Consider the following 113,838-nt stretch of genomic DNA (forward strand, 5'->3'; position numbering starts at 1 on the left):
GAAGTGACAAAGCCGTGGCAAAGATATGGGGCAACAAGTAAACCCTACCATCTACCAGTGCACCCTTGAGCGCTCCGGAAACAGCCGATCTCTATTGTATTCTAGGTAAAAGGCAAAGGGTCTCAACCCGAATCAGGAAGTAACCGTGATTAACATCAACCCGAGAAAACTACTCCATAGTAAATGGACAGCGGTCAACCCCTCCAATAAAGAGAAGCACTTCCTCGTTACGGAGGTGGAATTCAGCGAAGAAGGTGAGGTCATTCATTGTTTGCTTGAAGCCGTTTTAACAAACCGGTCAGAGCCAATAGACTGGACGGAACTGAAGGATGAAAACAACTGGCGCCAGGGTTGGGCATAAAACGCTGAAATTCACTACCGGTGCAAACGCCCGTTCTCTTAATTCTGCATGGGAATGTCATCTTCCCATCGAAAGCCAACGCCACCGCTTTTCCAGACGCCCTCCCCAAAGGGGCTGGGGCCATCAATGTTCAGAAATTGAGGCAGCTCAGCAGTCGGTGCCAGGTTGTGTACGCCTTTAACGGTACTGCGATGCATGATTCGCAACCCTTGCTGTTCGGGCGGCAAATGGGCTTCCGGCGAAGCGCGGTGAGCGACGGCCAGGTTATCGATGAACACACAGTCATTTTCCCGATAGTCATAGACAGCCGCATAACCGTTCTCGAGCCCGGCATTCAGGATATCGTTGTATTCATGACACAGTCTGGTCAGTTCATCTGCGTTCAACAGGCGAAAGCCATCGCCATCGGTTCGTTTTTCAATCACCGCGCCGGTCATGCCCAGGTGCAACCAGATGCACAGGCGACCGGAGATCGGATGCTTGTGAACGACCGGATGCACCACCCCCGATGCGGAATTCACGGACGAGAGCCGACGCCAATACGCTTGGCGATTCTGAGGCAGCGCGTCATAAGCGGCCCCCTGATGCGCAAAATAGGTACCGCCTCCTTTTTCGGCCGGCCTTATGATGTGGTAACCCGAATGCGAAAAGGTGGCGGCGATAAAACTGCCATCGTTGTGCCATTGCGGGCCCACGCCGGGAATCCCGGCGCGGCGATCGTTCGACAAGCGGAAGATGTGCGGGTTATTCCCGGGCGTCGCCGGATGGATGCCGTGTGTGCTATGAAGCGCTCTGCCACCCCACAAGCAACTTGCCCGTAGAAAGTCATCGACACTCAGCGGCTGGTCGTTTTTAAAAACGATGAAGCCCCGGTTTGCCATTTCGAGCTCAAGCGCACGCACAACCTCGGGGTCCGGTAACGTCTCTGATGTAAGATCTATGCCTCGAACCTCAGCACCCAGAGGCCCTAGCGGCGTGATCGTACCACCGCAGCTCTCCACCCGTGCAACACGGGCAGGATCGAGCGGCGCGATGGTCAGTTCATCGGTTTTCATGGTCTGTCTCCTGTTGCCGATATCTATGCATGACCTGTTGGCCATTGCGGCGGATGGCCCACACCTCTATGGCAAAACCCGGGGGGTCTAAGACCTGTGCCTACCATTGACCGGTCACTTCAGTGTCTACATGACGGCAGGCATCGCGGGAATAAACCATTTCTCCGGCCATTCCGTGTTACCGGTGGCCAGCAGTTGTTAACTTTCGTAAAGACGTAGGGCAGCAAAAGAGGGGGTTAGCGGGGGTACGTTGTGTTGGGGTGCCATTGCTCACTGGCGGGTCCGGGATTGAACGCCCAGACGATGCAGCGTGTGGATCAGGTCTGCTTCACTGATCTGCACATACTCCAGAACACGGCCATACAGCATGGCGGTGGGGACATTGCGGTTCCGGCATTCTTTCTGGGTCTGTTCGAGCACAGCCAAAACGATACGATCGGTGCGGGTGAGACCATCCCGGACGTCGGGCAACTCGTCCTGCAAGGCCAGTTGGCCCTCAGAGCTCACAGACACGCCTGCACGAGACTTCCGAGTGCGAGTTCACCGCCTTGTACGACTCGGGTGGTGATGCCTCCGTGTCCGCGCATTGCATTGTAGGCACCGGGACCGAGGGCTTTCTCCATTTTACTGCACGGGTGACACAAGCCGGTGTATTCCAACACAACGTCACCGATTCGAAAGGTTTTATCTTTCAGGGCCAACAAGTTCAGGCCAGACACCACCAGGTTGCGGCGGAATACCTCGGGGCCAATAGACTCCCGATGCAAGCAAGAGGCAATCACACTCAGATGTTCGTGTTGGATCAACGTCACTTGCCGTTTGCTGGTTTCACGGCCACTGAATCGATCACCTGCCAGGCCTTTGCCCGGGCTGACCATGACACGATCGAGTATCAACATGGCCTGATCACGGGCGGGGCGGACACCGATCCACTCCACCCGGCCAGTTTGCGGCAGGGTATTTAGCAACCTTTGCATCGGCGTTGGTTCTGGCATTGGGGCTCTCTGTTACGCAGATCAGGCAGCCAGTTTGCCACGGAAAACCTGAGCAGGACAGCCTACGGGTACACCCTCAACACCAGTGCCTAACCTGCGTTGGCTTTCAGCATTTGATACAACTGATCCTTCAAGTGCAGCCGTTGCTTCTTGCGCTCTTCAAGATACTCATCGTTAACAAACTCGCTACCGCTTTCAATGCCGTGGACCTCATGTTCCACGTCAGTATATTCTTCAAACAACTTGGCAAAGTGTCGATCATTCATTTTCAAATCATGAATCTGATCACGGTATTCCGGAAACTCATGCAATAAATCGTGTTTTTCAACCATGCATTGCTCCTTTTGATGTGGGAAGTGATTTCGATGGGGCCATGAACGATCCACGCCCGATCGAAAAAAGAACGTTTCATAGCCAGTCGAAGAACGGTGATAGAACAGCGTTAACCAACGCATGACCGATCGATAGGTAGTCTGCAACACTGGCTACTGAATGGTCACGAGTGTAGAAGCCTTGAGCTTCATGTCAAAAGGTTGAGGTGTAAGTTAGGTGTATGGCTGCCACTGAACGGAGCCACCCTCGGGCATGCCGGATAGGGGTATGTAAACTCCCCTGACAATTACACAATGTAACGATGGGTGTCTCCATTGGTTACTCCCAACGTATAGACCAGCCCTATTTTCTACTTCGAATCGAACCATGACTACGACCCCATTGACTCACAGCCGCCTAAAGTGGGTGTCTCCGCATTGTTGATAGTCGCTTAGTTTGAATGTCCAATTTACTCAGATGCCTAACTCACCACAATCCAACACGAATGAATCCGATTTTTTTTAAGAATCGCCTTAAAACAAACCACAGTGGAAACCCGACAATTACAGAGAAAAACATTCGCTCACCAAGGTTATAGCGCGCCACTCCAGCTTCTAAAGGAAGGTACGCGATGCCATTAACCCGAAGCGAAAGAATGGTTAACCTAACAACCCTAATTTCAAGTTCGACATTATTTTCAGGAATCGCTTTACATGCGACAGGAAATTTGTATCCATAGTAAGGTGTGCTTCCGCTGTCTTGGGGTATAGTGATTCGAATCCTGTTTTGCGATCTCCTTTTTCGGTCACTACACAAAATCTTTTCAAAGCTACCTTGAATAACTTTTGTTCCAGCTAAAGTACTAGGGTTAACTGTATGAAAACTAGCCCAAAACAGTCCAAACGATAGCGCCAAGATGATTGTCATCAATATGAATATAGATTCTCTAAGGTAATTAAACCTATACCTGTTTGAATTCATACTTTCAGCCTGATAGGGACGTCTGATATATGAGCAACAGTATCACTTACTGCAGAAATTTCACAGCTAGCTGGGACACCCATCACAATTACACACTGCAGCGATGGGTGCCTACTCAGTTGCTCAGTTGGGAGTCTTATAATTTCCCTGTTGACCCTATAATTATAACCAAGGCAGTTAAGAGCAAAAAAAAGATTGTAGTAAAGAAGTTCAATAACACTAGTTTCCTATATTTTTTCCCGACTTCGGTCAACCTCTTGTCCGGAATTAATTCATACTTTCTTTTAAACAGGAAAATCAGGAAAATCAGCTGATCATTATTACTTGCTAGTATAAATCTTGGACGGCAACTCTCTATTAAACTACCATACGACTCCTTTATTGCCACATAGTACAACCCTAACTTAGGCTGTAATATAAAGAACCATCCAATCAAAAAAATAAAAAGCAAGACCCACATGTACAGTATAAAATCAATCAAAGTTTAATAGCCTTCTCTCATTAAAGTGCAAACTTTTCCGTTAGGTTATAGATAGACGCTAAATCGCTATTTATCGAATATGTTTCCGGGAAAAATCTCAAGAGCAAATAGGCAATGGCAACAATTATTCCAAAACCGACTAACATACTGTATAACCACATACCTAGATTTTTACTCTTATAGAAATGAAAATGCTGACGAAAGTTAAAGCCATATTTAATATAGCCCTCAACAAAAAGCAAACCAACCCTTACAACACACGCAAACGTTCCTAAAAGGATTGCGAAAAGGAAAAGAGTAATTAGTATTTTCACTTTTATTTTTCCTCAAAGTGAGCATAAGGTGCGCTAGTGTCGAGGTAAAACACAAAGCCACCTTCTGTGGTGTTTGCCCCCAGCTAACTGGACACTCATCACAATTACTAAGGCTAGGAATGGGTTCCATCAATAGCCCGTCCTGGACTAGACACCCGTTTTGGAGTTGTAATCTTTCAGAAATTGATCAACCATGGCCTGACTTGTCCTCCCGAGCGCCTGGTTTATGACTTGCAACAAAGCTTGCCTTTCAGGTGTTTCAATATCTCCAAGGAATTCTTCTATTCTCGTTCTGGATAGGTCAGAAATATTTGACTCGATTGCCACTAGCTGGGCTATGTATTGCCAATCATCAAGCGTCAAATCCACGACATCCAGTTGCTGCCGTAGATGCTGGTCAAAGGTATCAAGCTGAAAGTAGTCGTCGACTCTCTGCTCAAATACCTGACGCTCGATGACACCATATTGAGGTCCGAGCTGCTGTTTTACCTGCGCTTTAATGGCTTCCACATGGGCAAAGTTGTTATATGCATAGATCAGCAATCCTTTTTGATGATCAACGGTTTCAGTATCAATTTTTTCCAGACCGAGCTGACCGCGAGAGACATTGATTCGCCTGACAAGCTCCGGCTCATAAGGCCGCATGGTACGGGCTGTCTCGTATGCATCCAGTCCACTTTGGAAATCGCCGGTATAAAGGGTTCTTAAAATACCCAATTCAAGCCAGCCCTCATATGCAACTGGAAAACGATCCACATATCGCTCTGTGGTTCTGATTGCAGTTTCAGAATCCATATTGTTACACAAACACATGAACCCGCTTAAAGAGGATTCGCTATACGGATCTTTCTCTAGTGCATGCTGCATGAGCTCTTTCGCTTGGTCACCCCGATCAGTTGCCGCGTACACACCTGCGAGATTCCTTAACACATGACTCCTGTCATAGTCGGAAATTCTTACAATATTTAAAGCTGCATCGGCGAGAACATAGTCCTGTTCTACTTCGTAACCGTCTTTCCAATCGCTGGCTTTTATCGCTAGAATTTGTGCTTCCAAAACACTCAGGTCTTTTCCTTCAGGTCGTGGGTAGTATGCCTCGTATTCACTGGCTATCGCTTCCATGGCGTCGTAAGAACCTCCCCATCGCGGTTGGCTGCGTGATATTCGAGTTGTAGCGACCATATAACTCCAGGGAACCTCTACCAGAGAGCGTTGAACTACCTCATCTCTGTTCTGTACGAACGCACGGCCCATAGAACCGTATGCATCAATGGCGGCTTCGTATCCAAATGGAATACCCGGGTTGAGCTCAATGGCTCTCGAGGCATGCTCGGCCGCTTGACGTAACTTTTCCTGATATTGGCCCATGTGCCTGGGATGCACCCTATTTGAAGTGCCATGACCACGAATGACCCAACCCTCAGTGTTCAGTCTATAGCTTTCAAAAAGATTGGCGTGAACATTATTGGGTTCTGTCTTTACCCATGCCTTGAGGCTTTCTGAGAAAGCCTCATCCAGTACTATGACTTGGCTGTAATAATTCGAACACCTTCGTTCAAAGTCGATGTTAGGGCCTTCAATATTCAGGCAGGGAGCCATGAAATTCGATACGAGATCCACGTTGTTACTTCGGATAGCGTCAGTTAACTGAGGGACAAGTAATCTCCAATCGCGCTCAATAAAAGCATTCGGACTAGCGTCCGCTTCAAACGAGGTTAGGACATTTTCCGCGCTTGATGTCGTGGCACAGCTGGCTAAATGGAGACTAGCGACCATCATGGCTGCTCTTGATAGGTATATTTTTGAGAAGGCTTTCACTCGTATTCCTCTTAACTTTCCAAGAACCCCAATCAGAAATAATATCAAACCCAAATGCTACACATCGCATTCGAGCCTGATATACAGCCAATCAGATAGGCACTAGGGAGCAGGGTCCACCGCTAGACGAAGCCCATGCTCACCTACTGATAAGTAGTAGATATACTCATTGTCCAGCTCTACTTCGGTAGGCTCTCCATATACTGTCCATTCTTTTACGAAGGACAGTGGGTTAAGTGAGACTTCTTTCACTCTACCGTTAGACTGTACAACAATGACCCGGTTGCTGGAGGCATCCATACCTACGGCGTCTACCGTGACACCGGTTGGCGTAATTCCCTGAACAAACGTCATTTCAGGGGCATTGAAAAGGTCACCACCACGAGTCATTAAATAGGTGTCATTTGGTGTGATCCAGACGTCACCATTCATCCGATGATCGCCATGATAGGGGGAGTCGCCCAACAATGTTATCTCGTCACCGGCTATATCAAATGCTTCTATGTCACTTGGACTAGTTTTAGTGTCTGCTGCATATATCGTTAGTTGATCTGAGGATATTTGGAGATTTGTTTGATAATAGATAGACGCCGAATCCATGAGTATATTTGTTACTGAGTCATATCTTTGTATCTGAGTATGTTGATCTGACCCGGAAGAAACGAAAACATCACCCTCATTGTTTGCAACCACATCGTAAGGATCTATCGATACAGGCAAAGTAGTCTCCACAGTCAAATTAGAGAGGTTGATGATGGCAATTGCTCCCGACTCCTCCCCATCACCCACAAAGTAACTGAACTCTCTATCCATTAACGTTATGTATAATTTTTTGTTGTCTTCAGAGAGAAATAGTTTATTTGGCATACGAGAGAAGTTGAATTCTTCCTCGAGTGTCATATTGCTAATGTTGACTACTGAAACTGATTTATTCTCTTTATGAGTAGCAAAGAAAAGACCTAATTCAGGTGAGACAATAGCATCAGTAACTACAGGCATCGATGGAAATTCACGGAGTTCTGACAACCAGTCATCTTCTGTGTTCAAAACACCATCATTATCTACGTCAGGATCAGAATTATCACCTATGCCATCACCGTCATAGTCTTCCGACTCAGTTGAATCCCAGGCGAAAGCATCGTCAACATCAAGCACACCGTCATTGTCATCGTCTTCGTCAATCAGATTTGAGTTTCCATCACCGTCAGTATCAATAATGTCTGAATTCGATAGTGTATTCGAAAAATGCTGAAGCGCTGCTTCCTGTGAGACCAGTTCAGATATACCTGACAGGTTAAAGAGCATGTCTGAAATGGAGGCAACAGAATCAAATCCTGATCTATCTGTGGACAAATCTTCCAGGGTTACATCCTGAGCTGTTAGTACTGAAATATGATCGTTGGGAATGGTTATGAGTGAATCATAGATCCCATCATCATCCAGCGTCTGAACCAGCCTCGCCAGATTAGTTACTTCGGTTGTATGAATATTGTTGGTTTCAAAAATATCCAATAATGTAATGACAGGTTTCGCCTGTATTTCGGGCAATACTAACGACCCTAGAGAAAAGGTAATGTAGTCACCGTCGTTATAGCTAAACTCGCCCTGCTCATTGGTAACGCCAGCAACATTAGAGGTCGTTGAAAATGAGATTCCCTCTATCAGGCTATCCATTATTACGCCTGTATTGTCGCCTTCAGTGCTGGACAACGGTTCATTTCTGAAATTTGCTCCGGTAACTGTATAAAGCTGAGATGAGCTGCCAAGCCAGCTCCAATTTTTCATAGGGCTTTCATCTGTCCTTCCCGGATCAAAGGTCGATGCACCAACAAAGCTGATGTCTGCTAGGTCATAGCCTTCTTCAAATTCGATAAGGCTCGCAGGTACGGAATATTGTTGACGACCGGGAATTGTCATCAACGTTGTATCTAGTTCCAGCCTGGAAGCGAACCAATTCTCGTCCTGATCGAGGAAATCAAATTGTATCTCGCCAGCACGACTATCCGTTATTTCAGCATCAATCAAAACCCCGTCATTGTATATCGTGACCGCATGTACCACGGGTAAGGTGAAAGCCGGTATTGCTTTTTGAAGACTCTCATCGTAGCTATCAGGATGTACGATACGGTTACCGGTTGAAACAGTAGCACCACCTTCTCGGGTTACTGAGAATATCCTGGAAGTAGATGCTTCCGCCTTGTCGACTAGCTCAACTTTATAACCGTGCATTGCAAAAGAATTCTCACCTGCAGCACCTGTTGAAGGCATGTAGAAGTAACCACGAATGTAATACCCCCCGTTACGTTCATACAGGTCGTCATAGGCTCGCAGCATGTAGTAGGAGCCGTCTGGAAAAGTCACGCGGGCATGGTCGATGTCGTCAATACCGTTCTCGTCTTCCACATGGATGTAAGCCATCATGGTCAGATTACTGTCTGATTCATGATCGTAGTGCGCATGCACGTAGGTTTGAACATCGAGGATTTTGGGAGCTTCATTCGAACCGCCACCACCACTTGGGCCACAACCTTGCAGGATTATCAGCGTCACCAGGATGAGGCCCTGAGCGATCCATTTATTGTTATTCATCAACCGGAACTCCTTACGGTTTATTGACATACGTCAGGTCAGGGTATGTAAATTTTCCCGACAGGGCAAACGCAGCGTTCCAATTTCACAGGGGTATTAATTCTGTTGTCACATTTAGAGACGTTATTTTGGCGGAGTGAGACTTGAAGAAAGATCGATGTTCTAAGCTTCTAGCGCATTATAGGACTATTTTTTGCTATTTTAGACTCAACCTGGGCCGATCACTCATAATCCAGTGCGTCTGACGCTTTCCAGCAATTAAGCATTATTTTTTTTGTAATCAGTGATTATGCCATTTATTTGACTATGCCACGCTCTAAGCATAGTTAATTCCTCAGCAACATCTTCGCGCCTTCTAGCGAGCACCAGCTTGCGGGCTGCAGCGTCACTAGCGGTCAAAAGAAGACATAGGCTCGGCATTAAGGGCTACCGGGCTTGGTAAGGTTTTGCCACCTAATCCGACTATTCCTTCAAACACCCAACCCAGAGAGCCGACCATGACCGTTAAAGCCTTAAGCAGTCTGCTTGTCTTATTGCTGCTTCTCATCCTGGTGCCAGCCCGGGCTGAAACCATGAATGGATTTGATGTCTCCGAAGCGTCGATTCCTGTCGGAAAAATTCGTCAGGGTGGTCCGCCACGCGACGGTATACCAGCGATCGATAACCCCAGGTTCGACGAAGCCGAAGCAGCCACCTGGCTGGAACCCACTAGCCGGGTACTGGGGTTAAGCATTAATGGCGAAGCGCGGGCTTACCCGGTGGCTATTTTAAACTGGCACGAGATCGTCAACGATGTGGTGGCCGGGCAGCCGGTGGCGGTGACGTTTTGCCCGCTGTGCAATACCGGCATGGTGTTCGATGCCGAGGTAGATGGCCAGGCGCGCTCCTTCGGTGTTTCCGGCTTGCTGTATGAGAGTGATGTTCTGTTGTACGACCGCGAAACCGAAAGCCTCTGGTCGCAAATACTGTCGACGGCTGTGTCCGGGCAAGCGTTGGGGCAACAACTGACGGCATTGCCGGTGAAACACACCACCTGGCAAGCCTGGCGGGAAGAACACCCCGGCACTCTAGTACTTAGCCGCGATACCGGCTTTCGCCGGGACTACCTGCGTGACCCCTATGCCGGGTATGAGCAATCGCCCACAACGCTGTTCCCGGTCTCCAACCAGGCGCCCGGGCCCTGGCATGCAAAGGAATGGGTGATGGGCGTCAGTTTTAATGGCGAGCACAAGGCTTACCCTTACGAGGAGTTATCAAAAGCCGGGAAGACTCGCTTTGACGATGAAGTAGGGGGCCAGCCCTTTACCGTCATCTGGGACGAAGCGCACCGCAGCGCCAGTATTGAGTGGGAAGGCGAACCCTTACCCAGCCTGGTGGCATTCTGGTTTGCCTGGTATACCTTTCACCCCGGTACGGTAGTATTTACCGCGCCCTGATCTTGCCGGGTTCTCGAGCCTGTTTGATGCCGCGACTCATCTTAAACGCCCGGCTAACCGTACCTCTGACATCACTTTTAAGGGAGTCCGTTATGTCGTTGCCACTTTGGTGCCTGTTCATTGCAGCCTTGCTGGTCATTCTGTCAAAAGCACCGGCCATGCGGGCGATGGCCCGAATGCAGGGCGGTTACGACAACCAGCACCCGCGAGCCCAACAGGCGTCTCTTACCGGTGTTGGGGCCCGGGGTCTGGCGGCGCATCAGAACACCATTGAGGCGTTTCCGATGTTTGCGGCCGGGGTGATTGTGGCAGAGGTGTTTGCTGCCGGATCGACGGTTGCCGGAGTGCTTGCGGGGCTGTTTATTGTTTCGCGCATTGCCTACATCGGCCTCTATGTAGCCAATATTGCCACCTTACGCAGCCTGGTGTGGGCGGCCGGTTATCTGGCAAGCCTGGGCTTGATGCTGGCACCGCTCTACGGCGGGTAACTCAATCTTCCCGGGTGATCAATACCGCTGCATTGAATCCAATAGTTCTGGAATTGCTCTCCAATGCGCTAAACTGCGGCCTCATTTTTTCGGGCCTCTACGTCGATGTCGATCTTACCTCAATTGGAAACTCGCAGTGGCGGGCAGTGCGAACTGTGTAAAGCCAGCGATTCGCTCTCTGTTTATACCGTACCACCCAACACCCTGGAAAACCTGGATACCACCCTGTTGGTATGCGCCACCTGCCAGAACCAGATCGAGCACCCGGACCAGATGGATGCCAACCACTGGCGCTGCCTGAACGACAGCATGTGGAGCCAGGAGCCTCCGGTGCAGGTAATGGCGTGGCGACTGCTGCACCGGCTGATCGCCGAGGGCTGGCCAAAAGATTTACTCGATATGCTGTATCTGGACGATGAGACTCTGGCCTGGGCGCAAGCCACCGGAGACCACCTCAGTGATGACGACAAAATCATTCACCGCGACAGCAATGGCGTGGTGCTGAGTGCGGGTGATACCGTCACCCTAATCAAAGACTTAACCGTAAAAGGCGCAAACTTCACCGCCAAGCGCGGCACGGCCGTTCGAGGTATCTCACTGGTGGCCGATAACGCCGAGCACATCGAAGGCCGGGTCAACGGCCAGCAAATCGTCATTCTGACGCAGTTTGTTAAGAAGTCCTGAACTTAAGGTCATACTGTGCCCGGTGATCATTACGGCCACCGGACACTCGTAGCTCGTAGCTCGTAGCTCGTAGCTCGTAGCTCGCAGCTCGCAGCTAATTCCCTATTCCGTCAACGACTGCTGCAACAACAATCCAAACCCCAACTTACTCAAATACTGAGCTTCCTGCTCAAGGTCCGCCTGGGTAAGACCGTGGTTGTCCCACCAGTCGCTGCGCGCGGATAGCAGAATCTGTTCACCGTCGATGCGCAGCGCTACCCCCTCGGAAGTACTGCCGGTTCGAGCGCGATGCAGTACGGTTGCCAGCCGGAATATCACCAGCAACATGGGTATCAGTGTCTGGTCCTCTTCACCCAGTTCGGTGAGTTTGTTGAGGTCGGGTTTTTTCCGGTGGTGACGCACCAGAAAGGTGAGTCGTTGTTGCTCCTCGTGGCTGAACCCGGCCAAATCGCAGTTGGCGACGATGTAACCACTGTGCTTGTGAAACTGGTTGTGCGAGATGTCGAGCCCGACTTCCGCAACCTGTGCCGCCCAGCGCAAGTAATTCGACCAGGGCTCGGCCTGGGTTAGCCCCAGAGCCGCCAGGTTGTCATTGAAAAAGCGCAGCGCCGTGTCAGCTACCCGCTTGGCTTGCTGGTCATCGGTGTGAAACCGTTGTGCCAGGTGTTGCACGCCCCGGCTGCGCACATCTTCATGGTCATAGCGGCCAATCAGGTCATAAAGCAGGCCTTCGCGTAACGCCCAGGGCGAGGCTTCCATTGTTTCCAGCCCCAGCCCTTCGAACACGGCGCGTAACACAATCAACCCGCCCAGAAACACCGGTTTGCGATCGGACGTGAGACCATTGGGGTTAAAGTCGTCAACGTTTTTGCTCTGGCCAGCCTGATCACACAGGTCGTTCAAGAGCGATCGGGTAATGACTGGGTTTCCGGTCATGGCTTCGGCCACTTTAGAGATCGACTTGATACTGCCCGAACAGCCAATGGCCCGTTGCCAGCCGATGCGTTCAAAACCATCGTGTACCGGTTCAATTTTCTGCAAACAGAAGGTGATCGCCTTTTTAACCGACTTCTTGCTGAGTTGCCCGTCGTCAAAAAAGTCCCGCATGATGGCCACGCAACCCATGCCCAGGCTGTCCAGAAGCAGCGGTTGAAACTGCTCGCCAACAATCACTTCAGTACTGCCACCGCCAATGTCGACCACTAAACGACGGTCCAGCTCATCGTCGAGCCCCTGGGCGACGCCCTGGTAAATCAAACGGGCTTCTTCCGCCCCGGACACTACATCAATAGAGTGCCCGAGCGCGGTTTCGGCCCTGGCCAGAAAGGGCCCGGCGTTGGCCGCTTTTCGCAGCGTTCGAGTGCCTACTGCGCGAACGGCATGAGGGGGCAGGTGACTGATGCGCTGACCAAAACGGGCCAGGCATTCCAGCGCGCGGCGTTGCGACAGGTCATCCAGTTTGCCGTCGGCACTCAAGCCAAAGCCCAGCCGCACCGGTTCCTTGATGCGATCGAGTACCTTCAGTTCTCCCTTTTCAAGGCGCGCAACAATCATGTGGAAGGAATTGGAGCCCAAATCGATGGCCGCCATTTCTTCCACCCGGTTCCGCCAGAAATCTGAGAGCTTGAGCATATCGATGCAACCTGAGTGAATTCTTGCCACAATGCTGACCAAAGAAACCCTCGGGAGCAAGCATTATGGCCATTCACAGTTTTCGCGGGCACACCCCGCACTTTGGACAACGCGTGTTTATCGACGTTCGGGCCATGGTTCTGGGTGATGTTGAACTCGGCGATGATGTCTCGGTCTGGCCCGGCGCCGTGGTGCGCGGCGACATGCATCGAATCCGTATTGGTGCGCGCACCTCGGTTCAGGATGGTGCGGTACTGCACATTACCCACGCCAGCGATTTCAACCCGGATGGCTGGCCACTGACCATCGGCAACGATGTCACCATTGGCCACCAAGCGTGCTTGCATGGCTGCACCATCGGCAATGAGGTATTAATCGGCATCGGCGCAACGGTACTGGATGGTGCCGTGGTTGAAGACCAGGTGGTGATCGGTGCCGGTACGCTGGTACCGCCCGGCAAAACGCTGGCCTCGGGCTATGTGTATATGGGATCACCGGCACGCCAGGTACGGCCATTAACCGACAAAGAGCAACGCTTCTTTAAATACAGCGCGGCCAATTACACCAAACTGAAAGACGACTACCTGGCTGATGGTCTGGGTGACGACAGCGCCTGATTGCCGGACGTTAAGTCATAAGACTTATGAATTCTTTAGACCTTGAAAGTTTAGGGTTGAGCGAAGGTCACCGTTCGAGTAATCTTGCACCTAATGAAACGCAACGTTTCATTAGCAAACCCTTAATTCGAATCTGCCCACGCGGCAACAACCTACGGAGGCACGCCATGAAGACCATTCTAACTATGCGCCAACTGTGCACCTCCCGTACTGTGACCCCTGCGGTCACCGGTAATGTGCTGTTGCACCCGCGATTCGACTAAGGACACAAGCCTTGCGAGCCGTGGATGAAACCTGCGGCTCGTTGTATAACAAGGATTGTGTTTTTACTAACCCCTCCTAACACCAACACCCCGCACTTTCTGCCACAGCTCCCAGTGCTTGCATCTCAACCATGCGATCAAGAAAAACTGGAGAGTGACCATGATCACCAAACTGATGAACCGTATTAACCAGCGCCGTGAACTGAACCGCTGGTTGCAGGAAAAACGCGCCGAGCGCTATATTGCCGAACACCTGAACAGCCACTTGCAGAAAGACATCGGGCTGGGCCAGCAGTCGTCCGAAGCACCGCTGACCTGGAGGGAACCCAAGCAGGCTATCCGTCAGGAAAAGCAACAGCAGAAGCCGGAGCAACAGGCGCGAAGTCCAGGGGGGCAGAAAGCCGGGCCTCCTAGCGCCTAAGGTGGGGAGCGCTGATCAAGTCAGGCAGGCGGCCTGACACAGCGCTCTCCGGCAGTATCCCGGCTGCCATTGCGGCTGCCGGGTTTTGCATCCCTGGGATGCACCACTTTGTTCACCAACGCCGCTGCAGTACACTCCCACGCCTCACCCAATACGAGCACCACCACCATGGCACTCAAAGCCACCGTGCTGAAAGCGCGGCTGAATATTTCCGATATGGACCGGGGCTATTACCAGGAACATGCCTTCAGCCTGGCGCAACACCCGTCTGAAACCCCGAACCGCATTATGGTGCGGCTGCTGGCGTTCATGCTCAACGCCTCCGAGACCCTGACGTTCTCCAAAGGCCTGAGCGACGAAGGCGAACCGGAACTGGCGGAGCGCGATTTAACCGGCGACATCACCCTCTGGGTGGCTTTTGGTCAGCCGGATGAGAAGTGGCTGCGCAAAGCCAGCGCCCAGGCCAAAGCCGTGAGGCTCTACACCTACGGCGGCCGCACCGTACCTCTCTGGCTCGCCCAGAACAAAGCGGCCCTGGCGCGCTTGCCCGAACTCGAAATCTGGGAATTCTCAGAAGAAGACCTGGATGCCCTGACCGGCTGGTTCGAGCGCTCGATGACGTTCCAGTGCAGCATCACCGAGGGCGTGCTCTACCTGAACAATGACGATGAGTCCCTGACGATTACACCGATTCGAATAAAAGATCGAAGCTAAACCTTTCAGGTCTAGCGATCTTACGATCGCTGGACCTTCTGTGGCTGGGTTTGCCCTGTGGCAAGAGTTCGTGCCGGCCACCGGGTATGCCTCTCGGGTGGTGCGACACTCGATCGGCGTGAACCCATCCATGGGGCCTAGACTGCAGCATCCATGCTGCAGACTACCCCGGACAGGCATACCCGGTACCCGACACTGATTCCGCAACTCATTAACCTAATAACCTTTCCAATAACTCTTGGGGTCGCTGATCACAAAGCGTACAATGCGCGCCCATTTGCCCCAGGCTACCCGAGGTAGCCGACCAAGAGACCCGATTGTGAGCCAAACTGACTTTTCGTCCCTGCCGTTAAACCCCGATCTGCTGAGCACTCTGGCATCGCTCGAATACCATCAGATGACGCCGATCCAAGCCAGCAGCCTGCCCGACATTCTGGCCGGGAAGGATGTGATCGGGCAGGGGAAAACCGGCTCTGGCAAGACGGCCGCTTTTGGCTTGGGCGTGTTGAACAAGCTCGATGTTAAACGTTTTCGCATTCAGACTCTGGTGTTGTGCCCGACCCGGGAACTGGCCGATCAGGTGGCGAAGGAATTGCGCACCCTGGCGCGCGGTATCCATAACATCAAGATACTCACGCTCTGCGGCGGCATGCCCTTTGGCCCGCAAATCGGGTCGCTTGAACACGGGGCTCACATCGTTGTGGGAACACCCGGCCGCATTGAAGAGCATGTCCGCAAGGGAACGCTGGTGCTTGAAAACGTGAATACCCTGGTGCTCGACGAAGCCGATCGGATGCTCGATATGGGGTTTCAGCCCGTACTGGAATCGATTCTGGAGTCGGTTCCGACACAGCGGCAAACCCTGTTGTTCAGCGCGACCTTTCCGGATCAGATCAAGCAGCTGGCTGATCACATTATGGTCGAGCCGGTCATGGTGAAAGTCGAGGCCCGGCACGACAGCACCAGCATTACCCAGAGCCTGTTCCGGGTCGGCAATGATGACGACCGGCTCGACGCTCTGCTGCGTCTGCTGGCGCATCACCAGCCGACCAGTGCGGTGGTGTTCTGTAATACCCGGGCCGAAACCCTGGACGTTGCCGATGCCCTAAGTGCCGCTGGCCACAGCGCCATCGCCCTGAATGGGGATTTGGATCAGCGCCAGCGCGATGAATCACTGGTAACGTTCGCCAACAAGAGTGTCTCGGTATTGGTAGCGACCGATGTGGCCGCGCGCGGGCTCGATATCGATGCGCTCGATGCGGTGATCAATTTTCGCATGGCGCTGGACCCGGAGGTGCACGTGCACCGGATTGGCCGTACCGGTCGTGCGGGCAGCCAGGGCATTGCCTGCACCCTGTTCAGCGACCGGGAAGGCCATCGGCTGGCTGCACTCGAAGGGTACCTGAATACCACGCTCGAACCGGAAGCACTGCCGCCTGCCGTGCACGCGCATTTTCGGCCACAGCCGGCACCGATGATTACGCTGCAGATCGACGGCGGCAAAAAGCAGAAGGTCCGCCCCGGTGACGTACTGGGTGCGCTGACCGGCGAGCAGGGAATTGATGGCACCGAGGTTGGGAAGATTTCCGTTTACGACCAAAGCACCTACGTCGCCGTGGCGCGGGGCGCCAAAAAACGCGCGCTGGACAAGCTGGGCCGGGGGCGAATCAAAGGCCGGTCGTTTCGGGTACGGGTAATTAAAGCGGGTTAACCTTCACCTCTAACCCGGCTATAATATTAGATATATCTAATTTAAAGGTGGCAGGCCATGTTCTCAAAACGTTATCAGCCCATCATGCAGGCCTTTTTAATGTCGGTGCTTATGGTCACCATTATGACGGCGGTGATTACGGCATTGAACACCGGCGTCGGCAATGGCTTTCTGGGCCGCTGGGCAGAGGCTTATGTGGTCGCCTGGCCCATCGCCTTTTGCATTATTCTGATTGCCGGAAAGCGCGTTATGCGGTTGTCAGTCGCGCTGTGTCAGCGCGACTGAGTCTGAGCGGCTTACCGCGGAAAACCCGTCAGGGGTTGACTACCCGAACCCGGCGAATAGCGTCCCGCGCTACTGGCATCACCATGGTGCCGCCAAAGACAGATTGCTTGAACTGCAGTTCGTCGTTGTTCAGGCTTTCGATTTCACCGCGAAACTCCCGCCCATCGGCCAGGTTTATGATCATATCGGAGTTCAACCAGTCGGCGAGGTCGGAGACCGGCACTTCAATGACCCGCGGAGCCTGCTCGGTTTGTGCTGGTTCGGGGGCGGGCCGTTCCGGTTCAGCCTGAGGCGCCTCCGGTTGTGATTGGGCAGTGTCTGGCTCGGGCACGCGTTGCGGCAACGCCAACGTTAACTGCAGCGGGCTGGGTTGACCGTCGTTGACGACAATTTGCGGTGCAATCAGGTCCAGAATCGCCTGCGGGTCGGAGACCATCATCATTTGCATGGCGTTCAGCCGGGCAAAACTTTCTACTCGCAGGCTCTCGGGTTGCTCTATGTAGGCCGCGTACGCCTCAACCACGTTATCAGCCAATACCACACCCTGTTCCTGCCACAACTGTTCCCAGGCATTCACGTGCCGGGTCTTGTAGGTGTCAACGTCAAGGCCCGTCTCACGAGCACAAAACGACATGACTTCGGGCACGTAGCCCAAATCGTCTACCCGTATTTGCACCTGGTTCAGGGTCGCCCCCATCAGCGCGGCGGGCCCCTGAGCGTCAGCCAGCGCGACCTCGAGACGGGTGCTCATCCGGTACATGGATTCTGTGGTGAATTCGCCTTCGACCTGCAGGTTATCGCGTTCGGGAGTGAGCCGGTATTCCAGAGTCATGTCGGAGCGGGTCTGGCGATAGCCCATGGTGTCGAGGTCGGTGAAATTGAAATAGGTGCGTTCATCGCCGCAGCCGGCGGCCAGCATATGTTGCTGGGCATTGTTATCGACCAGCGGCCGCATTGAATCCAGATCCAGTTCAATGCCGCTGAGTCTGAGCGCCAACCGTTGCGGTATTTCGTCGTTGCTCAGCGTCTGGCCCAGTTGCACCAGTTCGAGCAAATTCGCCGTTTCCAGTGAGGCGCGTTCGATGCGAACATCGCCGCCCTGGCCGTGTGCCGAAAACGCCAGATTGTGAACCCGAATTTCACCCGTCGGTATCACCCAGATCTGGCCATAGGTAAGGCGGCCAACACCCTCGGCCATTAAAGCCGCCTCATCAAGCTGGCTTTGAACCGTGCGGGTAACGTGCCAGTGCGCAGCGCCATAGCCGCCAACCACGATGATCAACAGCAGAAGTAGAATCCTTTTCATGAAATTCCTTATTGGGTTGAAAGATCAATGTCCTTTTACGGGTTCTTGCGCCGAATAGTCCAGGCACAAGCTCGCCCTGCTACTGGCAGCATAAAGCGCTCGCGCTCACTATTCAAAGGGTAGATTCGTGGCTAGAGATACGGATCGATACGACCGGCATAGAGGGTATAACCGGAACTGCCCAGCTCTGACTGCTGGGCTTCGATCATCAGAGTACCGCTGACGTAGACCGGTTCATCCATAGGCCCCATCTCGTAACCGCCCTGGGTTTGCACGAAGACGATCTGGTTGGAAGGCGGCGGCGGGGTATGGATACAGGCGCCGTAATAAGGCACCAGCAAAAAACTGTAGACGGAGTCACCGTCCATTTCCAGCGGTACCACAAACCCGGCGAGCTTGATGTGGGCACCACCCAGCGCGTCGACCACCGGTGCGTTCGCCAGCACCTGGGTCATATCGGAATAGAGCCGCTGCGCCTCGGGGTCATCATCGCTGAGACTGCTCAGGTCGTATTGGCTGAAATCGATCTGCTCGCGCAGGATTTTGTAGCTGAAATTAGCGGGCATCAGGTCGTCCCACTGGATTTCAGTGGCCTCACGCGCCTGAACCGTCACCGCAACACTGGCCAGCAGCAGCGAGCTGACAGCCAGCCAAAGCGTGTTTTTCCATACCGTTCTGGTCATCGTTACATCCGAAACGCGTGAGTTAGGTGGTGGCGGTCAGACCATCCGACAGCGATTGCCGGTAGGCCTTCCAGCCCGGCAACAGACCGACCAGGAACGCCAGACCCACAAAGCCTGCCAATACCAGCAACAAGGTGGGCGAGGGCAGTGCCAAGGTTAATTGTATGCCGTAGGTGCCCTGAACCCAAATACTGGCGAGTGCTATCACGCCCCAGTGCAGCAACAGGCCGGCCATCAACCCGGCAACACCATAGAGGCCGGATTCGAGCATCAGCAGGCCCAGTATATGGCCGGGCCGGGCGCCCAGTGCACGCAATATGGCCATTTCCCGGCGGCGCTCGTTCAGCCCGGCCAGAATCACCGTCACCATACCCAGCAAGCCGGTCACTACCACCATGAACGACACCGCAATCAGTGCGTTCTCGGCAATGCCGATCAGCTGCCACAGCTCCTGCAAGGTCGCGCCGGGAATGATCGCCGACAGCGGCTCTGCGCGGTACTGGTTGATCAGCCGTTGAAAGGAGAATGTCTGCACCCGCGATTTCATGCCCACCAGCACAGCGGTGACGCTTTCGGGAGTCAGATCCATCTCACGGGCTTCGTCGGCTGAAATCTCAAAGCCCGGCAATTTAATACCTTGTTGCCAGTCGACGTGCATGGCGGTTATGCCTTCCAGCGGCACATGCACACTGCGATCTACCGGTGTGCCCGTCGCGTTCAGGATGCCGACGACGGTGAAGGGTTTGTCGTCGTGGTTTTCGAAACTGGTGGTGCCCAGGCCATGCGCGACCACCAGTTCGTCACCGAGCTGGTACTCCAGAACCTCGGCCACTTCGGCGCCTAGCACAACGTCATAAACATCGTTGAATGGCTGGCCACTTTGAAAGCTCAGCGCCTGGTTACGGCCATACTGATAGTGTTCGAAATAGTCGGTGGTGGTGCCGATAACGCGATAACCCCGATGCGAGTCACCCAGCGACAGCGGCACTGTCCAGTCAACGGCCGAATTACGGCGCAGATCAGAGTAGCTCTCCCAGCTGATGTTGTTGGTGGCGTTACCGATGCGGAACACCGAATAGAGCAGCAGGTTCAGTGACCCGGTACGACCGCCGACAATTAGGTCGGTTCCCGACAGGGTGTTGGAGAAGCTGGCGCGGGTGTCTTCACGCACCCGGTCGACAGTCAGCAGCAAAGACAGGCTGAGCGCCACCATGCCCAGCGTCAGCAGGGCGGTGGTACGACGGTTCCACAAGCTGGCCAGGGCCAGACGCATCCAGTTCATGTCGTCGCCTCGCTCTGAGCATGAGCTTCCGGTGCCAGCTCCAACTCCTGATCGAACCAACGTGCCAGGTGGCGGTCGTGGCTGACAAACACCAGAGCACTGCCGAGCGCCTGGCACTGGCCGGTCAGTACGTCCATAAAGTTATCCACATTGTCCTGATCGAGCGCTGAGGTCGGTTCATCGGCAATGACCAGTTCGGGCAGGCCCATTAGCGCCCGGGCCGCCGCGACACGCTGCTGCTGGCCGACACTGAGCGCCGAGACGCGCTGGTGCCAGAGAGCCTCTGGAATGTTCAACCGGGTCAGGCGATCGGCCGCGGCATCGGTCAGACTGCTCGCTTCCGACAACGCCTTGTCGCGCCGACGGCGCGACAGTCGGCAGGGCAGCATGACATTGTCGATCACCGACAGATAGGGCAATAAATTAAACTGCTGGAAAATGTAACCAATGTGGTCTGCCCGGAAGCGGTCACGCGCTTTGCCGGCCTGTTGCGACAACGGTTGGTCCAGCACCTGGATCAGCCCTTGCGTTGGTACCAGTACGCCGGCCAGCAGATTCAGCAGCGTGCTTTTGCCGCTGCCGCTCGGGCCCCGCACGAACAGACTCGACCCGGCGGGCAACTGCAGCCGGTCGATACTCAGGGTGTCGTATTGCTGGCCAGGCCAGCGAAAAGCCAGGGACTCAATGCTCAGAGCGTCCGCCATGGGGGCCTCTATCAGTTGAACGGAGAGCGGATTGCCGGGGCGCCCGCGGGCGCCCCGGGATCACACCACGCAGATCAGTTCAGGGTAAGACGGGGGCTGGCCGGGGTCAGTTGAGTGCCACCTTGCCAGTCGTCGCCGATGTACTGTACCTGCAAGTCGGTCAGATTGGGAAAATGCTCGAATGCCGATACGGTGACCGAGCTTAATGCACCGAGATTTTCGCAGCGATAGGTCCACTCGACAAGCACGTCGGAGTGAGCGCTATCCTCGTGGTCATGGTCATCATGATGGTCGTCTTCATGGGCATGGTCATCATGATGCACTTCTTCATGCTCGTGTTCATGCTCATCGTGATGTTCGTCTTCATGCTCGTGATCATCATGATGCTCGTCGGCATGCTCATCATGATGGTCATCATGAGCCTCGATAGCTGACCAGGCGTCGGCATCTACAGCCTGTTCGGTCAGAGTACACTCAGCCGCTGTGGGCAAATCGAGCACGGCATCGGCCCGCGCCAAAACCGCCAGCGCTGAGGCAACCTGGTCACGCTGGGCGTCAGTTGCAGGGGCCTGCTCAAAACCAACCAGGTTATATGCAGGCGTATCGAGACTGACGGCCAGGGTCTGATTCTCAGCTGCCAACGTTAACTGTGCTGCCCCATGCGCGTGGGCACCGAGCTGGCGTTCGGTTTCGGCCTGGGCACTGGTGGCCAGTGCGACCAGGCTCAGAGCAAAAAAGGCAGGTGTCGATTTAAAGCTCATGTTGTGTTCTTCCTTAACAGGGTTCGGGTTCGCAGGAATCAGCGCTGATTTAGAGATGTTACAACGTATCAATTGAAAATGCCAAGCTCGAATCTTTTCGAACCGGCATCGCGCCCGATATACTAGCGGCCCAGACTGACCCGGTGTGCCCTTGCTACTCGCTTACGTAAACGCCCTGATTCCCGTGTTGTTCTGTGCTGCCCTGGGCTACGGACTGGCGCGCAAAACCAGCCTGCTCAACTCGCCATCGCTGGCCACCCTGGTCACTCACATCGGTCTGCCAACGCTGATCCTTAGCGCCCTGCTGAGCATGGACGCCGAATTGCTGAGCCTCTCTGGCACGCTTTGGGCCATTATTGGCGTTCTGATGATCAGTGCGCTGCTGGGTGCCGCTCTATTGCACTTCAGTGGCCTGGCAATACGCGGCTATTTGCCCATGCTGGTCAACCCCAACACCGGAAACCTCGGTATACCGCTGGTGTTTGCCCTGCTGGGCCCGGATGCCCTGATTCATGCCGTTGTCATTTCGACGGTGGTGCAGATCAGCCATTTCACACTGGGCGTGGGGCTGCTATCGGGCAGCTTCAGTCTGAAGTCGATACTGCGCAACGGCTCGATTCTGGCACTGATCGTAGGGGTGAGCTGGCGCCTGACCGACGCACCCCGGCCCGAGGCCGTGCTGTCGACCTTGTCGTTACTGTCTGGAATGACGCTGCCGATCATGCTGCTGCTTCTGGGCAAATCACTGGCGGGCATCGATGTGCGCCAACTCGACCGATTAGGCCGTATCATCGGACTGTCGTTCGCCCGGGTCGCCATTGGCCTAACCGCCGCCCTGCTGGTCTGTGTTGCCCTGCCGTTATCACCACTGGTTCAACAAACCCTGCTACTGCAGGCCAGCATGCCGGTGGCGGTGATCAGCTACCTGCTCGCCAGCCACTATAACGGCCCGAAAGACGATATTGCCGCGGTGATTCTGGTGAGTTTGCCGATATCGCTGCTGGCCGTGCTAGGCATACAGCGGCTGTCCTGAGTTGGACAGTCAGGACCCGCCTCACTCAAACGGATAGCGCAGGCCCCACTGCTCCCGCATGCGGTCCATTAAGGCCATGATCGCTACGGTCTCCTGCAGGGGAATCACCGGGCTTTCCAGCTCGCCGGCGCGTAGACAGCGCACCACTTCCGCTACCTGGTAAACGAAGCCATTTTCAAACTGATCGAGCTGCACCGCGGCAATGTCGTCGACTTCGTTGGTGCCGCCGTGGTGGTGAATGGCAAAAGCACTGCCAGCCTGAAAATCCGGGTATTCGATATAACCGGTGCTGCCGTAGAGCATGGCTTCCTGCTTCATTTTCAGATTGAAGCTGGTGGCGATGGAGGCAGTCATGCCGCTGGCGAAGCGGAACTGATAGGTAGCGCGTTCGTCGACGCCGGTGTCGCTGAACTGGCACAGTGACTGAACCTCAATGGGCAAGTCGCCGGCCAGATAACAGACAAAGCTTATCGGGTAGATACCCATATCGAGCGTTACGCCGCCGGCCAGCGCCGGGTCGATCAGTCGCGGGCGGTATTTATCAGGGGCAAAGCCGCCGAAGGTGAGGTTCATGTGCCGGACTTCGCCAATCGCCTTGCTCTGCAACCGCTGCTTGAGTTCAATCATGGTGGGCAAAAACCGTGTCCAGATGGCTTCCATCAGGAACAACCCTTTCTCATCCGCCAGCTCGGCCAGTTTTCGGGCCTGGTCGGCATTAACGGTAAAGGGCTTTTCGATCAGTACCGACTTGCCTTGGTTTAACGCCAGCACAGCGTTGTTGTAATGAAAGTTATGGGTGGTGGCGATGTAGACCACATCGATGTCTGGTCGTTCGACCAGGCTCTGGTAGCTGTCGTCGGCCATGATGCCAACCGCGCTGGCGAAGGTCTCGGCCTTGCCTGGGGTGTTGGAGGCCACCGAGACCAGCTCGCTGTCCGGGTCCTGCGCGACCGCATCGGCGAGTTTGTAGGCGATGTTGCCGGCGCCAAGGATGCCCCAGCGAATACGTGAAGGTGCCATCTGTTTTCTCCCTGTTGCTCTCGCAATTGTGTCCGTTTGGGCGTGAATTCAGTGTCTTCAGGGCGTAAACTGCGGGCAAATTATGACCTTTGGCCCTGAAACCGGCGTTGTTTTGTGAAAGGCTAACCGCATTTACAAGACAGTACAGCTTGAGGCCACACGGAGGTCCGTCATGGCTCGATCAATACATACATCATTCAGGATAGATTCTATGTCACCGTTTGTGCGCATTCTCGCCGCCATCATTGGGCTCGCCCTGCTGGTGTTCTTTTTCTGGATCGGGCTCTTTCTGGTGCTGGCGCTGGCAGCCGTGGGCATTGGCCTTGCGATCATCAACGCCGTTAAGATGAAGATAACCGGCCGGCCCCTGTTCGCATCACGTTTTAAGAAGGCCTATGAAGAAGCCCAGCGCCGCCAGGAGCAGGCCACCGGGCGCCGCCCGGGTAACAAGGGGCACCGGGTTATCGAGGGTGAAGTCGTCGATGAAGACGACCCCAACAAATCTGACCGGCCGAACTGATCAGTCAAGCTCGGCCGCTTCTTCGATTTTGGCCTTCGGAATCAGCCGGGCGAACGCCAGCCCCAGCTCAAACAAGAGCCACATCGGCACCGCCAGGATCGTCTGTGAAATGACATCCGGCGGTGTGAGCAGCATGCCAATCACAAAACAGCCCGCGAAGATGTAGGGGCGCTTGGACGACAACGAATCAACCGAGACGATGCCCGCCCGCACCAACAAAAAGGTGGCGATCGGTATTTCAAAAGCGATGCCAAACGCGAAGAACAACTTCAGGCAGAAGTCGAGTACGTTGCCAATATCCGGCATCAGGTTGATGTTTTCCGGCCCAACCGAGGTGAAAAACCCAAACACCAGCGGCAGTACCACGAAATACACAAAGCTGACCCCGGCATAAAACAGCAGCACACTGGAGATAAACAGCGGAATCGCCACCCGGCGTTCATGCTTGTACAGAGCGGGCGCTATGAAGCCCCAAATCTGGTGCAGCAAATAGGGGACCGAGATAAACACGGCCAGCACGATGGTCAGTTTCAGTGGCACGAAAAACGGCGAGGTCACACCGGTGGCGATCAGCTGACCACCTACGGGCAACAACACTTCCAGCGGTTTGACCAGAATCATGTAGAGGTCGCCAGCCAGGAAATACAGACCAATAAAGACGACAAACACAACAGCGATGGAGCGCATCATGCGGTCGCGCAGTTCTTTCAGGTGCGCGACCAGCGGCATGGTGGAATCTTCAGGGTTTTCGGACTTCATCGTCGGGCCTGGTGTCTGAGTGGTTGGGGGCGTCTGAGGTGCTGGAGGCTTCCGGGGTCCCGGCATCCTGGACACGAGCTCTGGCGGCTGCGTCGTTGCTCACCTTGCGTCTCAGTGCCGCTTCGGCCTGAATATCACCTTCCAGTTCAGCCTGGGCGGTTTCATCGAGTGCAGACTTGGGGGCAATGGACGGCACTTCGGCATCTTCACTTTCATGCCGCGCTTCGGTGGACCCGGTTTCATCGTTATTCTTGAACGTCTGGCCCTTGGTTTCGGCCATGATTTTCTTGTTCAGTTCATCCAGCCGCACTTCCTGTTCAAGCTGGTTCTGCAGCCCGGTCATAAAGCGCCGCGCCTTGCCGACGGTCCGGCCCAGGGTGCGGGCCACGCCCGGCAAGCGCTCGGGCCCGATGACCACCATGCCAATGACGGCCAGCAGCATCAATTCGGTAAAACCGATGTCGAACATAATGAGCTCTCAACAGATCAGTGGCGGCCGCCCAGCCGGCAGCCTGGCCATAAACAGATGTGCGACCCGGTTCAGTGGGCGCTGGTATCGGTTTTCTTGGTGGTTTCCTGCTCGGTTTCAGCAAACTGGGCGTCTTTCTTTTCCAGTGCTGCCTTTTTCTCTTCCTCAGATTTCTTTTCGGAGGCAGCGGTTTCCTCGTCGTTTTCGTTCACCGCTTTCTTGAAGCTCTTGATGGCACTGCCCATGTCGCCACCCAGGCCCTTGAGCCGTTTGGTACCGAAAATCAGCAGTACAATGGCCAGAACAATCAACAGTTGCCAGATAGAAATGCCGCCAAAACCCATGTTGCTACCCTCTTAGGATGGTGTTGTCAGTCTTCGCCTGTCGAAAACCAACCGGTGTTTGTACAGATGCATCTCGGACCTTCAAGCCTGCAATACATCTAAAAGATACTCTATTTGCGCTCAGATCAGGGGGTCAGGTCAAGTGCTCAATCGGTTGAGCGCGATGCCTTTTCCTCCAGACCCGACAAACCAAAGCGACGCGCCAGCTCGTCGGTGACCTGCTGAGGCGACAAATCCAGCGCCGCCAGCATCACCAGAGTATGAAACCAGAGATCCGCCGTCTCAGAGATGACTTTGTCGGTCTGGGAGGGATCGGCCGCTGCGTTTTTCGCCGCCAGTATGGTCTCGACCGATTCTTCCCCGACCTTTTCCAGTATCTTGTCGAGCCCCTTGGCATACAGGGAGGCAACATAGGAATCATCGGCACTGGCACCCTTGCGGGCCTCCAGAGTGTCGGCCAATTGCTGTAGAACGTCCATCATATGACACAACCTTTAACGTTTTGTTGCAGCGATTATTTAATCAGTGGCTATTGTCCGCGGCGGCTACCGGTGGTGCCTCTGAGGGGTCGGCGTGAACCCGTCCATGGGGCCTAGACCGCAACATCCATGTTGCGGACTCCCCCTCAGAGGCACCACCGGCACCCGCCGCTCGCAATGTGCAAATTCCGAACCTGAAAATTAACTACGGCCACAGTAATAAAACAGCCCCAACCGCCAACCCAACCCACTGGCCGGTCGACAGGCTCTGCAGCCAAAGCGCAGGCTGGGGAATCAGGATAACTCCGGCCAATAATAAAGCAGCGCCCAGGCGCCTCACAAAACGGCGCTGACCCTGTTTGCGCTCTTTGCGCCCGGCTTCCAACTGAGCATTGATGCGTTGCTCCACACCCCCTATCTTGCGCAGATTCATCAGGGTGTCATGCACCAGGTCCGGCATTTGCGGCGCTTTTGCCAGCCAGCTCGGGCCGTGCTGCTGCAGTGTTTTAATAAAGCGTTTGGGACCGACCTGTTCACGCACCCAATTTTCCAGGAACGGCTTGGCGGTGGCCCAAAGGTCCAGCTGGGGATAAAGCTGCCGGCCCAGGCCTTCGATGTTCAGCAGGGTTTTTTGCAGCAGCACCAGTTGCGGCTGCACGGTCATGTCGAAGCGCTGGGCCGTCTGGAACAAGCGCACCAGCAGCAGTCCGAAGGAGATCTCGGCCAGCGGCTTTTCGAAGATGGGCTCGCAGACGCTTCGAATCGCCGATTCGAACTCGTTGACCCGGGTATGGGCCGGTACCCAGCCGGATTCGACGTGCAATTCGGCCACGCGGTAATAATCGCGGTTGAAAAAGGCCAGCAGGTTCTGGGCGAGGTAACTTTGATCTTCCCGTGACAGCGAGCCGACGATGCCGCAGTCGATGCCGATGTATTGCGGTGATTCCGGGTGCTCGCGGCTGACAAAGATGTTTCCGGGGTGCATGTCGGCGTGGAAGAACGAATCCCGGAACACCTGGGTGAAGAAGATTTCGACGCCGCGCTCGGCCAGCACCTTCATGTTGATGCCAGCGGCGTTGAGCGTCTCGGTATCCGAGACCGGAATCCCGCTGATCCGCTCCATGACCAGCACGTTCTTCCGGGTGTAATCCCAATGCACCCAGGGAATGTACAATGAGTCCGAGCCTTCAAAATTGCGGCGCAGGGCGGCCATGTTAGCGGCTTCGCGCAGCAGATCCAGCTCATCTAGGATGGTGCGGCGGAAGTCTTCAACCACTTCCACCGGGCGCAGGCGGCGGCCATCGGGAATGGTCATCACCAGACGGGCCATAAGGTCCAGCAGGCGCAAGTCCTTGCTGATGACGTTGCGGATACCGGGACGAATCACCTTGATCACGACCGATTTGCCATTCGGCAGTGTGGCCGCGTGCACCTGAGCGATGGAGGCGGAGGCCATCGGAGCTTCCGAGAACTCCGCGAATAGGGTGTCTACGTTCTCGCCCAGGGCGTCTTCGATCAGGCGCTTGGCGTGGCTGCCGGGAAAAGAGGGCACTCTGTCTTGCAAATAGGCAAGTTCGGTGGCCATGTCGGCGGGCAGCAGATCGCGTCGGGTTGAGAGTATCTGCCCGAATTTCACAAACACCGGCCCCAGGTTTTCCAGCGCCAGACGCAACCGACGGCCTTCACTGCCTTTGGCGGGAATGATCCAGCGGGGCGGGAAGAAATACTGGCCAAAGCGCAGCAGCCAGGGCACTTGCTGATGCTGAAGCAGGGTATCGAGGCGGTAGCGGCTGAGTATCCAGGCGATGCGTATCAGTCGAATCAGCGTCACGATGTGCCCCGGTTGTTGTCCTGAGCATCCGTTTGCTGGCGCAGACGAGCAATACGAGCCCCCAGGCGGTCAGTGCCCAGCCGGGTCTGGTGCACGGCCTGGGCATGCTCGCGCCATAAGGACGATGGCACTAGCCACTGACTTTCCTCGCGCAAGAAGTTTCGAACCGTACGATCAAATGACTGACTCTGGGCTTTGGCCATGCCGCCAATAAATCGCAAGCCATCGGCCAGTGCGTGGGCCGGCAAATCGCCAAGCCGGTCACCCAGAGCCATTTCCCAGTCGATATCGAGCGTTGACATCACTTCCTGCAGGGTAAAGAAGGTCCGGGTGTCACCCTGAATGTCGATCTGGTGCACCATCATCGCCTGCGCCCGGTCTTCGGCGCGTAACACGCTGAACAGGTCGCGGGCTTTGCCACTGACGCGGGCGTCGGCGTTAGCGGGCGCATCCTTTGCCAGCGTGATCTGTGCCGTCTCCGGTTCGCTGCCAGCATCAATGTACAACACCAGCGTAATATCCGGTTCGCGCATGGCCAGCACTATACTGTGCCCGGCCAACCGTGCCAGCTTGCGCTGGGCCTGGGCATCGTAATACAGGGCATCGTTAATCAGCCGCTGCAGCGGCCAGAGCCACAAGCTCATGCCTTAACACCCCGGTGCAACGCGACAATACCGCCGGTCAGATTGTGGTAGCGCACCTGCACCAGGCCGGCGTCTTCCATCATCGATTTCAGCGTATCCTGATCCGGGTGCATGCGAATCGACTCAGCGAGGTACTGATAACTGTCCGGATCGCCCGTCACGGCACGGCCAATCAGTGGCAGCGCTTTGAATGAGTAGACGTCGTAGGCCTTGCTGAGCAAGTCATTGCGGGGCTTGGAAAACTCCAGCACCAGCAAGCGGCCGCCCGGCTTCAGCACCCGGTTGAACTCGGCCAGCGCCTTCTCTTTATGAGTCACATTGCGCAAACCGAATGCCATGGTAATGACGTCAAAATGGTTGTCCGGAAAAGGCAGATACTCGGCATTGGCCTGCACCGTCTCCAGATTCCCGGCAATGCCCCGGTCCGCCAGGCGGTCACGACCCACTTTCAGCATGGAGTCGTTGATATCCGCCAGCACCACCAGACCATCCGGACCCACTTTGCGGGCAAAATCGTAACTCAGGTCCCCGGTTCCACCGGCAATATCCAGCACCCGGTTCCCCCGGCGCACCCCGGAAAGCTCGATGGTGTATTTCTTCCACAAGCGGTGCACACCAAACGACATCAGATCGTTCATCAGATCGTATTTGGCCGCAACGGAATGAAACACGTCGGCGACGCGCTTTTGCTTTTCGCCGGTGGCGACCGTCTGATAACCAAAATGCGTGGTTTCTTCGGGCGTGCCGTTGCCGGGTGAGGCTGTGTCTTTCTCTGACATGAAATCTCCGCGGGCCGGTCTGACAATTAAATGTCGGCCAGACCACCGTAAAATGGGTCGTCCCTGAAAACTCAAGTCTCAGAGTGTTGTCTTTGGTCCGTGTCAGCCACCCGGTATGCCTATCCGGGGTCGGCGTGAACCCATCCATGGGGCCTAGGCCGCAACATCCCTGTTGCGGACTACCCCGGATAGGCACACCGGGCAGCTAACACTCGGTTGGGTGCAAACTCCGAAAAATTATCAAGGCCGTGGTAATAAGACAGTGCCGCTATTGTAGCGAGTTAGACCGGCCGGGGCGACAGGTGGTGTTGCTGTGGTTCCTGTTAGCGGGCGACCTTTGCTAGACTCGGCCTCCCTTATCGATGTTCCCGGAGCCCAACTGTGCGTCAATTCCCCCAGACCCGCCTGCGCCGCCTGCGTGCGCACGACTTCTCGCGCCGCCTGGTGCGTGAACACCGCCTCAGTGTCGACGACCTGATCTATCCGGTGTTTGTGCTTGAAGGTGAGCAGCAGCGCGAGGCCGTGCCTTCGATGCCCGGTGTTGAGCGGTTGTCGGTCGATCTGCTGGTGGAAGCAGCGGCGGACTGGGAGGCGCTGGGAATTCCGATGCTGGCGCTGTTTCCGGTTGTGCCGGCCGACAAGAAATCGTTGCTGGCGGAAGATGCGTTCAATGCCGACGGCCTGGCGCAACGGGCTACCCGGGCGCTGAAAGTGGCCTATCCGGAACTCGGCATCATGTGCGATGTGGCGCTGGATCCGTTCACCACTCACGGCCAGGACGGCATCATTGATGACAGCGGTTATGTATTGAATGATGTCACGGTGGAAACCTTGGTAAAGCAGGCGGTATCACAGGCGGCAGCCGGGGCCGATGTCGTAGCCCCCAGCGATATGATGGACGGGCGCATCGGTGCCATTCGTCAGGCGTTGGAAGCGGCCGGGCGGGTTAATACCCAGATCATGGCCTATTCCGCCAAGTACGCTTCCAGCTATTACGGCCCTTTCCGCGATGCGGTCGGCTCGGCGGGCAATCTGGGCAAGAGCAACAAAGCCAGTTACCAGATGGACCCGGGCAACAGCGATGAAGCTTTACACGAAGTTGCGCTGGATCTGCAGGAGGGGGCTGATATGGTGATGGTCAAACCCGGCATGCCCTACCTCGACATCGTGCATCGGGTGAAAACCGAGCTGCAGGTGCCAACCTTTGCCTATCAGGTCAGTGGTGAGTACGCCATGCATCATGCCGCTGCACAAAATGGCTGGCTGGACCTGGATGCGGTGATGATGGAAAGCCTCATGGCCTTTAAACGGGCCGGAGCTGATGGCATTTTGACCTACTTTGCCGTTGCTGCGGCCCTAAAACTGGCCAAAAACGGCGGATAACGTCGATTAGGCCTTAAAATCAGTGATTGGGCCTTGAAATGTGAGCAGGCCGCAGTCATTTTGTGGGAAACGGACTGTACCGGGCACCTTTGGCTACAGTCCAATAGACAGCAGCCGGATTCCTGAGTTAGGCTGCCTGTCGATTTGCGATTTCGCATATACCCAATTCCTAATCAGCCAAGAGAACGGTACAGAACCTAATGAGCGAACACATTAAAAACGTCTCTGATGACAGCTTCGAAACCGACGTACTGGGCAACGACAAGCCCGTACTGGTCGACTACTGGGCCGAATGGTGTGGCCCCTGCAAGATGATCGCTCCGGTTCTGGAAGAAGTGGCCACCGAGTACGCCGATAACATGGTCGTGGCCAAGCTGAACATTGATGAGAACCCGAATACGCCACCCAAGTACGGCATTCGTGGCATCCCGACGCTGATGATGTTTCGCGGCGGTGAAGTGGTGGCGACCAAGGTCGGCGCCCTGTCCAAGACCCAATTGATCGAGTTTATCCAGGGCAACCTGTGATAGAGTGTTCGGGCCGGTTACCCCGGCCCTGAATACCACCGGGGTGTGCTGAAACTTTTCTGGACACCCCTGCCGACTCGGCCTATAGTGCCTTAAACCTGTTTATCTACGCTTCCAACCACGTCTCCGGGCGGCCTGCCCGATCATCTTCCCAAGACTAATAAAACCGCAAACCCTATGAACCTGAGTGACTTAAAAACCAAACCAGTGCCCGAGCTCTTGGAAATTGCCAAGGGAATGGGACTCGATAACCTGAACCGGTCTCGTAAACAAGATCTGATTTTCACCGTTCTCAAACGTCACGCTAAAAGCGGCGAAGACATCTGGGGCGATGGTGTGTTGGAGATATTACAGGACGGATTCGGCTTCCTGCGTTCGGCCACGGCATCTTACCTGGCCGGCCCTGATGACATTTATGTCTCCCCCAGCCAGATTCGACGTTTCAATCTGCGCACCGGCGACACCGTCTCGGGCAAAATCCGGCCACCAAAAGAGGGCGAACGTTATTTTGCCCTGCTCAAAGTCGACAAGATCAACTATGAGCCGCTGGAAAGCACCCGAAACAAGATTCTGTTCGAGAACCTGACTCCGCTGTTCCCGGAAGAGCGCCTGATTCTCGAATCCGGCAATGGCTCGACCGAAGATCTGGCGAACCGCATTCTCGATCTGGTGTCGCCCATCGGGAAAGGTCAGCGTGGCCTGATTGTATCGCCACCGAAGGCCGGTAAAACCCTTATGCTGCAGCACGTGGCCCAGGCGATTACCCGCAACAATCCGGAAACGCACCTGATCGTTCTGCTGATTGATGAACGCCCGGAAGAAGTGACCGACATGCAGCGCTCGGTACGTGGCGAAGTCATCGCGTCGACCTTCGACGAGCCACCGGCCCGTCACGTTCAGGTCGCGGAAATGGTGATCGAGAAGGCCAAGCGCCTGGTCGAGCACAAGCAGGATGTTGTCATCCTGCTCGACTCCATTACCCGGCTGGCCCGCGCCTACAACACCATCGTACCAAGCTCCGGCAAGGTACTGACCGGTGGTGTCGACGCTCACGCCCTGGAACGCCCGAAGCGTTTCTTCGGTGCCGCGCGTAACGTCGAGGAAGGCGGTTCACTGACCATCATGGCCACGGCCCTGGTCGATACCGGATCGAAGATGGACGAAGTGATCTACGAAGAGTTCAAGGGCACCGGCAACATGGAAGTGCACCTGGACCGCAAGATCGCTGAAAAACGCATCTTCCCGGCAATCAACGTGCGCCGTTCCGGTACCCGTCGCGAAGAGCTGCTGACTAGCCCGGAAGAACTGCAACGCATGTGGATTCTGCGCAAGCTGCTAGCCGAGATGGAAGACGTCGCCGCGATCGACTTCCTGACCAGCAAACTGAAGCAGACCAAGACCAACGACGAGTTCTTCAAATCCATGAAGGGCTAATCGTCTGGACCAAAAAAGCCGGAGCCGAATATCGTCTCCGGCTTTTTTGTGTCTGCGGATTATTGAACTGAACATTAGTGGACTCAAGATTTGGAGCTCAATTTAGACGTATAGCCATATTCCCGTGTCAGCCACCGGGTCTGCCTATCCGGGGTCGGCGTAGATCCATCCATGGAGCCTAGGCCGCAACATCCATGTTGCGGACTTCCCCGGATAGGCAGACCCGGTAGCCAACACTCTGTTCGCAGCGAGCTCCAAACCTTGAGTGTATAATCCTTTCTCCATTATTTGATAAGTAGAACATGCCTGAACTACCCGAAGTTGAAACCACCCGGCGCGGCATCGAACCGCACATTCTGAACCGCCGCATCAGTCGGGTTACGGTGCGCGACGCCCGGCTGCGCTGGCCAGTGCCCCCGGAACTGCCGCTGCAGGTTCAGGACCAGCGTATTCTGGCGACGCATCGCCGCTCCAAATACCTGCTGATCGAGCTGGAGCGGGGCATGTTGATTGTGCATCTGGGCATGTCAGGCAGTGTTCGGGTGTTGCTTGATGACCCGACGCCGGGCAAGCACGATCACATTGACGTTGAGCTCGATAATGGCGTGCGCCTGCGTTACAACGACCCGCGTCGCTTTGGTGCCTGGCTTTATACCGAGGCGCCGATCGACGAGCATGAGCTGATTGCACACCTTGGCCCCGAGCCACTGACCGATACCTTCACGGCCGACTATCTGTTCAAAAAAAGTCGCAAACGCACGACACGGATCAAAACCTTTATTATGGATGCGCGTATTGTGGTGGGCGTGGGGAACATTTATGCCAATGAGGCGCTGTTTCTAAGCGGCATTTACCCGCACAAACCAACTGGGCGTATCACCCGTAAAGAGTGCGAGCAGTTGGTCAGTAACATCAAACAGGTGCTGGCGCTGGCAATCAGCCAGGGCGGTACTACGCTGCGCGACTTTGTGGGTGGCGATGGCAAACCGGGTTATTTCGCCCAGTCGCTCAACGTCTATGGCCGCACCGGACTGCCTTGCCACCGTTGCGAGACGCTTGTTCGCGAATTGCGCACCAGCAACCGCGGTACCTTTTTCTGCCCGCAGTGCCAGACCCGCTGAGCAAGTGTTACCCAGCCTTTTTTCAGGAGAACAGGATGAAACTTGAAGACATTCGACGCGATTATCTGCGCGGCGGTTTGAACCGGGAAGATCTCGACGCCAACCCCCTGGCGCAGTTCGAGCACTGGATGAGTCAGGCCGTAGAGGCCGATCTGAACTCAGACCCGACCGCCATGGTGCTGGCCACCGTCGATGCCAGCGGTCAGCCGAGCCAGCGTGTCGTTCTGTTAAAAGGGTTAACCGAAGAGGGCTTCGTCTTTTACACCAATTACGACAGCCACAAGGGCCGCGATCTGGCTGAGAACCCCAAGGCCAGCCTGCATTTCCCATGGTTACCGCTCGAACGCCAGGTGATTGTGTATGGGGAAGCCGAAAAACTCAGCGAGTCGGAATCTGCCGCCTATTTCCACTCTCGCCCGCGGGCCAGCCAGATCGGCGCCTGGACCAGCCACCAGAGCCAGAGCATTTCATCCCGCGAAGCACTCGATAGTGCCTATCAGGAAATGACAGACCGCTTTGGTCAGGATGAGATTCCACTTCCCTCCTTTTGGGGTGGCTACCGGGTCGTGCCTCAGCGCATCGAGTTCTGGCAGGGCCGCAGCGGACGGCTGCATGATCGCTTTATGTATCAGCGCGAGGGTCATGTCTGGACCTTGCAGCGTTTGCAGCCCTAAGGCTTTGAGCGTTGACCCTGGGGTCGGTAACACTTTCGTACAACCTGCCTTCCACAGGGTAACACTCTGATTAACCGTGTCCCGCCGTGCGCCTGGGCACTATTCCAGTTAGCATCCCGGAAACAACTATCCAATTTGAAGAATCCGTATGCTGACCTATGCCGACTACCTTGAAGTCGATGACCTGATCGACCTGCAACACCCCAAATCCGACCCTGAAGAACACGATGAAATGCTGTTCATCATCATTCACCAAACCTACGAGCTCTGGTTCAAACAGGTGCGTCATGAACTTGGGTTCTTAACGGAAAGGTTGGATGAGGGTGCTTTGCCCCGGGCCAGTCATACGCTGAAGCGCATTCTGAAAATCTTCAAAACGCTGGTATCACAAATCGATATCCTGGAAACCATGACGCCGCTTGAGTTCGAAAGCTTTCGCAGCCGGCTCGATACCGCCAGCGGCTTCCAGAGCTATCAGTTCCGGGCCATCGAGTTTGCCCTGGGCCACAAACGGCCACAGCCACTGACGTTTCAGCCGGAAGGCAGTGTCGGCCGCCAGATGCTTGAAGCCGCCTATGGTGACCGTTCGTTGTGGCAGGTATTTATGCAATTGCTGGCACGCCGAAACTATTCGATTCCGGACGCTGTTACCCAACCGGAACCGACCGCCGCAACCGAGGCCAATGCCGAAGTACAGGAAGCCTTGCTGACGATTTACCAGACCGATCACGAGCTGGCATCGCTGTGCGAACTGCTGGTGGACCTGGATGAAGGCCTGCAGGAGTGGCGCTACCGGCACGTTAAAATGGTGCAGCGCACCATTGGTGCCAAGATGGGCAGCGGCGGTTCAAGCGGTGCAGAGTATTTGATGAATACCCTCTTCAAACCCGTCTTCCCGGATCTGTGGGAAATACGTGCCCGGATTGGAGCTCCCGCTTAAGCGGTTGTCGCTCAGGTGACCAGCGTCGGATGCCGGTGGAGCCCATTGCCACCCAGAAACTTGAGCTAGTAAGCTTCAGGGCAGCGCCTGATAGAGTTCAGTAAGAAAACCATTCAAGGCAGCGGACCCATCGGGTGTCATTAGCCAGGCGAGTGCCGCCAGATTCAACACAACCGTTACCCAGAACAGGCGGCGAAAGGCCGCTTTTTGCGTCTTGTGCCGAAACCGGTGCTGGGCGATGCGGGCACCTGGCCAGCCTCCGAACAGAGCCAGCAGGTGCAGGCTGTTTTCGGCGATGCGCCAGCGACCGTTTTGGGCCGCCTCTTTATCCAGTGCATAGGCGGCATAACATAGCAGGCTCATGACCAGGTACAGCGACACCAGCGTGCGCGGTATCAAACCATTCAGGTAAGCACCGGCCAGAAACACAATGAAAGCCGCCGAAAGATAGACCGTTAGCGGCGTTTTCCGGCGAGGAGATGGGGTGTGGGTTGCAGACATGGCGCTCTCGTGTTGCTTGCAGGGGGCGTTGACCGGGTCATCCGGTGCTCGGGCCAGAGTGTACCGGTTTTTTTGTCGCCGGGGGCCGGGCGTTAAGAGTAAACGACTGTGTAAGGGTCGTGAATTATAACCCTGGATGCGCTAGCCTAGCAGGCCAAGATTACCGCTACGAGGAAGCTGGTGCATCTGCCGACCCTGATCGTTATCACCCTGATACTGAATGCCCTGCTCGGTTTGCTGATGGTGGTCATTTACGATCTGAGCAAGCGCAAGCCGTGCTTCCTGCACTGGGCGCTGTCGTGCCTGGTGTTCTCGCTCGGTATCGCGCTGGCCAGTGCCCGGGTGAGCATCGACTTGCCATTAGTGACCTACGGGCTGGCCAATCTGATGTTACTGGCAGCCCCGATTCTCGCCATTATGGGCATTCGGTATTTCATTGGAGCGGATGTACCGCTGCGAATGACCCGATCCAGATCCCTGGTCCTCTTTGTACTTGCCAGCGTGCTGCTGAGTGCAAGCTACCCGGACAAAGCGGTATTCAACGCAATGACATCGATGCTGATGGCAGGGTGTTTTGCTATCGGCGCCTTGTGGATTCGCCAACTGCCCGTGCGCAACACCACGCCGCGCCGCTTGTTGCTTGCCCTCTATGTCGCTCATACCGTCGTGATGCTGATACTGGCCGGCTTGTCGCTCAGCGATGCTCCGGAAGCAAGTACCGGCAATCGGAGCTGGGTGTATGAACTGGTGCTTGCCAGCCACATTCTGCTGACCACCGGCACCGCCATGCTGTTCCCATTGCTGGTTTATGTTGCAACCGAGCAACGACTGAAGCGACTGGCCAACCAGGATGAACTGACCGGGCTGTATAATCGGCGTGCGTTCTTTACTATTTCCGATGGCCTGTTCGATGAGTCGGTACGTGTTGGCACGGATTTCTGTGTGTTGATGGTCGATCTCGATTACTTCAAACAGGTTAACGATCAGTGGGGACATGCGGTTGGCGACCAGTGCCTGCAACTGACGGCCCGAACCCTGCAAACGCAATTGCGCGAGCAGGACATTCTCGCCCGCCTGGGCGGTGAGGAATTCGCCGTCACACTGCCCGGTATCGATGCACAGGAAGCCGAAGACATCGCCCAGCGCCTGTGCCGGTGCCTGGCTCACAAGCCGCTGATGATCAGTGGCCAGGCCATTGCAATCACTGCCAGTGTAGGCGGTGTACAACGGCACAAAGACCACGCCAATGTTCAGGACATGCTGTTACAGGCCGATCACGCCCTGTACAGCGCCAAATCGAAAGGGCGTAACAAGGTGATCTTCCACCACTCTGCCCAGACGCCTGCGCCAGAACAGGGGGCTCCCGCTTAACGGTCAACCACACGTTCAAACCCGCCGTAAATGAGTCGCTTGCCATCAAACGGCATGGGGTTCACATCGGGGCCAAGGCGGGGGTCGGCCATCACCTTAGCCATTCGCTCATTTCGTACCGCTTTGGAAGGCCAGACAATCCAGGAAAACACCACGGTTTCATCCGGCTTGCACTGCACCGCCAGGGGAAAAGACGTGACATCGCCATTTGGCACGTCATCACCCCAGCACTCAATGACATTCAGGGCGCCATGTTCCTTGAACACGTCCGCCGCCTCATTGGCGTGTTTGATGTAACGCTCTTTATTGGCCGTCGGCACGGCCGCTACGAATCCATCAATGTAGCTCATGATATGTCTCCTCTTAGGAAGGCTCCGAATAATTCACGCGGCGCCTCTCTTAGTCTTTGGGCGGCAACTCGCGTACCGGCCTGACCTCAATGCTGCCAAGCTTCGCTGGCGGTATTCGGCTGGCCAGCTGTAAAGCCTCATTCAGATCGACCGCATCCAGCAGGTAAAAACCTGCGAGCTGCTCCTTGGTTTCCGCAAAGGGGCCATCCGACATCAATACCTCGCCATCCCTGACCCGAACCGTCGTAGCAGTTTCAACCGGATGCAACGCCTGACCGGCAAGGAACTTGCCCTGACTGCTGAGCCGTTCCACACACCCGATGCACTCCTGATTCAGGTCATGCCACTCTTGTTCGGTCATGGCGTTGATCGTGCTTTCCGGGTAATACACCAAAGCGACGTATTTCATCTAAGACTCCTTTGCAGTTAGCTTTATTCCGGTTTTTCAGTGCAATTAATCATCCAGCCAATGCCGAAACGGTCGGTCACCATGCCAAAACGATAGGCCCAGAAGGTTTGGTCGAATGGCATGTTCACATGACCGCCCCCGGCCAGGGCTTCAACAACCTCACCCGCCAGGGCCGGATCCAGATAATCCAGCTGCACCATGGCGCCTTTTGGTCGGCTGTATGCCCCTTCGGGCAGGTCGCATCCCATCAGGCGACGACCGCCGAGATTCACCGATCCGTGCAGGATTTTATCGTTCCAGCTTTCCGGAAACGGACTTTTATCCGGGCTTTCACCGTGAGTAAAAAACGGTTCCAAATCCCCACCCATTACCTCGGCATAGAAAGTCAGGGCTTCACGACAATTACCCTGAAACTCCAGGTGAATGTTCAGCCCATTGGGCAGCCGGGCCATTTTCTCCGTCAACTTCAGGTGGGTATCCAGCCCTGCTCCGGGTTCGAAATCGGCCATTTCATAGACACGACGCAATTCCAGGCACAGCCCATTTTCGGCGTCTTCAGGCGGCCACTGCCGGGCCCATTCAATGGCTTCTTCTTTGGAGCGAACGTTCAGCATCGTATAGCCCGCGATTAGTTCTTTAGTTTCCGCAAAGGGGCCATCAGTAACCATCGCTTCACCGTCTTTAAATTCGATACGACAGCCTTCCCGACTGGGCGTAAGCCCTTGCCCGGTTTCAAGCACGCCAGCCTGTTGCAACCGTTCGTTGTATTCACCCATGGCCTGTAACAAAGACTGCGACGGCATAACGCCGTTTTCAGTGTCGGCATCGGCCTTGCGAATCAGCATGTATTTCATAGCGGCAGTTCCTTTGTTGTTGTGTTCAGCCTTAAGTCGCACGGGGAACAGTCAAATCGACGGGCTATGCCACTTTTTTCACACAGAATATGGAAGTGGCAACAACCCCAGTACCGGCGGCCGGGTAGGCGTATACGGGGTAGTCCGCAGCAGGGACTAAAACGCCGGGAGCGTTTTAGCATGAGCGCAGCGAGCCCGAAGGGTGAATCCCATGGAGGGGATTCATATCCTGCGGTCTAGGCTCCATGGAAGGATTGAGTGGGCGGCATTCCGCCCGACCCCGTATACGCCTAGCCGGTTGCTGGTACGAGCGCCTGGCAACAAACCAGAGTAACCGCACTACTCGGGGCGGATGAGCTGACTAAGCCTACGATTCAAAAAGCGTTGCTCTGGCCCTTGTTGGGTTAACGCCAGTGCGCGTTGATAAGCACTTATTGCCTCTTTGTGATTACCCAGGCGCCGGTGCAGGTCGGCACGGGCAGCGTGGTAGAGGTAGTAGGCCTGAATGGCTTTTTGGCTTTCCAGTTGATCGAGCAATGCCAGGCCTGTTTCCGGACCATCGCGCATGGCTACCGCGACAGCCCGGTTTAAGGCAATAACAGGTGAGGGTATTTGTTGGTAGAGCGCCTCATATAACGCGACAATCTGGCGCCAGTCGGTGTGGTCGGCATCGCCCGACTCGGCATGGGCTGCGGCGATGGCGGCTTGCAGGGTATAAGGGCCTGCGGGGCTGGCTGCTGCACGGTTTAACCACTGGCGACCGATGGCAATTTGGTCGGCATCCCAGAGTGAGCGGTCCTGATCTTCCAGGGTGATCAGGTCGCCCTGGTCGTCCTGGCGGGCGGCTTTGCGGGCATCGTGGAATAGCATCAGTGCCAGCAAACCACAGACTTCGGCTTCGGGCAGCAGGCCTGCCAGTTGGCCGGCGAGGCGAATGGCTTCTTCGGCCAGGTCAACCTTGACCACCTGTTCGCCATCGCTGCCGGAATACCCCTCGTTGAACATCAGATAGACCACTTTCAGAACACTGCCGAGTCGCTCGGGCAGCTCTTTGCGCTCCGGCACTTCGTAGGGAATGCCCGATGCGCGAATCTTGCTCTTGGCACGAACGATGCGCTGCGCCACGGTCGTGGGTTTTTGCAGCAGGGCGCTGGCGACCTGCTCTGTGGTCAGGCCACACATTTCTCTCAGCGTCAGTGCGAGCTGCGCCTCCTGGGTCAGGCTCGGGTGACAGCAGGTGAAAATCAGCCGCAACATATCGTCGCTGATGGCGTCGTTATCCTGCTCCGGGTCGAAAGCTTCCTCGGTGTCTGCCAGGTGCTGGTATTTGCGGGCGGTCTGGCGCTTGCGAATCTGGTCGATGCCGCGACGTTGGCCGGTTCGAATCAGCCAGGCGGTGGGGTTGTCCGGCAGACCTTCTTCCGGCCATTGGTGCAAGGCGGCGAAGAAAGCTTCCTGCATAGCTTCTTCGGCCAGTTCGAAATCACCGAGCAAGCGAATCAAAGTGGCCTGAACCTTACGGGACTCGTTCTGGTATAGCGTGTCGAGTTGTTGTTGCAGCGTCATAATTGTCATCGGTTGCATGGCCAGGCGTCAGTCTAGCAGTCGCTGATCAACTGCGTTTGTGATCGATGTCTTAGTGCCCGATTACCAGTGGGCATGGCTTCGTCATATGGCATTTTTTCTTCAACACTTTGGGTATACTCCGCAGTCCAACTTACACTCAAGGATTGTTGAGATGAAAGGATCTGTTGTGTCGCGCTGGCCAGGCGCGGCGTTGTTGTGGTTACTGGCGCTGGCGTTTTCCCAGCCTGCACTGGCTGAATTCTATGTCTCGACGGTGTTTGAATCCCAATACGAAGGTGCGCCGGCGCTCACGCTGAGGTTCACCGATGCACTGGATCCGCAGACGGATCTGGAAACATTCGTCACTGTACAGCCGGCCCCAGCCGATGGCAGTTACTGGATCAGCAATGACGGCGGTGTCAGTTGGACGTTACCCTTTATCGAGCCCAGCACCCCCTACCAGATCCGCATCTCCGGTAAACCGCGTTCGGTTAGCGACGAACGCCTGACCACCCAGTCGGTAGTCGCCGGCGCAGCGGTCAATGGCCAATCAGATCAGTGGCAGATCACCACCCGGCCCATGGTCGCCTCTGCCAGCTTTGCCAGCCAGGGTGAGTTTCTGGTTGGGGATATTCAGAACGGTTTGCCGGTTACGGTGGTGAACCAGAGCGAAGTCGAGCTGGATGTGTTCCGCGTTCGCGACGACCGGCTCGAAGCCTTTCTGGCCTACACGTTTTACTCTGGCCGTACCTATTACTCGACGCTCAATGAACTCGACGGTTACGCCGACCTGGAGCACACCGCTCGCTACCCGGTAGACCCGCGCAGCAACACCCGCACCAGCGTTAACCTGAACCTCGACCCGGTGCTCGACGAACATGACAGTGGCTTTTTTGTAGCGGTGTTGCGCCAGCCCGGCGACTACGATTACCAGTTTGATACCCGCTTTTTTACGCTGTCGGACATCGGCCTGCATGCCCGTGTCTATGGCCGTGAAATTCAGGTGCAACTGAACGCCATAGGCAGCGGTGAGCCGCTGGCAGACGTTGAGCTTACCTATTACTGGCACGAGCAGAACCGCTCCGGCTACACCCAGGTGGCCCGCACCGATGAACTGGGCCAGCACCGTCTGGAAACCAATGACCGGCCCCAACTGATTGTCGCCCGCCAGGGCAACCAGACCAGCTACGTTCGCCTCGATCGGGCGGCGCTGGATTTATCAGCCTACAGCAACGTCACCGAGCGCCATCGCGAACAGCAAAGCTTTCTCTACGGCCCGCGGGATCTATACCGGCCAGGTGAAACGGTGAATATCAACATGCTGCGCCGCGACTACGACGGTCAGCCCATCGCCAACCCGTCACTGGAGGCGCATCTCTACGACGCCCGTGGCCGCAAGATCGAAGAGACGGTCTGGCGCGCTGGCCCCTCTGGTCTGTATCAACACAGCGTAACGCTCCCGGACGATGCCGCCACCGGGACCTGGCAGTGGATCGTCGAGCCCGACCGCGCTGTCCAGCGCGAGATATACAGCTTTCAGGTCGAGACCTTTCTGCCGGAACGAATGACGCTGTCGTTCTTCCCGGGTAACACCGAACGTATGCCGCGCCTGACCGAATTGCCGGCGGGCATTCCCGTTCAGGGTGACTACCTTTACGGCGCTCCGGCCGCGGGCAACGAGGTAGACGCCCTGGCTACGGTACGCCCGACCACCCGGGTGTTTGAAGCCTGGCCCGACCTCACCGTCGGCGATGCCCGCCAGAGACTGGACAACGATACCCTGAGCCTGACGGCCATTACGCTCGACGAAACCGGCGCCGGGTTGCTTACCCTGCCCGATGCCTGGAGCAACGTAGACGTACCCCTGGCGTTCAATATCGCCGGTAGCCTGTATGAGAGCGGTGGCCGACCCGTCACGCGCAACCAACAACTCATTCTGATGCCGCCGCTGGAAACGCTGGTAGGCATTGAACCGCTGTTCCGGGACCGGCCCGCCGCAAATGCCGATGTCGGCTTTAAAGTCTTCGCCCTGTCAAAAGACGGCGAGGCCATCGATGGCGACGTTAAAGTTCAACTGTTTCGGGATCATCGCGAATATTATTGGTGGTTCGACGACGATAGCGGCTGGAGCTGGCGTTACGATGCCAACCGATACGTCACCGAGTCGCGCACCATTACCGTCACCGACGAAGGGGCCGAGGTGCAGTTGCCGGTGCAGTGGGGCGACTACGAACTGCACGTCACCCATGCCGACGGCGCCCGGTCGGTGCATTATTTCCGCACCCAATACAGCGGCTACAGCGATGCCGACTCCTCCGTCGTGCGGCCCGACCAGATTCCGCTGACGCTCGATCAGGATGCCTATGAACCGGGCGAAACCGCCACACTGCGTTTAGTCGCCCCGGCTTCTGGTCGTGCGCTGATTAACGTCGAGAGCCAGGCGGGCGTGCTGTACTCAACGCATCAGGACGTCGAGGCCGGTGAATCTGAAATCACACTGCCGACTGATACTCACTGGAACCGGCACGATCTCTATGTCTCGGTCATGATTCTGACCCCGGCTGATCAGGTGACCGATGTCGCCCCGAAACGCACACTGGGGCTGGTGCACCTGCCGATGCAACGACTGGATCGTGAGTTCGAGGTAGCGGTTAACGCACCGGACCGGGTTGAACCGAACCGGCCGATCACCGCCCGGTTGAGCGTTGACGATGCCGAGGCTTTTTCCGACCAGCGCCTCTACGCAACCGTCGCCCTGGTCGATATGGGCGTGCTGAACATTACCCGGTACAAACGCCCCCAGCCGGAGCAGTTTTTCTTCTCACCGCGCCGGTTCGAAGCCCAGTATCAGGATGTGTACCACCGCATCATCAACAATTTAGGGCTCGACATGGTGCGCCAGCGCTTCGGTGGCGGTTTTGCCGAGAGTGACGATGCGCTGTCGCGCGGCGGTGAAGAACCGAAAAGCGATGTGCGTATTCTGTCTTACTTGTCGGAACCCGTTGAATTCGTCGACGGCGAAGCCGAGGTCAGTTTCGACTTGCCAGACTTCAATGGTCGGGTGAAGTGGATGGTGGTCGCCTGGGGCGAACGCAGTTTTGGCAGCACCGAGGCCGAAACCGAGGTCGCTGACCGGCTGGTGGTTGAAGCCGCATTGCCACGTTTTATGGCCTTTGGCGACAAGAGCACGCTGGCCCTGGATGTGCACAATCTTTCCGGTGCCGACCAGACCCTGGTGCTGGATGTTGCCATCGGCGGCGCGATCAGCGCCACCGAGCCCGGTGACAGCCTGACGTTAAAAGACGGCGAGAAAACCACGCTGCGCATTCCGCTGGAAGCCGGGTACGACACCGGCAACGGTGACATTGCCGTGCGCCTGAGCAATGGCGATGACCTCGACATCAACCGCCGCTGGTCACTCGGTGTACGCAGTGCCCACCCCTGGCAGACCCGCTACGAGCGCACTCGCATCGAGTCTAACACTCTGTGGCAGCCAGCGCCGCGTACCGACGACCTGATCGCTTCGACCGTTCAAGCCCAGTTGACGCTGTCGAACCGGCCCGCCATCGATTTCGCCGAACACTTGCGCTCGCTGTTGCATTACCCCTACGGCTGTCTGGAGCAAACCATCAGCTCGACCTACCCCTGGCTGCTGATTGACCCGCAACTGGCACAGGATCTGGGGCTGGTACAGGCACTGGAGAGCCGGTTCGATGAACCCTATACCGAGGCCTTCCGTCGCGCTCAGATTGAAACCGGCCTGGCCCGCACCCTGGCCAAGCAGAAGGAATCCGGCCTCTTTGGTTACTGGGACTCGGGGTCTGTGGAATCCCACTGGGGCACCGTTTATGCCGCAGACCTGTTGGTCGATGCCCGTCGTTTGGGCGTGCCGGTGGATGACAGCCGACTGGAACGCACACTGACCACACTGCAAGGTCTGTTGCGTGGTTCGCTGGGGGTGACCGGCTGGAGCGATGACCCGGCCTACCAGCAGTTCGCCGTCCGCGCCTATGCCGCCGAGGTACTGGCGAAGGCCGGGCAAGGCTCGCTGAGTGATGTGCGCCGGCTCTATGACCAGGCGCTGGAGCGCGACTACGATCAGTCCGGCCTGGGCTGGATGCAGCTGGCCGTCGCCCTGCAAACGGAAGGGGATACCCAGCGGGCTGAGGTTGCGGCTGAAAAAGGCATCACCGTTGAACGTGGCCGTCATCGCTATTACAGCGACTACGGCAGCCCGCTGCGCGACGCTGCCCTGTCGCTCGCGTTGGCGCTTGAACACGGCTTCGACGCCGGTGATTTGTGGCAACAGGTACCTGACCTGCTGCGAGAAAAGCAGTGGTTCAGCACCCAGGAGCGCATTGCCCTGGCCAAGCTGGCGTTGCAGTTCTCTGCCAGCCCGGAACCCTGGCAAGCCACCCTGAAGCTCGATGCTCTGGATCAGCGGCTCGACCGGAAAGGGGCCTTCAACACCCTGATCAACGCCGACCAACTGGCCAGTCTGCGCGGCATTGAAGCCGGCGACGAGGCGATCTTCGCCAATCTGGTCTACAACGGTGCACCACTCGAAGCGCCCGAACCCTATGCTCAAACATTGAGAGTCGAGCGCGACACCTATGATATTCAGGGTGAACCGCTCGACATCACCGAGCCACTGACCACCGGGGATCTGGTGATCGTGCGGCTATCGGTGACCAGCGAGGCCCGGGTGCCGGAAGCCTTGCTGGTCGATCTGCTGCCGGCGGGGCTGGAAATTGAAAACCAGAATCTGGCCAATGCCAGCATCAGTCTCGATGATATTCGCATCGAAGGGGATTCGGTCGGTGAGTATTTCCGCAACCGTATCGCCTATGAAGAGGTTCGTGATGACCGCTATGTCGCGGCGCTCGATGTGAACGAATGGCAGGGCCAGGTGCTGTATTACCTGGCGAGGGCGGTGACACCGGGCGAGTACGCCATACCCGGGGCCTACGTTGAAGACATGTACCGGCCGGATATCCAGAGCCTGGGTCGCTCGCCCGGCCGCCTGGTTGTTCTGCCCCGCTGATGCTCGGGCTGGCCCGGTTACGGCAGCGCCGTTGGGTTATCGCACTGGCGATACCCGGCGTGCTTGTCGGGCTGACCCTGCTCATCTTGGTGGTGATCGACCGCCTGGCCCCGGTGGACCTGACACCCCGGCCAGGCAGCCAGGTCGTGACCACCAACCACGACCAGTTGCTGCGGGCATTTGCCGATGCTGAAGGCGTCTGGCGTTACCCGGTCACACTGGCGGAGGTGTCGCCTTACTATCTGGAAGCCCTGATCGGCTACGAGGACCGCTTCTTCTACCGTCATCCCGGCGTCAACCCGTTCGCGCTGATCCGTGCTGCGGGTCAGGCGCTCTGGTATGGCGAGGTGGTTTCCGGCGGCTCAACGCTGACCATGCAGGTCGCCCGGTTGCGTTACCCGGAACCGCGAACGCTCACCGGCAAGCTCAAAGAGATGGTGCGCGCGCTGCAGCTCGACTGGCATTACAGCAAGGCGGAGATTCTCACCTATTACCTGAACCACGCGCCCTTCGGTGGCACGCTTGAGGGCGTTCAGGCGGCATCCCTGTCGTATCTGGGGTATCCGGCGCAGGATCTAACCCGAGCTCAGGCTGCGTTGCTCGCGGTGCTGCCACAAGCGCCCAGCCGATACCGGCCCGACCGACACCCGGAACGTGCGGAGGCGGCCCGAAACAAACTGATGCAGCGCCTGGCGGACCAGGGCATCTGGCCGACGGAGGTCGTGGCCGATGCCCGGGAAGAGCGCGTGATTGCCGTGCCGATTCAGCGCTACCAGACTGCGCCCTTGCTGGCGCGGCGTCTGGTCGATGCTGCCGCAACAAGCGCCACACCAAAACTGACCCATCGAACGGCCCTGAACCTCGACTGGCAACGCCAGGTCGAAGCGCTGGTGCCGGCCTATGTGCAGGCGATTGATCGCCACGTCTCGGCTGCGGTGATGATTATGGACAACCGCACCGGCCTGGTTCGAACCTACGTCGGCTCGGCGGATTTTACCGACCCGGCCCGGGCCGCCCACGTCGATATGGTGTCGGCGATCCGCTCACCCGGCTCGACACTGAAACCCTTTATTTATGGGCAGGCACTGGACCTGGGCTTGGTGCACAGCGCCAGTTTGTTGCTTGATGTCCCGCTGCGCTTTGGCGATTACCGGCCGGTGAACTTTACCGGCGGTTTCAGTGGCCCGGTGTCACTGGCCAGCGCCCTGCAACAGAGCCTGAATCTGCCGGCGGTGCAGGTGCTGGAGCAGATTGGCCCGGCGCGGTTTTATCTGGCCTTGCAGCAAGCCGGTGGCGAGCTCCAGCTGCCTGCCAACGCGCGCCCCAGTCTGGCGGTTGCGCTGGGCGGGGTCGGCACCTCGCTGGAAAGCTTGGTTCGGTTGTATTCGGCGCTGGGCCGGGACGGCCAGACGATCAAACCGCGTCTGTCATCGGATGACCCCCGCGTTCAGAGCCCCCTGATGTCAGCCGGTGCGGCCTGGATCATTCGTCGTACCCTGCTCGATGCCGACAATGCCTTGCCCGGGCTCGCCGTCAAAACCGGCACCAGCTACGGCAATAGGGACAGCTGGGCGCTGGCTGTCAGCCAACATCACACCCTGGGCGTCTGGGTGGGGCAGCCGGATGGCTCGGCGCTGCCCAGCCACTTTGGTCGCCAGACCGCCGTGCCGTTATTGGCCCAGGTCGCAGCCATGGTCGGCGATAGCCCGGCGCTGCCCGCCCAACCCGCCAGCGTAACCCGCGAAACCATCTGCTGGCCCAGTGGTCGACCAGAAACCAGCGCTTTGTGTGACCAGCCCCAGGAAGCCTGGGTGCTGGACGGTACGTTTCCCCGCACCTGGATGCACAGCCGCAATGCCAGCCTAAGCTTCAACCGGCCAGTTACGCCCCTGAACCTCAACCCCGAATCCGGCTTGCAGGTGCCACTTGGCTGCGATCTGCCAGCCACCCAAACGCAAGTCGCACTTTGGCCAGCGCCCGTGCAAGGCTGGCTGCAGCCCGACTGGCGCAGCCGCGAACGCCTGCCCGGTTTCGACCCGCGCTGCCCGCCGCAATTGGTACCGGTGGCCCAGCAACCACTGGCGCTGAAAGGCGCCTCCGATGGCACCCGCCTGATGGTCGAGCCGGGCCAGGACATCGATCTGTCACTTTGGGCTGAGGGCGGCCAAGCCCCGTTTCACTGGTATCTGAACGGCGAACAACTAACCACTGAAGGGCCCGAATTGGATCTGGCCCTGGCACCGCTACACCGCTATCAGATCGTGCTGGTTGACCAAAGCGGCCAGAGCGACCGGATTCAGATTCAGACTCGGGTGCGGTAGGGAGCTGTTAGCTGTTAGCTGTTAGCTCGAAGCTTAAAACGTGTGTTTTTCAACCACTACCTTCCTATTCTCAGACCGATTCGCAATCTGCCCAATAGCTCGGGCATCCGGTAGTTGGCCGAGAAAGATTTCTGCCTGATCCGGGTCGAGAGCAACCAGCAGCCCGCCCGACGTCTGCGGATCAATCAGCAAAGCGATATCAACCTCACTTACAGACTCAAGCCCGCTGCATTCCAGGGTGTAGGGCAGTAACTGAGGGTGCAAACTGGAGCGAAACCCCTGCTCTAACAGGTCGCGGGCACCGGGCAGGGCGGGAATGGCGTTCAAATTTAGGTGGGCTTCAATGTCGTCGCCCGTAACCATCTCCAGCAAATGCCCCAGCAGGCCAAAACCGGTGACGTCAGTAACGGCGTGCGGTTCCAGTGTTTGCAATGCTTCCCAGGCGGCTTTCTGGCTGACGAGCATGCTCTCCCAGGCCGCGGTAACGGCTCCGGCCGGGGCCTGGCCGGCGGCATCTGACGCCCAGATCACGCCGGTACCGAGCGCCTTGGTCAGAATCAGAACATCGCCGGGTTGTGCACCGGTTTTACGCCACAGGCGGGCCGGGTCGACTTCGCCGTTGGCGACGACCGCAACATGGGTTTCCGCGCCTTCGGTGCTGTGACCACCCGCCAGCGCTACGTTTTGATCACTCAGCGCCTGGTGAATACCACGCATCAGTCGCTGGAAATCTGCCTTGTGCAAACGGGGGTGGGCGTGGGCCAGGTTTATCCAGACCTGAGCCGAGACCGGCTCTGCGCCCATGGCATACAGGTCGCTCAGGGCGTGGTTCACGCAGACCTGGCCGAAGCGATACAGGTCATCACTGAAGCTGCGAAAACCATCGAGGCTTTGCACCTGGGTCAGGCCCGGTGTCGGTTGCCAGAGACTGGCGTCTTCGGCGGCTTCCAGGGCCGGGGTCAGACCGGGTTTGTTCATGCGCGGCAGGGTGCTCAGGGTATCGTGCAAAATCGCCGGGCCCAGTTTGCTGCCGCAGCCTGCGCAGTGCATCTCGGTCTCTGTTCCGGTGGGCATGGCGGCCATCATTTTCGGTGCGCCCAACGCCTGAAATTTCTCCATAAAGGCCCGGTCTATCCGGTCTTTCCAGCGCCAGACCCAGGCACCGCTGGCGACCAAAAGACCCCGGTGCCCAACCGCTTGCTGGCCACCGAGCGACAACAGCGACAAAAACTGTCGTTGCAGGCGCGTAGGCTTCATCGGTTTTCCGGAAAAGGCGAGTCTGAGATTTTCAGACAGAAACGGCGCCTGACGCACCGCATAGACACCGGCCTTGGGCCGTGGGTCGAACACCATGTCGGCGACATCACCGGCGGCAAATACATCCGGGTGGGACGTGCTTTGCAGGTAGCGATTAACGGCAATAAAGCCGGCAGACGTCACGTCCAGGCCGCTCTGGCTGAGAAACTCCGGGCCGGACGCCCGAGTACACCAGACGGTCTGGTCGAGCGACAAGGCGTTGCCATTGGCGGCTACCAGGCCGTTTTTCTTCACCGCGCTGACGTTGAAGTTGGGGTGGCAGACGACGCCGTGCCGTTGCAATGCCCGCTCAGCCGCGCGGATTGAACGGCGCGGGTAGCCGCTCAGTATGTGATCGCCCGGGTAAACCAGGTGCAGCTGAATGCGTCGATCCGCACCCAACCGGTGTGCCATGGCCAGTACCAGCTCGACCCCTCCGGCACCGGCGCCGACGACGCCCCAGTGCTGGGTGTCGGTATTGGGTTCCCGGTCATGACGGTCGAGCAATTGCTGCCATTTGGCATAGAACCGACTGACGGGCTTTACCCCGACGGCAAAGCTGCGCGCGCCCGGTAAACTCAAGTCGGGCGTGGAGCCGGTATCGAAGGAGACTTTGTCGTAGGTTAGTGCTGGCTGATCCCGAATCGATAGGGACTTGGCCTGCGCATTCACACCGGTCACCCGACCCTGAATAAAGCGGATACCGGCCCAGCGGCACAACCGGTTCAGGTCGATGTGCACCTCGTCAGCCCGGTAATGCCCGGCAACCAGGCCGGGCAACATGCCGGAGTAGGGCGTCAACGTCGACTCCGATACCAGTGTCACCCGCACCCCCGGTATTGGCCTCATGGCCAACGTACGAATCAGCAACGCATGCGTATGGCCGCCACCGACCAGTACCAGATCGCGTTCAAACATGGCGCTGGTGTTCCAGCCAGTCGAGCACGGCCCGGGCGTCACCCCGGAACACGACCTGGTCAGCCCGGCCACTGAGTTGGTACTGATACATAGGGTCGTAATAATCGGTCAGCAGGGTTTCGATAATGTGGTTAAAACCACCCGGGTCCCGTTGCCGGGCCATCGCATCCACCGCGTCCGGTACGGCTTGTTGCAGTTGCTCATGGCGCACCCCGCCCAGGCGTTTACGAATGCGACGCAAGTTCTGGCTCACGTAGTCACCGAGCAAGGGCCAGGGGTTTTCCGGCTCTTGCTGGCTGAAGTGTTGCAGCGCGTGGTTCACATAGTCATCCAGCAAGCGGTCAACTCGTTCCTGCATCGGCGCTTCCAGAGCGATCACCGGAGCTTCCTGCATTTTATGATGCAACTCGGGTATCAAATGGATACGGCCGATCAGGTGCGCTTCGTCTTCCACCAACACAGTCGCATCACCATGGACATCCAAACGCGCCCAATCCAGCGAAATCTGGTTTTCCCAGTCTATCTGCGCCGGTTGCGGCGCAAAGGTCGCACCAAAGGCACTGCCCCGGTGCCCAGCCCGGCCTTCCAGATCCAGACTGACCGGCCAGGCATGAATCACCTCGGTTTTGCCACTGCCCGTTGGCCCCGCCAGTACTTGCAAGTTGCGAGTTGCCAGGCGCTCTTCAAACGCATCAATGAGAACGCGGCGCAGCGCCTTGTACCCACCGCGCACCAGCGGGAAGTGAATGCCCGCTTCACGCAGCCAGGCCTGGGTGGTGTTGGAACGCAGACCACCCCGAAAACAATAGAGATAGCCATTCGGATGCCGCCGGGCAAACGTCGCCCAGGCATCAAGACGCTCGGCACGAATGTCGGGCGTCGCCAATTCCAGACCCAGTTCAATGGCAGCGTCCTGCCCCGCCTCTTTATAACGGGTACCAATGGCAGCCCGCTGATCATCATCCAGAATGGGCACGTTAACCGCGCCGGGAATGGCTCCGTGCTCAAATTCAATCGGGGCACGCACATCCATAAACGGCGTCTGGTCGAGCAGCAGATCCAGGCTGGCGTCAATGTCGTCGCGGTGGGGGTCGCGCACGGCGGACCTCTAGGCAAGAATGGCAGGACGCGATTATGCGGTTCGGTATGCTCTCAGGCAACCTGTGGTTTGGTTGTCTGCTGTGGCTGAAGTCGGCTCGGTTGTCTCTTGTGCCAGTGGTTCGTGTCGACCACCGGGTAGGTCTGTCCGGGGTCGGCGTAAATCCGTCCATGGAGCCTAGGCCGCAGCATCCATGCTGCGGACTACCCCGGACAGACCTACCCGGTAGCCCACACTTGATTGGTAGCCAACATTGATACCGGATTGACAGACGATTCAGCTAGGGTCCATTTCAGCCGACGCCCAGGACTCTTAAATCTAATATTTCATATGTTCTATCACGCTGAAAACAGGCAACCAAGCAAGTGCAGGTGGCCGGGTAGTCCTGTTTGGGGAAGTCCGTAGCATGGACTAAAACGCCGGGAGCGTTTTAGCATGAGCGCAGCGAGCCCGAAGGGTGAATCCCATGGAGGGGATTCATATCCTACGGTCTAGGCCCCATGGAAGGGTTCACGCCGACCCCAAACAGGACTACCCGGCTGCCTGCACTAACTCATGGCACCGTAGCAAGAGCAACGTTTAACCTCGGGGTGAGAGCGAACCAACGTTGGTTTTATTTATAAATCAAGGTGTTAGCGAGTTGTAAGTGGCCTTGAAATGCTTGCGGCTTTGGCTAATGATGCGTGCTTCCCGTTTCGCTTCACCGAGTCATCGTCTTATGATCAGCATCGAACATCGTATTGCCCAGGAACTTCAGGTCGCCGACGCCCAGGTTAAGGCGGCCGTGGCCCTATTGGATGAAGGCGCTACCGTGCCTTTTATCAGTCGTTACCGGAAAGAGGTGACCGGCGGACTGGACGACACCCAGTTGCGTAACCTGGAAGACCGGTTGCGCTACCTGCGCGAGCTGGAAGACCGGCGCGCAGCCATCCTTACCAGCATCGAAGAGCAGGGCAAGCTGACCGATAGCCTGAGTCGCGATATTAAAGCCGCTGCGACCAAGACTGAGCTTGAAGATCTGTACCTGCCGTACAAACAGAAGCGACGTACGAAAGGTCAGATTGCCATTGAAGCCGGGCTGGAGCCTCTGGCTGATGCCCTGTTCAGTGATCCGACGCTGGACCCGGTGAGCGAAGCAGAATCTTACTTGAATGCTGATGCGGGCTTTGCCGACACCAAAGCCGTGCTCGATGGCGCGCGCTATATTCTGATGGAGCGCTTCGCCGAAGATGCGGGGCTGATCGGCAAATTGCGTGAATACCTCTGGCAGCATGGCGAGATGCAGGCTCGGGTCATCGACGGCAAGCAAAACGAAGCCGCCAAGTTTCAGGATTACTTCGAGCACAACGAAGCCATCAAGAAAGTGCCCAGCCACCGGGCGCTGGCCATGTTCCGGGGTCGCAACGAAGGCTTTTTGCAGCTCTCACTGGTGTTGGCGGGCGAAGAGCCGCGCAGTACCAGCCAGGGTGAAATCATTGTCGCCGAGCATTTCAACATCAAAGACGGCGGCCGCGCGGCCGATGCCTGGCTGGGCGAAGTGGTTCGCTGGACCTGGCGGGTCAAGTTGCTAACCCACATTGAAACCGACCTGTTTAACCGGGTGCGTGAATCTGCCGAGAAAGCGGCGATTGATGTGTTCGCCAAGAATCTGAAAGACCTGCTGCTTGCCGCACCGGCTGGCCCCAAAGCGACCATTGGTCTGGACCCGGGCCTGCGTACCGGTGTGAAAGTCGCGGTGGTTGATGCCACCGGTAAGGTGCTCGATCACGGAGCTATGTTCCCGACACCGCCGCAGAACAAAATCCGCGAAGCCGAACAAATGCTGGTGTCGCTGTGCAAAAAACACAACGTTGAACTGATCGCCATCGGTAACGGCACCGCCAGCCGAGAGACCGAGCGCTTCGTGAAAGCCGTGCTGAAATCGCACCCGGACATCAACGCCCAGGCGTTGTTGGTGAATGAATCCGGCGCATCCATTTACTCGGCTTCTGAATTTGCCGCACGCGAATTCCCGGACCTGGACGTGACCATTCGCGGCGCGATCTCCATTGCCCGGCGCCTGCAGGACCCGCTGGCAGAACTGGTGAAAATTGAACCCAAATCGATCGGTGTCGGCCAGTATCAGCACGACGTTTCCCAACTGGCGCTCGCGCGTCAGTTGGATGCCGTGGTGGAAGACTGTGTAAACGGCGTGGGTGTCGACCTGAATACCGCATCCGCCCCCTTGCTGAGCCGGGTATCGGGTTTGAACAGCACCATTGCCAATAACATCGTCGCGCATCGTGATGCCGCAGGCGCGTTTAAGAATCGCAAGCAGTTGAAAGACGTCAGTCGATTGGGCCCGAAAGCGTTCGAACAGGCGGCGGGGTTTTTGAAAGTCATGAACGGCGACAACCCGCTCGACGGCTCAGCGGTGCACCCGGAATCCTACTCGGTGGTGGAGCGCATCGTCGCCGATACTGGCCGCGATGTAAGCGCCCTGATTGGCGATAGCCGCTTCATCCGGGCACTCAAGGCCGAGCAGTACGTCGACGATACCTTTGGCTTGCCGACCATCACCGACATTCTGCAGGAACTGGAAAAACCCGGACGCGATCCTCGCCCTGAGTTCAAAACGGCCGAATTCCAGGATGGCGTTGAAACCATCAAGGACCTGCGCCAGAACATGGTGCTGGAAGGTGTAGTGACCAACGTCACCCACTTCGGTGCCTTTGTTGACGTCGGTGTGCATCAGGATGGCCTGGTCCACATCTCGGCAATGAGCCATCAGTTCATCGACGATCCGTCGAAGCTGGTTAAGGCCGGTGACATCGTTAAAGTCAAAGTCATGGACGTCGATGTGGCCCGCAACCGGATCGCCCTGTCCATGCGGCTGGACGATGAAGCCCAACCGGCAGACCGCGACCAGAACACCGGCAGCAGCAACCGCCGCCACTCAGCCCCGCGCCGGGATAGAAACCCGGGCTCAGCGGCGCCAGCCGGTCAAACGGCCATGGCGTCGCTGCTGCAGGAAGCCATGAAGAAAAAAGGCGGTCGATTGTAATCGACGTCGTGACAGGGCCTGCTAAAGTGTTGCTTGAACTTTATCAGCCTGCCCCAACTCAGGGTGCCTTGGGTGCTTGCGCCACCGTGACTGTTTTTTGAGGATGTTTCTTTGCCAACGCTGACTCGCCTGGGCCATTTGGCCGATCTGAACCCCGACTGGTTGCGCTTTAATCGCGGGATCGAACGGGAAACCCTGCGCGTCGACGGTGAAGGGCACCTGGCGCAGACGCCGCACCCGAAAGGCCTGGGGTCTGCATTGACGCATCCGTCGATCACCACCGATTACTCGGAGTCCCTGCTCGAGTTTATTACCTCAGTTCATAACCGGCCCGAAGCCGCCCTGGATGAACTGGCCCGTCTGCACCGGTTCACCTACACCCAGTTACCCAACGAGCAGCTGTGGCCTTCGAGCATGCCCTCAGCGTTACCGGCTGAAACCGAGATCCCCATAGCCCAGTATGGCAGCAGCCACGTTGGCCGGTTGAAAACCGTCTATCGCCATGGCCTGTGGCACCGTTATGGCCGGGTCATGCAGACCATCGCCGGGGTGCATTACAACTGGTCGATGCCCACCGAGTTCTGGCAGGACTGGGCGCAACGGTCAGGCTGGGAAGGCGACCTGCAACGCTTTATCAACGAAGAATATTTTGGCCTGATTCGCGGCTTTCGGCGCCACTCCTGGTTGCTGCTCTATCTGTTCGGGGCTTCACCGGCCATCGACCGCAGCTTTGGTCACAAGGGGCATACCGAATTGCTGCCACTGGGCGACGACACCCTGTACTCACCGTACGCCACGACGCTGCGCATGAGCGACATGGGCTACTCCAATAACGCCCAGAGCAGCTTATATGTGTGCTTCAACAGCCTGCAAACCTATTCCGAAACCCTCACCGATGCCATTCACACTCCCTATCCGGCGTATCAGACGCTGGGTACCAAGGTCGGGGACGATTACCGGCAAATCAGCGCCAATGTGCTGCAAATCGAAAACGAATATTACAGCGACCTGCGCCCGAAGCGAGTGGCGCGCAGCGGTGAAAAACCCATTCGCGCGCTGAACGAGCGCGGCGTGGAATACATTGAAGTGCGGTGCCTCGATATCGACCCCTTCACCCCCCTGGGTGTCGATACCGACCGCATGGTGTTTGTCGACCTCTTCCTGTTCTGGTGCCTGGTCCAGGATAACGGCCTGGTTCCCAAGGAAGAGTGCTTCAAGCTGCGCGAGAACAACCTCAATGTCGCGGCTTTTGGTCGCGACCCCGAGTTGAAGCTGAACATTCAGGGCGAGTCAGTACGGCTGAAGGAGCAGGGGCACAAGGTATTGCGCTCTCTGTCTGAGCTTGCGGTAGAAATGGATGCCTTGCTGGGCGGTGATCGTTATCAGCAGGCCGTGGCGAAGCAACTGGCTAAGGTAGACGATGTATCACTGACGCCCTCGGCCCGGTTTCTGGAGCAGATCAAACAACAGGGGTCATTCCGCCAGACCGCACTGGCACTGGCAGAACAACATCGCCAGCGCCTCGCCCCCGAGACCCTGGCGGCAGACGATCAGCAAGCCCTTGCCAGCGCAGCGCGACATAGCCTGGACGAACAAAGCCAGATAGAAGCAGCAGATCAGGGCAGTTTCGACGACTTCCTGGCGTCGTATTTACGGCAGTAGTTCAAGCTCTTAGTGTTAACCAATCGACCCAGGTAGTGTGACTTGGTTCACGTTTTTAATCTTTATTGCTGAAAGTGTGAACCAACTTCCGGTTAAGATAGCAGATCATCGTATGATGTTCGGATCGATCACAGGGAGACAGGGTCTTTGGAAACCATGCACTGGACGCTGGAAACACTGAACAAAGCCTATCAACAAGGCTACATGACGGGCCTGACGGGCCAGGGGGCAGATTCACCCCCCTATGAAAATGATGTTCTGATCGCAGCCTGGGAAGCCGGTTGGGATGATGGGTTTCAGCGCCATAAAGGCGTAAAGCCCAGTGCCGATGCCAGCTTTCTGTCTTCCAACAAACGCGCCTGACCGGCCTCAGACGCGCCTGCCTGTGCCTGCAAGGCACCACGCTATACCCGCTTTTTCCAACGCGACTCCCGCTAGCCCTGAATCACAAACGCCGTAAACAACACCTGGTCAACCTGAGGGGCGCCGGTTTCCTGTTCCATGTAACCCTGAATCTGCTCCAGCAACTCCGCTTGCAGCTCCGAACGGCCCGTGGTTGAGGTCAGTGTTTCCCGGTCCTGTGCGCTGATCAGCATAATGATTTCATGCCGGATAGCATCGGAGTGAGTACTCACCTCGAGCGCGGCCGTGCCGTCGGGTACCAGTAAACTGATACTGGCCTGCAAATAACGCAACCGCGACCCTTCACCGTAATTAATGGTAAAGCTCGGCTCCAGCTCAACGTAGGTAGGCCCCGTGGCGATGGCGTCTTCCGCGCTGGCCGGCAGAGACAGGCAAAACCACAGCGTGACCGCCAACGACAGCAGGTGGAAAGGTTTAACAATGTAGCTCAATGGCAACAAACAGCACCCCTTCTGAATTCAGATGACCGGTCAGCCTGGCACAGTAGCAACTCAGTATAGCCACCCCAGTCGACATAATGCTATCTAGCCGTAGGTGGCCTGTGTTTTATCAATCCAATACTGTCACTATCGACCGCACAGCCGGAACATTAAGGCCAGTATAAAATACTGAGCCCTGTCAGCCAGACACTCAAGAGTCCGCCGTGTTAACGGAAATGCCCAGCCCACCCGGGTGGGTGTGTCTGGGAGCTTTACTCAGGCTGTTGTTGTCCCGAATCCACCGCTGGCCTATAGTTTGTGGTCTGACATAAGTGGCCAGATGTCGGGAGCCCCGGCACCCGGCATTCGTTTATCAGAGCCAATTGATGAGCTGTTGCCGCTAAACATCTTACGGTTGAATGGAGTTACCCATGCTCGAGAATTGCAAAACAGCCCGGGAGCGGTGGGGGGGAACCCACCAAATGATCGACCGCTGGCTCGGCCAGCGCCAGGAAACTCTGGTTCGCTATTTCGATATTTCCTCGGATACCGCAGCCGATCAGCAAAGCACCCTGTTGCAGTCATTCTGTGAATCGCTGATGGATTACGTCTCGGCCGGTCACTTCGAGATCTACGAGCAACTGGTACGCGAAGCCAGGGAATTCGACGACGGCGGCATCGAACTGGCCCGCAAGCTCTACCCCCGAGTAGAGGCGACGACCCAGGTCATTGTCGATTTCAACGACAAATACGACACCCGCGATCACACCAATCAGCATGTCAGCGATCTGCCGGCCGACCTGTCCAGGCTGGGTGAAGCCATGACCGAGCGCTTTGAAATGGAAGATCAGATGATCGAGCGGCTGCACAACATTCACAAAGAGCAGGTCGCCTGAGTGATTGCCGCACGACCCAACCGCCACTGAGCCGGGCGACCGCCATGGCTGAGTCTGCCCTTCGAACCCAAGGCTGGCACCGACCCTTACGGCCGTTGTCATCCGCCTCACTAAGAAGGCTGACAATAACGGCACTGTTGGCTCTGGCGCTCGGCGGCTGCTTCCCGCAAAACCCTGACGATCAATTTGAACTGGCGACCCGGGGTGCCTACCACGGCACCCTGACACCCAATGCCAATGGCGCAGTCGTCGGTTCCATTCATCACGGTGGCAGTTTCTGGTCGTTGCACCCGCCCGCTCGTCAGTTCAACTGGAACCACGATCCGAACCGTTACACCGAAGTGCTGTACACCGATGTCTCCGCCGATGGCCAGCGTGCCCTGACCGCCGACTACAACAACCTGGCGCTGTGGAATACTCGCACGGGTGAACCGGTGTGGTATTGGACCGCTCCGGCCCGCATCCAGGCGGTCGACCTGTCGGCCGACGGCAGCCTCGCACTGCTGGGGCTGAGTAACAATCAGGCGGTGTTGTTTGATGCCATCAATGGTGGGGTGTTGCGCAACTTCGATCACGAAGGGCCGGTCATCAGCGTCTCGTTATCGGATGATGCCCGCATCGCGCTGACCGGTTCGGAAGACCTGACCGCCCGGTTGTGGAGCGTGACCGATAACCGCCGCTTGCAAACCTTCACCCTGCCGAATCAGGTCAAACTGGTCAAACTGACCGGCGATGCCCGCCTGGCGTTGCTGGCCCCGGCCGATGAAACCGCCCAGCTCTGGAACCTGGTAACCGGTGAACAGATCACTGAACTGGCCACCGGCGACGTTCGCGTATACAGCGCCCGCTTTGAGTCGGCCGGTCGGTTATTGATCGGCACCACCCAGCGTCGCATACTGCAGTTTAATGTTGAAACCGGTGAGCGAACGGGCCTGTGGCAAATCGGCAGCTTCTGGAGTAGCACCTACCAAAGTGCCACGGTACTTGATATGAGATGGCGTAATGAACGACTATGGGCACTGGGATCAGACGGCTACCTCTACGCATTCTGAACCCAGCCGGTTGCATGGCGGTGGCCTGCTACTGAATTCAAACCCCGAACAACACCGGGTGAGTTGTTAGCTTTTCTCCCGAAATCAATGACTTGAACCTCATTGATATGGCCGCGGCCACTCAAACACCAGAGCATGGTTTAATCAGCAGTAGGGTAGCGTAACAGGATGTCGTTTTATCCCTCGGATGAAAACAAAAATACAGCGCGGGTTATTTCAGCCCCTCAGCCAACTCGCCTGTTAATCGCCAATGCCAAAGGCGGCAGTGGCAAAACCACTATTGCGACCAATCTGTCGAGCCTTTTTGCCAACCGCAACGAAACCGCCGTGCTGATCGATTACGACCCACAAGGCTCCGCTACGCAATGGCTGCAGTCGCGCCAGCCCGACCGAGCCCGCATTCACGGTGTTGCGGCCTACCGCAACGCCAACGCCCAGGTCACACGCTCATTTCACTTGCGCAACATCCCGCCAGATACTTCCAAGGTCATCATCGATACCCCCTCAGGCCTGACCGGCTCGCTGCTCAATGAACTGGTGCGTGAGTGCGACATCATTATTATTCCGGTCACACCTTCACCCATCGACATTCGGGCGACGACTCTGTTCATCAAAGACCTGTTGCTGTGTCCGGTCTTTCGAACCTCGCCCAAGCGGGTTGCCGTAGTCGCCAACCGGGCGCGCAAGAACACCCTGGTGTATTCGAAGCTGGAACTGTTTCTGCGCAGCCTGAAAATACCCTTCATCACCACCTTCCGCGACACCCAATTTTATGTGCGCGCATCCGAGTACGGTCTGGGCCTTTTCGACCTGGATAACGCCCAGAATAATGACTTGCTCGACTGGCAGGCACTGATCGACTGGATCGACAGCTAACCCGGCTTGCCACCCAATCGTTGCCTGCAACCAGCCGGTTAAACCCCGAATCTTTCGTTATCTTCCTTTTTATCGTGTTTTTTTCGCGAAAACCCGATATTTAACGACTTCAACGCTTGAATTTTCAATCGTGGCTGACAATAGTACAGTGCAGAAATTAATGACGGATACGCGCCTGCTTCAGGTGTTCGTTTCCAGTCAACATTGAAGCGAATTGTCGGTTATTAATACCGACCTCGCTTCTGCCAGAAATCGGGAACACTGAGAACAACTGAGGGGATAGACTCATGGCCGCCGCCAAGAAGAAAGCGACACCAAAGACACGCACCGCCAAAAAAACTGCCGCACGCAAAACACCCGCGCGTAAAACACCGGCGACGCGCAAGACCGCTGCAAAACGCACGGCCTCGTCTGCCGCAATGACCTCACCGGTTGATGTCCTGAAGACAGAGATCGGCAAACTCCAGGTTGAACTCGAAAAAATGCGCGACAAAACGGTCGCAGACAGCGCTAAAACCCGCGACCAGCTCAAGAAAAAATTCGATGCCGCGCGCAAGAAAGTTGCCACCGCCCAGGCCAAACAGCAGGCAGCGGCTCTGCGCGCCAAAAGCAGCGCTACCCAGGCAGCGAAAAGCCAGTTGGCCAAGGCCAAGGCAACCTACCAGGCTGCCAAATCAGCCGCTGACGACCTGAAACAGGAATTCGACGCCGCCAAGGATGCCTACGTGGCAGCCGCCAATGAGAAAAAAGCGGCTGATGCTCTGAACAAAGCGCTGGATAAAGTCCGCAAGGCAGAAGAAAAGAAAGCGGCCATCGCTGCCAAGAAAGCCGCCGTCAAGGCTGCCAAATCCGCCAAAGCCAAGGCCAAAAAAGCCAAAGCCAAGCCCAGGAAAGCGGCGGCCAAGAAAACGACTGCCAAGAAACCAGCGGCCAGTGCAGCACCCAAAAAGACAGCAGTGAAGAAAGCCGCCGCCAAAAAGGCAACCACTCGCAAAGCCGCTCCTAAAAAGGCCGCACCGAAGAAAGCCGCTGCCAAGAAAACCGTAGCCAAAAAAGCTCCGGCGAAGAAAGCAGCACCCAAGAAAGCCGCCGCCAAAAAGGCCGCCACCCCAAAAGCGACCGCAAAGAAAGCGGCACCGAAAAAAGCCACAGCCAAGAAGGCCGCTACCAAGAAGCCAACGGCCGCCAAGAAAGCCCCGGCGAAAAAAGCAGCCCCGGTTAAAGCGCCTGCACCCAACGCACCGGCAGCACCACAAGCGGCTCCCTCAGCCGCGCCGTCTGCGCCCAGTGCACCGGCCGTAAGCAGCCCGGCCAACAACGTACCGGAAAAACCGGCCGCACCCAAGCAGCCGCTGGTGAACACTGTGCCGTCTGATGAAGGTCGTAGCCTGTTCGATCCGAAAAAAGACGCCTGATGCAAAGTCGGACACAGAGAGGGCACTTTTGTTGTCCACTCTGTGTCCGGTCATCCACCAGCATGCCAGGCCTGGTTAAACCCTCTGCCCACTAAACTGTAATCTGCCCAGCAACGCTTCCACAGCATCGACGGACAAATCACAGCGCTCACTCAACCGAGTGACGATTCGACGATGATCCCTTTGATCTGACTGCCCACCACCCAGGCACCTTGCCAGCAGCGACAGATCCCATCGCTCCAGTGTCAGCTCCCATTCCAGCAATCGGGCCCGTTTCGGGTCAGACCGCTCCATAGCCAGTCGATATCGACGAACCCGATGCAATAGCTGTCGCGGACGACCCGCCTGTACGGCTTGCCAGCAGCGGGTGTTTAACTCCAACTGGTTAGTAACGGCGTAAGCGGCCGCCAGAGCATCGTTGATGTGCAAGCGGGCATTCTGTTGCAGCGACAGCAAATGGTCTTGTTCAATGGCATAACAGCGTACTGCGAAGGACCAGAGGTCGGCCGATCGATCGTTGTCGGGCTTGGTGTTGTCGGGTGTTTGATTCATGATGCTGAATATCTGGAACGGCAGCGGTAATCAGAGACAGTATCACAGCGCATTGGTAAACTTCGCGCCATGATTACCTTATCCAATGTTCAACTGCAGCGCGGTGGCAAGCCGTTGCTGGAAAACGCCTCCGCCACCCTGTACCCCGGCGAACGCATTGCCGTGATCGGTGCCAATGGCAGCGGCAAGTCCACCTTGTTCCAGGTGCTTCAGGGCGACCAGAGCCTCGATGGCGGCACCGCCCGGGTACCCGCCAACTGGCGCGTCGCCCACATGGCTCAGGAAGTCGATGCCGTCGACCGCCAGGCACTCGATTTTGTATTGGACGGCGATGGCCACCTGCGTGAGCTGGAAGCAGAACTGGCGGCTGCCCAGGCCGCCGGAGATGACGACCGCGTTGCCCATGCTCTTGGCGCGCTCGATACCTACAAGGCCTTCGAAAAACAATCGCAAGCCGAACAATTGCTGATGGGGCTGGGCTTTGTCGTCACCGACTTCTCCCGGCCTGTCTCCGATTTCTCGGGCGGTTGGCGAGTTCGGCTGAACCTTGCCCGGGCACTGATGTCACCGGCCGATCTATTACTGCTCGACGAACCCACCAACCACCTCGACCTGCACACCTGTTACTGGCTCGAACGCTGGCTACAACGCTACCCGGGAACGCTGCTGCTGATTTCCCACGACCGGGACTTCATGGACGGTGTGGCTACCCAGGTGCTCAGCCTTGAACAACAGCAGCTGACACTCTATCGCGGCAACTACAGTCAGTTCGAACGCCAACGCAGTGAACGGCTGCGGTTGCAACAGGCGCAGTATGAGAAACAGCAGGCACGGGTTGCGGAAATTCAATCCTTTGTCGACCGGTTCAAAGCCAAGGCTACCAAGGCCAAGCAGGCGCAGAGCCGGGTAAAAATGCTGGAAAAGATGACACTCACGGCGCCTGCACATGTCGACAATGGCTACGACCTGTCCATTCCCTGCTACGACAAAGTCTCCGACCCGCTGCTCAGCCTCAGCGAAGTCAGCCTCGGCTATGGTGACCGCACCGTCATCAGCCAGGTTGAACTGACCCTGCACCCGGGCATGCGCGTCGGTCTGCTTGGGTTAAACGGCGCCGGCAAGTCTACGCTGGTCAAGGCGCTGGCGGGCACCTTGCAGCCACTGAGCGGCGAGATGGTGCGCGGCCAGCATTTGCGCATTGGGTATTTTGCACAGCATCAGTTGGAGTCGCTCGACAGCCAGGCCAGCCCCATGGAGCATTTGCGCAGGCTCGACCCGACGGTGCGCGAGCAGACCTTCCGCAATTTTATCGGCCGCTTTGGTTTCGCCGGCGAGCGCGCCGATGAACCGGTCGGCCAGTTTTCCGGTGGTGAAAAAGCCCGGGTTGCCCTGGCACTGATCGCCTGGCAAAAACCGAACGTACTGTTGCTCGACGAACCGACCAACCACCTCGATCTGGAAGTGCGGGATTCGCTCAACTTTGCACTCCAGCAATACGATGGTGCCGTGGTGCTGGTATCGCACGACCGCTATTTGTTGAACAACACGGCCGATACGTTCTGGTGGGTCAATGGTGGCCGGGTTACGGAGTACAGTGGTGATCTTGAGGACTACTTCCAGACCCTGCTGAAACAACCCGATAAACTTCAGGGGCATTCAACGGCCAGCGACAAGGAATCATCAGCGGCCGATAAAAAGGTCTTGCGTCAGCAAAAAGCGGCCGAGAGAGAACGCCTCAAACCGCTGCTGCGACAGCTGAAGAAGGTCGAGAGCGATCTCGAAACCGCCCAGGCTAACCTGGCAGAGCTTGAAGCCCAGCTCGCCGACACCACCTTGTATCAGGAAGAACAGAAAGTCACCTTGCAGAAAACCCTTCAGGCACAGGCTGATGGCCGCCAGAAGGTCGATGACCTGGAACAGCAATGGTTAACCCTGTCGGAGCAGATTGAAGCGGCTGAACTGTCCACATAATCTGTGGATAAGTCTCTGGACAAGCCTTGGGCAGACGCCGCCAGGCCCCGGCCAGTGGCCACTTCCGGCTCAGGGTGAAAAATGAATCAACGCCTTAAACGCTATTAAAATCAAGGCATTAGGGTTTGACAACCGGCCAGAATGCCGGCGATGCCCGGGCAGCTCCGCTGAGTGGCCGAATGTGAATAAAACTGAGTATCGACCGGGGTTAGAATTCGAATTCAGCGCTACCCGATGCTTTTTGATGACCCGGACAGGCCGTGCAATACGGACACACCTTTTAGGAGAACACCATGAAAAAAGATGAAGAACGCAGTTTCGACCCGGTCGCTGACCGACTGATCAAATCCCGCAAGCTGGTTATTTGCGAGGAGATCAACCAGTCCATGGCCAAGCGCGTTATTGGTCAGCTTCTGGCCATGGCCGATGAGTCAGACGAGGACATCCACTTGTTCATCAACAGCCAGGGTGGCCATGTTGAAGCCGGCGACACCATTCACGACATGATTCAGTACGTCGATGCCCGGGTCAAAGTGATCGGTACCGGCTACGTCGCCAGCGCTGGCACGCACATTTTTCTGGCGGCCGATAAAGAAGACCGCTATTGCCTGCCCAACACCCGTTTTCTGATTCATCAGCCGTCAGGCGGCGTGGGTGGCCAGGCCAGCGACATCGCGATACAGGCGGAACAGATCATCCGCATGCGCGAGCGTCTGGCACAAATCATCGCCAATGCCACCGGCCAACCCATTGAACGCGTGCGCTCCGACATCGAACGCGATCGCTGGCTGACCACGTCTGAAGCCATCGAGTACGGTATTGTCAGCCAGGTCGTTCGCTCGTCGAAAGAAATAAGCTGACAGCTGACACATTCTTATAGCCACAAAAAAGCCCGGCCAGTGCCGGGCTTTTTTCGTTCAATCTCGCCAGTCCAGTCTTACTTGATCTTGGCTTCTTTGAACATGACGTGCTTGCGAACCACCGGATCAAACTTTTTGAATTCCAGTTTGTCGGGTGTATTACGCTTGTTCTTGTCTGTGGTGTAGAAGTAGCCAGTGCCAGCGCTGGATACCAACTTGATCTTGTCACGCATGGTTCGGCTCCTTAAATCTTGTCGCCACGGGCACGAACGTCAGCCAGTACGGCCTCGATACCCTTCTTGTCGATGATGCGCATGCCCTTTGATGAGACACGCAGTTTGACAAAACGCTTTTCACCCTCAACCCAAAAACGGTGAGTGTGCAGGTTCGGCAGGAACCGACGCTTGGTTTTGACATGTGAGTGGGAAACATTATTCCCGGTTACAGGACGCTTTCCCGTAACTTGGCAAACTCTGGACATTATTAATCGCCTCCGATTCTTCGGTGCCACCGAGGTTCAACATAAACCGATCGACCCCCCGACATGTATTGGTTCGGCCGCTTCTAGCCCCCGATCCGCACTTTTAATCCGGGGCCCGGATAAAATGAGGCGCGATTTATACCAGAACAGGCCAGCAAGCTCAAGAGAAAGCGGCGAATAAATGATCGAAACGACTATAAACACACAAGTTTCGGAGGTCGGGTTAGTTGAGTGGCAATGGCCCGCGCCAGCTACCGGTGGTCCCTCTGCGGGGTCGGCGTAAATCCTTCCCTAGAGCCTAGACCGCAGGATATGACTCCCATCCATGGGAGTCACCCTTCGGGCTCGCTCCGCTCATGCTAAAACGCTCCCGGCGTTTTAGTCCCTGCTGCGGACTCCCCCGCAGAGGGACCACCGGCAGCCGCCGCTCGTTATGTGCGAGCTCCGACACCTGAGTACTTAGATGCTATATCCAGCCCCGTTCGGCAAAACTGACCACCACCCCGGCTCCCACCACCATATGATCCAGTACCCGAACATCGATGGCGCGCAATGATTCCACCAGCCGATCGGTGATCTGCCGGTCAGCCTGACTGGGTTCGGCGACGCCACTGGGGTGGTTATGCGCCAGAATCACCGCCGCTGCATTGTGTTTCAGGGCCGTGCGCACCACCTCACGCGGATACACCGCCGCGCCGTCGATGGTGCCCGTGAACAGGGGTTCGTATTGCAGCACCCGGTGCTGGTTATCGAGCCAGATGCAGGCGAATACCTCGTGCGGCAGGCCGCGCATCTGGGCCAGCAAATAGTGGCGGGTGTCTGCCGGCGAGGTGAGTGAGGGCGAGGCTTTCAGGTCATCCATCAAATAACGCCGGCTCATTTCGAGCACCGCCTGCAGTTGCACAAACTTGGCCGAGCCCAGCCCCTTGCCCTGGCAAAAGCGGGCCTGGTCTGCGGCCAGCAGGGTGCCCAGGCTGCCGTAGTCGGTCAGTAGCTGGCGGGCCAGATCCACCGCGCTGACGCCGGGCAGGCCGGTACGCAGAAAGATAGCCAGTAATTCTGCATCGGTCAGGGCGCTGGCCCCACGTTGCAGCAGTTTTTCCCGTGGCCGGTCTGAAGCCGGCCAGTCCTTGATCGACATGGTTGCGTCCTTTTTCGGGCAGACACCCTTGTCTGCCGGTCACGAAGCTGAAATGCCAACCGTGTTGTCACCCGCCCCGCTGTGATGAACACCAATCCCTTATGGTATTCTTGCCATCTATTTTGAGTGGCAGAGCACGAGCATGCAAACCCCAAACCTGGAGACTCTGGCTGGCAAGCGCATCATTGTCGGCATTACCGGTGGCATTGCAGCCTACAAGGCCGCTGAACTGGTGCGCGAGCTGGTACGGGCTGAGGCCGAGGTGCGGGTGGTGATGACCAATGCGGCCCGGGAATTCATTACGCCGCTTACGCTCCAGGCGCTCAGCGGCCACCCGGTGCATCATTCCCTGCTCGATGAAGCCGCCGAAATGGGCATGGGTCATATTGAACTGGCACGCTGGGCTGATTTGTTGCTGATCGCGCCAGCCACCGCCGACTTCATTGCGCACCTGGTGGCGGGCTCGGGGCACGACCTGCTCAGTACCCTCTGGCTGGCAACCACGGCGCAGCGTGCGCTGGCGCCGGCCATGAACGAAAAAATGTGGCTCAATGCCGCCACCCAGGCCAATGTCACCCGGTTGCAACAGCTGTACCCGACACTCGCCTGGTTCGGGCCCGATGCCGGTCAGCAGGCCTGTGGCGATGTCGGCCCGGGCCGCATGCTCGAACCTCATAATCTGGCTGAGCTCGCCGGCGGGTTGTTTCATCGCGGCAGCCTGACTGGCAAGCGGGTGGTGATTACCGCCGGCCCCACCCGCGAAGCACTGGACCCGGTACGCTACCTGAGCAATCACAGCAGCGGCAAGATGGGCTTTGCACTGGCGCAAGCGGCGGCCGAGGCCGGTGCCCGGGTCACCCTGATTGCCGGGCCGGTGCACCTGCCGACACCCGACCGGGTCAATCGCATCGATGTCATCAGCGCCCAGCAGATGTACCAGGCCGCACTCGGTGAATTGGGCGATGTTGATCTGTTTATCGGTACGGCTGCCGTCGCCGACTATCGACCTGCGGAAACGGCTACCCAGAAAATGAAAAAGACCCCGGGCTCAGAACAGTTGACGCTGCACCTGGTCCAGAACCCGGACATCATCGCCACGGTGGCCAGCCACGCCAAGCGGCCCGGCTGTGTGGTCGCCTTCGCCGCAGAGACTCAGGACGTGGAAGCCTACGCCCGGGCCAAGCTCGCCCGCAAACAGGTCGACTGGGTTGTGGCCAACGACGTGTCCCGCACCGACATCGCTTTCGGCAGCGACCAGAACGAGATACTCCTGGTCGGGGCCGACCATCACGAAGCCTTCGGGCCTGCCTCGAAAAGCGCGGTGGCACGCTTTATCATCGCGACCATTAGCTGACAACACCTGACCACTAAACCCAAACACCGGAACCTCGACACTCCATGAAGAAACCGCTGAAGATCAAGAAACTCGATGCCCGCCTGGGCGACACCCTGCCATTGCCACACTACGGCACCGAAGGCTCGGCCGGGCTCGACCTGCGCGCCTGTCTGGATGAGGCACTGACGCTCAAGCCCGGCCAAACCGAATTGATCGGTACCGGTCTCGCCATCTATGTGGAAGACCCGGCCTACGCCGCCATGATCCTGCCGCGCTCGGGTCTGGGCCACAAGCACGGCATCGTGCTGGGCAATCTGGTCGGCCTGATCGACAGCGATTACCAGGGTGAGCTGATGGTGTCATGCTGGAACCGGGGCAACACCGAGTTCACCATCGAGCCTGGCGAACGCATCGCCCAACTGGTGCTGGTACCGGTCGTACAGGCCGATTTTCAGTGGGTTGAAAGCTTCGAGGAAACCGACCGGGGCGCCGGTGGTTTTGGTCACACCGGTCGACATTAGTCGGAATTGTTCAACAAGGCTTAACCTGTCACTGAGCTTGGGCTAAAGTAGCTGAATGAAGTGAGCAATCACTGCACCCGCCAGTGCGCGGATAGGCCAGTTGCTCAGCAGCACGATGTATTCAACCATCCTCTTTTAAGGAATTGTCTGTGGCGTTACTCGGCAACAAGAAGAACAAACCCAAGGCCAGTGAGAAGTCGACTCAGAGCACCACAGGCAATGCGGCCAACCGCAGTGTGTTCACCTATCTGATGGTGCCGATGCTGGCCATTGCCCTGTCGATCGGGGCTTCGGCCTGGTGGGTCATCAACCAGGCCATTGGCCCGGTTAACGAAACCCACCAGCAACAACTGATCAGTCAGGTAGGTGAACAATACGAAGCCTACTTTAATAATGTTCTGAACCAGCACCGCACACTGATGCAGCGCCTGGCCAGTGGCGACCAACTGGTCGACCTGATACAAAACGCCAGCCGGGCCGAACTCGATAACGCCGAAGCTCGTCTGGTCAACAACTTACCCTACGGTCTTGCGGTGCATCTGTTCCCGCTCGGCCAGGCAGCCCAGCAACCCAATGCCATGCCGCCGCTGGCGTTCGCCGGCATGGACATGATCAGACGCACCGAGCAGGGCCAGAACCTGCCCTGGGAAGCCCACCAGCTCAACGGTGAACCTTACTTGCATTCAGTCATCGCGGTGCGCAATGCAACGGGCACCCTGATCGGCACCCTCAGTGTCAGCCAGGACATGGCCTTTCTGGAGGAATCACTGAACGGTATCGACAGCACTCAGGGCAACGTCGTGGTGGTGCAGCAATTTCAGGGCAGTAGTCAGCAAACTCTTCTGACGTACGGCGTAAAAACCTCCAACCCGGTGCGCACCCTGCGTTCGGACAACCCGAACTGGACACTGACCTTCCAGCCCTCGGACGAGCTGGCGCAATCGACGGTCTTTGCCGCCACCAACCTCTGGGCCACCTTTGGGTTGATTTTCATCATCGCGCTTGCCTCAATGCTGATCGCCGCCAGCCGGTTGCAGGCCGCCATGCGGCACGATGCGAATCTGTTTGCCCGTTTTATTCAGCGGGTGCTGAGCAATCAGTCGGTCGACACTCAACCCTACCGGCTGGGCCTGTTCAACTCGCTGGCCAAAAGCGTTAACCGCATGCGCATGGGCAAAGGTACCCGTCCCAGCACAGCGGCCATGGTGTCACAGGGCGGTCAGCCGTATAGTCAGACCCCGCCGCCGGTACCCGTGGCGGAAGAAGCTGATGACGACTTCGACGTCAGCATGCTGGAAAGCGACGACGACCTGCTGGGTATGGATTCTCCGGCACCGATGCAAATGGGCCACAGCTCGCCGGTATCTGCCGAGATTTTCCGGGCTTATGACATTCGCGGCATTATGGGCGAAACCCTCGACAGCGACATCGCCCGCAAGATCGGCCTGGCCATTGGCAGCGAAGCGCTGGACCGCGGCGAACAAACTGTGGTGGTGGCGCGCGACGGTCGCCTGTCGAGCCCGGAACTGAGCAAAGCCCTGATCGCCGGGCTAACCGCCAGCGGTCGCGATGTCATCGATATCGGGGTGGTGCCCACACCTCTGGCCTATTACGCCACCCATACCCTGGGCACGCCTTCCTGCGTGATGGTGACCGGCAGCCATAACCCCAGCAATTACAACGGTTTCAAGATCGTACTGGCGGGCAACACCCTGTCGACCGACGAAATTCTGAATCTGCACCGGCGCATAGAGGAAGAACGCTTCCACAGCGGCAACGGCAGCAGCACCAGCAGCGAGATCACTCCCAGCTACATCAATCGGGTCACCGAAGACGTGAAGGTTTCACGGCCGCTGAAAGTGGTCATCGACTGCGGCAACGGAGTGGCTGGTAACATCGCGCCCAAACTGATCAAATCACTCGGTTGCCATGTCCTGCCCCTGTATTGCGACGTCGATGGCAACTTCCCGAACCACCATCCGGACCCGAGCGATCCGAAAAACCTGCAAGACCTGGCACGCACGGTCATCGAAACACGGGCCGACATCGGCCTGGCCTTCGATGGCGACGGTGATCGCATTGGGCTGGTCACCAATTCGGGCAAGATCATTCCGGCCGACCGCCTGCTGATGTTGCTGGCCAAGGACATGATTACCCGCAACCCGGGCGCGACCGTAATTTATGACGTCAAATGCAGCCGGCGCTTGCAGGGGCTGATTGTCGGCTACGGCGGCAAGCCGCTGATGTGGAAAACCGGACACTCGCACATCAAACGCAAGATGAAAGAAGTCGATGCGCTGCTCGCTGGTGAGATGAGCGGTCACATCTTCTACAAGGAACGCTGGTACGGTTTTGACGATGCACTCTACACGGCTTGCCGCCTGCTGGAGATCATCTCCACCCGCAGCGACAGCCTGGACGCATTGTTCGGCAGTTTCCCGGAAGACATCAACACCCCGGAAATGAACATCTCCGCGCCCGACGACCGCAAGTTCCGCATCGTCGAGCAACTGCAGCGCAATGCCGCCTTTCCAGGCGGACGCATCACCGACATCGATGGTTTGCGCGTCGATTTCCCCGATGGCTGGGGCCTGGTGCGCGCCTCCAACACCTCGCCCAAACTGGTATGCCGGTTCGAAGCCGACACTGACCAGGCGATGTCTCGCATTCAGGATGCCTTCCGCTCCCAGCTGCAAGCCGTTGACAGCCAGTTACAGATTCCCTTTTAATGCGGCGTTTTCTGGAAAGCGCCGGGCACCTCAGGTAGCCCGGCGCTAACCTTCCGGGCCGGGCTGGCTGCTATTGCCACGCCGGGCACACCCCATACCGGACAGGTTTCATTTTCCGGTCATCACCGCGCAGACAGTCATTAGTAGGTCATATCATGCCGCTCGATCGTAAAACCGCCCTGAACTTTGTGAACGTCCTGCACGAAGCCCTGCCGTACCTGCAGAAGTTTCAGGGCGCCACCGTCGTCATCAAGTACGGCGGCAACGCCATGGTCGATGACGTACTCAAAGCCAGCTTTGCCCGTGACATCGTTTTGCTCAAAACCGTGGGCATTAACCCGGTGGTGGTGCACGGCGGCGGCCCGCAAATTGGCGAGTTGCTGACCAAGCTGAATATCGAGAGCAAGTTCGTCAATGGCATGCGCGTCACCACCAGCGAGACCATGGATGTGGTGGAAATGGTGCTCGGTGGCCTGGTCAACAAAGACATTGTTAACCTGATCAACCAGGCGGGCGGCAAGGCCTTTGGTATTACCGGCAAAGACGGACACACCATTCAGGCCCGCAAGCTTAAGGTCACGCGCAAGACGCCGGATCTCGATACGTCGGAGATCATCGACATCGGCCACGTCGGGGAGGTGGATAAAGTCGATACCCGCCTGATCGAACTGATGACCGAAGGCGGCTACATTCCCGTCGTCGCCCCCATTGGCGTCGGTAAAGACGGGGCGTCCTACAACATCAATGCCGACCTCGTTGCCGGCAAGCTGGCCGAAGTGCTGGGTGCCGAAAAACTGATACTGCTGACCAACATCAGTGGCCTGCAGAACAAGGAAGGCCAGGTTCTGACTGGCCTGAGCACCGAGCAGGTGGATGCACTGATCGCGGACGGCACCATTTACGGCGGCATGCTGCCGAAAATTCAGTGCGCCCTGGAGGCGATTCACAACGGCGTGACCAGCGCACACATCATCGACGGCCGGGTAGCGCACGCAACGTTGCTGGAAATCTTTTCGAACGAGGGCGTCGGCACGCTGATCACCAACAACGCCGACATTCTCGACCAGACGCAGATGGAACCCTCATGACCGAAAGTAACACCCAGGAAGGCTTGTCGCGTCGCGATCAGATTCTGCAGGCGCTGGCCCACATGCTGGAAAGCAGCCCGGGCAAAACCATCACCACTGCCCGCCTGGCCAAGGCCGTCGGTGTTTCGGAAGCGGCACTGTATCGCCACTTTCCAAGCAAGGCAAAGATGTTCGAAGGGCTGATTGAGTTCATTGAAGAGACGCTGTTTTCCCGCGTTAGCCGAATTTTGCAGGAAGAAAGCCGGGCCGTGGCCCAATGCGAAGCCGTGCTAACCCTGCTGCTGCATTTCGCCGAACGCAACCCGGGCATGTGCCGCATTCTGATCGGCGATGCCCTGGCAGGCGAAGTGGAGCGACTGCGGTCACGCGTCGCCCAGGTATTCGACCGGCTGGAAACCCAGATCAAGCAGATACTGCGCGAAGCCGAATTGCGCGAAGGGCTGCGCACCGAAATGACCGCCACTCAGACCGCCAACCTGTTACTAAGCGTTGCCGAAGGGCGCATCAACCAGTTCGTACGCAGCGAGTTCAAGCGTAATCCCACCCAGGACTGGGATGCCCAGTGGCGAGTGCTGACCCAGGCAATTTTCAAATAGGCCAGATCGCGTCAGGTGCCACTGGCACCTGACGCTTATATTGCGCTCACGTCACACTATTAACTGCTCGCTCTAAAACCGAATCCGTAACCCGGTTCCAAACCGCGTCGTATTTCCCTCGCTTTCTTCCGGCAGAAACACCTCGGCAAAGTTGTAGGCACTCACTTGGTTCGAGAACCGGATTTCATGCATGCCGGCAAACATCAACTGCGTTTCCTCAATGGTTTCAGCATCGTTTTCCTGAGCGGAATACCCACCCGTTAAACGCAGCCGATTCTGCCAGCGGGTGATGTCCAGCGGCAGTTCAGCGAAACCGACAAAACTGGTGCCGTTGAGATCCTGATCCCCGTTACCGGCAAATTGCAGCAAGCCACCCACTGTGATTTCGTTCAAATAGTACTCACCCACCAGGCGAAACAGCTGAGTGTTGGTATTGGCACCGTTGACTTCAAACGCACCGGACACACTGAACGCCTGCTGGGCCATGGTTGCCGCCAGTGAGATGCCCGTCTCACCATTGGGGTTCTGGGCGGGCAGCACCGCGCCATCGAAACTCAGGCCATTGCCCAGGTCGGCGCTGGTGAAGTTAATGCCGGTGTTGTAGCCTTTGAACTTGGCGCCCGTGGGCAAGTCAGCACCCGGTGCCTGCACGCCATCGCCCAGGATATTTGAAAAATTGATGGGGTCTTCATCCATCAGGTTCAGATAAGACTGGGTCTTGGTCAGCGGTGTCGGGCCGCCAAAGAGACGCACCGTGCCGAAATCACCTTCCAGCCCCACATGGCCGCGCAAGGCCTGGGGTGCACCAGCTTCAACGATATCGGCATACAGCCGGGCATCGAAGACCGCCGTGATCGACGAATCTATTTCGGTGTCACCACGAAACCCAAAGTGGGACAAGCCACCATCAATGCCCAGACTGGTGCCGTCATCGTTGTTATTCACATAGGTATTGGCATTCGCCGACCCATAAATTGTGGTTGCGGCCTGGGTAGTGGAGGCCACACCCAACGCCAGAACCGGGACTGTCCACAAAGCTTTCATAAAGACTCCTTATCTGTTGATTGCTACGCTCTGGAATACCCAGTTGAAAGTGATAACGTTAACAAGTGCCGTCTGCCGGGTAGCCCTGTGCAGGGTGGTCCGCAGCAAGGACGCTGCGGTCCAGGCCCCACGGATGGGTTCACGCCGACCCTGAACAGGGCTACCCGGTAGTCGGCGCGAATACCCGCCACCGAATATCGAGTAGCCTGAGGGTCAAGTCGAGATAGCCTGTTCAGCATACCCATTGAGAGTGACCGATTCTGAGAGGCAGGTCAAAGCAGCGAAATCTGTTGATTTAGCTATACTGTCGTTACGCTTCCGACCTTGAACTGCTGCTATGGATAACTGGATCAGTCACTATCAACAACTTCCTCATGCCGACCAGCGCACGCAGTTCCTCAGTACCCTGGTGCATCACTACACCGAAGTGTTCGACGCTACCCAGAGCGGCTTCCTGCTGCTGGATGGCCAGTTAAGGGTTCTGTCGCATAATCAGCTGGCTGAAACCCTCTTCGGCTTTGTGCCCCGGCCCGGAGACCCAATGCCCCAGCCGGGCGATTTGTTTGAAGTCGACAGCGATGCCGACCCGGACGGGCACGACTGCATACTGACGCGGGCACTGCAGGAAGACCGCCCGCTGTCGACCATTCAAACGGTGCGCCGCGACGGAGAACGCCACTGGCTGCGTCTGAACGCCATTCCCGTCACCCTGATGGCCGATGCGCAGGTGCTGGTCGTTATTCAGGACGTCAGCGCTGAACAGCGATTGCAGCAAGATGTGGTGCAACAGCAGCAGGCGCTGGAGCAGGCCCGCACGAGGGATTCGCTAACCGGCCTGTTCAACCGGCGCTACATTCTCGATGAGCTCGGCCAGTTGAATGCCCTCGCCAAACGCTACCGCTCCCGGTTCTGCATCGCGCTGATCGACCTCGATCACTTCAAAGGCGTGAACGACACCTATGGTCATGCCGTAGCCGACACCGTGCTCCATACCCTGGGCGAACTGATTCAGGAAGAACTGCGTGACGCCGACATCAGCGCCCGTTACGGCGAGGAAGAGTTTATGGTGCTGATGCCGGAAACCGGCATCGACGCGGGCATCAGCACGCTCGACCGCCTGCGTCAGCGTTTCAGCGAAACCCGGGTGCCGGGCATCAAACGTTCTCTGACGCTGAGTGCCGGGGTGATTGAATGGCAACCGGGCTTGTCGCTCGAGCAGCTTGTGTTCAAGACCGACCAGCGCCTGGCCATGGCCAAATACGCCGGCCGTAACCAGGTGTGCGGAGATCTTTAGACCGCCGAGTCAGTCGTCAGTGCCTTGAACTCTGCATTACGACGCAGACCCTTGAACGAATCGTCGGTCTTAGCCTCGTCGCGATACGACGGTGTCAGGTTAATCGCCTTCTCCAGAAACTCCATCGCTACCGTCGGCTCATCGCTCTGAGCATAAGCACAGGCCATTTGATAATAGGCGTGGGCGTGGTCCGGGTCGATGTCGAGGGCTTGCTGGCTGAGGTTGATCGCCCATTTGGTTTCATCGATTTCCAGCGCCGCGTCAGCCTTGTAGGTCAGGGCCTCGGTGTCGAACGGGCGCAAGGTCAGAATCTGATCGTAGATCTGGATCTTGCTGTGCGGGTTGGTTTCCTGGCTGGCGCGCAGCCACAACGAATGAATCTCGTTGGTCTTTTCAATTTCTTCCCGGTTTTCCTCGATTACCTGCGACTTCTGCTTCAGGTTACGCTCCAGCGCTTTCAGCCGTTTCTCGTAGGAGGCTACCAGCTTGGAGACTTCGCGGTCCGCATAGGTGTGGGCCTTTTCCTTGATGTCGCGAATGTTGGCGTAGCCGACCACGACCAGCAGTGAGGTAACCCCGGCAATCAGGTAAAAGAAGTAGGTGACGGTATCGATGGAGTAGGTGACCGACTGGGTGGCCAGCTCCAACTGCTTGGCGTTCAGCTTGTCGGAGTACTCGACCCGGAAATTGGCCATATCGAGTCGCAGCTGGCGGACTTCATCCAGCAGGTAGCGTTCGATAAAGGGGTTGTACATGGCTTCGTCGAGGTCTTCGATGGCTTCAACGACGTCGTCTTCAGAGTAGGTATCGGCTGCCGAGGGCAGCCGGTCAGCGGGTTCACCCCAGGCTGGCAGGGCCAGCACTGAGATGATGAGCAAGGGAATTAGCCCAGTCAGGCTACGCATTGGCTTTTGTCCTGTTTGTTCGGTTCGATCAGTGTCTCGTGCAGCAGCTTCAGTGCCGCCTCATACTGATCGTCCTCGACAACAAGACGAATGTCTACCTGTCGCATGCCCTGATGAATCGCCAGCACGCTGATATTGGATTCCGCCAGCGACTGACTGATGCGCGCCAGAATGCCCGGCACGTTCATGTCACTGCCTATGACCGAGACCATGGAGATCTTGCGGCTGGAAATGTCCGCCCCTGGGTAGTAGCGTTCCAGGCGCGATTTGATGCGCTTGATCACCTTCAGGCCAGTATCGAGATACATGGTAACGGTGTTGGCGTTGTGTTCTTTGGCCAGCATCGGCACTTCGAAATCCTGCACCAGCTTCTGGATCTCCAAGAACTGATTCGGTTCGCCGACCATATCCTGATCGAACACATCCAGTGCAAAAATATGCGGTTTGCCAGCTACGATTTCGACGCACGGCTTTTCACTGCGGTAATCGTTGGTGATCAGCGTACCGTCGTGATCCGGCTCAAAGGTGTTCTTGACTCGCAAGGCAATGCCTTTCTGGCGCAAGCCTTTGGCCGCTTTCGGGTGAATCGCTTCCATCCCGATCAGCGACAGCTGGTCAGCCACGTCGTAGTTGGTACGACCGATGGGCATGACCTTGTCGGCACCGACGACTTTCGGGTCTGCCGTCGACAGGTGGTATTCCTTGTGGATCACCGCTTCACGGGCGTCGGTCAGTTCGGCGACCTTGCTGAAGGTAATCTCGCTGTAACCCCGGTCAAAAGTCTTCATCAGGCCTTCTTTGCACTGGGTGTAGCCAGTCACGATCGGCATTTCCTGGCTCAGGTCAAAGCGGCTGAAGGTCTTGTGGATTTTCTCATCCATCATCAGGTTGTCCGGCTCACGCCAGCCAGTCAGGTCGACAAAGCGGGCGTTGATGCCTTCGGCCTGCAGCAGCAGGGCGGTGTTAAAGGCACTGTGCGCCTCGCCAACACCGGCCAGCATTTCGCGCACGGTGGCCAGGTGCTCTTCAATCTGGAAATGACCGAATGAACAGACTCGCTGCAGGTCGAGCAGGCAACTGCGAATGCCTTCCATGCGTTCGGTAATAAACTGGTCGGCCTGTTTGCGCGAGTGCGGCATTTCAAACATGCGGGCATTCACTTCACGCATCGCCTTGGCCGCATCGGTCAGGCGTTCGCTCCACTCCCAGTCGGAGTCATCGTTGGCGAACAGGGCGTAGACACCGGGTTCCTTGCTCTTTTTGTGCTCGAGCAGCAAGTTGGTAATACCGCCGTAGGCCGATACCACAAAGATGCGCTGGTAGAGCGTTTCCGGGTCGCGGTGGATTTGTACAATATTATCGCGCACTGCGACGTAGTCGTTCATCGATGTCCCACCGATTTTCTCGACAGTATGCTGTGCCATTAACCTAAAACCTCCTGAGCTCTCACCGGACCGGTCTGCATGCGGCATGTCCTGCCGCGGCTGGTCTGGCTGACTCTGATTACACTGTATTGATTGCGCGCTGACAGCAGCGCTCTAATAAAACTGACCTAGATCGACCAAAAAACCGACTTCGGGCACTGATTGCTTACACCCAGTGCTCGAAAACGGTCTTGGAAGCCTGCTCGTCGGCAGGCTTCTCGATTATTGCGCCTCAGTCAGTAACGGCGTCCGCTTCCAGCGGGTAGGCACCGTCCGGGCCGTGAGTTTCCTTGCCATTCAACGGCGGGTTGAAGGCACAGGCCAGCTGCAGTTCTTTTGTGGCCTTCAGAATGTGATCATCATGCTTGTCGAGAATGTAGATCGTTCCCGGCTTGATGTCATGTTCGATGCCGGTGGCCTTATCGAGAATCGACCCTTCACCGGAAATGCAGTACACCGACTCCAGGTGATTCTTGTAATGAATCGGAGTTTCGGTGTTGGCATAAATGGTGGTGATGTGGAATGAGAACCCCATGCCATCATCTTTCAGCGACATGCGCACGCTTTCCCAGGTATCACTGGCGACACGGCGGTCGGATTTTCGGCATTCTTCAAGGGTACGTACAATCATTGACAATTCTCCTTTGGGCCTGCCCATGGGGCAGGCCAGTGTTTCCGCAACAAATGAGGGGGTAGCGCTGACTCAGCTGGCTTTCGCGCTAGCTTCCGGCAATACCTTGGCAAAAGCCGACTCGAGAATGTCGATGCCCTTGTTCAGATCGTCCAGCGGAATGGTCAGCGGACACAGGCATTTAACGACTTCATCCCAGGGACCGCTGGTTTCAACGATCAGGCCATTGGCGAAGGCCTCTTTGCAGATCGCACCGGCAATATCACCATCGGCGACCGCGATACCGCGCATCATGCCACGGCCTTTCAGGTGCATCTCAGATCCACCGAAACGCTTAATGATGTCGGTGAAGCGTTTCTCAAGGATGTCGGCACGCTTGGCAATTTCGCCTTCGAAGGCGTTGTCTTTCCAGTACTCTTCCAGCGCGACCCGGGCGGTGACAAAGGCCAGGTTGTTGCCACGGAAGGTACCGTTGTGTTCACCGGGTTCCCACTGGTCCAGTTCCGGACGCATCAGGGTCACCGCAAATGGCAGGCCATAACCCGACAGTGATTTGGACAGGGTAACGATGTCTGGCTTCACACCCGCCGGTTCAAAGCTGAAGAAGGTACCGGTGCGGCCACAACCCGCCTGAATATCATCAATAATAAACAGCATGTCGTGCTTGCGGCACAGGCTTTCCAGCTCCTGCAGCCAGTCCATGCGAGCGGCGTTCAGACCACCTTCGCCCTGAACGGTTTCTACGATAACGGCAGCGGGTACTTCAACGCCGCTGCCCGGGTCAGTCAGCATCTGGTCGAGTAATTTCAGGCCCATGAAGTCATCGCCCTCATGGCCGTAGTTGTCATAAGGGATGCGCGTCACATCGCCCAGCGATACACCGGCACCGCCACGCTGGCCTTTGTTACCCGTTACCGCCTGGGCACCCAGGGTGCATCCATGATAGCCGTTGGTGAACGAAACAATGCCGGCACGCCCTTTGGCCTTACGGGCAATTTTCAACGCCACTTCAACCGCGTTGGTGCCGGTTGGGCCGGTGAACTGTACCTTATAGTTCATGCCACGCGGCTCCATGATGATGTCCTTAAACGCTTGCAGGAAGCGCTCTTTGGCATCGGTGTACATATCGAGACCGTGGGTTACGCCATCGCTGGCTATGTAGTCGATCAGCGGTTTTTTCAGCAGATCGTTGTTGTGGCCATAGTTCAAGGTGCCGGCGCCCGCCAGAAAATCGATGTAGGACTGGCCGTCGCGGTTGGTCAGGCGAGCATTCTTGGCCGTGGTGAATACGGTGGGGAATGACCGGCAGTACGAACGAACTTGTGATTCAACCTGGTTAAAAATATCCATGTTGTGTCTCCAATGCTGTGAATTCAAAAAGGGTTAGTTAACTAAACGTTTCAATAAAGGTTTCGAAGCTGCACCAGGCCGCGTGTCTCAGCGACGGATGGGCCCAATGCGATACAGCTCTTCGGATTCGTGCTTGCCACCAAAATGCTGCTCTTTGTCGAACAGGACGCTGACGTCCAGCTCGGCTTCCCATTCCCGGGCCAATGACTTGAACAACCGCTGCGAGGGTTCGTTGTCCGGGGTTATGGTGGTTTCGAGCCAGTTGACGGTGTGCATCGAGTCGCGCGCCATCAGGTGCTGAATCATTTTCTTGGCCAGACCCTTGCCGCGTGCTGCTTCACCGACCACAACCTGCCACAAAAAGTAGGTATCCGGATTGCCCGGCTTTATATAGCCAGAAACAAACCCTACCAGTTCCCCGTCCAGCTCCGCTGCCACGGCGGTTTCGCCGAAATGCGTGGTCTGCAACAGGTTGCAGTACAGCGAATTGGTGTCCAGCGGCGGGCTTTGCTCTACCAGCCGATGAACGGCCAGACCTTCGTCGGACCGGGGTGTTCTCAATGTGATGCTCATCGTCAGTTGTTCACCTCGTTTGGCGACCCTCAGCGGGCCGGGCTGAACGTTAATTATGTATCTAATCTTTAGTATGCGAATCATTTTAACACAGTTACTGCCCTAAAGATCAAGCATGATGGCGACATCGTTTTGTGAAACCTTTCGCTTTCTAAAATTTAACTTGTGATGGAATGGGTAAAAAGGCTAATCTATATAGCGTCTCGAAATTGTTTCATTAGAGGACGAACCTTTTATCATGCGATATAATCTGGCCCTGATGGGCGACCAAACACCGTGGGTAAAGGACCAGACAATGAAACGAGTGGATGAAGTACTGGTGTCATTGCGCCGAATTATTCGCGCTACAGACATTCATTCGAAGCAGTTAAGCAAGCACAGCGGGCTGACCTCTCCCCAGTTACTGATACTGATGGCTATCAGCAAGCTTGGCGATGTCACCATAGGTACCGTCGCCAAGGACGTGAACCTCAGCCAGGCCACCGTAACGACCATTCTGGATCGACTTGAAAAGCGGGATCTGGTGCGGCGGGTACGCAGTGAGGTCGATCGGCGCCGGGTGCACGCGCAACTGACCGAGGAAGGCAATAAGGTCGTGGAAGACGCTCCCAGCCCGTTACAGGAGAGCTTCGTCGAGAAGTTCGATCAGTTGCCGGAGTGGGAACAGACCATGTTGCTGTCGAGCGTTCAAAAGCTGGCTGAGTTGATGCAGGCGTCCGATATTGACGCGTCGCCTGTGCTGTATGTGGGCGATGTGACGCACCACCTGACGGGCACCCAGGGACGTTAAGTCCCTGATATCCCGTTAGGCGGGTTCGCTGTCGGCGCTGTAGTACTCCTCCCGAAGCATTCCATAAAGTACCCCGGTTTCACCGTAATATCGGTCCGTTTCTTCGGTAAAACGCAGCCCGATACGCTCCATCACCCGGTGAGAGCGATAATTATCCGTCGTTGCGATTGCCCACACCGCGGGCAGTTCCAATTGCTCGAATCCGTACGCCATAACCTTGCTGGCCGCTTCAGTTGCCACACCCTTGCCCCAGTCCGGCTCCGCCAGGTGCCAGCCAATTTCGATATGTTCCGAAAAAGAGTCGTCACCAAACGGCAGCGCCTTGAGCAGGATGATGCCCGCCAGTCGGCCGCTGTCTTTCCAGCGGATGGTAAAGGTGCCGGAGCCCGGGGTATGAGCCTCCCAGCGTTCGGCACGATCAACGTAGAGTCGGGTCATCAGGCCCAGGTCTGGCGGGTCGATCCAGCCCAGGGGCAGGCGCACGGCCTCTGACTGATACATCGCCTGATGTTCCAGCAAGTCGGTTTCTGGGTTGTAGCGGTTTAACCGAAAGCGTTCGGTGTCCAGTTTCATGACCAGGGGCTCCCGTGCTGCACAAGACGGCATCGTGCCACTGCCGTGACGCTGCGTTCCATCCTGTGCATTTTTGTAAGGTGGGCTACCAATTGCGCAGCTCTGAACTACTTTCAACGGTGAGGCTTCGGAACTGAACCGGGCTTCACCTGTGATGGGGGGCTTACCCCTGTATGAGGGCGGTTGGGCTGGCTACTGCCGGGCTTAACGCCGGTGGTACCCACCGCCCCACTTTTCAGTACGACACCCAGCACGACCTCAATTGCCATAACCAGGCGCAAGCCAATGCACTCCTGTTTACTGCGGGCGCACGGTTAACTGCGTACTGCTCAGACGCACCTGCAACCGCACACTGTCGTTAGCGGGCACCGGCAAACTGATGCCTGCCTGGTCGTTGCGATTCTGGTCCCAGTGGGACAGGTCCAGCACGGCTTCAACCTCATGGCTGTTGCGGTTGGTCAGCACCAGTTCCCATTGCTGCCCGCTTAACGATTCGGTTCCCAGCGTCACCATGTCGGATGACCCTAGCGACAAGGTCGTCCGGGTTTCCTGTTCTGGCTGGTAATGCGTTTCAAGCAGGGCGACCTGTTGGTCCCAGACAGCGATCTGCAGCGGTCCGGCAATAGCGGGCAGGGCGTCGTCAGCGCTGACGGTCATGTGCCACTGGCCGGGCATACTGCCTTGCTGGCGTGTTGACCAGTTAAACCGATACTGGTGATCAACACGGGTCAAAGCCACTTCTTCAACCGGTATCCAGGCATGGCTGTTGGCCGGCATCCGGATGGGCTGATCGGAGCTCAGGGTGGCCTGGCCACTGCTGTCACCGGCCTGTGGGCGGCTTACGTCGGCCGACTCTGAGTCTGCCATGGCATTTCTTGCCATCATCATCACCGGTTGCTGGCTGCTCTGGGCATAGCTGTAGCCCGGTGCATTCAGGTCGTAATCGGCGTCATTGTGGAGCACCAGTTGTTGCAACAGCACCGGGTTGTCAGCGCGATAATCGAGGCTGTAACGAACCTCAGCCGACACCCGGTTATCAAACCAGGCATAGGCCAGGTCATTGGTGCGATCGTCTGGCTGATGCACCCGCAACGACAGGCTTTCTTCCTGGTTCTGGCCAACAACCCAGCTCAGCCGGTCCCAGGCGGTCTTCGGCAAGGAGCGGCGCACACCGGCCTGCGACAGGATCAGCACATCCTCCGTTACGCTGATGACGGTCCAGGAGCCCGGCCAGTCGCCAACCTGAACCAGCGAGCCTTCGCTGACCCAGGAAACGGCATCGGTCGATTGCCAGGTCACCTGCAGGTCTGGGTCGGTCGCCGACCACCAGAACGTTCCGGATGATAACTGCTCTACCGGCAGCGGCAGCGGTGTTTCGGCCTGACGCAGGGCGGCCGAACGGGCTACCCAGCTGCCATTACCGGTCAAATAAAGCCAATCGGCGGCAACGGGCTCCTGGGCTGCCGCAAACGGGGTGGCACAGATCAAGGCGGCACCGAGCAGCCCTGTTCGAGAAATGCTTAACGGATTCATGTTGTATCTCCCTGCAATCCGGCGTAGCGGAAATGGTTCACGGGGCCGGGTTGACCACGGACACCTCATCCGGTTCAGTGTAAAGCGCGCCTTCGGGATTGTCTTCTCCCTTACAGTGATCATACGCCCGGCCCAACCGCACTGGGTGGTGCATCAACCAATACCTGACAGCGCGGCGCTGTTGTGTTTTGCTTAGCGCGTGTATTCAAACGAGCGCCTGGCACACCGTGACCGACAGTCCGCTTTTCCACTATTCCCAGTTGCTGATCGACCATCTGCCCGAGGGCCTTGAGCTCGGTGTTCACGCCCTGTTCCTGGCGGTCACGGCGCTGGCCTTTTTGTTTCACCGGGCACACTGGTTTTTACTGGTGATCGTAGGCTGGGTTCTGTTCACTGTGCATCCCGACGCGCCAGGCACCCCGGTTTCGGTCTGGAGTATGGCGATTCTGTGGCTGGGCTGGCTGAGCGCCCAGTGGCGGGCTGACCATGCCTTGCGCCGCCCGACGATCTGGCTGCCGGGGCTGGTGCTCATCGCCGCCGCCGGAGCACAGGGCTTGTCACTGCCAGCGGCACTGCTGGCACCCGACCTCCCCGGGCTCAACCCACTGCCCGGCGTTGGTCTGCCTGGCATTACGCTGTGCCTGGCGTTTCTGGCCCTGCTGTCCATTCTGTTCCGATATTTTCTGGCGCCCGGGGCCAGTTGGCCATGGCAATTGTTGGGCTGGGCGCTAACGCTGTGGTTGAGCCTGCAGCCTGTGGGTACGCCTCTGGTATGGGCTGGCTGGGCTGCGGTCATTGCGGCCTTGCTGATGACCGATGCCTACTCGGTCGCCTACCGCGACGCCCTGACCGGCATTCCCAACCGCCGGGCCCTGACCCAGATGCAGCGCACCCTTGGCCGGCACTACGCCATTGCCATGGGAGATGTCGACCATTTCAAGTCATTTAACGACACTTGGGGCCACGAGACAGGCGATCAGGTACTGAAGCTCGTGGCGCGGGTACTGTCGCAGCATCGCTTGCCGGTGAAGGTGTTCCGGTACGGTGGGGAGGAGTTCACCCTGGTGTTCAGGGGGATGACGGCTGATCAGGCGACGCCAGTGCTGGACACCCTGCGCGAGCGCGTTGCCGCCTATCCGTTAACGGTTCGCAAACCCGGCCGACCGGCTTCCGGGCGCAAGGGCAAACGCCAGCGCGGCCAGCCCAGCCCGGCCAAACAGGTCAGTGTGACGTTGTCATTCGGTGTGACCGACGCCTCCCGGGGGGATGCCACTCCCGACGCCGCACTGCAACGAGCGGACAAGGCGCTCTATAAAGCCAAACAGGCGGGGCGTAATTGCGTCAGGGCGGGTTAGTGTCTTGAGCCCTTATGTCTTGGAAGGATAGGGCACGTACCCATCATCGCCGGGAACCGTATCAAACTGATGGTTTTGCCAGCGCTGCCGGGCGTCGTCGATCAACGCCGGGTCTGTTGCCACGAAATTCCAGTCCATCCGTCGCGGGCCCAGGGGTTCGCCACCGAATACCACAAAATGAGCGCCTGCTTCCCAACTGATCGTCAGCGATTCACCGGTTACCAGTAACTGGTGTCTATCCATCGGTTGCTGCTGGGCACTGAGTTCACCTTTCAGTAAATAAAGCCCCCATTGCCAGGTTTCCGAGGGTTTCTGCATCGTGATCTGGCCTGCCTGCTGGCTGCGACTGTCGAGCAACACCAGGGGTGAATCAACCTCTGCCGGTGCTCGCCGTGTTTGCCATTCTCCGGCTACCAGCACCCAGTCGGCGCCGGCTTCCTGCCAGTGGGGCAAGTCATTGCCTGCGACATGTTCGAAGCGAGGCGTGCCGGTTTCAGTGGCTTCAGGCTGGGCGACCCAGAACTGCAGACCCTCTATCGGGCTGTCGATTTGCCGTTCAGACTCCGGGCTGCGTTCGGAGTGCGCGATGCCATGGCCTGCGGTCATCCAGTTCAGATCCCCCGGGGCGATGACCTGATCACTGCCGAGAGAATCCTTATGCACCATCTTGCCGGCAAACAGCCAGGTAACCGTCGCCAGACCGATGTGCGGATGAGGGGGGACATCGACGCCCTGGCCTTTGGGCAGAGTGTGCGGGCCCATGTGATCCAGAAACACAAAGGGGCCACAGTGACGCGCGGCCGACTGGGGCAATACCCGGCGAATGGGCAGGCCCATCAGGTCCTGCTCGCGCGGGCGTAATAGAGTCGGTTCAGTGGGGGTTGTCATGAAGCCTCGTCAATACATAGGCTTGCAACGCGATGGCGTCGTTTTCATCGAGCTTTTGCCATTGCAAACCAATGGTGCTGGTGCCTTTTTCACTGTCGAGCACGAAGGAGCGAACGATGCCCTGCAAGCGCATTACTTTCTCCACCGAGCCCAGATCGAGCTTGGTGATCAGAGTGATCACTTCACCGGGATCAATCGCCTGAACCCGGGCTCGCAGTCGCCCGCCATCGGTACTGAGATCGATGATCTCAGCGTTATTGCGCTCGCCCTGGTACACCAGGGTCGCATGCACGCTAACCTTGGCGCGCACAGCCTTGCGCACTTCGCCAAGGAACAACTGGTTGGGCATCGCCAGGTGCAAATGCGGGAAGGGCGACACCGACACATGAATGACGTGGGTGCGAAACGCGCAGGCGCCGTTAATCTTGTTGGCGAATAAACGGACGTTCAGATTGGTGTCGAGTTTGACGGAAATCGGATGACCGTGTGCCAGCGGTGTGGTCACAATGACGGATTTACCGGGCCGGTAGCCGACCAGAATGCTTCGGTCACGCTCAGTGGTATAGCCGTCGATCTCCAGCTGCAGTGGTTGGCCGGGTAACAGCTGCAATGATTCGAAGGTCGCGGTCTTGGTTTCGGGTTTGTCTGCCATGAGGGCTCAGAGTCCATGTGCCTTGCCACAGAATAGACACTATTGGCGCCAACCTCTATACCCGTGTATCGCCGAAGGCGCATTCGCGCCCCCTCCTTAAAGGTTTTTGAAAAAAGCGTCCTGCCTTTTTCAAGACCACGAGAATCAAAAAATGTGATTTTTGCTTCTCTCCAAAACCGATGACCAGGCGGTCATCGGTTTTGCCGTAACTTTCCTGTTACGGAAAGTTAGTGGCTTCGGCGCAGCATCAGGAAAAATGCCGCCAGGGCAATGGCCAACAACACGGCACTGCCATACGTCAGGCCTTCGACCATGGTGAGGCCGAGAATGAAATTCGGCGAATAGCCACACATAGCCCAGACTTCGAATACGTTCGGAAACCAGACATCCAGCGGCAGCCAGCTAGGGAAACCCGCATCGAAGTTGCACACGCCCTGGTAGGTACCGCGCTCAACCTGCATAGCACGATAGCTGCGCTCCATCAGGCCAGCGACACTGACGATAACACCCAGCTGGGCGATCAGACGGCCCCAATACAACCGGAACAACACCAGACCGACACTGCCGGCAATGATGCCGCCAAGCGTCCACACCCGGGCGTGAATGCACAGTACGCAAGGCGGTTCATCGAGCACATGCTGGTAAAACAGCGCAACGCCTTCCAGACCCAGGCCTACAAGCACAATGGCCAGCCAATACCAGGGGGTAAGCAGCAGGCGGTGCAGTCGGTTCAACATCTCAAATCCTTAGTCATTAAATACGGAACGGCCCGTTAGATACTCCGGCCATTCTAACGGCAATTCAGGCGAAATCGGGAGTCTCAACGGTCACGGTTTACCGGCCCATGACAGTTCCACCAGCACAGGGTAATGATCGCTGGGGTAAATACCTTGATAGGCGTCATCAAACCGTTGCAACCGGCCGACCGGGCTTAAGGCCGGGTTGACCAGAATGTGGTCGATCGCCGGAATCAGATGCCAGCCCCGGTTATGGTGAAAGGTGCTTCCCGCCGGCCGCAACAAGTCAAGCCCCTGCTTTTTCAGAAACCCCATGGGCGACCAGAACGACGGCGCATTGAAATCGCCCAGCACAACCGTGGGCACCCCGACATCGAGCCAGGGCTCAATGCGTTCGGCGACCAGCCTCGCCGACAGCCGCCGGTTACGGCCGCTGCCATAATCGAAATGATTGTTGACCACCACCAGCCGCTCGCCACTGTCGCGATGCTCAAGATCTACCCAGGTGGTGAACGCCGGGTAGGAATCGTTAAAGGTGCGGCTGTAGATCTCGTCGGGCGTCTCGGAATAGAAAAACCAGCCCTGGTCGCGCAGTACAAACGAATCGGTGCGAAACAGGATCGGTTGAGTAATGGGGAACTCGGCGGCATCGCCGTAGGCACCAACGCTGTAGTCCGGATAGTGCTCCAATACCCAATCGAGCTGACGATTTTCGGTATTAAAATGCCCGCCGACGAAGGTCTCCATTTCCTGAAAGGCAATGATGTCGGCCTGCATCTCGCCAATGACCTGACGCACGGCATCGCGCCGCTCATCCCAGACAATATCGTCCTGGTTCGGCGTGGTGTAGTGGATGTTAAAGGAAGCAACCCGAACGGTTTCGGCCGGTGCCGCCAGCGCCCAGCTCAGCAACAGACATAGCGCCAGAGCGGGCTTCGCAGCCCGCCCGTATTGACCAGCCTGACACCTTGGGATCACACACACCCTATCGGTACAGAGTTTTCATGAATTCAGGCACGGCCAGTGCGCCCCGGTGAATATCCGCGTTGTAATACCGGGTGCCAAAGGCCTTGTCTCGGGCGGCCTGCTCGCGAAAGTCGGTCACCGTCAGGCCCTTGCTGGCCAGGGTACAGCTCCACCAGCCCGACGGATAAATCGGTTGGGGAAAGGGCAGGGTATGGTGCGATTCAAACCCGGCCGCGCGCATTTCACCGATCATTTCCGCGATCAGATTATCGGTATGGAACAGCGGGCTTTCACTTTGCTGCACCAGCAGACCATCGTCACCCAGAGCGCGCAGGCAATGACCAAAGAATTCCCGGTTGAACAAACCAGCCGCCGGTCCAACCGGGTCGGTTGAATCTACAATAATCAGATCCAGCTCGCCCGGCTGGCAATTCTTGATCCAGGCAATGCCATCTTCAAACAACAGGCTGGCCCGTGGGTCGCCGTTGGCTTCACACAACTCGGGGAAATGAATTTCCGACAACCGGGTCACCCGCTCATCAATTTCCACCTGCCAGACTTGCTCAAGCCCGGGGTGACGCAAGACTTCGCGCAAGGTACCGCAATCGCCACCACCAATTACCAGCACCTTTTTCGGATCCGGGTGCGTAAACAACGCCGGGTGCGTCATCATCTCGTGGTACAGGAAGTTATCCTTGTCGGTCACCATATAACAGCCATCAAGCACCATCAGCTTGCCCCAGTGCCGGGTCTGATAGATCTCAATGTGCTGAAAAGCGCTCTGCTCTTCGTGCAATTTGGCAGTCACTTCCAGTGAGAAGGCCGAGCCTTCCGGTGACCAGACTTCGGTGAACCAGTTTTCGTTTTCGGGCATTACTGACATGAGTGTTCCTGATAACTTTGGGCAACCCTGAGGTTGGTGAGAATAGATGATATTTCCAGGCTGTGCCGGGGCTAATTATTCAAGTTTCGAAGTTCGCGATACAGGCTAGCGCCGGCTGCCAGGGATGCTCATGCGGGGGTATCTGAGGCATGGATGCCGAAGCTAAGCCTACATGGACGTATTCACGGCGACCCCGCAGGAGCATCCCTGGTAGCCGGCGCGGGTTCATGGCGTTGCAGCCAACTGAACTCCAAACTTGCATTATTAGCTTTGTACTCGCTCGATTCGACCAACCGGCTTGAGGCTATGCAGGCGGCGAATGACCCGGGCTAGGTGCTGTCTGCTGGCGACCGACACCGTCAGGTTCAGGCGGCTGATCGTCGCATCACGCTCCTGCATTTCGATGCTCTCGATGTTGGCATCGGCCTGGGAGACCGCATTGGCGACACTGGCCAGCACGCCCCGGGCGTTGCGCATCTCGACCCGCAGGTCGACCACAAACTCGCCTTCCATCGACTTTTCCCAGCGCAGGTGCACACAGCGATCCGGGTCTTTGCGCATGTCGACAATGTTGCGGCAACTGTCGACGTGAATCACCATGCCCTTGCCCTTGCTGATGACGCCAACAATGGGGTCACCGGGGATCGGCCGACAGCACTTGCCGTAGCTGATCAACAAGCCCTCGGTCCCCTTCACGGTCATCGCCTTGTCGTGACTTTCGCTGCCTTCGAGCGGGGCTTCACGGCTTAACATGCGACGCGCCACCACATAGGCTACGCGGTTGCCGAGGCCTATGTCTTCAAGCAGGCTGTCCATTTTTTCCAGACCGTATTCATGCAACAGCGTCGCCTGCGTTTCCTCCGACAGGGCCTCCAGCTCGGTATCGAAATTCTTCAAAGCGTTGTTCAGCAGCTTGCGACCCAGCGCAATCGAATCAGCTTGCTTCAGATTCTTCAGGAAATGGCGGATGTTCGAGCGCGCCTTGGCGGTAATCACAAAATTCACCCAGGCCGGGTTGGGCCGGGCACCGGGGGCCGTGATCACCTTGATGGTATCGCCGCTTTCCAGCGGCTGGCTCAGCGGTGCGATCTGGCGGTTGATCAGACAGCCGACACAGCTGTTGCCAATATCCGTGTGCACCGCATAGGCGAAATCGACCGCCGTGGCGCCCCTGGGCATTTCCAGAATTTTGCCTTTGGGGGTAAAGACGTAAATCTCGTCCGGAAACAGGTCGATCTTGACGTTTTCAATGAACTCGACCGGGTTACCGGCCCGCTCCTGCATTTCCAGCAGCCCTTTAACCCAGCGCCGGGCGCGGGCATGGGTCGGGCTCGATTCGGACGAATCGTCGTTCTTGTACAACCAGTGCGCAGCAATGCCGTGGTTGGCCATGTCTTCCATTTCCTGGGTGCGGATCTGGATCTCAATCGGCACCCCGTTCATACCGATCAGCGTGGTGTGCAGGCTCTGGTAGCCGTTCGCCTTGGGAATGGCAATGTAGTCCTTGAAGCGGTTCGGTACCGGCTTGTAGAAATTGTGCACAATGCCCAGCACCCGGTAACAGGCATCGACCGAGTCGGTAATGATGCGGAAACCGTAAACGTCGAGAATTTCCTGCAGCGTCTTGCGCTGATCGCGCATCTTGCTGTAGATCGAGAACAGATGCTTTTCCCGGCCAACCACCTGCACTGACAGCGCTTCGTGATCGATGCGTTCCTGCAGTGCCTGGCGGATCTGCACCAGCAATTCCTTGCGATGCCCGCGGCTTTGCCGGATCGCCTTGGCTATGCGCTTGGAGCGCAGCGGGTACAGGGATTCAAAGGCCAGATTTTCCAGCTCGATACGCAAGTCGTTGATGCCCAGGCGCAGCGCAATGGGGGCGTAGATATCGAGCGTTTCCCGGGCCTTGCGGCGTTTTTTCTCGGGCGGCATGGCGCCCAGGGTGCGCATGTTGTGCAGCCGGTCGGCCAGTTTGACCAGAATGACGCGGATGTCCTTCGACATCGCCAACACCATTTTCTGGAAGTTCTCGGCCTGCTCTTCTTTTTTGGTCTCGAACTCCAGGTGGGTCAGCTTGGACACACCGTCGACCAGCTCGGCCACGCCCGGGCCAAACTGCTCGCTCAGGGCTTCCTTGGTGACCGCCGTGTCTTCAATCACATCGTGCAGCATGGCGGCCATCAGGCTTTGGTGGTCCATGTGCATTTCAGACAGGATGTTCGCCACCGCCAGCGGGTGGGTTATGTACCGTTCACCACTGCGCCGCATCTGCCCCTCGTGGGCTTGCTCGGCGTAATAATAAGCGCGTTTCACCCGGCGCACCTTTTCCGGTGCCAGGTAAGATTCGAGCCGCTTGGTCAGCGCGTCGACGGTGGGCAAGGCAGGATCGTCCAATAACAGTGATAGAGGCACGGTTTTAAAGGCCTCCGCTGGTTCGAGTGTAATGAAAGCACAAAACACAGCAATAAAAAAACCGGGTCAGAGCCCGGTTTTTTTACTATCGACCCTTAAGGCCGACTGTATTGAGTGTCTAAATCACTCTTCAAGCTCGTCGAGAATCGACGGAGTGATCTTTTTTCCGGCGATTTCACGCAGCGCGATCACCGTCGGTTTGTCGTTCTCGATCGGTACCAGGGGCTCAGCGCCATCGTTGGCAATTTGGCGGGCACGCTTGCTGGCGACCATGATCAGTTCAAAACGATTTGCCACATTTTCCAGGCAATCTTCAACAGTGACTCGAGCCATCAAGGTCTCCTACGGGTGATATAGCCATTACGGACGCGGGATTGTACGCGGATTGAGCAAAAGCTCAAGGGGCACGTACCTGTCTGTCAATACCATCGACGATTACGGGTTGAGCAACTCAATGAACAGGTCACCATGAGTCTGCTGCTGCTTCGACAAAGTCATCCGGTTGGCGATGAAGATGGCGCAGAGTTCATCCAGCGACTTATAAAAGTCGTCATTGACCACGACAAAGTCGTACTCGTGGTAATGCGACATTTCGCTGGTGGCATCTTTCATGCGCCGGGCAATGACCTCAGTACTGTCCTGAGCACGCTTCTCCAGGCGCTCCTGCAGGGCCTCACGCGAAGGCGGCAGGATGAAAATGCCTTTGGTGTCGGGCATTTGCCGGCGAATTTGCTGGGCGCCCTGCCAGTCGATTTCCAGTATTACATCGTGGCCCAGATCCAGCTGGCTCTGCACCCAGACCTGACTGGTGCCGTAGTAATTATCGAAAACCTGAGCGTGTTCCAGAAACTCGCTGCGGTTAACGCTCGCCAGAAAGGTTTCAGTCGACACAAAATGGTAATGCTGGCCGTCTTCCTCACCCGGTCGCATTGGCCGAGTGGTGTGCGAAATCGACAGATACACAAAGGGCAACCGCTTGATCAGTGCATTCACCAGGCTGCTCTTGCCTGCACCCGATGGCGCCGAAATCATATACAGGGTGCCGGGTGCCACCGTGCGTTTGCCGGTGCCAGAGGTTGGGGAAAGTGAGGTCATTGCGTGCGTCTGCCTTATCGAAGCCGGGAGTGGGAATAAGGCGACCTATTATAGGGGGTTTTCAGCCAATCAGCATGGTTGATTCCGTAGCCACTGATCCAGAGAGGCTCTGATACTGACTTACACAGGATTTACCACCTACGGAAAGCCGGACCGGCCAAGGCCTGCAGAGACAGTCACCCGCTTATGACGAGTCGGCTGCCTGGCATCGATATAGCCCGGCCGTCAGGCCTGCCATAAACTCTCGCCATCCCAGTTACTGAGGTTATACCAGCCACTCATGAGCCTGCTGATCGCGTTTGCTGTGCTGTCCATTGCCGTCTCCTTTATCTGTTCGATTCTGGAAGCGGCGCTGCTGTCGATCACCCCGAGCTACATCGCGCACCAGAGGGGCGAACGCCCCGAGTTGCACCAGAAACTGCGCCAGCTGAAAGAGCACATCGACCAGCCGCTGGCCGCCATTCTGACCCTGAATACCGTTGCGCATACCGTCGGCGCCACCGGCGTCGGCGCGCAAGTGGCGGTGGTCTTTGGTGACGGTTACCTCGCCGTCGCCTCCGCGATCATGACCCTGCTGATTCTGTTGTTGTCCGAGATCATTCCGAAAACCGTGGGTGCCCGTTATTGGCCAGCGCTGGCGCCTTATTTGCCGTTCACTCTCAGAATGCTGATTCTGGTCTTCAAACCCTTTATCTGGCTCTCAGACCAGGTGATGAAGCTGTTTGGCACCGGGAAATTCGAAAGCAACGTACGCCAGGAAATCAAAGCGCTGGCCGCCCTTGGCCGCGAACACCAGGCCCTGGATGCCGATGAGCAGCGGGTGATATCGAACATTCTGGATCTGCACGACATGAAAGTACGGCAGATACTGACGCCCCGCTCCGTATGCGTGACCGTGCGACCGGACGAGAGCGTCGAAGCCTTCGTCGAACGGGTGAAGACCGGCCAGTTTTCCCGCTACCCGGTGCTCGACAAAGCCGAAGAGCCACTGGGCATCGTGTTCCGCCACGACGTACTCGATTTGAACGGCAAGACCACCGTCGCCGACGTGATGAAACCCATCAGCGTGGTGTCCGACCAGCTATCGGCCGAGAAACTCATGGCCCGGCTGATGGAAGAGCGCCAGCATATGTGCCTGGTGTACGACGAATACGGCACCTGGCTGGGCCTGGTGACGCTTGAAGACATCATCGAAACCATCATCGGCCAGTCGATCATCGACGAAACCGACAACATCCCCGACATGCGCCGCCTGGCCAGGCGTCGGTGGAAGCACCGGCTGAAAGACCTGTCGGAGAGCTGACCTTAGCTGGATCAGACGTTCCGCGACTGATCCACCACAATCAGCTCATCCAACTCAAACCCCTCCGCTTCAGCACGCGCTTTGAACTGCGCCATCGCCGCGTCACTCACCTCGGGCGTTCTGGACAGAAACCACAGGGTGCCCCGGTCAGAGCCCGTCAGATATGCCCTGTCATAGCGCTCTTTGTCCAGATCAAATACCACATAAGAGGCGTAAAAAGGCCCGAAGAACGACACTTTCAGATGCCCCACATCGCGGTCGCCAACGAACGCGGCCCGGCCTTCGGCTTGCTGCCATTCGCCGTCTTCTTCGTTATAGCCACGATTGAGCACACGAATACTGCCGTCATCATTCGGACTGTACTCGGCGGTTACATTGCTCAGGCCACGTTCAAAACGATGGTCGAGCCGGGCTATCTCATACCAGGTGCCCAGATACCTATCGGGTTCAAACCCAGTGACGGGGTCAATGCCTTTGGGCAGACCGGTGCACGCGGTTAACAGCAGTAAAGCGATGGCGGGTGCAATTAGGCGTAGGGTCGTCATGTTGCCTCTCTGGGTTGTCTATTCATCGGTGTTGCACTGCACCATAATGCCAGTGGCGCCGTTAAAAAGGGGGGTCATCCATGTCAGACAGAGTCTTTACCCACCTGCTGGATCAAATACACCGCTGCCAGGAATGCGCCCGGCACTTGCCACGGGCACCCAAGCCCATCCTGCAGGCTGACCCGCGCGCCTCCATTCTGATCGCCGGCCAGGCACCCGGGCGTCGCGCTCATGACAGCGGTGTACCCTTTGATGATGCCAGTGGTGACCGGTTACGCATTTGGCTGGGCGTGGATCGGACTACGTTTTATGACCCTGCCCACTTTGCCATTGTACCCATGGGGTTTTGCTACCCCGGCAAGGCAGGCGGCGGTGATGCACCGCCCAGGCCTGAATGCGCTGACCTGTGGCACTCGAAGTTGCTTGAAGCACTGCCCAACATTCAATTGACCCTGGTGCTGGGCCGCTATGCACTGGCCTATCACTTGCCACAGTTGGGCACCACCATAACCGGGGCTGTCGAGCAATGGGAGGATGTCTGGCCAGACTACCTGCCACTGCCGCACCCCAGCCCGAGAAATCAGGCCTGGTTCAAGCATAATCCGTGGTTTGAGGGGCAGGTTTTGCCCACACTGCAGGCGCAGGTACAACGCTTGGTGTCGATCTGATAAGGCGGCTTTTGCATCTGTCGAGTGTGGTTAGCGATAGCTGGCCAGAATCCGGTCAACTGCCTGACTGAATTCCAACGAGTCGAGCACGGTATCAATGCGCGTCAGCATCTCGATTGCGTCAGGGTGGGCTGAATGAATGCCAACGTGGAATGGAATGCTGGCGTTGGGTATGAAACGGACCGGTTCAAACGCAATCTGATCTTCATAACCCAACTGTTTGGCGATGTGTACCGCCTGTTCAGCCGGCATCACCATAAAATCACCCGCTTGGCGTCGCACCAGCATGTGCATCATGGTATCCGTATGGCCCAACAAAAGGGTATCCAGGGTCGCCGGAATATTATCCCTTTCCCACTCGGCACCCTGCTGGCCGATAAACGTGAGCCCTTGTAAGTCTTCAAAACTGCGAGCTTGCTCGATGCGTTGGCGCTGCGGGTGATCACGGCGGTAGATCAGGTAGCCAAAGTCGATATGAAACAGGGGGGTATTGCTGAACAGCGCATACGTCTTACGATCACTGGAAGGGTAGGTAACAAACCCGTCGATTTGGCCCGTTTCTACCGCGCGTTGCATCCGCACCCAGGGTCCTGCAGTCATCGTCACCGAGTCGTCTGGTAAGCGGTCGAACAGTTCAGCCGTCAAGTCGGGAATGATGCCTTGTGCCTCGCCGGGCCCTCCGTCACTGACCGGTGGCTCATCTTCGGCAAACCCCATCACCCAGTCCTGCGCCGTTGCTTGCAAGCCTGTTAGCCCCAGGCACAACACAAAACAGGGCCAAACCAACGCTTTGCGACAACGATTGATCCGTCGTAGCACCGGCACTTCGGTGGCCTTGGTTGAACTGGGCTCTGGGCGTTTCATTCGATATTTTGCACCTGCTCGCGCATTTGTTCGATTAACACTTTCAGGTCCACTGAGGCTTGTGTCACCCGGCTGTTGGTGGCTTTGGACCCCAGGGTATTGGCTTCGCGGTTGAACTCCTGCATCAGAAAATCGAGCCGCCGCCCAATAGACCCTTTCTGGCTGAGAATGTGCCGAACTTCTCTGGTATGGGTCACGAGGCGATCCAGTTCTTCTGCTACGTCGGCTTTCTGGGCGAGAATCACGACCTCCTGCTCCAGCCGGTCCGGCTCGAGGTCCACTTGCAACTGAACCGCTTTGGCTCTCAGGGAATCCCGGAAACTGGCCACCCAGCCCGGCATTTCCTCGCGCAGCACCTCGACAATGGCGTCGATCTCGTCGAGCCGGTCGCTGATCATCTTGCCCAGCTCCTGGCCTTCACGGCGTCGGTGGGCCATAAAGTCGGTGAGGGCGGCGTCGAACAGGGAACGCATGGTGTTGAACACGGCCTCCATATCCACCGCTTCCTCGGCGAGAATGCCGGGGTACTGCAACAGCGCGAGCGCATCCGGCATCGGACTGTCGGCAACGTTATCGCGTACTTTGTGAAGCGCTGCGTTCAGCGCTTGCAATCGTTCGACGTTAACGTCCAGCCCGGCACTGGCCTGGTTCGGGTAAAACCGTAACTGAACGTCGACCTTGCCGCGTTTGACCTGTTTCTTCAGGGCTTCGCGCAGGGGCATTTCCACCGGCTTCAGAGTGTCTGGCTGGCGAAACGTCGGTTCCAGGTAGCGGTGATTCACCGAACGAATTTCGACCGACAGGGTACCGAAGGCGGTGTCTTCCTCGCGCCGGGCGAAGGCGGTCATGCTGTCGGTCATGGCTCAGGCCTCCGTATTCAGCGCGGCACGCTGGATGTCACACAGCTCCGCGACTCCTTTGCCCGCTAACGCCAGCATGGCGTTCAGCTCTTCAGGCTGGAACGGCTCGCCTTCGGCCGTGCCCTGAATCTCAATAAAGCCGCCGTCGCCGGTCATGATCACGTTCAAATCCGTATCGCAGGTGCTGTCCTCAGCATAGTCCAGATCCAGCACCGGGGTGTTCTGCCAGATGCCGACCGAGACGGCGGCGATGGGGTGGCGGATCGGGTTGGTCTTGATCATGCCGTTTTCCAGCATGTGGTTAACGGCATCGGTCAGGGCCACAAAGGCACCGGTAATGGCCGCGGTGCGGGTGCCGCCGTCGGCCTGAATCACGTCGCAGTCAAGGGTGATGCTGTGTTCGCCAAGCGCCGTCATATCGACCGCAGCGCGCAACGAACGACCGATTAACCGGCCGATTTCCACGGTCCGACCGCCCTGCTTGCCACGCGCGGCTTCGCGCTGGTTGCGGGAGCCGGTAGCGCGCGGCAGCATGCCGTATTCGGCGGTTACCCAACCCTGGCCCTTGCCCTTCAGAAAACGCGGCACGCTGGTTTCAACGCTGGCGGTCACGATGACCTGGGTGTCCCCAAAACTGACCAGTACCGAGCCTTCGGCGTGCTTGGTGAAACCGCGTTGAATGCTGACGGGGCGAAGTTGATCCGGTGTACGACCGCTTGGGCGCATAGGGTAAAGCCTTTCACTGATTGATGAACCCGACAGTATAGAGGTCGGGCTCGCCTGTGCACACCGTGCATCAGGAACAGCTTTCGGGTACGTCCAGTCGGGTGAAGCGATAACTGTAGGCTGGCTGGGCGTCGCCGTTGTCACGTTGCACCCAGGGCAGTGGCTCATCGGCGTTCCAGTCAAAGGTTTCAGGCCATTGGTCTTCCACCTGAACAAACCGGCTGTCGAGCGACGGGCTGGTGACGGTCAGGGTCGGCCGGGGTTGGTTGTCTGGCAAAATCAGAGTGATTGGCACCGGCTTCAGGTTAACGGTTAGCAAGGTCAGCACGCCGGGGTTTGCGGGGTCGCAATGGGCATAGGCCTGAATCACCGCGCCACTGCCGCGCACCTCAAACCAGCGCGGGCCCATCAGCCGGTTCCACAGCACCTGGGCCCAGTAATCCGGGTTGGGGCTGTAGCGGGTACGATGGGCGAGCAGGGCGTAGTCGCCGCCGACCAGCGACTGCCGAATCACGGTGTCCTGTCCGGTTTGAGCCGCTGTCCCCAGCAAGGTCAGCCACCATAGGCTGGAGCCAAAGCGATTGGTCAGTTGATCTACACCACCGCACTGTGCCGGGCCGGTCTCGCCCAGCCAGAGTTCGGAGTCGGGAGAATAGCGGTCGACCCAGCCGCGCACCCGCTGAGCCTGACGGCGGAATTCGTCCACCGCTTCAATGTCGACCAGTGACTCCCACTCGGCCCCCTCGGTGCGAACCCGGCAGCGGGACGACTGGGTCGGGTAATAGTGCCAGCTGAAGATGGCCGGGTTGGCACCGTTTTTCAGAAAAGTGCGGGAACTGCCCACCAAGGGTCGCAAGGGTTCACCGATGCCGGGCCAGAAGGCATTGGCGGGCCCGGCCAACGGAACTTTACCGGTCAGTGCGCGGGCCCGGGCGAATTCTTCGGTGTACTGATCGAACCCGTATTGATGTCTCAGGCCAAACATCAGCCAGTGGGCACCGGGTTCGTTGCCAAACTCGAGTACGCCGTTGTAATCCTCCGGCAGCCAGCCGAGCAGACGCTGTAATTGACCCGGTTGCCAGTCGCCGCCGTCACGCACCCGGGGGCCCGTGCTGGTGGTGATCATCGGTCGGGCGCCTGCGGCCCGGGTGAATGTCAGAAACCCGGTCAGGTCGTCACGGTCCAGCCACGGCTGGGCGGCGACCGGGTCATCGGGTGACTGCCACCAGAGTTTGTCGGCTTCGGTACCGCCAAGCCGGATCCAGGCGGGCGCCAGAATTCGGGTCCAGCGCTGCAGGTCGGCATCGCTCAGGTCGAGCGGGCGGGGCGGCCCATCGAGGTCGGTCCACCAGTCGCCGCCGGTCAGCATGGCGGCATCGATGGCGACGCCAACAAAATCCGCACTTGTTTCACCACGCTCGAACCCCACACTCAGGTAAATAGTGGTCGGGGTCCTGACAGGGGCCCATACTAACCCGATCAGGATCAGTACCAGTGCAACGGTGAGCCATCGTGGGTGACGCCATAAGGCGCGGAGCAATGCAGTCATGCGCCGGTTATACGACATTTTTGTGACCGTTTGACGACACCGCCGTGACCGCCTGGCACCGTACTGACCCTTAAAGACTCAACTAAAGGACACCACCATGACCAACCCATTGCTTGAACCGCATGAACTGCCGCCCTTTGAGCAATTCAAGGCAGACCAGATCGTCCCGGCCATGACCGAGATCATCGACAGCAGCAAGGCACGCATCAATGAACTGGTGGAAACGGTTGCCGAGCCGACCTGGGAATCCCTGATTGAGCCGATCAGCGAACTGGATGAACGGCTCGACAATGCCTGGGCGGTATTTGGCCACCTGACTGGCGTTAAGGATTCGCCCGAACTGCGTGATGCCTACAGTCAGGCACTGGCGTTGCTGACGGATTACCAGAGCTGGCTCGGCCAGCACGATGGCCTGTTCAACGCTTATCAGCAGATTGCAGGGCGGGCTGATTTCAGCACCCTGTCCACCGCCCAGAAAGCCGCGATAGAACAGGCATTGCGCGATTTCCGCCTGTCCGGCATCGACCTGAACGAGAACGACAAAAAAGCCTTTGCCACACTGCAGTCGGAGCTGGCCCAGCTGCAGCAGCACTTCAGCGAACACGTGCTCGACGCCACCCAGGCCTGGTCGTTGCACATTACCGATGAAGCCCGTTTGTCTGGCTTGCCCGCTTCAGCCCGGGCCACCCTGGCACAGTATGCCCGCCAGAAAGAGAAAGACGGCTGGCTGGTCACCCTGGAAATGCCTTCGGTGATTCCGGTGCTGACCTACGCCGACGACCGCGAGCTGCGCCGCGAGACCTATATGGCGCATGTCACTCGCGCGTCAGATACCGGCCCATTCGGTGGCGTTTACGACAATGGCCCGGAAATGACCGACATTCTGACCAAACGCCAGGCCGCTGCCGAGCTGCTGGGCTTTGCCAACCACGCCGAAGTATCGCTTGCGACCAAGATGGCCGACTCTCCGGCGGCCGTGCTCGACTTCCTGAACCAGCTGGCCGCCAAAGCGGTGCCCCAGGCCAAACGCGAATACGACGAACTGGTCGCCTTCGCCCGGGATGAGTTGGGCATGACCGACGAGCTGGAACCCTGGGACATCAGCTACGCCAGTGAAAAGCTTAAGGAGCAGCGCTATGCCGTCTCGCAGGAAGAGCTGAAACCGTATTTCCCGGCGCCGCGGGTGATCGAAGGCCTGTTCGAAACCGCACACCGTCTGTTCGACATTTCGTTCGAGCAAGTCTCCGACTTTGAGACGTACCACCCGGATGTGCAGCTCTACAACGTGCTGGAGAATGGTAACGTCGTAGCCCGCTTTTACATGGACCTCTATGCCCGCGAAGGCAAGCGCGGCGGCGCCTGGATGGACGAATGTCGCAAGCGGGTGCGTATCGGCAGCAAGCTGCAAAAGCCGGTCGCCTATCTGACCTGCAACTTTACGCCCCCGGTCGATGGCAAACCCTCGCTGCTGACGCACGATGAAGTGACTACGCTGTTCCACGAATTTGGCCACAGCTTGCACCACATGCTGACCCGGGTAGACGTCGGCGATGTCAGCGGCATCAGCGGGGTTGCCTGGGATGCCGTCGAACTGCCCAGTCAGTTCATGGAAAACTGGTGCTGGGAGCCCGAGGCACTGGCCTTTATTTCCGGCCATGTCGATACCGGTGAAGCGCTTCCGACCGACTTGCTGGAAAAAATGCTGGACGCCAAGAACTTCCAGTCAGCCATGGCCACGGTGCGCCAGTTGCAGTTCTCCCTGTTCGACATGAAGCTGCACAACAAAACCGAGGCGTTTATGGTGAACGATGTGCAGGCGGTGCTTGATCAGGTTCGGGATGAAGTATCAGTCATCAAAACCGTGCCGGAGAATCGCTTCCAGCACAGCTTTGGTCACATCTTCGCCGGTGGCTATTCGGCGGGCTACTACAGCTACAAGTGGGCCGAAGTGCTGAGCGCCGATGCCTACAGCCGCTTTGAGGAAGAGGGCATTTTCAACGCCGAGACCGGCAAGGCGTTCCGCGATGTGATTCTGGCCAATGGTGGCAGTGTGCCAGCTGGCGATCTGTTCAAACAGTTCCGCGGGCGGGAACCGCAAGTGGATGCGTTGCTACGCCATAGCGGCATCGCGGCCTGATAAGCCCGGCATTCTGAACCCTGTTGATACAGGGTTCAGGCCTGTGCCTCTCCCTGCGATCGCTTCTTCAGCGCAATGGCTGAAAAATGCACACCTTTCCAGCCATGCTGCATAAACTGACGAATGTTGGCGTGATCCTGCCCGTCGGGATTGCCCAGCACGTCCTTACGATAATAATCGCCAAACAGCGCCAGCGTGGTTGCTTCCGGCAAATTCATCGCATGGGCAAAAGCCAGCAAGCGGCATGAGCCCTGATTAGTACCAGCGGCGTTGTGTTGCTCACCCACCGAGAACGCCACCGGCGTGAACTCGAATTCCCGATCGATCACGGCAATCGCCTGGTCAAAGTCGATCGTCTCTGGCCGGGTGTATAGCTGGTCTGCAAAGTCATTTAATGTCATCAGGCGTCATCCGTCAGCGGCAAAATCCGCATTTTACCACAAGCCCATCCCATCACAGCGTCACCTCGCGCCCCAGCAACCAGTCTTTCCACCGCCCCAGGCGCTCCCGACCGTGTTCAACGGCCATCAGCATGGCGGGCACGTAAAACAGGATCAGCAGGGTTGCGAACATCAGACCGAAGGCGATACCGGCCGCCATCGGGATCAGGAACTGGGCGTCGAACGAGGTTTCAAACAACAGAAAGCCCAGGCCTCCGACCGTCGTCAGCGTGGTGATGATCACCGCACGCAGCCGACGCACGCTGGCTTCGATAATGGCCTGCTCCATGCGCATGCCGTCGTCGCGTAACTGGCGGTACACCGTGACCAGTACAATGGCGTTGTTGATCACAATGCCCGACAGCCCGAACAGCCCGTAGATGCTGAGCACACTCAGTTCCAGCCCCATGATCCAGTGCCCGGCAATGGCGCCGGTCAGCCCGAAGGGAATGGTCGACATCACAGCCAGCGGCCAGCTCCAGCTTTCGAATACCCAGGCCAGGGCAATAAAAATGAGCATCAGCCCAAGTACCGCACCAATCTGAACATCGCGGAAGAAGTCGTTTTGCGATTCCTGGTCGCCTTCCACGCGCAGGCTGACATCACTGAACTGGTCCGCCAGCGCTGCCCGCACCTCGGTATCGATCAGCCGGTTCACCTCGGTCAGGTTCACGTCTGAGCTGTTTCGCTTGGCCGAGACTTGCACCGACAATTCACCATCTACACGGTTCAATTGCTGAATGGCCCGTTCAGACGTGGGTTCTGCCAGGGCGGACAGCGGCCGCTGAGTGCCGTCCGGCAGCGGCACGGGAAGCTGGGCCAGTCGGGGCCAGGCGTCGACCTCGGCTTCCAGCAACCGCAGTTGCACCGGGCGCTCCTCGCCGTCGATTTGCAGGGTTTGCACCGGGTAACCATTGGTCCAGTCGCGCAGGGTGCTGGCCAGTTGCTGTGGTGTCAGCCCTTGCGCCAAAGCCTCGGCCGTCAGGTTCAGGTTCAGTTGTTCGGCGCCCAGTGGCAGGTTGTCTTCAATATCGATCAGCCCCGGAATTTGCCCCAGTCGTTGCCGGGTCCAGTTGGCGGCCTGTTGCAGGCGCGCCAGCTCTTCGCCGACCAGACGCACTTGAATACCATCGGTCGAGGGGCCCTGCTGGCTTTCAATGAAACTGACTGACACCAGCCCGGCCGGCTCCTCCACACGGTCCCGCCACTGACGGGTGATTTCGCTGTTGGACACCGGGCGCTCGGTACTGTCGTCCAGTTGCACGAACAGCGCGCCGTCTTCGCGGGATTCCCGGTGCGTTTCCATAACGATGGTTTCAACCAGATTCACACCGAACGACTGCTCGATATCGAGCAGGGCGGATTCCATGTCCGTCAGGAAAGCGCGGGTCACGGCCGGGTCGGTTCCTTCGGCAAAGTCGACGTTCATTTGCAATGCCGGCTGCTGAATGGCCGGGAAAAACACGAACTGAACGCGGCCACTGGTCACCAGCGATACCGCCAGCACCAGTGCCACAACTGACAAAGCGAAGGTGGTTCCGCGATAGGCGACAGCCAGGGTAACCGCACGCCGAAAGGGCCCCTGGCGAAACCGCTCAAACCCGTTCTCAAAGCCAGCACGCAGCCGACCCGGGGGCTTCAGTTTGCCCTTGCCCACGCTGTGCGCCAGGTGGCCGGGCAGAATCAGAAAGCATTCTACCAGTGAGGCAGCAATGGCCATGATCACCACCAGCGGCACGCTTTTGGTGAAAACCCCGGCCTGGCCGCCGACCAGCAACAGGGGCAGAAAGGCGGCAATGGTAGTCACCGAAGAGGCAACCACCGCCGGTAACATCTGTTGCGCCGCCCGCAACGAGGCCTGGCGAGGCTCCTCTCCCTGTTCCATTCGGCTGTAGGCGTTTTCGCCAACCACAATGGCATCGTCGACGATCACACCCAGTGCCACCAGAAACCCGAACAGACTGATCAGATTGATGGAGTTGCCACTCAATTCCAGAAAAATGAAGGTGCCGAGAAAGGAGATCGGAATCCCGGCGGCGACCCACCAGGCCAGCTTCGGCCTTAAAAACAGGAACAACACCACCAAGACAACCAACAGGCCGCCGACGCCGTTATCCACAATGATGCCGATGCGGGCCTGCACAAACTCGTAGGTTTCGTTGTAGACGTGCAGCTCCATGCCCGCCGGCAGTGTCGGTTCAAACTCGGCCACCCACTCATTCAGAATCTCGGCCATACGCAGGGTGTCTTCCCCCCGGGTGCGGCTGAGCGCGAGTTTCACGGCCGGTTGACCCTGGTAGGACACACGGGTCTGATCCGGGTCTCGTTCTTCGGTCAGGGTCATGCGCTGGTCGAGACTCAGGATGGCATCGCCCTGGGTCAGGGTCTGGCGCCCCAGAGCCGCCGGGTCGCTGGCTTCTGCCGGCACCCGCAGCTGCGACTGCAACCGCCCTTCGCCGGTAATGCCGGCTGGCACATTGAGGTTCCGGGCAGCCAGCTGTTGCCCGAGCTCTGCCAGCGAGGCTTCGCCCGACAAATATTCCGCCACTGTCATGCGCAGGTTCAGTTCCCGATCTGGCAGGCCATTCAAATCCACCTTGGCAATACCCGCCGCCTGCAGGCTGGTTTCAGCGGCTTCGGCCCAGTATTGCAGCTCGTTCAGGGTGACATCGCCGTGCAGCAGTACCTCGGCGACGGGCTCATAGAACACCTGGCGGGTGACCTCGGGCTCGTCGGCGCCGTCGGGCAGCGAGACTGTATCCAGCGCTTTCTCAACCTCGGCTACCGCCTGTTCGATGTCACTGACCGCTTCCTTGAAGGTGATGGTCATGAACGACCCGCCTTCTATGGTTGTGGTGGTCAGCCGGTCGACGTCGGTCAGTTGCAGAATGGCCTGTTCGAGCGGAATGGTGACACCGTCCTGAACGTCCTCGGCGCTGGCGCCGGGCCATTCGGTGTTCACCGTGGCAATTTTGAGTTCAAAGTCGGGGAGAAACTGGGTATTGAGCCGATCGAGCGCGATCAGGCCCAAAAAAATCACCACGAACATCAGCGCATTGGGGGCGACTCTGTGGTGAGCAAAGGCTCGCAGCAAACCGCTCATTGGTCTGACACCTTAACCGCCAGGCCATCGGCCGCCTGCTGTAAACGGGTGCCCAGCAGTCGGTCATCGGGGTTCAGGTCCGCCTCGATCAGCCGCCAGACCCGGCCCTGATCGAACTGCTCACCCAACACCCGGATCTGAACACGCTCCAGCCGGTTGTCGACCACGCGGTAGACCGACTCATTGGCGTAGACACTGGCATCGGGAACCCGGTGCGCCTGGATGGCTGGCAAGTCGAGCCGCAGTGAGTAGGTCCGATTCAGGGTCGCCCGGGGTTGTTCGTTTTCGGCTTCAAAATACAAACGCACGCTGCCCCGGTCGGCGACCGGATCCCGCTGTCTCAGTTCGACCGGGATAGAGCCCGCGTCGGTTTCTACCACCGCCGTCAGTGATGACAGGGCATCCACCTCCGGCAAGGCAGAGGCAGCCACCCAGGCAACCCATTCAGTATCCTGGTCGTTGACCAGCGTTAACAAGGCACTGCCGGTGCCGGCCTCGGTGCCGGGCCGAACCTCCAGGCTGGCGATGCGGCCCGCAAAGGGGGCGGTTATGGTTGCTTCGTTCAGGTTGTCGCGGGCCTGCTCCAGTTGGCTGTCGAGCTGATCCCGCTGTGCGGCCAGTTGTTGTTCAACGTCATCGTAGCGGGCTATGGCTAGCTCCCGCTGCTGCAACGCCAATCGCTGGTTTTGCAGGGTGCGCTCGGCGGCTTCCAGATCGGCTGCCGAGCTCAGGTTCTGGCGTGCCAGGTTCTGCAGCCGATCGACACTGCGCTGGGCAATGGCAACCAGATTCTGTTCGATCACCAGCGCCGCCTGGTCACTTTGATACTGGCTTTGCTCCAGTCGGCTGCGCGATGCAAGCTCCGAACGCTGGGCTTCAAGCTGGGTGACCTGGCGTTGCAGGGCATCGGCGTCCAGCTGCAACAACACAGCCCCAGCCTCAACCGACTGACCGACGGCAACCTCAACGGACTCAACATTTGCAGCTACCGGGCTGGTCAGCACCACCGATTGTCGACTCTGATAACGGGGGTACAACATCAGCTGCGGCGACCAGCGCCCGGTGTCCGGCCTAACCGTGGCCACCGTTGGTGCATCGACCAGTGGTTGAGGCTCAGCCTCAGCGGTGTTGTCGGTTGATGGTTCCGACGTGTCATTCATCCACAACGCCCCGGCCACACCGGCGCCCAAAACGACCAGCGGCAAGCTCCATCGTACCCAGCGGCTGCTCATAGGTTTCGACACTCTTTAGACAGGAATTAGCCAGAGGTACGGCTACCTGCCGTCATTGGTTCATACTGACATGACGGCCGGCCGTTCGTCAGGCGCGCATCGAGGCGGTTCAACCGACCGGACCAGAAGCGCAACCCAAGTAGAGTGTGCAGAGTGTTTTTCAGTTCCGGTTGCCCGCTGCAGGCCCGGCAATGTCAGGCCAGCTCTGCCCGCAGTTGCTCCAATACCGGCACCGTGTCCGGGCGGACCCCGCGCCACAATTCAAAACTGACGGCAGCCTGGCCCACCAGCATGCCGAGGCCATCGGAGCACTGGCCCGCGCCCTGCTCACGCGCCCAGCGGTTGAAGGCCGTCTCATCCTTGCTGTAAATCATGTCGTAGCAGTGGGTATCGGGCGTAAACAGGCCGTCCGGCAGGGGCGGTAAATTACCGGACAAGCCTGCCGAGGTGCCGTTGATCACCAGATCGAAGCGGCCGCTGAGTTCATCGAACGCGCTGGGGGATATTTCCGGAAAATCGTCCGTCAGCTCTTCGGCCTTGGCCAGGGTACGGTTGGCCAGCACCAGGTTGGCCGGGTTACGCGACAACAGCGTTTCCAGCACACCCCGCACCGCACCGCCGGCCCCCAGAATCAGGACGTTGCGATCGGCAATGCGCCAGTTCAGTAAGGTTTCGAGATCGAAGACCAGGCCTTCGCCATCGGTGGTATCGCCCAGAATGCGACCATCGGCCTGTTTGAACAGGGTGTTTACGGCCCTTGCTCGCTTGGCCCGTTCGGTCAGATCATCGGCGAAATCATGGGCATCTTGCTTGAACGGCGCGGTAATGTTGAAACCGCGATAGCCATCGCGAAACATTTGCCAGACCCGGGTTTCAAAACTCGTGACCGGCAATTCAATGGCTTCGTATTCCAGCGCTTCTCCGGTTTGCCGGGCAAAGGCGGTGTGAATAACCGGAGACAGGCTGTGCTTGATCGGATGGCCCAATACCGCATAACGGTCCATAGATGATCCTTAGTAATGGGTGAAGTTCAAAATCTGGCAAACGCTGGCCGCGCAGATTGAACCGATAATTCAGGGAAAAAACAAGCGCTCCACGCCCTGGTTCAACCCCCCATTGTGGCAGCTCCTGAACTGTCGCTAGAAAACAGGGTCACAGCAAAAACCATAGTCAGCGCGGGGCGGATTGTCTATGGCTATAACCAGAGTTCCCCAATCAACTGACCGAGTTGAACACCCGCCCACAACCAGAACCCGACCGATACCAGCCACAGCCCGGCAATGAGGACGATGCGCCTGGCATCGGCTGGTCGTTTTTTGGCCGTGTTATCAGCGCTTGGGTGGGTGTCGGATTCAGTTGGTTTCATCAGGCGGCCAGTGATGGGGTAATAGACTGCCAAAGCCTGACCTGTCCGACTGGGGTGGTCAATACCACACGTACCTGAATGTATGCCCGGTCAGGTTCAATAGTGATACAAAACCTGGTCATGACCGTAAACAAGATCCGAAATGCAGACGGGTTACCCCTGACGGTGACATTGACACTCCGGTGTCTGCTTTTGCACCCATTAACCGCTGAATTCAAGAGTGACATTATGAGCAATCTGATCCGGCTGATGTACATCAGCCGAGCTACCTTCAAGCCCACGCCCGCCATCAAGGGCATTGAACCGAACGTCGCGCGGATACTGCAGTCGTCCCGTATCAACAACGCGAAAGTGGATGTGGGTGGCGTTCTGTTCTACGGCGACGGGCATTTTTTCCAATGTCTTGAGGGCGACAAAGCCGCCGTGCACAAACTGCTCGAGCGATTGCATCGTGATGACCGCCATACCGATGTAAAAATCGTGTCGGAAAAGCCAGTACAGGTTCGTCGGTTTGACGACTGGTCGATGAAATACACGGCCATTAACGACTCAATCAATTCATTGCTGGCCAAATTCGGGTTCAAGACGTTCAACCCTTATCAGTTTGACACCCAGCACTTCGACGCAATGATTGACGCACTGGAGAGAATGAACCAGCCCGATGAGATCATCGATGGCAACGATCCGAAAAGAGCGTTACGGAAAGGCCCGACCCGAGCCGAAAACGAGCGATCCGGCCTGGTTACCATGGGCATTATTGCGCTGATTCTGATTGTCGGTGGGGTGCTGGTTACCCAACTGATGTAAACGGTCAGTTCAGGATCACCGGGCCCCTGCACGTATAACGCCTTTTCAGAGCAGGTGCCCGGGCTGACCACTGTTCCCTGCTTGGGTCGCCACCGGCGTGCTGGTACACTGCGCCGGCTCGTCTTCGCCCCCCGACAGGACACCCGGCCCCATGGCACAGCTCAACCCCAGACAAGAAGAGTCTGTTAAGTACATCAGCGGTCCGATGCTGGTGCTAGCCGGGGCGGGCAGTGGCAAAACCTCGGTTATTACCCGGAAAATCGCCTATCTGGTCAATGAATGTGGCTACAAGGCGCACACCATTGCGGCCGTGACCTTTACCAACAAGGCCGCGCGGGAGATGAAGGAGCGGGTGGGCAAGCTGATTAAAGGCAAGGCCGCGCGCGGGCTAATCGTGTCAACCTTCCACAACCTGGGGCTGAACATCCTGCGCAAGGAAGCCAGCCACATTAATCTCAAAAGCGGCTTCACTCTGTTCGATGATCACGACTCCAAAGCGCTGATCAAAGACATTCTGTTGCGTGAAGTGCCCAACGCCGTCGATGAAATTGACCACTTTCGCAACCTGATCAGCCGCTGGAAAAACGACCTGACCGAACCGGCCGACTTGCGCGGCAAGATGGATGAAGCCCGCGACGCCCTGGCCGTCGAGATTTATGAACAATACAACCGAATGCTCAGCGCCTACAACGCCGTCGATTTTGACGATCTTATCCGGCTGCCCGCGCTGCTGTTCATGAGAAACCCCGAGGTACTGGCCAAATGGCAGCGCAAGATTCGCTACCTGCTGGTCGATGAATACCAGGACACCAATTCCTCCCAGTACCTGCTGGTGAAACTGCTGGTGGGGGATCAGCCCAGGTTTACGGTTGTGGGTGATGACGACCAGTCGATCTACAGCTGGCGCGGTGCCCGCCCGGAAAACCTGGTGCAGTTGCAGACCGACTATCCGCATTTGAAAATCGTCAAACTCGAACAGAATTACCGCTCCACCGGCCTGATTCTGAAGGCGGCCAACACCGTTATCGACAACAACCCGCACGTGTTCAAGAAAACGCTGTGGAGCGAAATGGGCTTTGGCGATCCGATTCGCATCATTCGCACGCCGAACGATGAAGCTGAAGCCGAGCGCATCGCCAACGAAATCTTGCACCAGCATTTAATCCGGCGCGGCGAGTACCGCGATTTTGCCGTGCTCTATCGCGGCAATCACCAGGCGCGCATTCTGGAAATCAAACTGCAGCAGAACCGCATTCCCTACAAGATCAACGGCGGCACCTCCTTTTTTGCCAAGGCCGAGATCAAGGACATCATGAGTTACCTGCGCCTGCTGGTGAACCCGGACGACGATGCCGCCTTCCTGCGTATCATCAACACGCCGCGTCGCGAAATAGGCCCGGCAACGCTGGAAAAACTCACCGAATACGCCAGTCATCGCAAAGTCAGCTTGAGTGCCGCCTGCCAGGAACTGGGCTTGCAGCAACTGCTGCCAGCCAAGGCCGCCGAGCGGTTGCATCGGTTTTCCGACTGGCTCGGTCGCATCATTCACAAACTGCACACCGAGGCAGACCCGGTGATGGTGATTCGTGAAGTGGTGACCGACATCAATTACGAAGCCTGGCTGCGCCAGGACAGTGTCTCCGACCTGCAGGCCGAAAAACGGCTGGCCAACGTTTACATTCTGATCGACAGCCTGAAATCGATGCTCGAACGCGGCGATGAAGACGAAGAGTCTGATCTTCAAATTCAGGATGCGATCGGCAAGCTGGTACTGCGCGACATCCTCGACCGCCAGGAGCAGGAAGACGAAACCGATGCGGTGCAACTGATGACATTGCACGCCTCCAAGGGCCTCGAATTTCCACATGTGTTCATCATGGGTCTGGAAGAAGAGCTGCTGCCGCACCGCAACAGCATTGAAAACGGCGATATCGAAGAAGAACGTCGCCTGATGTACGTCGGCATTACCCGCGCCCAGCGCACCCTGGCACTCACCTTTGCCGCCCGGCGCAAGCAGTTTGGCGAGATCATCGACTGCACGCCCAGCCGCTTTCTGGATGAGCTGCCCGCCGATGACGTCAGTTGGGAAGGGCGCGATGCCGGCAACACCGCCGATAAAGTGAACAGTAAAGAGACCTTCGCCAACCTCCGTGCCATGCTGAACAATTGATTAAAATCGGGTAGGCTCTGGTATTCAACAGGCCAAAACAGATAACAATATCGTGCCGACGTCGAGCAACCCACCCATTACCTCCGCCAAACTGCTGCTGGACAGTGAGTATCGCCTGATCGCCATTGGTGATGCCCAGGGTTTGCTGACGCCACCACCCGCACAAGGTCAGCCGCTGTCTGACTACTGGGTCAATTTTGAACCCTGGCTGGCTTTATACCGGGCCGTTGACCCGGATCGCAATAACTTCCAGATCTGTATCCCCGGTACCATGGCCAGCCTGACGCCACTGGGTGAGCATCAGTTAATGCATGTCTGGAAACACCTCGATGTGCTGCAAAGCAGCCTGTCGCTGCTGCAGTTCAATGCGCTGGTGTTCGATGCAAATCAGACGCTGGTGTATGCCAACACCGCCGCCCAGAGCTTTCTCGCCTCGCTTGGCCTTCGCGACTGGGAAACCCTGCTGCCGGAACGCTGGCACCGGCATTTTACAGACTGGCTGCAGCAGGATGTCGCCGTCAATCTGGAACGGGAGCTACAGGGCATGTGCCTGCGCTGGGAGATCACCAGCGACCCGAACCAGCAGTTTGTGGTGATGGTGTGTCACCCGATGGAAGAGCACGAAAACTACCGCCGAATTCTGGAATACTCGGTAGACGGCATTTACCAGACAGATGCCCAGGGCGCCGTAATCTACGCCAACTATTCCCTGGCCCGGTTATTTCTTTACGACTCGCCTGCCGACATGAAAGACGAGGTTCAGCGTGCAGCACACGACATCTACGTGCACCCTGAAGACAGAACACGCTTTCTCAAAGCTCTGGCCCAAAACAGCGAAGTGTCGGGGTTCGAATGCCAGATGAAACGCAAGAATGGCGATCAAATCTGGGTACGGCAAAACGCGCGCCGGGTGGTCAATGAACAGGGCGAGTTGGTGCATATCATCGGTACCATTGCCGACATTTCCGACTTAAAACGCTCGGAAGAGGCACGCCGAAATGCCGAAAGCGACTACGAAGACCTGTTCAATACCGCCCAGGCGGGCCTGTACCAATCGACCATTAGTGGCACTTTCATTCGGGTGAATCATTTATTCGCTCGCACGCTGGGGTGCGCCTCGCGCGAAGAGTGCCTCGCCTATTACGATGACATCACCCAGAAGCTGTATGACAGCCCCCGTCAGCGGCTGCGTTTGCTGTCGATGCTGCAGCGTGACCGGACCGTGGTAAATCAGCGTGCGCGCATGGTGCGCCGCGACGGCACACCCATCTGGGTCCTGATGAACGCCCAGTATGTCACCGAACGCCACACCGGCCGGGAAGTGATTCAGGGCTCGATCATCGACATTACCGAGCAGGTCGATGCCGAAAATGAAATTCGTTACCTGGCCGAACACGACACCCTGACCCAGTTACCCAACCGCAGCCAGTTTCAACAGCAGTTACAGCAGTCGTACGACCACTGGCAATTACACCCGCATCATGAATTCACGGTACTCTTTCTCGACCTCGATCATTTCAAAGACATCAACGATACTCTCGGTCACCTGGTGGGTGATGCTCTGCTGGTCGAGCTCGCTCAACGGTTGCGGCAACCGTTGAATGCGCCGTGTAAAACCTTTCGGCTGGGCGGGGATGAGTTCGCCGTGCTCGTCGACGGGGCTCTTTCAGAAACCGAACTGGATATTCTGTGTGTGCAAATTGGTGATCGCGTCAGTCGGGAATTCCGCTATCAGGAGTCAACGCTCAAAGTCACCGCCAGTATGGGGGTGGTGCTGTGTCATCAACTGGATGTCGACCGGTCACATGCCGTCATTGAAGATGTCATGAGTGCAGCAGACCTTGCCCTGTACCGGTGCAAGCGCACCGGGCGTGCTGGCTACCGTCTCTATGAACACCGGATGCGGGTGGATCTGCAATCGGAAAAATCCATGGAACACGAGTTAGCGCTGGCGTTGCGAGCCAACAAGTTGTTGCTGCATTTTCAGCCGGTTTTTGATGCACAGAGCCGTCGTATCATTGGTGCGGAGGCGCTGATTCGCTGGCCAACCGACGCGGGCTTCATCAGCCCGGCGCAGTTTATTCCGCTGGCAGAACGATCCGGTCTGATTGCCGATATTGATGTGTGGGTGCTGGAACAGATTCTCGATTATTGCGATAAGCTCAGGCAAAACCACTCTGATCTGGTGCTGAGCTTTAACCTCTCAGCCCACCACTTCAACAACCATACCTTCACCGACATTATTCAGCCGTTGCTGCCGCGTATTAAACGCGTTGGCCCACAATTGGCGCTGGAATTAACCGAACGCGTTATGTTCGAACGCACGGAAGGTGTCATCTCCTCGCTGCAGTCGTTGCGGCATTTTGGTGTGCATATTTCACTGGATGATTTCGGCACGGGCTTTTCATCGCTGAGTTACCTCACCCAGTTCCCGATCGACAAGATCAAAATCGACCAGAGCTTTATTAAAACCATGCACAGCAACACCACGGCACGCGCCGTGGTTCAAGCTGCGGCGCAAATTGGCAAGACGTTGCAATTGGTCGTCAACGCAGAAGGCGTGGAAACCGAAGAACAATTAACGGTGGTGCAACAGCTGGGCATTGAGGAGGTACAGGGTTTTCTGCTCGCCAGACCCATGCCCTTTGAGGCGTTTTTGACGTTGCTGGACGATTAGCGTGGTGAATTCAGCCCAATGCCAGCCAAACCCCAACCACCAGCATTAATGTACCGGCAATCCGATTGATCAGCCGTACGTTCTGACCGCGCGATAACACCACACTCAGGGATTTTCCGCCGCTGGCATACATCATCAGCGCCACCCATTCGATCAGCAGCATAATGGCAACCAGCGCCGCCAATTGTGGGGCCAGTGGTTTGCTGTCGTCCAGGAACGGTGGCAACAACACCATGGTAAAGGCCCAGCCTTTGGGATTAGCAACCGCGGTAACAAACCCCTGAATCGCCAGTTGCACCCTGCTGGCACCGGCATGCGCGGAATCGCCGGTTTCCGGTATTGCCAGCTTGCCGCGCGACTGCCACATTTGCAGACCAAGCCACATTAAATAGAGACCACCGGTCCACTTAAACACGGTAAACACCATAGGCGCGCTGAGCATAATGGCGGCCACACCGATCACGGCCAACACACTGACCAGACCAACGCCAATCAGTTCTCCGATCATCATCCACAGGGTGCGTTTGATGCCGATGGTGATGCCGAGGCTCATCGCCAGCGTCATGCACATACCCGGCGTCAGTGACACCAGCGCGAAGGTGGGAATAAAAGCAGCCAGCAAAGCGGTATTGATCATGATGCGGGTGACTCCTCAGACAACCCAGGTTTTGAACTGATCCAGAAAACGAGCCCGGTGGCGATGGTTGCCAGCAGGCCGCAGCCAATAAAGACGCCATCGTAACCGCCCCACTGAGCGATCACGCCCCCCAGCCCGGCCCCGGCGAGGCTGCCAATTTTGATCGAGGTAGTATACAGCGTGGATGCCATACCGAGACGGTCTTTCATCAGCGTCTGAAAGATACTGATGCCAATACCGGCCGCCAGACCAACCAGGCCCGCGTTGAACACCTGCATGGCGAGCAACATGTTAAAGCTGTCGAACCACCAGACGCCCGTATAAAAGACCATACCACTCACGGCGGCGACTTTAAGCGGTGCAAACAGATGCCAGCGCCAGGCCTGGGCACCGCCGTATATCATGATCGGGATTTCCAGCCCGGCAGCCATGCCCATCAGCAAGCCAGGGGCAATGGTCATCAACTCCAGTACGTCCCGCACATAGAGGGGCATATAGACAATGTACATGGAGTTGGCGGCAAAGATGGCAATGGTCACCAGCATCAGCCCCAGCACGCGCGGGTCGGTCACCGACACCTTGCTGGTCGAGCCAGACAAGCGGGTGTCTTTCATGCCAGGCAACATCAGCAGCGTCAGCAGAAAGATCGCGGCGGTGATCATCATCAGAGACCGGAAACCAAGCCAGTCAAACAGGAAGTAGGCCAGTGGCGGTCCGGCAATCCAGCTCATGGAAATGGTCGCACGCAATACCGATTGAAACAGCGCGGCCTGCTGATCGTTGACCTGCTCTCGCGCCAGTGCAAACAGTTGCGGCTGAGCCGTTGACGACAACCCAAACCAGACCATCCCGACAACCAGCAACAGCGGATACCACTCAACCACACCCAAGCCCACTGAGCCGAACATCGACACAATGACAGAGACGTAGAGAATCTTCATCCGGCTCATCCCGGCATCAGAGCGTTTGGCCAGCCACTGGCTGACACCAATACCGGCCAGCGTATTGG

The 113,838-nt window shown here is 57.4% G+C and carries 106 protein-coding genes (2 of these 106 only partly in view); 44 read left to right on the top strand and 62 right to left on the bottom strand.

The features are described 5' to 3' along the window. A protein-coding gene (locus ACHUE7_RS15310) for a hypothetical protein (protein ID WP_394170767.1) crosses the window boundary here: on the top strand, positions 1–41 show its 3' end. The gene continues 238 nt to the left of window position 1, outside the view; the window shows 41 of its 279 coding nt (coding positions 239–279); the start codon falls outside the window, past its left edge; it ends in the stop codon at positions 39–41. A gap of 104 nt (positions 42–145) precedes the next feature. Beyond that, positions 146–361, top strand: a complete 216-nt coding sequence (locus tag ACHUE7_RS15315) for a TIGR02450 family Trp-rich protein (RefSeq protein ID WP_394170768.1) — start codon at positions 146–148, stop codon at positions 359–361. 38 nt (positions 362–399) lie between these two features. On the opposite strand, the gene ACHUE7_RS15320 is transcribed toward ACHUE7_RS15315, so the two are convergent. From ACHUE7_RS15320 to ACHUE7_RS15355, 8 genes are all read right to left on the bottom strand, one after another. Next, positions 400–1,416, bottom strand: coding sequence for a TauD/TfdA dioxygenase family protein (locus ACHUE7_RS15320; protein WP_394170769.1), 1,017 nt, complete (start codon positions 1,414–1,416; stop codon positions 400–402). A gap of 270 nt (positions 1,417–1,686) precedes the next feature. Continuing rightward, positions 1,687–1,923, bottom strand: a complete 237-nt coding sequence (locus tag ACHUE7_RS15325; protein WP_394170770.1) for a hypothetical protein — start codon at positions 1,921–1,923, stop codon at positions 1,687–1,689. After that, positions 1,920–2,411, bottom strand: a complete 492-nt coding sequence (locus tag ACHUE7_RS15330; RefSeq protein ID WP_394170771.1) for an MOSC domain-containing protein — start codon at positions 2,409–2,411, stop codon at positions 1,920–1,922. Before ACHUE7_RS15330 ends, ACHUE7_RS15325 begins: the two co-directional genes overlap by 4 nt. Before the next feature lie 89 nt (positions 2,412–2,500). Continuing rightward, positions 2,501–2,743 carry a YdcH family protein gene (locus tag ACHUE7_RS15335; RefSeq protein ID WP_394170772.1) on the bottom strand — a complete coding sequence of 81 codons (243 nt, stop codon included), beginning with the start codon at positions 2,741–2,743 and terminating at the stop codon, positions 2,501–2,503. 466 nt (positions 2,744–3,209) lie between these two features. Then, positions 3,210–3,638: a hypothetical protein gene (locus ACHUE7_RS15340; RefSeq protein WP_394170773.1), complete on the bottom strand. Its 429-nt coding sequence runs from the start codon at positions 3,636–3,638 to the stop codon at positions 3,210–3,212. A gap of 567 nt (positions 3,639–4,205) precedes the next feature. Further along, positions 4,206–4,499 carry a hypothetical protein gene (locus tag ACHUE7_RS15345; RefSeq protein WP_394170774.1) on the bottom strand — a complete coding sequence of 98 codons (294 nt, stop codon included), beginning with the start codon at positions 4,497–4,499 and terminating at the stop codon, positions 4,206–4,208. 147 nt (positions 4,500–4,646) lie between these two features. Then, positions 4,647–6,317 (bottom strand): tetratricopeptide repeat protein, encoded by a 1,671-nt coding sequence (locus tag ACHUE7_RS15350; RefSeq protein ID WP_394170775.1) that lies wholly within the window; start codon positions 6,315–6,317, stop codon positions 4,647–4,649. Positions 6,318–6,419: 102 nt separating this feature from the next. Then, positions 6,420–8,906: a YncE family protein gene (locus ACHUE7_RS15355; protein WP_394170776.1), complete on the bottom strand. Its 2,487-nt coding sequence runs from the start codon at positions 8,904–8,906 to the stop codon at positions 6,420–6,422. Positions 8,907–9,403: 497 nt separating this feature from the next. On the opposite strand from ACHUE7_RS15355, the gene ACHUE7_RS15360 reads away from it, so the two are divergent. The 3 genes from ACHUE7_RS15360 (at position 9,404) to ACHUE7_RS15370 (ending at position 11,514) form a co-directional block, all read left to right on the top strand. Further along, positions 9,404–10,342, top strand: coding sequence for a DUF3179 domain-containing protein (locus tag ACHUE7_RS15360; RefSeq protein WP_394170777.1), 939 nt, complete (start codon positions 9,404–9,406; stop codon positions 10,340–10,342). Between the two features lie 92 nt (positions 10,343–10,434). Further along, a complete protein-coding gene (locus tag ACHUE7_RS15365) occupies positions 10,435–10,830 on the top strand; it encodes an MAPEG family protein (protein WP_394170778.1) in 396 nt (131 codons plus the stop codon). Positions 10,831–10,935: 105 nt separating this feature from the next. After that, complete coding sequence (locus ACHUE7_RS15370; RefSeq protein WP_394170779.1) at positions 10,936–11,514, top strand: PhnA domain-containing protein; 579 nt, start codon at positions 10,936–10,938, stop codon at positions 11,512–11,514. A 102-nt stretch (positions 11,515–11,616) separates the two neighbouring features. On the opposite strand, the gene ACHUE7_RS15375 is transcribed toward ACHUE7_RS15370, so the two are convergent. Beyond that, on the bottom strand, positions 11,617–13,146 hold the full coding sequence (locus tag ACHUE7_RS15375; protein WP_394170780.1) for a Ppx/GppA phosphatase family protein: 1,530 nt from the start codon (positions 13,144–13,146) through the stop codon (positions 11,617–11,619). A 65-nt stretch (positions 13,147–13,211) separates the two neighbouring features. Between ACHUE7_RS15375 and ACHUE7_RS15380 the strand changes: the two genes are divergently transcribed. The 5 genes from ACHUE7_RS15380 (at position 13,212) to ACHUE7_RS15400 (ending at position 17,157) form a co-directional block, all read left to right on the top strand. Beyond that, positions 13,212–13,763, top strand: coding sequence for a gamma carbonic anhydrase family protein (locus tag ACHUE7_RS15380; RefSeq protein ID WP_348474915.1), 552 nt, complete (start codon positions 13,212–13,214; stop codon positions 13,761–13,763). Between the two features lie 423 nt (positions 13,764–14,186). Further along, positions 14,187–14,447, top strand: a complete 261-nt coding sequence (locus tag ACHUE7_RS15385; protein ID WP_127558896.1) for a hypothetical protein — start codon at positions 14,187–14,189, stop codon at positions 14,445–14,447. Positions 14,448–14,615: 168 nt separating this feature from the next. Then, on the top strand, positions 14,616–15,161 hold the full coding sequence (locus tag ACHUE7_RS15390) for a YaeQ family protein (RefSeq protein ID WP_127558898.1): 546 nt from the start codon (positions 14,616–14,618) through the stop codon (positions 15,159–15,161). A 319-nt stretch (positions 15,162–15,480) separates the two neighbouring features. After that, a complete protein-coding gene (gene dbpA, locus ACHUE7_RS15395) occupies positions 15,481–16,872 on the top strand; it encodes an ATP-dependent RNA helicase DbpA (protein ID WP_394170781.1) in 1,392 nt (463 codons plus the stop codon). Positions 16,873–16,929: 57 nt separating this feature from the next. After that, on the top strand, positions 16,930–17,157 hold the full coding sequence (locus tag ACHUE7_RS15400; RefSeq protein WP_394170782.1) for a DUF2798 domain-containing protein: 228 nt from the start codon (positions 16,930–16,932) through the stop codon (positions 17,155–17,157). A 28-nt stretch (positions 17,158–17,185) separates the two neighbouring features. Here ACHUE7_RS15400 and ACHUE7_RS15405 read toward each other — a convergent pair whose 3' ends face one another. The 5 genes from ACHUE7_RS15405 to ACHUE7_RS15425 form a co-directional block, all read right to left on the bottom strand. Beyond that, positions 17,186–18,463, bottom strand: coding sequence for a hypothetical protein (locus ACHUE7_RS15405; protein WP_394170783.1), 1,278 nt, complete (start codon positions 18,461–18,463; stop codon positions 17,186–17,188). Positions 18,464–18,594: 131 nt separating this feature from the next. Beyond that, on the bottom strand, positions 18,595–19,146 hold the full coding sequence (locus tag ACHUE7_RS15410; RefSeq protein ID WP_394170784.1) for a DUF3299 domain-containing protein: 552 nt from the start codon (positions 19,144–19,146) through the stop codon (positions 18,595–18,597). A gap of 22 nt (positions 19,147–19,168) precedes the next feature. Further along, a complete protein-coding gene (locus ACHUE7_RS15415) occupies positions 19,169–20,428 on the bottom strand; it encodes an ABC transporter permease (RefSeq protein WP_394170785.1) in 1,260 nt (419 codons plus the stop codon). After that, positions 20,425–21,132, bottom strand: coding sequence for an ABC transporter ATP-binding protein (locus ACHUE7_RS15420; protein ID WP_394170786.1), 708 nt, complete (start codon positions 21,130–21,132; stop codon positions 20,425–20,427). Before ACHUE7_RS15420 ends, ACHUE7_RS15415 begins: the two co-directional genes overlap by 4 nt. A gap of 74 nt (positions 21,133–21,206) precedes the next feature. Next, a complete protein-coding gene (locus tag ACHUE7_RS15425) occupies positions 21,207–21,893 on the bottom strand; it encodes a ZrgA family zinc uptake protein (RefSeq protein WP_394170787.1) in 687 nt (228 codons plus the stop codon). Positions 21,894–22,044: 151 nt separating this feature from the next. Between ACHUE7_RS15425 and ACHUE7_RS15430 the strand changes: the two genes are divergently transcribed. Continuing rightward, on the top strand, positions 22,045–22,926 hold the full coding sequence (locus ACHUE7_RS15430) for an AEC family transporter (RefSeq protein ID WP_394170788.1): 882 nt from the start codon (positions 22,045–22,047) through the stop codon (positions 22,924–22,926). Positions 22,927–22,947: 21 nt separating this feature from the next. Here ACHUE7_RS15430 and ACHUE7_RS15435 read toward each other — a convergent pair whose 3' ends face one another. Next, positions 22,948–23,946 carry a Gfo/Idh/MocA family protein gene (locus ACHUE7_RS15435; RefSeq protein ID WP_394170789.1) on the bottom strand — a complete coding sequence of 333 codons (999 nt, stop codon included), beginning with the start codon at positions 23,944–23,946 and terminating at the stop codon, positions 22,948–22,950. A gap of 211 nt (positions 23,947–24,157) precedes the next feature. Between ACHUE7_RS15435 and ACHUE7_RS15440 the strand changes: the two genes are divergently transcribed. Then, positions 24,158–24,466 carry a hypothetical protein gene (locus tag ACHUE7_RS15440; RefSeq protein ID WP_394170790.1) on the top strand — a complete coding sequence of 103 codons (309 nt, stop codon included), beginning with the start codon at positions 24,158–24,160 and terminating at the stop codon, positions 24,464–24,466. Here the strand turns inward: ACHUE7_RS15440 and tatC are convergent, their stop codons facing one another. The 7 genes from tatC to ubiE all read right to left on the bottom strand — a co-directional run bounded on the left by tatC (position 24,467) and on the right by ubiE (position 29,771). After that, the gene (gene tatC, locus ACHUE7_RS15445) at positions 24,467–25,225 is read right to left on the bottom strand and encodes a twin-arginine translocase subunit TatC (RefSeq protein ID WP_394170791.1); all 759 of its coding nucleotides are present in this window, start codon (positions 25,223–25,225) and stop codon (positions 24,467–24,469) included. Further along, positions 25,206–25,694, bottom strand: coding sequence for a Sec-independent protein translocase protein TatB (tatB, locus tag ACHUE7_RS15450; protein ID WP_394170792.1), 489 nt, complete (start codon positions 25,692–25,694; stop codon positions 25,206–25,208). The genes tatC and tatB overlap by 20 nt, the downstream gene beginning before the upstream one ends. Before the next feature lie 71 nt (positions 25,695–25,765). Further along, complete coding sequence (gene tatA, locus ACHUE7_RS15455; protein ID WP_127558922.1) at positions 25,766–26,038, bottom strand: twin-arginine translocase TatA/TatE family subunit; 273 nt, start codon at positions 26,036–26,038, stop codon at positions 25,766–25,768. Between the two features lie 146 nt (positions 26,039–26,184). Beyond that, complete coding sequence (locus ACHUE7_RS15460) at positions 26,185–26,520, bottom strand: phosphoribosyl-ATP diphosphatase (RefSeq protein WP_394170793.1); 336 nt, start codon at positions 26,518–26,520, stop codon at positions 26,185–26,187. Between the two features lie 202 nt (positions 26,521–26,722). Further along, the gene (gene ubiB, locus ACHUE7_RS15465; RefSeq protein ID WP_394170794.1) at positions 26,723–28,348 is read right to left on the bottom strand and encodes a ubiquinone biosynthesis regulatory protein kinase UbiB; all 1,626 of its coding nucleotides are present in this window, start codon (positions 28,346–28,348) and stop codon (positions 26,723–26,725) included. Next, positions 28,345–28,992, bottom strand: coding sequence for a ubiquinone biosynthesis accessory factor UbiJ (locus ACHUE7_RS15470; RefSeq protein ID WP_394170795.1), 648 nt, complete (start codon positions 28,990–28,992; stop codon positions 28,345–28,347). The genes ubiB and ACHUE7_RS15470 overlap by 4 nt, the downstream gene beginning before the upstream one ends. Further along, positions 28,989–29,771, bottom strand: a complete 783-nt coding sequence (gene ubiE, locus ACHUE7_RS15475) for a bifunctional demethylmenaquinone methyltransferase/2-methoxy-6-polyprenyl-1,4-benzoquinol methylase UbiE (protein WP_394170796.1) — start codon at positions 29,769–29,771, stop codon at positions 28,989–28,991. The genes ACHUE7_RS15470 and ubiE overlap by 4 nt, the downstream gene beginning before the upstream one ends. Before the next feature lie 381 nt (positions 29,772–30,152). Here ubiE and hemB point away from each other — a divergent pair, with 381 nt between their 5' ends. The 6 genes from hemB to ACHUE7_RS15505 all read left to right on the top strand — a co-directional run bounded on the left by hemB (position 30,153) and on the right by ACHUE7_RS15505 (position 35,850). Further along, complete coding sequence (gene hemB / locus ACHUE7_RS15480; protein WP_394170797.1) at positions 30,153–31,154, top strand: porphobilinogen synthase; 1,002 nt, start codon at positions 30,153–30,155, stop codon at positions 31,152–31,154. A gap of 200 nt (positions 31,155–31,354) precedes the next feature. Next, positions 31,355–31,681: a thioredoxin TrxA gene (gene trxA, locus ACHUE7_RS15485; protein ID WP_127558934.1), complete on the top strand. Its 327-nt coding sequence runs from the start codon at positions 31,355–31,357 to the stop codon at positions 31,679–31,681. A 177-nt stretch (positions 31,682–31,858) separates the two neighbouring features. Further along, a complete protein-coding gene (gene rho, locus ACHUE7_RS15490; protein ID WP_028670237.1) occupies positions 31,859–33,115 on the top strand; it encodes a transcription termination factor Rho in 1,257 nt (418 codons plus the stop codon). Positions 33,116–33,417: 302 nt separating this feature from the next. Further along, positions 33,418–34,236, top strand: a complete 819-nt coding sequence (mutM, locus tag ACHUE7_RS15495; protein WP_394170798.1) for a bifunctional DNA-formamidopyrimidine glycosylase/DNA-(apurinic or apyrimidinic site) lyase — start codon at positions 33,418–33,420, stop codon at positions 34,234–34,236. Positions 34,237–34,271: 35 nt separating this feature from the next. After that, complete coding sequence (gene pdxH / locus ACHUE7_RS15500; RefSeq protein WP_394170799.1) at positions 34,272–34,910, top strand: pyridoxamine 5'-phosphate oxidase; 639 nt, start codon at positions 34,272–34,274, stop codon at positions 34,908–34,910. Between the two features lie 148 nt (positions 34,911–35,058). Then, complete coding sequence (locus tag ACHUE7_RS15505; RefSeq protein WP_394170800.1) at positions 35,059–35,850, top strand: tryptophan 2,3-dioxygenase; 792 nt, start codon at positions 35,059–35,061, stop codon at positions 35,848–35,850. Between the two features lie 75 nt (positions 35,851–35,925). Here the strand turns inward: ACHUE7_RS15505 and ACHUE7_RS15510 are convergent, their stop codons facing one another. Next, on the bottom strand, positions 35,926–36,351 hold the full coding sequence (locus ACHUE7_RS15510; RefSeq protein WP_394170801.1) for a DUF1294 domain-containing protein: 426 nt from the start codon (positions 36,349–36,351) through the stop codon (positions 35,926–35,928). 180 nt (positions 36,352–36,531) lie between these two features. Here ACHUE7_RS15510 and ACHUE7_RS15515 point away from each other — a divergent pair, with 180 nt between their 5' ends. Next, positions 36,532–37,722, top strand: coding sequence for a GGDEF domain-containing protein (locus ACHUE7_RS15515; RefSeq protein ID WP_394170802.1), 1,191 nt, complete (start codon positions 36,532–36,534; stop codon positions 37,720–37,722). Here ACHUE7_RS15515 and ACHUE7_RS15520 read toward each other — a convergent pair. The 4 genes from ACHUE7_RS15520 to ACHUE7_RS15535 all read right to left on the bottom strand — a co-directional run bounded on the left by ACHUE7_RS15520 (position 37,719) and on the right by ACHUE7_RS15535 (position 40,919). Continuing rightward, positions 37,719–38,072 (bottom strand): DUF1428 domain-containing protein, encoded by a 354-nt coding sequence (locus ACHUE7_RS15520; protein WP_394170803.1) that lies wholly within the window; start codon positions 38,070–38,072, stop codon positions 37,719–37,721. The genes ACHUE7_RS15515 and ACHUE7_RS15520 overlap by 4 nt on opposite strands. A 49-nt stretch (positions 38,073–38,121) precedes the next feature. Beyond that, positions 38,122–38,481, bottom strand: a complete 360-nt coding sequence (locus tag ACHUE7_RS15525) for a YciI family protein (protein WP_213678969.1) — start codon at positions 38,479–38,481, stop codon at positions 38,122–38,124. Positions 38,482–38,504: 23 nt separating this feature from the next. Further along, positions 38,505–39,335, bottom strand: a complete 831-nt coding sequence (locus ACHUE7_RS15530) for a YciI family protein (RefSeq protein ID WP_394170804.1) — start codon at positions 39,333–39,335, stop codon at positions 38,505–38,507. 339 nt (positions 39,336–39,674) lie between these two features. Then, positions 39,675–40,919, bottom strand: a complete 1,245-nt coding sequence (locus tag ACHUE7_RS15535; RefSeq protein ID WP_394170805.1) for an RNA polymerase sigma factor — start codon at positions 40,917–40,919, stop codon at positions 39,675–39,677. A gap of 154 nt (positions 40,920–41,073) precedes the next feature. Between ACHUE7_RS15535 and ACHUE7_RS15540 the strand changes: the two genes are divergently transcribed. Together ACHUE7_RS15540 and pbpC are read left to right on the top strand one after the other, a co-directional pair. Next, entirely contained in the window at positions 41,074–45,945 is a 4,872-nt protein-coding gene (locus ACHUE7_RS15540) for an alpha-2-macroglobulin family protein (protein ID WP_394170806.1), read from the top strand. Then, entirely contained in the window at positions 45,945–48,266 is a 2,322-nt protein-coding gene (gene pbpC / locus ACHUE7_RS15545) for a penicillin-binding protein 1C (protein ID WP_394170807.1), read from the top strand. The genes ACHUE7_RS15540 and pbpC overlap by 1 nt, the downstream gene beginning before the upstream one ends. A gap of 33 nt (positions 48,267–48,299) precedes the next feature. On the opposite strand, the gene selD is transcribed toward pbpC, so the two are convergent. Then, a complete protein-coding gene (selD, locus tag ACHUE7_RS15550) occupies positions 48,300–50,480 on the bottom strand; it encodes a selenide, water dikinase SelD (protein ID WP_394170808.1) in 2,181 nt (726 codons plus the stop codon). Next, positions 50,473–51,579, bottom strand: coding sequence for a tRNA 2-selenouridine(34) synthase MnmH (mnmH, locus tag ACHUE7_RS15555; RefSeq protein ID WP_394170809.1), 1,107 nt, complete (start codon positions 51,577–51,579; stop codon positions 50,473–50,475). The genes selD and mnmH overlap by 8 nt, the downstream gene beginning before the upstream one ends. A 718-nt stretch (positions 51,580–52,297) precedes the next feature. Here mnmH and ACHUE7_RS15560 point away from each other — a divergent pair. The 3 genes from ACHUE7_RS15560 (at position 52,298) to rmf (ending at position 56,647) form a co-directional block, all read left to right on the top strand. Next, entirely contained in the window at positions 52,298–54,622 is a 2,325-nt protein-coding gene (locus ACHUE7_RS15560) for a Tex family protein (protein ID WP_394170810.1), read from the top strand. A 111-nt stretch (positions 54,623–54,733) separates the two neighbouring features. After that, positions 54,734–56,284, top strand: coding sequence for a glutamate--cysteine ligase (gene gshA, locus ACHUE7_RS15565; RefSeq protein ID WP_394170811.1), 1,551 nt, complete (start codon positions 54,734–54,736; stop codon positions 56,282–56,284). 156 nt (positions 56,285–56,440) lie between these two features. After that, positions 56,441–56,647: a ribosome modulation factor gene (gene rmf, locus ACHUE7_RS15570; protein ID WP_348475027.1), complete on the top strand. Its 207-nt coding sequence runs from the start codon at positions 56,441–56,443 to the stop codon at positions 56,645–56,647. Between the two features lie 71 nt (positions 56,648–56,718). On the opposite strand, the gene ACHUE7_RS15575 is transcribed toward rmf, so the two are convergent. Further along, positions 56,719–57,147: a flagellar basal body-associated FliL family protein gene (locus ACHUE7_RS15575; protein ID WP_394170812.1), complete on the bottom strand. Its 429-nt coding sequence runs from the start codon at positions 57,145–57,147 to the stop codon at positions 56,719–56,721. Positions 57,148–57,557: 410 nt separating this feature from the next. On the opposite strand from ACHUE7_RS15575, the gene rsd reads away from it, so the two are divergent. From rsd to ACHUE7_RS15595, 4 genes are all read left to right on the top strand, one after another. Next, entirely contained in the window at positions 57,558–58,022 is a 465-nt protein-coding gene (gene rsd, locus ACHUE7_RS15580; protein ID WP_394170813.1) for a sigma D regulator, read from the top strand. 44 nt (positions 58,023–58,066) lie between these two features. Then, positions 58,067–59,074 carry a WD40 repeat domain-containing protein gene (locus ACHUE7_RS15585; protein ID WP_394170814.1) on the top strand — a complete coding sequence of 336 codons (1,008 nt, stop codon included), beginning with the start codon at positions 58,067–58,069 and terminating at the stop codon, positions 59,072–59,074. 168 nt (positions 59,075–59,242) lie between these two features. Then, entirely contained in the window at positions 59,243–59,950 is a 708-nt protein-coding gene (locus ACHUE7_RS15590) for a ParA family protein (protein ID WP_127558963.1), read from the top strand. A gap of 287 nt (positions 59,951–60,237) precedes the next feature. After that, positions 60,238–61,365 carry a hypothetical protein gene (locus ACHUE7_RS15595; RefSeq protein ID WP_394170815.1) on the top strand — a complete coding sequence of 376 codons (1,128 nt, stop codon included), beginning with the start codon at positions 60,238–60,240 and terminating at the stop codon, positions 61,363–61,365. A 75-nt stretch (positions 61,366–61,440) separates the two neighbouring features. On the opposite strand, the gene ACHUE7_RS15600 is transcribed toward ACHUE7_RS15595, so the two are convergent. Next, a complete protein-coding gene (locus tag ACHUE7_RS15600; RefSeq protein WP_394170816.1) occupies positions 61,441–61,917 on the bottom strand; it encodes a DUF2390 domain-containing protein in 477 nt (158 codons plus the stop codon). A gap of 69 nt (positions 61,918–61,986) precedes the next feature. Here ACHUE7_RS15600 and ACHUE7_RS15605 point away from each other — a divergent pair, with 69 nt between their 5' ends. Then, positions 61,987–63,888: an ABC-F family ATP-binding cassette domain-containing protein gene (locus ACHUE7_RS15605; RefSeq protein WP_394170817.1), complete on the top strand. Its 1,902-nt coding sequence runs from the start codon at positions 61,987–61,989 to the stop codon at positions 63,886–63,888. A 293-nt stretch (positions 63,889–64,181) separates the two neighbouring features. Further along, positions 64,182–64,748, top strand: a complete 567-nt coding sequence (locus ACHUE7_RS15610) for an ATP-dependent Clp protease proteolytic subunit (protein WP_213678956.1) — start codon at positions 64,182–64,184, stop codon at positions 64,746–64,748. A 77-nt stretch (positions 64,749–64,825) separates the two neighbouring features. Here ACHUE7_RS15610 and rpmG read toward each other — a convergent pair whose 3' ends face one another. The 3 genes from rpmG to radC form a co-directional block, all read right to left on the bottom strand. After that, entirely contained in the window at positions 64,826–64,981 is a 156-nt protein-coding gene (rpmG, locus tag ACHUE7_RS15615) for a 50S ribosomal protein L33 (RefSeq protein WP_127558971.1), read from the bottom strand. A gap of 11 nt (positions 64,982–64,992) precedes the next feature. Next, on the bottom strand, positions 64,993–65,229 hold the full coding sequence (gene rpmB, locus ACHUE7_RS15620; RefSeq protein ID WP_028670254.1) for a 50S ribosomal protein L28: 237 nt from the start codon (positions 65,227–65,229) through the stop codon (positions 64,993–64,995). A 466-nt stretch (positions 65,230–65,695) separates the two neighbouring features. Beyond that, a complete protein-coding gene (radC, locus tag ACHUE7_RS15625; protein WP_394170818.1) occupies positions 65,696–66,370 on the bottom strand; it encodes a RadC family protein in 675 nt (224 codons plus the stop codon). Between the two features lie 157 nt (positions 66,371–66,527). Here radC and coaBC point away from each other — a divergent pair, with 157 nt between their 5' ends. From coaBC to slmA, 5 genes are all read left to right on the top strand, one after another. After that, the gene (gene coaBC, locus ACHUE7_RS15630; RefSeq protein ID WP_394171074.1) at positions 66,528–67,724 is read left to right on the top strand and encodes a bifunctional phosphopantothenoylcysteine decarboxylase/phosphopantothenate--cysteine ligase CoaBC; all 1,197 of its coding nucleotides are present in this window, start codon (positions 66,528–66,530) and stop codon (positions 67,722–67,724) included. A 44-nt stretch (positions 67,725–67,768) separates the two neighbouring features. Then, a complete protein-coding gene (gene dut / locus ACHUE7_RS15635) occupies positions 67,769–68,227 on the top strand; it encodes a dUTP diphosphatase (protein ID WP_394170819.1) in 459 nt (152 codons plus the stop codon). A gap of 149 nt (positions 68,228–68,376) precedes the next feature. Beyond that, positions 68,377–70,956 carry a phosphomannomutase/phosphoglucomutase gene (locus tag ACHUE7_RS15640; RefSeq protein WP_394170820.1) on the top strand — a complete coding sequence of 860 codons (2,580 nt, stop codon included), beginning with the start codon at positions 68,377–68,379 and terminating at the stop codon, positions 70,954–70,956. A gap of 155 nt (positions 70,957–71,111) precedes the next feature. After that, positions 71,112–72,044 carry an acetylglutamate kinase gene (gene argB / locus ACHUE7_RS15645; protein WP_394170821.1) on the top strand — a complete coding sequence of 311 codons (933 nt, stop codon included), beginning with the start codon at positions 71,112–71,114 and terminating at the stop codon, positions 72,042–72,044. Next, positions 72,041–72,640 (top strand): nucleoid occlusion factor SlmA, encoded by a 600-nt coding sequence (gene slmA, locus ACHUE7_RS15650; protein WP_213678952.1) that lies wholly within the window; start codon positions 72,041–72,043, stop codon positions 72,638–72,640. Before argB ends, slmA begins: the two co-directional genes overlap by 4 nt. A 72-nt stretch (positions 72,641–72,712) precedes the next feature. On the opposite strand, the gene ACHUE7_RS15655 is transcribed toward slmA, so the two are convergent. After that, entirely contained in the window at positions 72,713–73,684 is a 972-nt protein-coding gene (locus ACHUE7_RS15655; protein ID WP_394170822.1) for a porin, read from the bottom strand. A 337-nt stretch (positions 73,685–74,021) separates the two neighbouring features. Here ACHUE7_RS15655 and ACHUE7_RS15660 point away from each other — a divergent pair, with 337 nt between their 5' ends. Further along, positions 74,022–74,978: a GGDEF domain-containing protein gene (locus ACHUE7_RS15660; protein ID WP_394170823.1), complete on the top strand. Its 957-nt coding sequence runs from the start codon at positions 74,022–74,024 to the stop codon at positions 74,976–74,978. On the opposite strand, the gene ACHUE7_RS15665 is transcribed toward ACHUE7_RS15660, so the two are convergent. The 5 genes from ACHUE7_RS15665 to ectA form a co-directional block, all read right to left on the bottom strand. Beyond that, positions 74,975–75,883 carry a tetratricopeptide repeat protein gene (locus ACHUE7_RS15665; RefSeq protein WP_394170824.1) on the bottom strand — a complete coding sequence of 303 codons (909 nt, stop codon included), beginning with the start codon at positions 75,881–75,883 and terminating at the stop codon, positions 74,975–74,977. The two genes, ACHUE7_RS15660 and ACHUE7_RS15665, sit on opposite strands and share 4 nt — an antisense overlap. Further along, entirely contained in the window at positions 75,871–77,307 is a 1,437-nt protein-coding gene (locus tag ACHUE7_RS15670) for an aspartate kinase (protein ID WP_213678948.1), read from the bottom strand. Before ACHUE7_RS15670 ends, ACHUE7_RS15665 begins: the two co-directional genes overlap by 13 nt. A 232-nt stretch (positions 77,308–77,539) precedes the next feature. Continuing rightward, on the bottom strand, positions 77,540–77,938 hold the full coding sequence (locus ACHUE7_RS15675; RefSeq protein WP_394170825.1) for an ectoine synthase: 399 nt from the start codon (positions 77,936–77,938) through the stop codon (positions 77,540–77,542). A gap of 72 nt (positions 77,939–78,010) precedes the next feature. After that, positions 78,011–79,288 (bottom strand): diaminobutyrate--2-oxoglutarate transaminase, encoded by a 1,278-nt coding sequence (ectB, locus tag ACHUE7_RS15680; protein ID WP_394170826.1) that lies wholly within the window; start codon positions 79,286–79,288, stop codon positions 78,011–78,013. Positions 79,289–79,375: 87 nt separating this feature from the next. Then, a complete protein-coding gene (ectA, locus tag ACHUE7_RS15685; protein ID WP_394170827.1) occupies positions 79,376–79,861 on the bottom strand; it encodes a diaminobutyrate acetyltransferase in 486 nt (161 codons plus the stop codon). A gap of 238 nt (positions 79,862–80,099) precedes the next feature. Here ectA and ACHUE7_RS15690 point away from each other — a divergent pair, with 238 nt between their 5' ends. Then, positions 80,100–80,651 (top strand): MarR family winged helix-turn-helix transcriptional regulator, encoded by a 552-nt coding sequence (locus ACHUE7_RS15690; RefSeq protein ID WP_348475003.1) that lies wholly within the window; start codon positions 80,100–80,102, stop codon positions 80,649–80,651. A gap of 15 nt (positions 80,652–80,666) precedes the next feature. On the opposite strand, the gene ACHUE7_RS15695 is transcribed toward ACHUE7_RS15690, so the two are convergent. Continuing rightward, positions 80,667–81,224, bottom strand: a complete 558-nt coding sequence (locus ACHUE7_RS15695) for a GNAT family N-acetyltransferase (RefSeq protein WP_394170828.1) — start codon at positions 81,222–81,224, stop codon at positions 80,667–80,669. 297 nt (positions 81,225–81,521) lie between these two features. Further along, positions 81,522–82,757 carry a hypothetical protein gene (locus ACHUE7_RS15700; RefSeq protein WP_394170829.1) on the bottom strand — a complete coding sequence of 412 codons (1,236 nt, stop codon included), beginning with the start codon at positions 82,755–82,757 and terminating at the stop codon, positions 81,522–81,524. Positions 82,758–82,984: 227 nt separating this feature from the next. On the opposite strand from ACHUE7_RS15700, the gene ACHUE7_RS15705 reads away from it, so the two are divergent. Further along, positions 82,985–84,112 carry a GGDEF domain-containing protein gene (locus ACHUE7_RS15705; RefSeq protein ID WP_394170830.1) on the top strand — a complete coding sequence of 376 codons (1,128 nt, stop codon included), beginning with the start codon at positions 82,985–82,987 and terminating at the stop codon, positions 84,110–84,112. 12 nt (positions 84,113–84,124) lie between these two features. Here ACHUE7_RS15705 and ACHUE7_RS15710 read toward each other — a convergent pair whose 3' ends face one another. The 8 genes from ACHUE7_RS15710 to gmk form a co-directional block, all read right to left on the bottom strand. Further along, on the bottom strand, positions 84,125–85,000 hold the full coding sequence (locus ACHUE7_RS15710; protein WP_394170831.1) for a pirin family protein: 876 nt from the start codon (positions 84,998–85,000) through the stop codon (positions 84,125–84,127). Then, positions 84,984–85,652 (bottom strand): flagellar brake protein, encoded by a 669-nt coding sequence (locus tag ACHUE7_RS15715; RefSeq protein WP_348474998.1) that lies wholly within the window; start codon positions 85,650–85,652, stop codon positions 84,984–84,986. The genes ACHUE7_RS15710 and ACHUE7_RS15715 overlap by 17 nt, the downstream gene beginning before the upstream one ends. A 227-nt stretch (positions 85,653–85,879) precedes the next feature. Continuing rightward, positions 85,880–86,389, bottom strand: coding sequence for a disulfide bond formation protein B (locus ACHUE7_RS15720; RefSeq protein WP_394170832.1), 510 nt, complete (start codon positions 86,387–86,389; stop codon positions 85,880–85,882). Between the two features lie 90 nt (positions 86,390–86,479). Beyond that, on the bottom strand, positions 86,480–87,367 hold the full coding sequence (locus ACHUE7_RS15725; RefSeq protein ID WP_394170833.1) for an endonuclease/exonuclease/phosphatase family protein: 888 nt from the start codon (positions 87,365–87,367) through the stop codon (positions 86,480–86,482). A gap of 7 nt (positions 87,368–87,374) precedes the next feature. Then, positions 87,375–88,238 carry a polyamine aminopropyltransferase gene (gene speE / locus ACHUE7_RS15730; protein ID WP_394170834.1) on the bottom strand — a complete coding sequence of 288 codons (864 nt, stop codon included), beginning with the start codon at positions 88,236–88,238 and terminating at the stop codon, positions 87,375–87,377. A 264-nt stretch (positions 88,239–88,502) separates the two neighbouring features. Then, positions 88,503–90,617, bottom strand: a complete 2,115-nt coding sequence (spoT, locus tag ACHUE7_RS15735) for a bifunctional GTP diphosphokinase/guanosine-3',5'-bis pyrophosphate 3'-pyrophosphohydrolase (protein WP_394171075.1) — start codon at positions 90,615–90,617, stop codon at positions 88,503–88,505. Between the two features lie 156 nt (positions 90,618–90,773). After that, complete coding sequence (rpoZ, locus tag ACHUE7_RS15740; protein WP_028670271.1) at positions 90,774–90,983, bottom strand: DNA-directed RNA polymerase subunit omega; 210 nt, start codon at positions 90,981–90,983, stop codon at positions 90,774–90,776. Positions 90,984–91,085: 102 nt separating this feature from the next. Continuing rightward, entirely contained in the window at positions 91,086–91,745 is a 660-nt protein-coding gene (gene gmk, locus ACHUE7_RS15745; RefSeq protein ID WP_394170835.1) for a guanylate kinase, read from the bottom strand. Between the two features lie 280 nt (positions 91,746–92,025). On the opposite strand from gmk, the gene ACHUE7_RS15750 reads away from it, so the two are divergent. After that, positions 92,026–93,048, top strand: coding sequence for a CNNM domain-containing protein (locus ACHUE7_RS15750; protein ID WP_394170836.1), 1,023 nt, complete (start codon positions 92,026–92,028; stop codon positions 93,046–93,048). A gap of 11 nt (positions 93,049–93,059) precedes the next feature. On the opposite strand, the gene ACHUE7_RS15755 is transcribed toward ACHUE7_RS15750, so the two are convergent. Further along, complete coding sequence (locus tag ACHUE7_RS15755) at positions 93,060–93,593, bottom strand: lipocalin family protein (RefSeq protein ID WP_394170837.1); 534 nt, start codon at positions 93,591–93,593, stop codon at positions 93,060–93,062. An 80-nt stretch (positions 93,594–93,673) separates the two neighbouring features. On the opposite strand from ACHUE7_RS15755, the gene ACHUE7_RS15760 reads away from it, so the two are divergent. Beyond that, a complete protein-coding gene (locus tag ACHUE7_RS15760) occupies positions 93,674–94,261 on the top strand; it encodes a uracil-DNA glycosylase family protein (protein WP_394170838.1) in 588 nt (195 codons plus the stop codon). 30 nt (positions 94,262–94,291) lie between these two features. Here ACHUE7_RS15760 and ACHUE7_RS15765 read toward each other — a convergent pair whose 3' ends face one another. The 4 genes from ACHUE7_RS15765 to ACHUE7_RS15780 all read right to left on the bottom strand — a co-directional run bounded on the left by ACHUE7_RS15765 (position 94,292) and on the right by ACHUE7_RS15780 (position 98,260). Then, positions 94,292–95,125: a substrate-binding periplasmic protein gene (locus ACHUE7_RS15765; RefSeq protein WP_394170839.1), complete on the bottom strand. Its 834-nt coding sequence runs from the start codon at positions 95,123–95,125 to the stop codon at positions 94,292–94,294. After that, the gene (locus tag ACHUE7_RS15770; RefSeq protein ID WP_394170840.1) at positions 95,122–95,985 is read right to left on the bottom strand and encodes a YicC/YloC family endoribonuclease; all 864 of its coding nucleotides are present in this window, start codon (positions 95,983–95,985) and stop codon (positions 95,122–95,124) included. The genes ACHUE7_RS15765 and ACHUE7_RS15770 overlap by 4 nt, the downstream gene beginning before the upstream one ends. A 3-nt stretch (positions 95,986–95,988) precedes the next feature. Further along, complete coding sequence (rph, locus tag ACHUE7_RS15775; protein ID WP_394170841.1) at positions 95,989–96,711, bottom strand: ribonuclease PH; 723 nt, start codon at positions 96,709–96,711, stop codon at positions 95,989–95,991. 70 nt (positions 96,712–96,781) lie between these two features. After that, positions 96,782–98,260, bottom strand: coding sequence for a hypothetical protein (locus ACHUE7_RS15780; protein WP_394170842.1), 1,479 nt, complete (start codon positions 98,258–98,260; stop codon positions 96,782–96,784). A 97-nt stretch (positions 98,261–98,357) separates the two neighbouring features. On the opposite strand from ACHUE7_RS15780, the gene ACHUE7_RS15785 reads away from it, so the two are divergent. Beyond that, entirely contained in the window at positions 98,358–100,397 is a 2,040-nt protein-coding gene (locus tag ACHUE7_RS15785; protein WP_394170843.1) for a M3 family metallopeptidase, read from the top strand. Positions 100,398–100,432: 35 nt separating this feature from the next. Here ACHUE7_RS15785 and ACHUE7_RS15790 read toward each other — a convergent pair whose 3' ends face one another. The 5 genes from ACHUE7_RS15790 to ACHUE7_RS15810 all read right to left on the bottom strand — a co-directional run bounded on the left by ACHUE7_RS15790 (position 100,433) and on the right by ACHUE7_RS15810 (position 106,538). Further along, on the bottom strand, positions 100,433–100,798 hold the full coding sequence (locus tag ACHUE7_RS15790; RefSeq protein ID WP_394170844.1) for a HopJ type III effector protein: 366 nt from the start codon (positions 100,796–100,798) through the stop codon (positions 100,433–100,435). Positions 100,799–100,850: 52 nt separating this feature from the next. Further along, on the bottom strand, positions 100,851–103,940 hold the full coding sequence (locus ACHUE7_RS15795; RefSeq protein ID WP_394170845.1) for an efflux RND transporter permease subunit: 3,090 nt from the start codon (positions 103,938–103,940) through the stop codon (positions 100,851–100,853). After that, positions 103,937–105,172: an efflux RND transporter periplasmic adaptor subunit gene (locus ACHUE7_RS15800; protein WP_394170846.1), complete on the bottom strand. Its 1,236-nt coding sequence runs from the start codon at positions 105,170–105,172 to the stop codon at positions 103,937–103,939. The genes ACHUE7_RS15795 and ACHUE7_RS15800 overlap by 4 nt, the downstream gene beginning before the upstream one ends. Positions 105,173–105,366: 194 nt before the next feature. Further along, positions 105,367–106,176: a shikimate dehydrogenase gene (gene aroE, locus ACHUE7_RS15805; protein WP_394170847.1), complete on the bottom strand. Its 810-nt coding sequence runs from the start codon at positions 106,174–106,176 to the stop codon at positions 105,367–105,369. Between the two features lie 191 nt (positions 106,177–106,367). Further along, positions 106,368–106,538 (bottom strand): hypothetical protein, encoded by a 171-nt coding sequence (locus ACHUE7_RS15810; protein WP_394170848.1) that lies wholly within the window; start codon positions 106,536–106,538, stop codon positions 106,368–106,370. Between the two features lie 228 nt (positions 106,539–106,766). Here ACHUE7_RS15810 and ACHUE7_RS15815 point away from each other — a divergent pair, with 228 nt between their 5' ends. The 3 genes from ACHUE7_RS15815 to ACHUE7_RS15825 all read left to right on the top strand — a co-directional run bounded on the left by ACHUE7_RS15815 (position 106,767) and on the right by ACHUE7_RS15825 (position 112,192). Then, positions 106,767–107,345: a BLUF domain-containing protein gene (locus ACHUE7_RS15815; RefSeq protein WP_394170849.1), complete on the top strand. Its 579-nt coding sequence runs from the start codon at positions 106,767–106,769 to the stop codon at positions 107,343–107,345. Positions 107,346–107,496: 151 nt separating this feature from the next. Next, positions 107,497–109,515, top strand: a complete 2,019-nt coding sequence (rep, locus tag ACHUE7_RS15820) for a DNA helicase Rep (protein WP_394170850.1) — start codon at positions 107,497–107,499, stop codon at positions 109,513–109,515. Positions 109,516–109,567: 52 nt separating this feature from the next. After that, positions 109,568–112,192: a putative bifunctional diguanylate cyclase/phosphodiesterase gene (locus ACHUE7_RS15825; RefSeq protein ID WP_394170851.1), complete on the top strand. Its 2,625-nt coding sequence runs from the start codon at positions 109,568–109,570 to the stop codon at positions 112,190–112,192. A gap of 10 nt (positions 112,193–112,202) precedes the next feature. Here ACHUE7_RS15825 and ACHUE7_RS15830 read toward each other — a convergent pair whose 3' ends face one another. Next, the gene (locus ACHUE7_RS15830) at positions 112,203–112,829 is read right to left on the bottom strand and encodes a LysE family translocator (protein WP_394170852.1); all 627 of its coding nucleotides are present in this window, start codon (positions 112,827–112,829) and stop codon (positions 112,203–112,205) included. Then, a protein-coding gene (locus tag ACHUE7_RS15835; protein WP_394170853.1) for a sugar efflux transporter crosses the window boundary here: on the bottom strand, positions 112,826–113,838 show its 3' portion. It continues 130 nt past the right edge of the window; only the last 1,013 of its 1,143 coding nucleotides appear in the window; its start codon lies off the right edge, out of view; it ends in the stop codon at positions 112,826–112,828. The genes ACHUE7_RS15830 and ACHUE7_RS15835 overlap by 4 nt, the downstream gene beginning before the upstream one ends.

This window comes from Saccharospirillum alexandrii, assembly GCF_043641555.1.
GTDB classification, from domain to species: domain Bacteria; phylum Pseudomonadota; class Gammaproteobacteria; order Pseudomonadales; family Natronospirillaceae; genus Saccharospirillum; species Saccharospirillum alexandrii_A.

What these genes read in the sequence shown, in the direction of transcription:
- pdxH (WP_394170799.1), top strand. Translation starts at nt 34,272, where the DNA reads ATGAAACTTGAAGACATTCGACGCGATTATCTGCGCGGCGGTTTGAAC.
- ACHUE7_RS15715 (WP_348474998.1), bottom strand. Translation starts at nt 85,652, where the DNA reads ATGGCAGACAAACCCGAAACCAAGACCGCGACCTTCGAATCATTGCAG.
- ACHUE7_RS15470 (WP_394170795.1), bottom strand. Translation starts at nt 28,992, where the DNA reads ATGAGCTTGTGGCTCTGGCCGCTGCAGCGGCTGATTAACGATGCCCTG.
- ACHUE7_RS15385 (WP_127558896.1), top strand. Translation starts at nt 14,187, where the DNA reads ATGATCACCAAACTGATGAACCGTATTAACCAGCGCCGTGAACTGAAC.
- ACHUE7_RS15810 (WP_394170848.1), bottom strand. Translation starts at nt 106,538, where the DNA reads ATGAAACCAACTGAATCCGACACCCACCCAAGCGCTGATAACACGGCC.
- ectB (WP_394170826.1), bottom strand. Translation starts at nt 79,288, where the DNA reads ATGGATATTTTTAACCAGGTTGAATCACAAGTTCGTTCGTACTGCCGG.
- rsd (WP_394170813.1), top strand. Translation starts at nt 57,558, where the DNA reads ATGCTCGAGAATTGCAAAACAGCCCGGGAGCGGTGGGGGGGAACCCAC.
- ACHUE7_RS15405 (WP_394170783.1), bottom strand. Translation starts at nt 18,463, where the DNA reads ATGAAAAGGATTCTACTTCTGCTGTTGATCATCGTGGTTGGCGGCTAT.
- ACHUE7_RS15360 (WP_394170777.1), top strand. Translation starts at nt 9,404, where the DNA reads ATGACCGTTAAAGCCTTAAGCAGTCTGCTTGTCTTATTGCTGCTTCTC.
- trxA (WP_127558934.1), top strand. Translation starts at nt 31,355, where the DNA reads ATGAGCGAACACATTAAAAACGTCTCTGATGACAGCTTCGAAACCGAC.
- ACHUE7_RS15425 (WP_394170787.1), bottom strand. Translation starts at nt 21,893, where the DNA reads ATGAGCTTTAAATCGACACCTGCCTTTTTTGCTCTGAGCCTGGTCGCA.
- rmf (WP_348475027.1), top strand. Translation starts at nt 56,441, where the DNA reads ATGCACTGGACGCTGGAAACACTGAACAAAGCCTATCAACAAGGCTAC.
- ACHUE7_RS15375 (WP_394170780.1), bottom strand. Translation starts at nt 13,146, where the DNA reads ATGCTCAAGCTCTCAGATTTCTGGCGGAACCGGGTGGAAGAAATGGCG.
- ACHUE7_RS15605 (WP_394170817.1), top strand. Translation starts at nt 61,987, where the DNA reads ATGATTACCTTATCCAATGTTCAACTGCAGCGCGGTGGCAAGCCGTTG.
- ACHUE7_RS15720 (WP_394170832.1), bottom strand. Translation starts at nt 86,389, where the DNA reads ATGTTGAACCGACTGCACCGCCTGCTGCTTACCCCCTGGTATTGGCTG.
- ACHUE7_RS15815 (WP_394170849.1), top strand. Translation starts at nt 106,767, where the DNA reads ATGAGCAATCTGATCCGGCTGATGTACATCAGCCGAGCTACCTTCAAG.
- ACHUE7_RS15520 (WP_394170803.1), bottom strand. Translation starts at nt 38,072, where the DNA reads ATGAGCTACATTGATGGATTCGTAGCGGCCGTGCCGACGGCCAATAAA.
- ACHUE7_RS15560 (WP_394170810.1), top strand. Translation starts at nt 52,298, where the DNA reads ATGATCAGCATCGAACATCGTATTGCCCAGGAACTTCAGGTCGCCGAC.
- ACHUE7_RS15755 (WP_394170837.1), bottom strand. Translation starts at nt 93,593, where the DNA reads ATGACGACCCTACGCCTAATTGCACCCGCCATCGCTTTACTGCTGTTA.
- ACHUE7_RS15330 (WP_394170771.1), bottom strand. Translation starts at nt 2,411, where the DNA reads ATGCCAGAACCAACGCCGATGCAAAGGTTGCTAAATACCCTGCCGCAA.
- ACHUE7_RS15355 (WP_394170776.1), bottom strand. Translation starts at nt 8,906, where the DNA reads ATGAATAACAATAAATGGATCGCTCAGGGCCTCATCCTGGTGACGCTG.
- tatB (WP_394170792.1), bottom strand. Translation starts at nt 25,694, where the DNA reads ATGTTCGACATCGGTTTTACCGAATTGATGCTGCTGGCCGTCATTGGC.
- mutM (WP_394170798.1), top strand. Translation starts at nt 33,418, where the DNA reads ATGCCTGAACTACCCGAAGTTGAAACCACCCGGCGCGGCATCGAACCG.
- ACHUE7_RS15660 (WP_394170823.1), top strand. Translation starts at nt 74,022, where the DNA reads ATGGATAACTGGATCAGTCACTATCAACAACTTCCTCATGCCGACCAG.
- ACHUE7_RS15530 (WP_394170804.1), bottom strand. Translation starts at nt 39,335, where the DNA reads ATGAAATACATGCTGATTCGCAAGGCCGATGCCGACACTGAAAACGGC.
- ACHUE7_RS15370 (WP_394170779.1), top strand. Translation starts at nt 10,936, where the DNA reads ATGTCGATCTTACCTCAATTGGAAACTCGCAGTGGCGGGCAGTGCGAA.
- ACHUE7_RS15590 (WP_127558963.1), top strand. Translation starts at nt 59,243, where the DNA reads ATGTCGTTTTATCCCTCGGATGAAAACAAAAATACAGCGCGGGTTATT.
- ACHUE7_RS15700 (WP_394170829.1), bottom strand. Translation starts at nt 82,757, where the DNA reads ATGAATCCGTTAAGCATTTCTCGAACAGGGCTGCTCGGTGCCGCCTTG.
- ACHUE7_RS15695 (WP_394170828.1), bottom strand. Translation starts at nt 81,224, where the DNA reads ATGAAACTGGACACCGAACGCTTTCGGTTAAACCGCTACAACCCAGAA.
- rph (WP_394170841.1), bottom strand. Translation starts at nt 96,711, where the DNA reads ATGCGCCCAAGCGGTCGTACACCGGATCAACTTCGCCCCGTCAGCATT.
- dut (WP_394170819.1), top strand. Translation starts at nt 67,769, where the DNA reads ATGAAGAAACCGCTGAAGATCAAGAAACTCGATGCCCGCCTGGGCGAC.
- ACHUE7_RS15535 (WP_394170805.1), bottom strand. Translation starts at nt 40,919, where the DNA reads ATGCAACCGATGACAATTATGACGCTGCAACAACAACTCGACACGCTA.
- ACHUE7_RS15435 (WP_394170789.1), bottom strand. Translation starts at nt 23,946, where the DNA reads ATGGCACCTTCACGTATTCGCTGGGGCATCCTTGGCGCCGGCAACATC.
- ACHUE7_RS15790 (WP_394170844.1), bottom strand. Translation starts at nt 100,798, where the DNA reads ATGACATTAAATGACTTTGCAGACCAGCTATACACCCGGCCAGAGACG.
- tatA (WP_127558922.1), bottom strand. Translation starts at nt 26,038, where the DNA reads ATGGGTTTTGGCGGCATTTCTATCTGGCAACTGTTGATTGTTCTGGCC.
- ACHUE7_RS15400 (WP_394170782.1), top strand. Translation starts at nt 16,930, where the DNA reads ATGTTCTCAAAACGTTATCAGCCCATCATGCAGGCCTTTTTAATGTCG.
- ACHUE7_RS15785 (WP_394170843.1), top strand. Translation starts at nt 98,358, where the DNA reads ATGACCAACCCATTGCTTGAACCGCATGAACTGCCGCCCTTTGAGCAA.
- speE (WP_394170834.1), bottom strand. Translation starts at nt 88,238, where the DNA reads ATGTCAGTAATGCCCGAAAACGAAAACTGGTTCACCGAAGTCTGGTCA.
- radC (WP_394170818.1), bottom strand. Translation starts at nt 66,370, where the DNA reads ATGTCGATCAAGGACTGGCCGGCTTCAGACCGGCCACGGGAAAAACTG.
- ACHUE7_RS15675 (WP_394170825.1), bottom strand. Translation starts at nt 77,938, where the DNA reads ATGATTGTACGTACCCTTGAAGAATGCCGAAAATCCGACCGCCGTGTC.
- ACHUE7_RS15335 (WP_394170772.1), bottom strand. Translation starts at nt 2,743, where the DNA reads ATGGTTGAAAAACACGATTTATTGCATGAGTTTCCGGAATACCGTGAT.
- ACHUE7_RS15780 (WP_394170842.1), bottom strand. Translation starts at nt 98,260, where the DNA reads ATGACTGCATTGCTCCGCGCCTTATGGCGTCACCCACGATGGCTCACC.
- ACHUE7_RS15460 (WP_394170793.1), bottom strand. Translation starts at nt 26,520, where the DNA reads ATGATGGACGTTCTACAGCAATTGGCCGACACTCTGGAGGCCCGCAAG.
- gmk (WP_394170835.1), bottom strand. Translation starts at nt 91,745, where the DNA reads ATGACCTCACTTTCCCCAACCTCTGGCACCGGCAAACGCACGGTGGCA.
- ACHUE7_RS15770 (WP_394170840.1), bottom strand. Translation starts at nt 95,985, where the DNA reads ATGACCGACAGCATGACCGCCTTCGCCCGGCGCGAGGAAGACACCGCC.
- ACHUE7_RS15525 (WP_213678969.1), bottom strand. Translation starts at nt 38,481, where the DNA reads ATGAAATACGTCGCTTTGGTGTATTACCCGGAAAGCACGATCAACGCC.
- rho (WP_028670237.1), top strand. Translation starts at nt 31,859, where the DNA reads ATGAACCTGAGTGACTTAAAAACCAAACCAGTGCCCGAGCTCTTGGAA.
- ACHUE7_RS15765 (WP_394170839.1), bottom strand. Translation starts at nt 95,125, where the DNA reads ATGAAACGCCCAGAGCCCAGTTCAACCAAGGCCACCGAAGTGCCGGTG.
- ACHUE7_RS15760 (WP_394170838.1), top strand. Translation starts at nt 93,674, where the DNA reads ATGTCAGACAGAGTCTTTACCCACCTGCTGGATCAAATACACCGCTGC.
- ACHUE7_RS15410 (WP_394170784.1), bottom strand. Translation starts at nt 19,146, where the DNA reads ATGACCAGAACGGTATGGAAAAACACGCTTTGGCTGGCTGTCAGCTCG.
- ACHUE7_RS15380 (WP_348474915.1), top strand. Translation starts at nt 13,212, where the DNA reads ATGGCCATTCACAGTTTTCGCGGGCACACCCCGCACTTTGGACAACGC.
- pbpC (WP_394170807.1), top strand. Translation starts at nt 45,945, where the DNA reads ATGCTCGGGCTGGCCCGGTTACGGCAGCGCCGTTGGGTTATCGCACTG.
- ACHUE7_RS15440 (WP_394170790.1), top strand. Translation starts at nt 24,158, where the DNA reads ATGTCACCGTTTGTGCGCATTCTCGCCGCCATCATTGGGCTCGCCCTG.
- ACHUE7_RS15670 (WP_213678948.1), bottom strand. Translation starts at nt 77,307, where the DNA reads ATGGCACAGCATACTGTCGAGAAAATCGGTGGGACATCGATGAACGAC.
- aroE (WP_394170847.1), bottom strand. Translation starts at nt 106,176, where the DNA reads ATGGACCGTTATGCGGTATTGGGCCATCCGATCAAGCACAGCCTGTCT.
- slmA (WP_213678952.1), top strand. Translation starts at nt 72,041, where the DNA reads ATGACCGAAAGTAACACCCAGGAAGGCTTGTCGCGTCGCGATCAGATT.
- ACHUE7_RS15540 (WP_394170806.1), top strand. Translation starts at nt 41,074, where the DNA reads ATGAAAGGATCTGTTGTGTCGCGCTGGCCAGGCGCGGCGTTGTTGTGG.
- ACHUE7_RS15390 (WP_127558898.1), top strand. Translation starts at nt 14,616, where the DNA reads ATGGCACTCAAAGCCACCGTGCTGAAAGCGCGGCTGAATATTTCCGAT.
- ACHUE7_RS15510 (WP_394170801.1), bottom strand. Translation starts at nt 36,351, where the DNA reads ATGTCTGCAACCCACACCCCATCTCCTCGCCGGAAAACGCCGCTAACG.
- ACHUE7_RS15420 (WP_394170786.1), bottom strand. Translation starts at nt 21,132, where the DNA reads ATGGCGGACGCTCTGAGCATTGAGTCCCTGGCTTTTCGCTGGCCTGGC.
- ACHUE7_RS15595 (WP_394170815.1), top strand. Translation starts at nt 60,238, where the DNA reads ATGGCCGCCGCCAAGAAGAAAGCGACACCAAAGACACGCACCGCCAAA.
- ACHUE7_RS15690 (WP_348475003.1), top strand. Translation starts at nt 80,100, where the DNA reads ATGCGATATAATCTGGCCCTGATGGGCGACCAAACACCGTGGGTAAAG.
- ubiE (WP_394170796.1), bottom strand. Translation starts at nt 29,771, where the DNA reads ATGTCAGAGAAAGACACAGCCTCACCCGGCAACGGCACGCCCGAAGAA.
- ACHUE7_RS15750 (WP_394170836.1), top strand. Translation starts at nt 92,026, where the DNA reads ATGAGCCTGCTGATCGCGTTTGCTGTGCTGTCCATTGCCGTCTCCTTT.
- selD (WP_394170808.1), bottom strand. Translation starts at nt 50,480, where the DNA reads ATGTTTGAACGCGATCTGGTACTGGTCGGTGGCGGCCATACGCATGCG.
- ACHUE7_RS15505 (WP_394170800.1), top strand. Translation starts at nt 35,059, where the DNA reads ATGCTGACCTATGCCGACTACCTTGAAGTCGATGACCTGATCGACCTG.
- rep (WP_394170850.1), top strand. Translation starts at nt 107,497, where the DNA reads ATGGCACAGCTCAACCCCAGACAAGAAGAGTCTGTTAAGTACATCAGC.
- ACHUE7_RS15830 (WP_394170852.1), bottom strand. Translation starts at nt 112,829, where the DNA reads ATGATCAATACCGCTTTGCTGGCTGCTTTTATTCCCACCTTCGCGCTG.
- ACHUE7_RS15665 (WP_394170824.1), bottom strand. Translation starts at nt 75,883, where the DNA reads ATGCGTAGCCTGACTGGGCTAATTCCCTTGCTCATCATCTCAGTGCTG.
- ACHUE7_RS15610 (WP_213678956.1), top strand. Translation starts at nt 64,182, where the DNA reads ATGAAAAAAGATGAAGAACGCAGTTTCGACCCGGTCGCTGACCGACTG.
- ACHUE7_RS15710 (WP_394170831.1), bottom strand. Translation starts at nt 85,000, where the DNA reads ATGACAACCCCCACTGAACCGACTCTATTACGCCCGCGCGAGCAGGAC.
- ACHUE7_RS15800 (WP_394170846.1), bottom strand. Translation starts at nt 105,172, where the DNA reads ATGAGCAGCCGCTGGGTACGATGGAGCTTGCCGCTGGTCGTTTTGGGC.
- ACHUE7_RS15795 (WP_394170845.1), bottom strand. Translation starts at nt 103,940, where the DNA reads ATGAGCGGTTTGCTGCGAGCCTTTGCTCACCACAGAGTCGCCCCCAAT.
- ACHUE7_RS15365 (WP_394170778.1), top strand. Translation starts at nt 10,435, where the DNA reads ATGTCGTTGCCACTTTGGTGCCTGTTCATTGCAGCCTTGCTGGTCATT.
- rpmG (WP_127558971.1), bottom strand. Translation starts at nt 64,981, where the DNA reads ATGCGTGACAAGATCAAGTTGGTATCCAGCGCTGGCACTGGCTACTTC.
- rpoZ (WP_028670271.1), bottom strand. Translation starts at nt 90,983, where the DNA reads ATGGCTCGAGTCACTGTTGAAGATTGCCTGGAAAATGTGGCAAATCGT.
- ACHUE7_RS15655 (WP_394170822.1), bottom strand. Translation starts at nt 73,684, where the DNA reads ATGAAAGCTTTGTGGACAGTCCCGGTTCTGGCGTTGGGTGTGGCCTCC.
- argB (WP_394170821.1), top strand. Translation starts at nt 71,112, where the DNA reads ATGCCGCTCGATCGTAAAACCGCCCTGAACTTTGTGAACGTCCTGCAC.
- ectA (WP_394170827.1), bottom strand. Translation starts at nt 79,861, where the DNA reads ATGAGCATCACATTGAGAACACCCCGGTCCGACGAAGGTCTGGCCGTT.
- rpmB (WP_028670254.1), bottom strand. Translation starts at nt 65,229, where the DNA reads ATGTCCAGAGTTTGCCAAGTTACGGGAAAGCGTCCTGTAACCGGGAAT.
- tatC (WP_394170791.1), bottom strand. Translation starts at nt 25,225, where the DNA reads ATGAAGTCCGAAAACCCTGAAGATTCCACCATGCCGCTGGTCGCGCAC.
- ACHUE7_RS15585 (WP_394170814.1), top strand. Translation starts at nt 58,067, where the DNA reads ATGGCTGAGTCTGCCCTTCGAACCCAAGGCTGGCACCGACCCTTACGG.
- ACHUE7_RS15600 (WP_394170816.1), bottom strand. Translation starts at nt 61,917, where the DNA reads ATGAATCAAACACCCGACAACACCAAGCCCGACAACGATCGATCGGCC.
- ACHUE7_RS15320 (WP_394170769.1), bottom strand. Translation starts at nt 1,416, where the DNA reads ATGAAAACCGATGAACTGACCATCGCGCCGCTCGATCCTGCCCGTGTT.
- ACHUE7_RS15415 (WP_394170785.1), bottom strand. Translation starts at nt 20,428, where the DNA reads ATGAACTGGATGCGTCTGGCCCTGGCCAGCTTGTGGAACCGTCGTACC.